Annotated in this window: 104 protein-coding genes, 1 tRNA gene and 1 pseudogene (1 of these 106 running past the window's edge); 28 read left to right on the top strand and 78 right to left on the bottom strand. The window is 72.7% G+C overall.

Going from position 1 to position 115,052, the window contains the following annotated elements:
* The 11 genes from der to pyrG all read right to left on the bottom strand — a co-directional run.
* Positions 1-1,120: the 5' portion of a ribosome biogenesis GTPase Der gene (der, locus tag Sru01_RS09695; RefSeq protein WP_203983596.1), read on the bottom strand. Its footprint begins 305 nt before the window's first position; the window shows 1,120 of its 1,425 coding nt (coding positions 1-1,120); it begins with the start codon at positions 1,118-1,120; the stop codon falls past the left edge of the window.
* Between the two features lie 81 nt (positions 1,121-1,201).
* Positions 1,202-1,858 (bottom strand): (d)CMP kinase, encoded by a 657-nt coding sequence (gene cmk / locus Sru01_RS09690; RefSeq protein ID WP_239137197.1) that lies wholly within the window; start codon positions 1,856-1,858, stop codon positions 1,202-1,204.
* A gap of 150 nt (positions 1,859-2,008) precedes the next feature.
* Positions 2,009-3,100: a prephenate dehydrogenase gene (locus Sru01_RS09685; RefSeq protein ID WP_239137195.1), complete on the bottom strand. Its 1,092-nt coding sequence runs from the start codon at positions 3,098-3,100 to the stop codon at positions 2,009-2,011.
* A complete protein-coding gene (aroH, locus tag Sru01_RS09680; protein WP_203983594.1) occupies positions 3,097-3,456 on the bottom strand; it encodes a chorismate mutase in 360 nt (119 codons plus the stop codon). The genes Sru01_RS09685 and aroH overlap by 4 nt, the downstream gene beginning before the upstream one ends.
* A gap of 51 nt (positions 3,457-3,507) precedes the next feature.
* Complete coding sequence (locus Sru01_RS35450) at positions 3,508-5,463, bottom strand: pseudouridine synthase (protein WP_239137193.1); 1,956 nt, start codon at positions 5,461-5,463, stop codon at positions 3,508-3,510.
* Positions 5,460-6,077, bottom strand: a complete 618-nt coding sequence (gene scpB / locus Sru01_RS09670; RefSeq protein ID WP_203983592.1) for an SMC-Scp complex subunit ScpB — start codon at positions 6,075-6,077, stop codon at positions 5,460-5,462. The genes Sru01_RS35450 and scpB overlap by 4 nt, the downstream gene beginning before the upstream one ends.
* Positions 6,058-6,936, bottom strand: a complete 879-nt coding sequence (locus tag Sru01_RS09665) for a segregation and condensation protein A (protein WP_203983590.1) — start codon at positions 6,934-6,936, stop codon at positions 6,058-6,060. Before Sru01_RS09665 ends, scpB begins: the two co-directional genes overlap by 20 nt.
* Before the next feature lie 79 nt (positions 6,937-7,015).
* On the bottom strand, positions 7,016-7,936 hold the full coding sequence (locus Sru01_RS09660; protein ID WP_373869509.1) for a ParA family protein: 921 nt from the start codon (positions 7,934-7,936) through the stop codon (positions 7,016-7,018).
* 90 nt (positions 7,937-8,026) lie between these two features.
* Positions 8,027-8,932, bottom strand: a complete 906-nt coding sequence (locus tag Sru01_RS09655; RefSeq protein WP_307811996.1) for a site-specific tyrosine recombinase XerD — start codon at positions 8,930-8,932, stop codon at positions 8,027-8,029.
* 42 nt (positions 8,933-8,974) lie between these two features.
* The gene (locus tag Sru01_RS09650; protein ID WP_203983588.1) at positions 8,975-9,631 is read right to left on the bottom strand and encodes an NUDIX domain-containing protein; all 657 of its coding nucleotides are present in this window, start codon (positions 9,629-9,631) and stop codon (positions 8,975-8,977) included.
* Positions 9,628-11,298 carry a CTP synthase gene (gene pyrG, locus Sru01_RS09645; protein ID WP_203983586.1) on the bottom strand — a complete coding sequence of 557 codons (1,671 nt, stop codon included), beginning with the start codon at positions 11,296-11,298 and terminating at the stop codon, positions 9,628-9,630. The genes Sru01_RS09650 and pyrG overlap by 4 nt, the downstream gene beginning before the upstream one ends.
* Before the next feature lie 155 nt (positions 11,299-11,453).
* Here pyrG and Sru01_RS09640 point away from each other — a divergent pair, with 155 nt between their 5' ends.
* The 4 genes from Sru01_RS09640 to Sru01_RS09625 all read left to right on the top strand — a co-directional run bounded on the left by Sru01_RS09640 (position 11,454) and on the right by Sru01_RS09625 (position 14,750).
* On the top strand, positions 11,454-12,197 hold the full coding sequence (locus Sru01_RS09640) for an acyltransferase (protein ID WP_203983584.1): 744 nt from the start codon (positions 11,454-11,456) through the stop codon (positions 12,195-12,197).
* Positions 12,198-12,245: 48 nt separating this feature from the next.
* Complete coding sequence (locus Sru01_RS09635) at positions 12,246-13,367, top strand: NAD(P)H-dependent flavin oxidoreductase (RefSeq protein ID WP_203983582.1); 1,122 nt, start codon at positions 12,246-12,248, stop codon at positions 13,365-13,367.
* A 70-nt stretch (positions 13,368-13,437) separates the two neighbouring features.
* Positions 13,438-14,052 carry a DUF4126 domain-containing protein gene (locus Sru01_RS09630; RefSeq protein WP_203983580.1) on the top strand — a complete coding sequence of 205 codons (615 nt, stop codon included), beginning with the start codon at positions 13,438-13,440 and terminating at the stop codon, positions 14,050-14,052.
* Positions 14,053-14,162: 110 nt separating this feature from the next.
* A complete protein-coding gene (locus Sru01_RS09625; protein WP_239137192.1) occupies positions 14,163-14,750 on the top strand; it encodes a Uma2 family endonuclease in 588 nt (195 codons plus the stop codon).
* Positions 14,751-14,792: 42 nt separating this feature from the next.
* Here Sru01_RS09625 and uvrB read toward each other — a convergent pair whose 3' ends face one another.
* From uvrB to coaE, 3 genes are all read right to left on the bottom strand, one after another.
* Positions 14,793-16,901, bottom strand: coding sequence for an excinuclease ABC subunit UvrB (uvrB, locus tag Sru01_RS09620; RefSeq protein WP_203983576.1), 2,109 nt, complete (start codon positions 16,899-16,901; stop codon positions 14,793-14,795).
* A gap of 92 nt (positions 16,902-16,993) precedes the next feature.
* Positions 16,994-18,184, bottom strand: coding sequence for an ArsB/NhaD family transporter (locus Sru01_RS09615; protein ID WP_203983652.1), 1,191 nt, complete (start codon positions 18,182-18,184; stop codon positions 16,994-16,996).
* Between the two features lie 173 nt (positions 18,185-18,357).
* Positions 18,358-18,969, bottom strand: a complete 612-nt coding sequence (gene coaE / locus Sru01_RS09610) for a dephospho-CoA kinase (protein ID WP_203983574.1) — start codon at positions 18,967-18,969, stop codon at positions 18,358-18,360.
* A 235-nt stretch (positions 18,970-19,204) separates the two neighbouring features.
* On the opposite strand from coaE, the gene Sru01_RS09605 reads away from it, so the two are divergent.
* Together Sru01_RS09605 and Sru01_RS09600 are read left to right on the top strand one after the other, a co-directional pair.
* Positions 19,205-19,576 carry a YciI family protein gene (locus Sru01_RS09605; protein ID WP_203983572.1) on the top strand — a complete coding sequence of 124 codons (372 nt, stop codon included), beginning with the start codon at positions 19,205-19,207 and terminating at the stop codon, positions 19,574-19,576.
* The gene (locus Sru01_RS09600) at positions 19,573-20,808 is read left to right on the top strand and encodes an RNA polymerase sigma factor (protein WP_203983571.1); all 1,236 of its coding nucleotides are present in this window, start codon (positions 19,573-19,575) and stop codon (positions 20,806-20,808) included. Before Sru01_RS09605 ends, Sru01_RS09600 begins: the two co-directional genes overlap by 4 nt.
* 7 nt (positions 20,809-20,815) lie before the next feature.
* Here Sru01_RS09600 and Sru01_RS09595 read toward each other — a convergent pair whose 3' ends face one another.
* From Sru01_RS09595 to polA, 4 genes are all read right to left on the bottom strand, one after another.
* A complete protein-coding gene (locus Sru01_RS09595) occupies positions 20,816-21,271 on the bottom strand; it encodes a GNAT family N-acetyltransferase (RefSeq protein ID WP_203983651.1) in 456 nt (151 codons plus the stop codon).
* Between the two features lie 154 nt (positions 21,272-21,425).
* Positions 21,426-22,907, bottom strand: coding sequence for a 30S ribosomal protein S1 (gene rpsA, locus Sru01_RS09590; RefSeq protein WP_203983570.1), 1,482 nt, complete (start codon positions 22,905-22,907; stop codon positions 21,426-21,428).
* A 222-nt stretch (positions 22,908-23,129) separates the two neighbouring features.
* Positions 23,130-24,227 (bottom strand): polysaccharide deacetylase family protein, encoded by a 1,098-nt coding sequence (locus Sru01_RS09585; protein ID WP_239137190.1) that lies wholly within the window; start codon positions 24,225-24,227, stop codon positions 23,130-23,132.
* A gap of 122 nt (positions 24,228-24,349) precedes the next feature.
* A complete protein-coding gene (gene polA / locus Sru01_RS09580; protein ID WP_203983569.1) occupies positions 24,350-27,052 on the bottom strand; it encodes a DNA polymerase I in 2,703 nt (900 codons plus the stop codon).
* A gap of 68 nt (positions 27,053-27,120) precedes the next feature.
* Between polA and Sru01_RS09575 the strand changes: the two genes are divergently transcribed.
* On the top strand, positions 27,121-27,543 hold the full coding sequence (locus Sru01_RS09575) for a PaaI family thioesterase (protein WP_203983649.1): 423 nt from the start codon (positions 27,121-27,123) through the stop codon (positions 27,541-27,543).
* A gap of 180 nt (positions 27,544-27,723) precedes the next feature.
* Here Sru01_RS09575 and Sru01_RS09570 read toward each other — a convergent pair whose 3' ends face one another.
* From Sru01_RS09570 to Sru01_RS09560, 3 genes are read right to left on the bottom strand one after another with little or no spacing between them, the layout of a single operon-like run.
* The gene (locus Sru01_RS09570; RefSeq protein WP_203983568.1) at positions 27,724-28,521 is read right to left on the bottom strand and encodes an amino acid ABC transporter ATP-binding protein; all 798 of its coding nucleotides are present in this window, start codon (positions 28,519-28,521) and stop codon (positions 27,724-27,726) included.
* 5 nt (positions 28,522-28,526) lie between these two features.
* Positions 28,527-29,390 carry an amino acid ABC transporter permease gene (locus tag Sru01_RS09565; RefSeq protein WP_203983567.1) on the bottom strand — a complete coding sequence of 288 codons (864 nt, stop codon included), beginning with the start codon at positions 29,388-29,390 and terminating at the stop codon, positions 28,527-28,529.
* 4 nt (positions 29,391-29,394) lie between these two features.
* Positions 29,395-30,201, bottom strand: a complete 807-nt coding sequence (locus tag Sru01_RS09560; protein ID WP_203983565.1) for an ABC transporter substrate-binding protein — start codon at positions 30,199-30,201, stop codon at positions 29,395-29,397.
* A 229-nt stretch (positions 30,202-30,430) separates the two neighbouring features.
* On the opposite strand from Sru01_RS09560, the gene Sru01_RS09555 reads away from it, so the two are divergent.
* Entirely contained in the window at positions 30,431-30,967 is a 537-nt protein-coding gene (locus Sru01_RS09555; RefSeq protein WP_203983563.1) for a DUF4352 domain-containing protein, read from the top strand.
* A 73-nt stretch (positions 30,968-31,040) separates the two neighbouring features.
* On the opposite strand, the gene Sru01_RS09550 is transcribed toward Sru01_RS09555, so the two are convergent.
* The 6 genes from Sru01_RS09550 to Sru01_RS09525 all read right to left on the bottom strand — a co-directional run bounded on the left by Sru01_RS09550 (position 31,041) and on the right by Sru01_RS09525 (position 36,862).
* Positions 31,041-31,757 (bottom strand): ABC transporter ATP-binding protein, encoded by a 717-nt coding sequence (locus Sru01_RS09550; protein WP_203983561.1) that lies wholly within the window; start codon positions 31,755-31,757, stop codon positions 31,041-31,043.
* Positions 31,747-32,529, bottom strand: a complete 783-nt coding sequence (locus tag Sru01_RS09545) for an ABC transporter ATP-binding protein (protein ID WP_203983560.1) — start codon at positions 32,527-32,529, stop codon at positions 31,747-31,749. Before Sru01_RS09545 ends, Sru01_RS09550 begins: the two co-directional genes overlap by 11 nt.
* On the bottom strand, positions 32,526-33,674 hold the full coding sequence (locus Sru01_RS09540) for a branched-chain amino acid ABC transporter permease (protein WP_203983559.1): 1,149 nt from the start codon (positions 33,672-33,674) through the stop codon (positions 32,526-32,528). The genes Sru01_RS09545 and Sru01_RS09540 overlap by 4 nt, the downstream gene beginning before the upstream one ends.
* Entirely contained in the window at positions 33,671-34,639 is a 969-nt protein-coding gene (locus Sru01_RS09535; RefSeq protein ID WP_203983558.1) for a branched-chain amino acid ABC transporter permease, read from the bottom strand. The genes Sru01_RS09540 and Sru01_RS09535 overlap by 4 nt, the downstream gene beginning before the upstream one ends.
* Before the next feature lie 93 nt (positions 34,640-34,732).
* Entirely contained in the window at positions 34,733-35,881 is a 1,149-nt protein-coding gene (locus Sru01_RS09530; RefSeq protein ID WP_275412148.1) for a branched-chain amino acid ABC transporter substrate-binding protein, read from the bottom strand.
* Positions 35,882-36,232: 351 nt separating this feature from the next.
* Complete coding sequence (locus tag Sru01_RS09525; protein WP_275412146.1) at positions 36,233-36,862, bottom strand: ANTAR domain-containing response regulator; 630 nt, start codon at positions 36,860-36,862, stop codon at positions 36,233-36,235.
* Positions 36,863-36,911: 49 nt separating this feature from the next.
* Between Sru01_RS09525 and Sru01_RS09520 the strand changes: the two genes are divergently transcribed.
* Positions 36,912-36,984: transfer RNA gene (locus Sru01_RS09520), tRNA-Leu, on the top strand.
* 98 nt (positions 36,985-37,082) lie between these two features.
* Here Sru01_RS09520 and pyk read toward each other — a convergent pair.
* The 17 genes from pyk to hisI all read right to left on the bottom strand — a co-directional run bounded on the left by pyk (position 37,083) and on the right by hisI (position 57,166).
* Positions 37,083-38,513, bottom strand: coding sequence for a pyruvate kinase (pyk, locus tag Sru01_RS09515; protein ID WP_203983556.1), 1,431 nt, complete (start codon positions 38,511-38,513; stop codon positions 37,083-37,085).
* A gap of 195 nt (positions 38,514-38,708) precedes the next feature.
* Positions 38,709-40,397, bottom strand: a complete 1,689-nt coding sequence (locus tag Sru01_RS09510) for a S8 family peptidase (RefSeq protein WP_203983555.1) — start codon at positions 40,395-40,397, stop codon at positions 38,709-38,711.
* A 187-nt stretch (positions 40,398-40,584) separates the two neighbouring features.
* A complete protein-coding gene (locus Sru01_RS09505; RefSeq protein WP_203983554.1) occupies positions 40,585-42,069 on the bottom strand; it encodes a glutamate synthase subunit beta in 1,485 nt (494 codons plus the stop codon).
* Positions 42,070-42,082: 13 nt separating this feature from the next.
* On the bottom strand, positions 42,083-46,597 hold the full coding sequence (gene gltB / locus Sru01_RS09500; RefSeq protein ID WP_203983552.1) for a glutamate synthase large subunit: 4,515 nt from the start codon (positions 46,595-46,597) through the stop codon (positions 42,083-42,085).
* Positions 46,598-46,870: 273 nt separating this feature from the next.
* Complete coding sequence (locus Sru01_RS09495; protein WP_203983550.1) at positions 46,871-47,521, bottom strand: hypothetical protein; 651 nt, start codon at positions 47,519-47,521, stop codon at positions 46,871-46,873.
* 11 nt (positions 47,522-47,532) lie between these two features.
* Positions 47,533-48,690, bottom strand: coding sequence for a hypothetical protein (locus Sru01_RS09490; protein ID WP_203983548.1), 1,158 nt, complete (start codon positions 48,688-48,690; stop codon positions 47,533-47,535).
* Positions 48,687-48,905: a hypothetical protein gene (locus Sru01_RS09485; RefSeq protein ID WP_203983547.1), complete on the bottom strand. Its 219-nt coding sequence runs from the start codon at positions 48,903-48,905 to the stop codon at positions 48,687-48,689. Before Sru01_RS09485 ends, Sru01_RS09490 begins: the two co-directional genes overlap by 4 nt.
* 53 nt (positions 48,906-48,958) lie before the next feature.
* Positions 48,959-50,302, bottom strand: a complete 1,344-nt coding sequence (gene lgt / locus Sru01_RS36450) for a prolipoprotein diacylglyceryl transferase (RefSeq protein ID WP_373869508.1) — start codon at positions 50,300-50,302, stop codon at positions 48,959-48,961.
* Between the two features lie 95 nt (positions 50,303-50,397).
* Positions 50,398-51,165 carry a DsbA family protein gene (locus Sru01_RS09475; protein ID WP_203983545.1) on the bottom strand — a complete coding sequence of 256 codons (768 nt, stop codon included), beginning with the start codon at positions 51,163-51,165 and terminating at the stop codon, positions 50,398-50,400.
* Between the two features lie 42 nt (positions 51,166-51,207).
* The gene (locus Sru01_RS09470; RefSeq protein WP_203983544.1) at positions 51,208-51,741 is read right to left on the bottom strand and encodes a MauE/DoxX family redox-associated membrane protein; all 534 of its coding nucleotides are present in this window, start codon (positions 51,739-51,741) and stop codon (positions 51,208-51,210) included.
* A gap of 194 nt (positions 51,742-51,935) precedes the next feature.
* A complete protein-coding gene (gene trpA / locus Sru01_RS09465; RefSeq protein WP_203983543.1) occupies positions 51,936-52,730 on the bottom strand; it encodes a tryptophan synthase subunit alpha in 795 nt (264 codons plus the stop codon).
* Positions 52,731-52,775: 45 nt separating this feature from the next.
* On the bottom strand, positions 52,776-53,999 hold the full coding sequence (gene trpB / locus Sru01_RS09460; protein ID WP_203983646.1) for a tryptophan synthase subunit beta: 1,224 nt from the start codon (positions 53,997-53,999) through the stop codon (positions 52,776-52,778).
* A gap of 17 nt (positions 54,000-54,016) precedes the next feature.
* Positions 54,017-54,841 carry an indole-3-glycerol phosphate synthase TrpC gene (trpC, locus tag Sru01_RS09455; protein WP_203983542.1) on the bottom strand — a complete coding sequence of 275 codons (825 nt, stop codon included), beginning with the start codon at positions 54,839-54,841 and terminating at the stop codon, positions 54,017-54,019.
* 180 nt (positions 54,842-55,021) lie between these two features.
* Positions 55,022-55,462, bottom strand: coding sequence for a DUF2752 domain-containing protein (locus Sru01_RS09450; RefSeq protein WP_203983541.1), 441 nt, complete (start codon positions 55,460-55,462; stop codon positions 55,022-55,024).
* Positions 55,459-55,944, bottom strand: a complete 486-nt coding sequence (locus Sru01_RS09445) for a CD225/dispanin family protein (RefSeq protein ID WP_203983539.1) — start codon at positions 55,942-55,944, stop codon at positions 55,459-55,461. The genes Sru01_RS09450 and Sru01_RS09445 overlap by 4 nt, the downstream gene beginning before the upstream one ends.
* A gap of 251 nt (positions 55,945-56,195) precedes the next feature.
* A complete protein-coding gene (locus tag Sru01_RS09440; protein WP_203983537.1) occupies positions 56,196-56,825 on the bottom strand; it encodes a Trp biosynthesis-associated membrane protein in 630 nt (209 codons plus the stop codon).
* Entirely contained in the window at positions 56,822-57,166 is a 345-nt protein-coding gene (gene hisI / locus Sru01_RS09435) for a phosphoribosyl-AMP cyclohydrolase (RefSeq protein WP_203983535.1), read from the bottom strand. Before hisI ends, Sru01_RS09440 begins: the two co-directional genes overlap by 4 nt.
* Before the next feature lie 217 nt (positions 57,167-57,383).
* On the opposite strand from hisI, the gene Sru01_RS09430 reads away from it, so the two are divergent.
* From Sru01_RS09430 to Sru01_RS09420, 3 genes are all read left to right on the top strand, one after another.
* Positions 57,384-58,232 carry a helix-turn-helix domain-containing protein gene (locus Sru01_RS09430; RefSeq protein ID WP_203983533.1) on the top strand — a complete coding sequence of 283 codons (849 nt, stop codon included), beginning with the start codon at positions 57,384-57,386 and terminating at the stop codon, positions 58,230-58,232.
* A 173-nt stretch (positions 58,233-58,405) separates the two neighbouring features.
* Positions 58,406-58,750 (top strand): hypothetical protein, encoded by a 345-nt coding sequence (locus Sru01_RS09425; protein WP_203983531.1) that lies wholly within the window; start codon positions 58,406-58,408, stop codon positions 58,748-58,750.
* A complete protein-coding gene (locus tag Sru01_RS09420; protein WP_203983530.1) occupies positions 58,747-59,094 on the top strand; it encodes a hypothetical protein in 348 nt (115 codons plus the stop codon). The genes Sru01_RS09425 and Sru01_RS09420 overlap by 4 nt, the downstream gene beginning before the upstream one ends.
* 208 nt (positions 59,095-59,302) lie before the next feature.
* Here the strand turns inward: Sru01_RS09420 and Sru01_RS09415 are convergent, their stop codons facing one another.
* Both Sru01_RS09415 and Sru01_RS09410 read right to left on the bottom strand, forming a co-directional pair.
* Positions 59,303-61,078 carry an ABC transporter ATP-binding protein gene (locus Sru01_RS09415; RefSeq protein WP_203983529.1) on the bottom strand — a complete coding sequence of 592 codons (1,776 nt, stop codon included), beginning with the start codon at positions 61,076-61,078 and terminating at the stop codon, positions 59,303-59,305.
* Entirely contained in the window at positions 61,075-62,859 is a 1,785-nt protein-coding gene (locus Sru01_RS09410) for an ABC transporter ATP-binding protein (RefSeq protein ID WP_239137201.1), read from the bottom strand. Before Sru01_RS09410 ends, Sru01_RS09415 begins: the two co-directional genes overlap by 4 nt.
* Before the next feature lie 182 nt (positions 62,860-63,041).
* Between Sru01_RS09410 and Sru01_RS09405 the strand changes: the two genes are divergently transcribed.
* Positions 63,042-63,674, top strand: a complete 633-nt coding sequence (locus tag Sru01_RS09405; RefSeq protein ID WP_203983527.1) for a TIGR03085 family metal-binding protein — start codon at positions 63,042-63,044, stop codon at positions 63,672-63,674.
* A gap of 478 nt (positions 63,675-64,152) precedes the next feature.
* Entirely contained in the window at positions 64,153-64,314 is a 162-nt protein-coding gene (locus Sru01_RS09400; RefSeq protein WP_203983526.1) for a hypothetical protein, read from the top strand.
* A gap of 59 nt (positions 64,315-64,373) precedes the next feature.
* Here the strand turns inward: Sru01_RS09400 and Sru01_RS09395 are convergent, their stop codons facing one another.
* The 9 genes from Sru01_RS09395 to hisD all read right to left on the bottom strand — a co-directional run bounded on the left by Sru01_RS09395 (position 64,374) and on the right by hisD (position 71,306).
* Positions 64,374-65,459 (bottom strand): LppU/SCO3897 family protein, encoded by a 1,086-nt coding sequence (locus Sru01_RS09395; protein WP_203983525.1) that lies wholly within the window; start codon positions 65,457-65,459, stop codon positions 64,374-64,376.
* Positions 65,460-65,616: 157 nt separating this feature from the next.
* Positions 65,617-66,387: an imidazole glycerol phosphate synthase subunit HisF gene (gene hisF, locus Sru01_RS09390; protein ID WP_203983524.1), complete on the bottom strand. Its 771-nt coding sequence runs from the start codon at positions 66,385-66,387 to the stop codon at positions 65,617-65,619.
* Entirely contained in the window at positions 66,384-67,106 is a 723-nt protein-coding gene (gene priA, locus Sru01_RS09385; RefSeq protein WP_203983522.1) for a bifunctional 1-(5-phosphoribosyl)-5-((5-phosphoribosylamino)methylideneamino)imidazole-4-carboxamide isomerase/phosphoribosylanthranilate isomerase PriA, read from the bottom strand. The genes hisF and priA overlap by 4 nt, the downstream gene beginning before the upstream one ends.
* Positions 67,107-67,109: 3 nt before the next feature.
* Positions 67,110-67,448 (bottom strand): hypothetical protein, encoded by a 339-nt coding sequence (locus Sru01_RS09380; protein WP_203983520.1) that lies wholly within the window; start codon positions 67,446-67,448, stop codon positions 67,110-67,112.
* A 25-nt stretch (positions 67,449-67,473) separates the two neighbouring features.
* Positions 67,474-68,106 (bottom strand): imidazole glycerol phosphate synthase subunit HisH, encoded by a 633-nt coding sequence (gene hisH / locus Sru01_RS09375; RefSeq protein ID WP_203983518.1) that lies wholly within the window; start codon positions 68,104-68,106, stop codon positions 67,474-67,476.
* Positions 68,100-68,255 (bottom strand): CG2302 family histidine operon protein, encoded by a 156-nt coding sequence (locus Sru01_RS09370; RefSeq protein WP_203983516.1) that lies wholly within the window; start codon positions 68,253-68,255, stop codon positions 68,100-68,102. Before Sru01_RS09370 ends, hisH begins: the two co-directional genes overlap by 7 nt.
* Positions 68,252-68,860, bottom strand: a complete 609-nt coding sequence (gene hisB, locus Sru01_RS09365; RefSeq protein ID WP_203983514.1) for an imidazoleglycerol-phosphate dehydratase HisB — start codon at positions 68,858-68,860, stop codon at positions 68,252-68,254. Before hisB ends, Sru01_RS09370 begins: the two co-directional genes overlap by 4 nt.
* Positions 68,857-70,005, bottom strand: coding sequence for a histidinol-phosphate transaminase (locus Sru01_RS09360; protein ID WP_203983512.1), 1,149 nt, complete (start codon positions 70,003-70,005; stop codon positions 68,857-68,859). Before Sru01_RS09360 ends, hisB begins: the two co-directional genes overlap by 4 nt.
* Positions 70,002-71,306: a histidinol dehydrogenase gene (gene hisD / locus Sru01_RS09355; RefSeq protein ID WP_203983511.1), complete on the bottom strand. Its 1,305-nt coding sequence runs from the start codon at positions 71,304-71,306 to the stop codon at positions 70,002-70,004. Before hisD ends, Sru01_RS09360 begins: the two co-directional genes overlap by 4 nt.
* Before the next feature lie 100 nt (positions 71,307-71,406).
* Between hisD and ybaK the strand changes: the two genes are divergently transcribed.
* Positions 71,407-71,910 carry a Cys-tRNA(Pro) deacylase gene (gene ybaK / locus Sru01_RS09350; protein WP_203983510.1) on the top strand — a complete coding sequence of 168 codons (504 nt, stop codon included), beginning with the start codon at positions 71,407-71,409 and terminating at the stop codon, positions 71,908-71,910.
* A gap of 98 nt (positions 71,911-72,008) precedes the next feature.
* On the top strand, positions 72,009-73,436 hold the full coding sequence (locus Sru01_RS09345) for an amidase (RefSeq protein WP_203983509.1): 1,428 nt from the start codon (positions 72,009-72,011) through the stop codon (positions 73,434-73,436).
* Here Sru01_RS09345 and Sru01_RS09340 read toward each other — a convergent pair.
* The gene (locus Sru01_RS09340) at positions 73,409-74,404 is read right to left on the bottom strand and encodes a helix-turn-helix domain-containing protein (protein WP_203983508.1); all 996 of its coding nucleotides are present in this window, start codon (positions 74,402-74,404) and stop codon (positions 73,409-73,411) included. The genes Sru01_RS09345 and Sru01_RS09340 overlap by 28 nt on opposite strands.
* A gap of 243 nt (positions 74,405-74,647) precedes the next feature.
* Here Sru01_RS09340 and Sru01_RS09335 point away from each other — a divergent pair, with 243 nt between their 5' ends.
* Positions 74,648-75,706: an NlpC/P60 family protein gene (locus tag Sru01_RS09335; RefSeq protein WP_203983507.1), complete on the top strand. Its 1,059-nt coding sequence runs from the start codon at positions 74,648-74,650 to the stop codon at positions 75,704-75,706.
* An 84-nt stretch (positions 75,707-75,790) separates the two neighbouring features.
* Here Sru01_RS09335 and Sru01_RS09330 read toward each other — a convergent pair whose 3' ends face one another.
* Positions 75,791-76,321 (bottom strand): hypothetical protein, encoded by a 531-nt coding sequence (locus Sru01_RS09330; RefSeq protein ID WP_203983505.1) that lies wholly within the window; start codon positions 76,319-76,321, stop codon positions 75,791-75,793.
* Between the two features lie 138 nt (positions 76,322-76,459).
* On the opposite strand from Sru01_RS09330, the gene murA reads away from it, so the two are divergent.
* Together murA and Sru01_RS09320 are read left to right on the top strand one after the other, a co-directional pair.
* Positions 76,460-77,764, top strand: coding sequence for a UDP-N-acetylglucosamine 1-carboxyvinyltransferase (murA, locus tag Sru01_RS09325; protein ID WP_203983504.1), 1,305 nt, complete (start codon positions 76,460-76,462; stop codon positions 77,762-77,764).
* A gap of 52 nt (positions 77,765-77,816) precedes the next feature.
* Positions 77,817-80,186 (top strand): transglycosylase domain-containing protein, encoded by a 2,370-nt coding sequence (locus Sru01_RS09320; protein WP_239137187.1) that lies wholly within the window; start codon positions 77,817-77,819, stop codon positions 80,184-80,186.
* 132 nt (positions 80,187-80,318) lie between these two features.
* Here Sru01_RS09320 and dnaE read toward each other — a convergent pair whose 3' ends face one another.
* Both dnaE and Sru01_RS35440 read right to left on the bottom strand, forming a co-directional pair.
* Positions 80,319-83,840: a DNA polymerase III subunit alpha gene (dnaE, locus tag Sru01_RS09315; protein WP_203983503.1), complete on the bottom strand. Its 3,522-nt coding sequence runs from the start codon at positions 83,838-83,840 to the stop codon at positions 80,319-80,321.
* Positions 83,841-83,958: 118 nt separating this feature from the next.
* Positions 83,959-84,345 (bottom strand): chorismate mutase, encoded by a 387-nt coding sequence (locus tag Sru01_RS35440; RefSeq protein ID WP_373869510.1) that lies wholly within the window; start codon positions 84,343-84,345, stop codon positions 83,959-83,961.
* A gap of 895 nt (positions 84,346-85,240) precedes the next feature.
* Between Sru01_RS35440 and Sru01_RS09305 the strand changes: the two genes are divergently transcribed.
* The 3 genes from Sru01_RS09305 (at position 85,241) to Sru01_RS09295 (ending at position 90,822) form a co-directional block, all read left to right on the top strand.
* Complete coding sequence (locus Sru01_RS09305) at positions 85,241-87,583, top strand: serine/threonine-protein kinase (protein WP_203983501.1); 2,343 nt, start codon at positions 85,241-85,243, stop codon at positions 87,581-87,583.
* A gap of 85 nt (positions 87,584-87,668) precedes the next feature.
* On the top strand, positions 87,669-89,243 hold the full coding sequence (locus Sru01_RS09300) for a serine/threonine-protein kinase (RefSeq protein WP_203983500.1): 1,575 nt from the start codon (positions 87,669-87,671) through the stop codon (positions 89,241-89,243).
* A gap of 43 nt (positions 89,244-89,286) precedes the next feature.
* Positions 89,287-90,822: a serine/threonine-protein kinase gene (locus Sru01_RS09295; RefSeq protein WP_203983498.1), complete on the top strand. Its 1,536-nt coding sequence runs from the start codon at positions 89,287-89,289 to the stop codon at positions 90,820-90,822.
* A 58-nt stretch (positions 90,823-90,880) separates the two neighbouring features.
* Here the strand turns inward: Sru01_RS09295 and Sru01_RS09290 are convergent, their stop codons facing one another.
* The 5 genes from Sru01_RS09290 to Sru01_RS09270 all read right to left on the bottom strand — a co-directional run bounded on the left by Sru01_RS09290 (position 90,881) and on the right by Sru01_RS09270 (position 95,662).
* Positions 90,881-91,195, bottom strand: coding sequence for a hypothetical protein (locus Sru01_RS09290; RefSeq protein ID WP_203983496.1), 315 nt, complete (start codon positions 91,193-91,195; stop codon positions 90,881-90,883).
* A gap of 50 nt (positions 91,196-91,245) precedes the next feature.
* On the bottom strand, positions 91,246-93,375 hold the full coding sequence (locus tag Sru01_RS09285) for a M91 family zinc metallopeptidase (protein ID WP_203983495.1): 2,130 nt from the start codon (positions 93,373-93,375) through the stop codon (positions 91,246-91,248).
* A 154-nt stretch (positions 93,376-93,529) separates the two neighbouring features.
* Positions 93,530-94,459, bottom strand: a complete 930-nt coding sequence (locus Sru01_RS09280) for an RluA family pseudouridine synthase (protein ID WP_203983494.1) — start codon at positions 94,457-94,459, stop codon at positions 93,530-93,532.
* Positions 94,452-95,288: a signal peptidase II gene (lspA, locus tag Sru01_RS36445; protein ID WP_307811988.1), complete on the bottom strand. Its 837-nt coding sequence runs from the start codon at positions 95,286-95,288 to the stop codon at positions 94,452-94,454. Before lspA ends, Sru01_RS09280 begins: the two co-directional genes overlap by 8 nt.
* Positions 95,252-95,662 (bottom strand): TraR/DksA family transcriptional regulator, encoded by a 411-nt coding sequence (locus Sru01_RS09270; protein WP_203983641.1) that lies wholly within the window; start codon positions 95,660-95,662, stop codon positions 95,252-95,254. Before Sru01_RS09270 ends, lspA begins: the two co-directional genes overlap by 37 nt.
* Positions 95,663-96,245: 583 nt before the next feature.
* On the opposite strand from Sru01_RS09270, the gene ileS reads away from it, so the two are divergent.
* Complete coding sequence (ileS, locus tag Sru01_RS09265; RefSeq protein WP_203983493.1) at positions 96,246-99,398, top strand: isoleucine--tRNA ligase; 3,153 nt, start codon at positions 96,246-96,248, stop codon at positions 99,396-99,398.
* 139 nt (positions 99,399-99,537) lie between these two features.
* On the opposite strand, the gene Sru01_RS09260 is transcribed toward ileS, so the two are convergent.
* Positions 99,538-99,750 (bottom strand): DUF397 domain-containing protein, encoded by a 213-nt coding sequence (locus Sru01_RS09260; protein ID WP_203983492.1) that lies wholly within the window; start codon positions 99,748-99,750, stop codon positions 99,538-99,540.
* A 13-nt stretch (positions 99,751-99,763) separates the two neighbouring features.
* On the bottom strand, positions 99,764-100,621 hold the full coding sequence (locus Sru01_RS09255) for a helix-turn-helix domain-containing protein (RefSeq protein WP_203983491.1): 858 nt from the start codon (positions 100,619-100,621) through the stop codon (positions 99,764-99,766).
* A gap of 179 nt (positions 100,622-100,800) precedes the next feature.
* Here Sru01_RS09255 and Sru01_RS09250 point away from each other — a divergent pair, with 179 nt between their 5' ends.
* Complete coding sequence (locus Sru01_RS09250) at positions 100,801-101,259, top strand: ATP-binding protein (RefSeq protein ID WP_239137185.1); 459 nt, start codon at positions 100,801-100,803, stop codon at positions 101,257-101,259.
* Entirely contained in the window at positions 101,253-101,507 is a 255-nt protein-coding gene (locus Sru01_RS09245) for a hypothetical protein (protein ID WP_203983489.1), read from the top strand. Before Sru01_RS09250 ends, Sru01_RS09245 begins: the two co-directional genes overlap by 7 nt.
* A 152-nt stretch (positions 101,508-101,659) precedes the next feature.
* On the opposite strand, the gene Sru01_RS09240 is transcribed toward Sru01_RS09245, so the two are convergent.
* From Sru01_RS09240 to Sru01_RS09195, 9 genes and pseudogenes are all read right to left on the bottom strand, one after another.
* Complete coding sequence (locus Sru01_RS09240) at positions 101,660-102,073, bottom strand: hypothetical protein (protein ID WP_203983488.1); 414 nt, start codon at positions 102,071-102,073, stop codon at positions 101,660-101,662.
* A 237-nt stretch (positions 102,074-102,310) separates the two neighbouring features.
* Complete coding sequence (locus Sru01_RS09235; protein ID WP_203983487.1) at positions 102,311-102,661, bottom strand: DUF4279 domain-containing protein; 351 nt, start codon at positions 102,659-102,661, stop codon at positions 102,311-102,313.
* Between the two features lie 223 nt (positions 102,662-102,884).
* Positions 102,885-103,322 (bottom strand): hypothetical protein, encoded by a 438-nt coding sequence (locus Sru01_RS09230; RefSeq protein ID WP_203983486.1) that lies wholly within the window; start codon positions 103,320-103,322, stop codon positions 102,885-102,887.
* 367 nt (positions 103,323-103,689) lie between these two features.
* A complete protein-coding gene (locus Sru01_RS09225; RefSeq protein ID WP_203983485.1) occupies positions 103,690-104,046 on the bottom strand; it encodes an Imm8 family immunity protein in 357 nt (118 codons plus the stop codon).
* Complete coding sequence (locus Sru01_RS09220) at positions 104,043-104,852, bottom strand: DUF6082 family protein (protein ID WP_203983484.1); 810 nt, start codon at positions 104,850-104,852, stop codon at positions 104,043-104,045. The genes Sru01_RS09225 and Sru01_RS09220 overlap by 4 nt, the downstream gene beginning before the upstream one ends.
* A gap of 19 nt (positions 104,853-104,871) precedes the next feature.
* A pseudogene (locus tag Sru01_RS36560) lies at positions 104,872-105,468 on the bottom strand (DUF6879 family protein).
* Positions 105,461-105,727 carry a hypothetical protein gene (locus Sru01_RS09205; RefSeq protein ID WP_203983640.1) on the bottom strand — a complete coding sequence of 89 codons (267 nt, stop codon included), beginning with the start codon at positions 105,725-105,727 and terminating at the stop codon, positions 105,461-105,463. Before Sru01_RS09205 ends, Sru01_RS36560 begins: the two are co-directional and overlap by 8 nt.
* 308 nt (positions 105,728-106,035) lie before the next feature.
* The gene (locus Sru01_RS09200; RefSeq protein WP_203983481.1) at positions 106,036-106,488 is read right to left on the bottom strand and encodes a hypothetical protein; all 453 of its coding nucleotides are present in this window, start codon (positions 106,486-106,488) and stop codon (positions 106,036-106,038) included.
* Between the two features lie 115 nt (positions 106,489-106,603).
* Entirely contained in the window at positions 106,604-107,104 is a 501-nt protein-coding gene (locus Sru01_RS09195; RefSeq protein WP_203983480.1) for a hypothetical protein, read from the bottom strand.
* 553 nt (positions 107,105-107,657) lie between these two features.
* Between Sru01_RS09195 and Sru01_RS09190 the strand changes: the two genes are divergently transcribed.
* Positions 107,658-109,028 (top strand): RICIN domain-containing protein, encoded by a 1,371-nt coding sequence (locus tag Sru01_RS09190; RefSeq protein WP_239137183.1) that lies wholly within the window; start codon positions 107,658-107,660, stop codon positions 109,026-109,028.
* A 131-nt stretch (positions 109,029-109,159) separates the two neighbouring features.
* Here Sru01_RS09190 and Sru01_RS09185 read toward each other — a convergent pair whose 3' ends face one another.
* Together Sru01_RS09185 and Sru01_RS09180 are read right to left on the bottom strand one after the other, a co-directional pair.
* Positions 109,160-110,734, bottom strand: a complete 1,575-nt coding sequence (locus tag Sru01_RS09185) for an alpha/beta fold hydrolase (RefSeq protein ID WP_203983479.1) — start codon at positions 110,732-110,734, stop codon at positions 109,160-109,162.
* A 575-nt stretch (positions 110,735-111,309) separates the two neighbouring features.
* On the bottom strand, positions 111,310-112,152 hold the full coding sequence (locus Sru01_RS09180; protein ID WP_239137182.1) for a LysR family transcriptional regulator: 843 nt from the start codon (positions 112,150-112,152) through the stop codon (positions 111,310-111,312).
* A gap of 72 nt (positions 112,153-112,224) precedes the next feature.
* On the opposite strand from Sru01_RS09180, the gene Sru01_RS09175 reads away from it, so the two are divergent.
* Both Sru01_RS09175 and Sru01_RS09170 read left to right on the top strand, forming a co-directional pair.
* Positions 112,225-113,478, top strand: coding sequence for an MFS transporter (locus Sru01_RS09175; protein WP_203983478.1), 1,254 nt, complete (start codon positions 112,225-112,227; stop codon positions 113,476-113,478).
* Between the two features lie 241 nt (positions 113,479-113,719).
* Positions 113,720-114,523: an SAM-dependent methyltransferase gene (locus Sru01_RS09170; protein ID WP_203983477.1), complete on the top strand. Its 804-nt coding sequence runs from the start codon at positions 113,720-113,722 to the stop codon at positions 114,521-114,523.
* A 222-nt stretch (positions 114,524-114,745) separates the two neighbouring features.
* Here the strand turns inward: Sru01_RS09170 and Sru01_RS09165 are convergent.
* Positions 114,746-115,052, bottom strand: a 307-nt coding sequence (locus tag Sru01_RS09165; protein ID WP_203983476.1) for a hypothetical protein, incomplete at its 5' end; no start/stop codon positions are given.

Here is a 115,052-nt window from a genome sequence, read left to right as displayed (position 1 = left end):
CCGGGACCAGCCGCTCGACATGCCGGCCGGTCTTGGCGGAGATGTTCACCCGCAGCGCCCAGGGCACCCGGACCAGCTGGCGGTCGATCTCCTTTTCCAGGTAGTACCGCCGGTCCTCGTCGACCAGGTCCCACTTGTTGAAGGCGACGACCATGCAGCGGCCGGACTCGATGACCATGCTGATGATGCGCAGGTCCTGCTCGGTGAGCACCTCGGAGGCGTCGATGAGGACCACCGCGATCTCCGAGCGCTCCAGCGCCGCCTTGGTGCGCATGCCCGCGTAGAAGTCGGCGCCCTGCAGCTCGCGCTCGCGGCGGCGGATGCCGGCGGTGTCGACGAACCGCCATGTCTTGCCGCCCAGCTCGATCAGCTCGTCCACCGGGTCCCGGGTGGTGCCGGCCATCGGGTCGACCAGCACCCGCTCCTCGCCGGCCAGCTTGTTCAGCAGCGACGACTTGCCGACGTTCGGCTTGCCGACCAGGGCCACCCGGCGCGGGCCGCGCTCGGCGCCGAACCGCTGCGGCGGTGCCTGCGGCAGCACGTCCAGCACGATGTCCAGCAGGTCGCCGCTGGAGCGGCCGTGCAGCGCGGACACCGGGTGCGGCTCGCCGATGCCGAGCGACCACAGCGCGGTCGCCTCCAGCTCCATCCGCTGGTCGTCGACCTTGTTGGCCGCCAGCACCACCGGCTTGCCCGACCGGCGCAGCACCGCGGCCACCGCCTCGTCGGCGTCGGTCACCCCGACCGTGGCGTCCACCACGAACAGGATCACATCCGCCAGCTCGACGGCGATCTGCGCCTGCTCGGCGATGCGCAGCGCCATCCCGGTCGCCTCGGGATCCCAGCCGCCGGTGTCCACCAGGGTGAACCGGCGGCCCCGCCAGTCGCCCTCGTAGGTCACCCGGTCGCGGGTCACCCCGGGCACGTCCTCCACGACCGCCTCGCGGCGGCCGATGATCCGGTTGACCAGCGTCGACTTTCCGACGTTCGGGCGGCCGACCACGGCCACGACCGGCAGCGGCGCGGAGTCCTGCTCCGGCTCGCCGGCGTCGCCGCCCTCGCCGAGCTCCGCGAGCTCGGCCTCGATCCATCCGGCGTCCTCGCCGTACTCCCCCGTCACGTCACGTCCGTTCCCATACCTGGCACACCCCTCCGGCGGCGGTCATCGGGCACGGCATGGCCGCCGCCCGGTGCCCACCGGTCAGGTGCGCTCCTTCACAAGTCTCAGCACCTCGGCGACGACCTCGTCCAGGGTCATCTCCGTGGTGTCCACCTCGACCGCGTCGGCCGCCATGACCAGCGGGTCGGCCTTGCGGGTCGAGTCCAGCGCGTCGCGCCGGGCCATCGCGGCCCGCTGCGCCTCCACCGTCGTGCCGGCCAGTTCGGCGCTGCGCCGCCGGGCCCGGGCCTCGGGGCTCGCGGTCAGGTAGACCTTGACCGGCGCCTCGGGTGCGACGACCGTGCCGATGTCCCGGCCCTCGACCACGATGTCGCCCGCCCCGATGACGGCGCGCTGCTCGGCGACCAGCCGGGCCCGGACCTCGGGCACCGCGCTCACCGCCGACACCGCCGAGGTGACCTCGGTGGTGCGGATCGCCGCCGCGACGTCGACGCCGTCCACGGTGATGCCGGGCGCGGCGGGGTCGGTGCCGATCTGGAGCACCGGATCGGCCGCCCGGGCGGCCACCGCCGCCGGGTCGCCGGTGTCGACGCCGTGCTCGCGCATCCACCAGGTGATCGCCCGGTACATCGCCCCGGTGTCCAGGTAGCGCAGGCCGAGCGCGCGCGCCACGCCGCGCGAGGCGCTCGACTTGCCCGACCCCGAAGGGCCGTCCATCGCGACGACCAGAGCGGTCACGGCGTCTCCCTTTTCGTCGTGGGCGGGTCCTGCGTCCCGGGCGGTGCGCTCCGGCGTCCGCCGGGGCCCGGGCGGGTCACCGGCCCGCGGCGGCCCGGGCCCGCAAAGAGCGTACCGGGAAAACGCCACCGGACCGGCATCGGAGCCGGGCTAGGGGACGTGCCACCCGTGGGCGCGCAGCGCCCTGGCGAGCCCGCCGGCCGCCTCCGGCTGGACGTGCAGTTCGGCGGCGCCGAGCGGCAGCCCGGGGGCGTGCTCCAGCCGGACGTCCTCGATGTTGACGCCGGCCTCCTTGGCCACCTGGAAGAGCCGGGCCAGCTCGCCGGGCCGGTCGCCGACCAGCACCTGCACCACCGCGTACGACCGCGGCGGGCCGCCGTGCTTGCCGGGGATGCGGCTCTGGCCGGCGTTGCCGCGCCGCAGCAACTCGGTCACCGGATCGATCGCGGCACCCTCGACCGCGGCCGCGCGCAGCGCCGCCGCCGCCCGGCCGAGGTCGGCGGCGACCGCCTCCAGGATCTCGGCCACCGGCCGGGCGTTACCCGACAGGATGACCGTCCACAGCGCCGGATCACCGCCGGCCACCCGGGTGACGTCGCGGACCCCCGGCCCGGCCAGGCCGAGCGCGGTGTCGGAGGCCTCGGCCAGCCGGGCGGCGACCGCCGCGGCAGCCACGTGCGGGGCGTGCGAGACCAGGGCGACGGCCTCGTCGTGCGCGGCCGGCGCCACCTCCACGGCGTTGCCCCCGCACAGGTCGATCAGGGACAGCACCGCGCGCACCGCCTCCGGCGCGGTCTCCGGACCCGGGCAGTACGCCCACGGGCGGCCGAGGAACACGTCGGCGCGCGCCGCGGCCGGGCCGGAGCGCTCGCGGCCGGCCAGCGGGTGGCCCGCCACGTAGCTCGACAGGTCACAGCCGAGCCCGGCGGCCTGCTCGATGGGCAGCGCCTTGACGCTGGCCACGTCGGTGTAGAAGCGGGCCGCCTCGGTCTTCTGCAGGTCCAGCAGCCACTGGGCGACGAACTGCGGCGGCACGGCGATGACCGCGAGGTCGACGCGCGGGCCGCCGGCCGTCCACTCCTCGCCCGCGCCGAGCTCGCATGCCACCCGCACGGCCGCCGGGTCCTGGTCGGCGAGCTTCACGGTGACGCCGTGCTCGCGCAGCGCGAGGCCCACGGACGTGCCGATCAGCCCGGTGCCGACCACCAGGACGCTGTCGATGCCGCGCGGGTCGTCGCTCACTGCGCGATGTCCACTCGGAGGGCGACCGCCCCGCGGAGGTACACGTGGTGGATCTCCTGGCGCGGCCGGTCGGTGGCGACGTGCGCCATCAGGCGCACCACCCGCGGCAGCGCGCCCGGCACGTCGATCTCGCTCGCGCAGATCAGCGGCACGTCGTGGAAGCCGAGCTTGCGGGCGGCGAGCGCGGGGAACTCCGCGGTGAGGTCGGGCGTGGCCGTGAAGATCACGCTGATGACCTCGTCGGTGGTCAGCCGGTTGCGCTCCATGACCTCGGTGACCAGCTCGGTCACCGCGGCCAGGATGGCCTCTCGGTCGTTGGAATCGACCTGGGTCGCACCTCGGATGGCCCGCACCATGTCATCCCCCTCTCGCTCGCCGCCGTCATGCCGTTCGTCTGCGGGGAAAGATTACATTCCCACCGTGGCGTAGAGATCGCCCACTTCCTTGAGGCTGAGCGCGCGCAGCGTCCCGGGCTTGAGCCGGCCCAGCTTGACCGGCCCGAACTCGATGCGCGCCAGGTCGATCACCGGGTGCCCTTCCACCTCCAGCATGCGGCGCACCACGTGCTTGCGGCCCTCGTGCACCACGACCTCGACCAGCGCCTGCTGCCCGTGCTCCTGGACGATCTTGAACTCGTCGGCCTTGACCATGCCGTCCTCCAGCTCCACGCCCTTCTTCAGCCGGCGGCCGAGGTCGCGCGGGATGGGGCCGGGGACCTTGGCCCAGTACTTCTTCTGCACCCCGAAGCTCGGGTGGGTCAACCGGTGCGCCAGCTCACCGTCGTTGGTGAGGATGATCAGGCCTTCGGTCTCGGTGTCCAGCCGCCCCACGTGGAAGAGCCGCTCGGTGCGGTCGGCGGTGTAGTCGGCCAGCGAGGGCCGGCCCTCGGGGTCGGACATCGTGCTGACCACGCCGATCGGCTTGTTGATGGCGAAGTAGACCAGGTCGGGCGCGGTGGGGATGCGCTTGCCGTCGACGTGGATGACCTGCTTGGCGGGGTCGACGCGGGCGCCGAACCGGCGGACGACCTGGCCGTCCACGGTGACCCGGCCCTCGCCGATCAGTTCCTCGCAGGTGCGCCGGGCCGCCACGCCGGCCGCGGCCAGCACCTTCTGCAGCCGGACGCCGCCGGGGACCTCGGTGGTGTCGCGCTCGTCGGCGTAGCCCTCGGGGAAGAAGTCGGGGTCGCGCACCGGCTGGCGGGCGGTCTTGAAGGCACCGCCGCGCCCGGCGCCGCCGCGGTCGCGCGGGCCGCCGGTGTCGCGACCCCGCGTGCCGGCCCGCCCCGAGTACCCCTCGCCGCGCCCGCCGTCGTCCCGCCGGCCGTACCGGCCGCGGGTGCCGCCGCCGATCGTCTGCACCTCGTCGCGCCGGCCCGGGCCGCGCCCGGAGCCGTACCGCCCGCCCTCGCGCGCACGTTCGCCGTCGCGGGGCGCGCGCCGGGAGTCGCCCCGGACGTCACCGCGGTCGCCGCCCCGGAAGTCACGGCGATCATCGCCTCGGGAGTCGCGGCGGTCGTCACCGCGCGGGTCGCGGGCTCCGCCGTACCCCCCGCGGTCCGCGGGCCCGCCCCGATAGGCGCCGCGGTCGTCCTCGCGCCGCGGGCCGCCGGCCGGGCGGTCCCGCCCGGCGTCGTCCCGGCCGTACCGGCCGCGGCTGCCGCCCGGCCCGGCCCGGAACGCCGACCGGCCGTCGTCGCGGAAGGACCCGCGGCGCTCGCCGGAGTACCCTCCCCTGTCCCGGGACGGTCCGCGGCGGGCGTCCTGGCGGCCACCGGACGGCCCCCGGCGCTCGCCGGAGAAGCCGTCCCGGTCCCGGAAGGAGCCGCGGCGATCACCGGAGAAGCCGCCGGAGTCGGAGCCCCGCCGGTCACCGAAGGACCCCCGGCGATCACCGGAGCGCTCGTCGCGGCCACGGAAGGAGCCCTGGCCCTCGCCGGAGCGCTCGTCGCGACCGCGGAAGGAGCCCCGGCGATCACCGGAGAAGCCGTCCCGGTCGCGGGACGGGCCGCGGCGGTCGCCGGAGTCACGGCCGGCGAAGGAGCCCCGGCGATCGCCGGGGCGCTCGTCGCGGCCACGGGCGGAGTCGCGGCGGCCGTCCCGCTCGCGCGGGCCGGCGAACGGGCGCGGGTCGCGGTCGCCACCGCGCCCGGCGCGGTCACCGGTGCCCTCGGCGCGGAAGGAGTCCCGGCGGTCCCGGTCACCGCGCCCGGCCGCGCCACCGCGCGCCGGGCGGCCGCCACCGCGGACCCCGCCGGACCCGGCCCGGAACCCGGCACCTCCTCGCGAGCCCGAGGCGCCACCGGCGCCGCCGCGTCCTCGACCGCGTCCATCACCGGACGGGGTGCTACGCCTGTTGATCACTTGAGTCGCTCCTCTAGGTTTTCCACGTCGTCGGGGAGGAACGGGGCGAGCGGCGGAAGTTCGTCCAGGCTCCGCAGCCCCAGCCTCTCCAGAAAGTACGAGCTCGTGCGGTACAGCACCGCCTGGCCCTCGGGATCGGTGCCGGCCTCCTCCACCAGCCCGCGGGCGGCGAGGGTGCGCATGACGCCGTCGCTGTTGACGCCTCTGATCGCGGCGACCCTGGCCCGGCTCACCGGCTGCCGGTAGGCCACCACCGCGAGCGTCTCCAGGGCGGCCTGCGTCAGCCGGGTCTGCTGCCCGTCCCGGACGAACCGCTCCACCACGGCGGCGCACTCGGCCCGGGTGTAGAACCGCCAGCCGCCGGCCACCTCCCGCAGGTCGAAACCACGGCCGGCCGCGGTGTATTCCGCCGCCAGCCCGCGCAGGGCCCCGGTGATCTCACGCACCGGCACCTCCAGCACCTGGGCCAGGGTCACCTCGGCGACCGGTTCGTCGACCACCAGCAAGATGGCCTCCAGCGCCGCCCGCAGGCCCGGCTCCGGCCCGGCGTCCACCGCGATGCCGGCGGCGGGCGCCGCCGGATCGCCGGCCGGGTCAGGACTCGTCGGCTGCATTCTCGCTCTCCCGGCTCTCGGGGCCGTCGATGCCGTCGGGGCGCCGCGCGGGGCCCTCGTCGTAGTCGTCGACGACCGTGACGTCGCCGTCGTCGGCACCGGCCCAGGTCACGTGCAGGTCGCCGAGCGGCTCCAGCTGCTCGAAGGTGACCGCGCCCTCCCGGAACAGCTCCAGCACCGCGAGGAACCGCGCGATGACCTCGAAGGTGCCCGCGCAGTCGGCGGTCAGGGCCCGAAACGTCGCGGTGCGCACGCGCCGGAGCCGTTCGACCAGGATAGCGGCTTGCTCGCGGACGTTGGCGACCGGCTGGTAGATGTGCTCGGTCGACACCGACGGCGGCAACCGGGGGGTGAAGGCCCGCGCGGCGATCTTCGCCAGCCGCTCGGGGCCGACGCCGAGCACCAGCTCGGGCAGCAGGTCGGCGAACCGCGGCTCCATCGGCACCACCCGCGGGAAGCGCAGCGCCTCGGCGGCCATCCGGCCGGACAGGACCTTGGCGACCTCCTTGTAGGCGCGGTACTGCAGCAGCCGGGCGAACAGCAGGTCACGGGCCTCCAGCAGGGCGAGGTCCTCCTCGTCCTCCACCTCGCCGGCGGGCAGCAGCCGGGCCGCCTTGAGGTCCAGCAGGGTGGCGGCGACCAGCAGGAAGTGGCTGGCCTGGTCCAGGTCCCACTCCGGGCCGCGCGCGCGGATGTGCGCGATGAACTCGTCGGTCACCTGGTGCAGCGACACCTCGGTGATGTCCAGCTTGTGCTTGGAGATCAGCCCGAGCAGCAGGTCGAACGGCCCCTGGAACACTTCCAGGTGCACCTGGAAGGTGTCGGGCCGCGCCTGGGCGGCGGCGGGCTGCTCGGTCACCGGCCCATTGTCCCGCACGCGCGGCTCCCCGGCCGTCACGCCCGCCCCGCGAGGTCGGCGTGCCGGGCGCGGGCCGGGCTCAGCCGCCCTCGGACCAGCGGGCGAGCACCTCGCGGGCCAGCTCACGGTAGGCGGTCGCCCCCATGGAGGCCGAGTCGAACTGGGTGATCGGCTCACCGGCCAGGGTGGCGTCCGGGAACCGGACGGTGCGGTTGATCACCGTGTGGAAGACCTTGTCGCCGAACCCCTGCATGATCGTCTGAAGGACCTCGCGGGCGTGCAGGGTGCGCGGGTCGTACATCGTGGCCAGGATGCCGTCGATCTCGAGGTTCTTGTTCAGGCGCTCCTGCACCTTGGTGATCGACTCCATGAGCAGCGCGACGCCGCGCAGCGCGAAGAACTCGCACTCCAGCGGCACCATCACGCTGTGCGCGCAGGTCAGCGCGTTGACCGCGAGCAGGCCCAGCGACGGCTGGCAGTCGATGAGGCAGATGTCGTAGTGGGGCAGCAGCGGCTCCAGCGCCCGGCCGAGCGCGTACTCGCGCGCCACCTCGTTGACCAGGCGGATCTCCGCGCCGGACAGGAAGATGTTGCTGGGCAGCAGGTCCATGCCCTCGACGCTGGTGGCGAGCAGCACGTCCTCGGCGGTGACGTCCTGCTCCTCCATGATCAGGTCGTAGATCGTGGACTCCAGCGGGCGCGGGTCGATGCCGAGGCCGACCGACAGCGCGCCCTGGGGGTCGAAGTCGACCAGCAGCACCCGCTGGCCGCACTCGGCGAGGGAGGCGCCAAGGTTGATGGTCGTCGTGGTCTTGCCCACGCCGCCCTTCTGGTTGACCATCGCCACGACCCGCGCCGGGCCGTGCGTGGTCGGCGGCACGGGCTCCGGGAAGACGGGGCGCGGCCGCCCGGTGGGACCCAGAATGCCCTCGCTCCGGGCGTCGCCCCAGTCGGGTGCGCCCGAAGCGCCGCGGATGGTCGCGTCTGTGGTCGCTGTCACCAGTTGAACCTCCCTGACGACCCCGAACCGGACCGTCCGGACGGACACTATGGGGTCGGCACGTAAGCGGCAAGGCGCCGCGCCCTGAAGCTATGAAGTTGGCGGCCCGGCCCGCGGGCCGAACCCGGCGCGCGCCGCACGGAGCCGGTCGGCACCGGCCGGCGTGTAGACCTGGGTGGTCGACACCGAGGCGTGGCCGAGCAGTTCCTGGACAACCCTAACGTCCGCTCCGCCGTCCAGGAGGTGAGTTGCGAACGAATGGCGCAACATGTGCGGGGACACCCCGGCCAGCCCCGCCCGCTCGGCGGCGGACTGGAACACCTCCCAGGCGCCCTGCCGGGTGAGCCGGCCGCCGCGGGCGTTGAGGAACAGCGCGGCGGTGCCCCCGCCGGAGGCGCAGATCATCGGCCGTGCCCTGGCGAGGTAGGCGCCGAGCGCGTCGAGCGCGAGCGCCCCGAGCGGCACCACCCGCACTCGGCCGCCCTTGCCGCGCAACCGCACCAGCCCGGCCTCGACGTCCGCCACGGCCAGCCCCACCGCCTCGGAGATGCGCGCCCCGGTGCCGTAGAGCAGCTCCAGCAGCGCCCGGTTGCGGTCGGTGAGCGGCGCGCCGGCCGGACCGGCCGCGGCCATCAGCCGCTCGATCTCGGCGACGCCCATGGCCTTGGGCGGCCGGCGCCGCCGGCTCGGCGGGTGCACCTCGCGGGCCGGGTCGTGCCCGGCCAGCCCTTCGCGCAGCGCGAAGCGGTGCAGCCCGCGAACCGCCGAGACGGCCCGGGCGGCCGAGCCCGCCGACAGCGCCCGGTGCGCCGGGTCGCCCTCCCGCAACGCCGCGAGGAAGGCGACCACGTCGCCCTCGGCGACCTCGGCCAGCGAGGAACGCCCGCGGCGGCCCAGATGGTCGAGATAGCGCCGCAGGTCACGCCGGTAGGAGGCGAGCGTGTTGGCCGCCAGGCCCCGCTCCACCGCGAGATGGGCGAGGTAGCCGGCCAGCACTGCCTGGGGGTCGGCGTGCGGGCTCAGGACCGGAACCTCCTGTCAGGCCTCCTCCGCCTCGGCGGGACGCAGGGTGGCGAAGCCGTCCGGCGCAGCGGCGTACGCGGCGAGGATACCGGCGACGGCCGGCGAATTGTGGATCATTCCGGCCAACGCCCGGCGCACCCCGTCGGCGAGCGGCACCCAGACGACCGGCATGTCGACCTCCTCGTGCCGCCGCACGAAGCCGTTCTCCTCCGGCGGTATCGGCACCAGGTCGCGGGCCAGGAAGATCCGGATGCGTTCGTCCGACATCCCGGGCGAGGTGGCGATGTCGAGCAAGGTGTGCCAGGTCCGCGCCCGGTACCCCGCCTCCTCGGCCAGCTCGCGGGCCGCGCACTCGACCAGCGGTTCGCCGGGCACGTCCCGGATGCCGGCCGGCAGCTCCCACAGCAGCCGGCGCATCGGGTGGCGGTACTGGCGCAGCAGGAGCACCCGGTGCTCCTCGTCCAGCGCCACCACCGCCACCGAGCCGGGATGGACCACGTAGTCGCGGTCGGCCACCTCGTCGCCGGGCATGCGCACGCTGTCGGTGCGCACCGAGATCACCCGGGCGCTGAACCGCTCGGCCGACGCGACCACCTCCCAGGAGGCCGGCAGGTCGCGCACCTCGCCGGCGTCCGGCCCCGCGGGAGCGCCGGCGCCGGGCGCGGCGGTCACGCGGTCCGTCCGGCGCGGGTCACGCTCTCGCGGTTGCCCGCGTAGTCGAGAGCCGCGTCGATCAGCCCGGTGAACAGCGGGTGCGGCCGGGTCGGCCGGGAGCGGAACTCCGGATGGGCCTGGGTGCCGACGAAGAACGGGTGCAGGTCGGCGTCCAGCTCGGCGTACTCGACCAGGCGCCCGTCCGGGGACAGGCCGGAGAAGACCATGCCGGCCTTCTCCAGCCGCTCGCGGTAGGCGTTGGCCACCTCGTAGCGGTGCCGGTGCCGCTCGTCGGCGCTCGCCGCGCCGTACAACCGGCGGACGATCGAACCCTCGGCGAGCCGGGCCGGGTAGAGACCGAGCCGCATGGTGCCGCCCATGTCGCGCTCCCCGGCCACCACGTCCTCCTGGTCGGCCATCGTGGAGATCACCGGTTCGGCGGCACCGGGGTCGAACTCGGTGCTGTTGGCCCCCTCGACGCCGGCCAGGTGCCGGGCCGCGTCGATCACCATGCACTGCATGCCCAGGCAGATGCCGAGCAGCGGGATGCGCCGCTCGCGGGCGTGCCGGATGGCGCCTACCTTGCCCTCGATGCCGCGCACCCCGAAGCCGCCGGGGATCAGCACGCCGTCCACGCCGTCCAGCTCGCGGGCGGCGCCCTCGGGGGTCTCGCAGTCGTCGCTCTTGACCCAGCGGATGTTGACCCGGGCGTCGCAGGCGAAGCCGCCGGCGCGCAGCGCCTCGGTGATCGACAGGTAGGCGTCCGGCAGGTCGATGTACTTGCCGACCAGCGCGACCGTCACCTCCCGGGCCGGCCGGTGCACCCGGCGCAGCAGCCGGTCCCACTCCTGCCAGTCGACGTCACGGAACGGCAGGCCCAGGCGCCGGATGACGTAGGCGTCCAGCCCCTCGGAGTGCAGCACCTTGGGGATGTCGTAGATGCTGGGCGCGTCCACCGCCGAGACGACCGCGTCCTCGTCCACGTCGCACATCAGGCTGATCTTGCGCTTCAGCGAGGTGGTGATGGGCCGGTCGGAGCGGCAGACGATCGCGTCCGGCTGGATGCCGATGCTGCGCAGCGCGGCCACCGAGTGCTGGGTGGGCTTGGTCTTCAGCTCCCCGCTCGGCCCGATGTAGGGCAGCAGCGAGACGTGCAGGAAGAAGACGTTGTCCCGGCCGACCTCGTGCCGGACCTGCCGGACGGCCTCCAGGAACGGCAGCGACTCGATGTCGCCGACCGTGCCGCCGACCTCGGTGATCACCACGTCCACGTCCGGGCCGGCCATGCCGCGGATGCGGTCCTTGATCTCGTTGGTGATGTGCGGGATCACCTGGACGGTGTCGCCCAGGTACTCACCGCGCCGCTCCTTGGCGATCACGTTGGAGTAGACCTGGCCGGTGGTGACGTTGGCCGAGCCGTGCAGCTCGGTGTCCAGGAAGCGCTCGTAGTGGCCGACGTCCAGGTCGGTCTCGGCGCCGTCGTCTGTGACGAACACCTCACCGTGCTGGAACGGGTTCATCGTCCCGGGGTCGACGTTGAGGTAGGGATCGAGCTTCTGCATGGTGACCCGCAGGCCGCGAAGCTTGAGCAGGCGCCCGAGGCTCGACGCCGTGAGCCCCTTGCCGAGGCTGGAGGCCACGCCTCCGGTGACGAACAGATGCTTGGTTTTTGCGGCACTGCGCAACGAGGGTCTCCCGTGGTCCGTTGTGATCGTGGCCGTCCCGGCGGGCGACCGCGTGTCCACGGGCTCTCAGAATATCAAAGGACCCTTGCGAAGTGCCCGAACATCTCCCGGGCGCCCGTTCCCTGCATGCTAACCAAGCGGTAACTTCTCCGGATATGTCGCCCCGTCATCTCGTGCGCCGGATCACCGGCCGCCTCCTGCACCGCGCCTGGGCCGCGGCCCGCGCGGCCGGCGCCGTGACCCCGGCCACCCCGGCCGGCCTCCGCTTCCGCCATCTCGGTACCGGCGCCTCCCTGGCGTTCCCGCAGGGTGCGATCTTCGGCGAGGAGTGGATCGAGATCGGCGAGCGTACCCTGGTCGGCGAGCGGGTGTCCATCTCGGCGGGAATGGGCCCGGGGGTGGACCTCGGCCCGGACCCGGTGGTGCGCATCGGCGCGGCCTGCTCGATCGGCCGGGGAAGCCACATCGTCGGCCACCAGTCCATCGACATCGGCGACGACGTCTTCACCGGACCGTACGTCTACATCACCGACCAGAACCACGTGTACGACGACCCCGACACCCCCATCGGGCGCCAGTGGCCCCGCAACAACCCGGTGTCCATCGGTCCGGGCTCGTGGCTCGGCGCCGGCGCCATCATCCTGCCCGGCACCCGTATCGGCAGGCAGTCCGTCGTCGCCGGCGGCGCGGTGGTGCGGGGCGAGTTCCCCGACCACTGCGTCATCGCAGGCGTGCCCGCCAGGATCGTCCGCCGCTACTCCCCCGGCGAGGGCTGGCGCCCGGCCACCGCGGCCGAGACCGCCACCGAGACACCCGCCGAGACGCCCGCCGAGACCGCCGCCGAGGTCGGCGCGCTGCGCGCGCTGCTCGCCGGGCCGGAGTCGGTGCCTCGCGCCTGAGCGGGGCCCTGCTGGACCGGCCGGCCGCGCGCGGGCTAGCGTCTCGGCATGCGAACGGAGATCTGCGAGCGGTTCGGGATCGAGTTCCCGCTGCTGGCGTTCAGCCACTGCCGGGACGTGGTCGCGGCGGTGACCGGCGCGGGCGGGCTCGGCGTGCTCGGCGCCGTGGCGTACTCCCCCGAGGAACTGGACCGCGAACTGGACTGGATCGACCGGCAGGTGCGCGGCCGGCCGTACGGGGTCGACGTGCTGGTCCCCGGGCGGATCGACCCGTCGGCGGCCGCCCCGGGCGACGCCATTCCCGCGGCGCACCGCGACTTCGTGGCCCACCTGTTCGACAAGTACGGTATTCCGCCGGAGACCGAACCGTCCGGGGTGGCGCGCGGCGGCGAGGGGTTCGGCGGGCGCGTCACCCAGCAGGGCGCCACCGGGTTGATCGACGTCGCGCTGCGGCACCCGGTCGCGCTGATCGCCAGCGCGCTCGGCACGCCGCCCCCGATCATGGTGGACCGGGCGCGCGCGGCCGGCGTCCCGGTGGCCGCGCTGGTCGGCACCGTGGAGCACGCCCGCCGCCAGGTCGTCGCGGGCGCCGACATCATCGTCGCGCAGGGCTCCGAGGCCGGCGGCCACACCGGGGAGATCTCCACGATGGTGCTGGTCCCCCAGGTGGTGGACGCGGTGGCCCCGATCCCGGTGCTGGCCGCCGGTGGTATCGCGAACGGGCGCCAGATGGCCGCCGCGCTGGCCCTCGGCGCCGAAGGTGTGTGGTGCGGATCGGTCTGGCTGACCACCGAGGAGGCCGAGACGCCGCCCGCGGTGAAGGAGAAGCTGCTCGCCGCCACCTCGCGGGACACCGTGCGCTCCCGCTCGCGCACCGGCAAGCCGGCCCGGCAGCTGGTGTCGGCCTGGACCCGGGAGTGGGACGAGGCGCCCGGCAGCCCCGGCCCGCTGCCCATGCCGCTGCAGCTGGTGCTCGCCGAGGAGGCGCTCGCCCGGGTGGTCGCCGCGGCCGAGCGGGGCGGGCCGGGTGCCCGCGAGCTGGCGAACTACTTCGTCGGCCAGGTGGTGGGCCAGCTCGACCAGGTACGGCCGGCCCGGCAGGTGGTCTACGAGATGATCGAGGAGTTCGCCGGCGCGGTCGAACGGATGAGCGACATCACCGGCGGCTGAGCCGTCCCGGGAACGCCGGGGCACCCGTTTCTCGTTCTTCCCTTCAGATGTACGTGACGATGGAGGTGCGATGCTCGCGGCGCTGACCGGTCTCGGGCTGTCCACGGCGGCGGGGCTCAACGCCTACATCCCGCTGCTGGTGGTCGGCCTGCTGGCCAACTTCACCGATGTGGTGAAGCTGCCGGACGACTACGCCTGGCTGTCCAGCGGCTGGGTCGTGGCGATCATCGGTGTACTGCTGGTGGCCGAGATCGTGCTGGACAAGGTGCCGGTGGTCGATCACGTCAACGACATGATCCAGACGGCGGTGCGGCCGGCCGCGGGCGGCGTGGTGTTCACCGCCACCCAGGCCGCCGACCGGTTCGACCACTCGGCCTGGATGGCCCACAACCCGTGGGCGAGTTGGCTGCTCGGCATCGGCGTCGCGCTGGCCGTGCACGTGATGAAGTCCACCGCCCGCCCGGTGGTGAACGTCTCCACCGCGGGCGTCGGCGCCCCGGTGGTCAGCACCGTGGAGGACGCCGGCTCGCTCGGCATGAGCCTGCTCGCGGTCTTCTTCCCGGTGCTGGTGGTGATCGCGCTGGTGGTGCTGGCGGTGCCGGCCTTCCTGGTCTTCCGCCGGCTGCGCCGCCGCAAGCGCGCCCGCCGCGCCGCCACCGCACCCCCCGCCCCGTCCCCCACCTGACGGGTTGTCACGGACTATCGTCGTAGCCGAAGAGTGAGATGGCGACTACGGATTGTGGCAGGATGGTCATGGCGAGTGAGGACCCCACCCCCCGCAGTGAGGACGACGCCGTGAGCACAGCGCTCCCCGAGTGGTTCTACCCGGGCCCGCCGGGCGGGTGGACCGCCGACATGCTGGACCATCTGCCCGCCGACGCCCCCCGGCGCGTCGAACTGATCGACGGGTCACTCATCATGATGTCTCCGCAAACCCAGTTCCACATGGTGATGGTCAATCTGCTCATCGACCGCGAGCTGGGCATCCGCCCCCCACGTGAATTCAAGATCGCGCGGGAGATGTCGATCCGCCTCGGACTGAGGCAACGGCCCGAACCGGACGTGCTCGTGGTGAGGCGATCGGTATTGGCGAACCTGGATCGCACCTACTACCTCCCCGAAGAGGTGCATCTCGTGGTCGAGGTGGTGTCGGCGGAGTCCCAGGACCGAGATCGCGGAATCAAACCGATCAAGTACTCGAATGCCGGCATCAAATTCCTCTGGCGCGTGGAGCGGGAGAGCGGCGAGCCGGTCGTCTACACCTACGAGCTTGATCCTGCGGTGGGGGCCTACGTGCCGACCGGTATCCACCGAGGCCGTTTGAAGACCAATATCGACTTTGCGGTGGACATCGACTTGAATTTGCGGCGGCTGACCGACTGACCACCCACCCGTCGCCCCGGGCGCGGGGCGACGGGTGGGTGGTCAGTGGACGCCGGCCTCGCGCATGTCGCGGAGCTCGCGCTTGAGCTCCTTGATCTCGTCGCGCAGCCGGGCGGCCACCTCGAACTGCAGGTCGGCGGCCGCGGTGTGCATCTGCTCGGTGAGCGACTGGACCAGCGACTCCAGCTGGGCGCGGGGCATCTCGCCGGCGATGGCCTTGGCGTGCTGGCCTGCCTGCCGGGTGGACATGCCGGGCACCGGGGCCTTGCCGCGGCTCTGCTGGCGGCCGCCGCCGAGCAGCCGGTCGGTGTCGGCGTCCTCCCGGGCCAGCGAGTCGAGGATGTCGGCGATCTTCTTGCGCAGCGGCTGCGGGTCGATGCCGTTGGCGGTGTTGTAGGCGACCTGCTTGGCCCGGCGCCGGTTGGTCTCGTCGATCGCCCGCTCCATCGACGGCGTCACCCGGTCGGCGTACATGTGCACCTGGCCGGACACGTTCCGGGCTGCCCGGCCGATGGTCTGGATCAGCGATGTCTCGCTGCGCAGGAAGCCCTCCTTGTCGGCGTCCAGGATGGCCACCAGCGACACCTCGGGCAGGTCGAGGCCCTCGCGCAGCAGGTTGATGCCGACCAGCACGTCGAACTCGCCCATGCGCAGCTCGCGCAGCAACTCGATGCGGCGCAGCGTGTCGACCTCGCTGTGCAGGTAGCGGACCTGGATGCCGAGCTCCAGCAGGTAGTCGGTGAGATCCTCGGCCATCTTCTTGGTGAGCGTGGTGACCAGCACCCGCTCGTCGCGCTCGGCCCGCTCTCTGATCTCGTGCACCAGGTCGTCGATCTGGCCCTTGGTCGGCTTGACCACCACCTCGGGGTCGATCAGTCCGGTGGGCCGGATGACCTGCTCGACCACCTCTCCCCCGCTGCGGCCGAGCTCGTACGGCCCCGGCGTCGCCGACAGGTAGACGGTCTGCCCGATGCGCTCCAGGAACTCCTCCCACTTCAGCGGGCGGTTGTCCATCGCCGACGGCAGCCGGAAGCCGTGGTCGACCAGGGTGCGCTTGCGGGAGGCGTCCCCCTCGTACATCGCGCCGATCTGCGGCACGGTCTGGTGCGACTCGTCCAGCACCAGCAGGAAGTCCTCGGGGAAGTAGTCGAGCAGGGTGTGCGGCGCGGTGCCCGCGGCCCGCCCGTCGATGTGCCGCGAGTAGTTCTCGATGCCGGAGCAGGTGCCGACCTGGCGCATCATCTCGATGTCGTAGGTGGTGCGCATGCGCAGCCGCTGCGCCTCCAGCAGCTTGCCCTGCCGCTCCATGGTGGCCAGCGTCTCGGCCAGCTCGGCCTCGATGGCGCCGATCGCCCGCTCCATCCGCTCGGGGCCGGCGACGTAGTGCGAGGCCGGGAAGATGTACAGCTCCTGGTCCTCGGTGATGACCTCGCCGGTGAGCGGGTGCAGCGTGGCGAGCTTCTCCACCTCGTCGCCGAACATCTCGATGCGGACGGCCAGCTCCTCGTACTGCGGGATCACCTCGATGGTGTCGCCGCGCACCCGGAAGGTGCCCCGGGTGAACGCCAGGTCGTTGCGGGAGTACTGCATGTCGACCAGGCGGCGCAGCAGCCGGTCGCGCTCGATCTCCTCGCCGACCTTGAGCCGGAGCATGCGGTCGACGTACTCCTGCGGGGTGCCAAGGCCGTAGATGCAGGAGACCGAGGCGACCACGACGGTGTCGCGCCGGGTGAGCAGCGAGTTGGTCGCCGAGTGCCGCAGCCGGTCGACCTCGTCGTTGATCGAGGAGTCCTTCTCGATGTAGGTGTCGGTCTGCGGGACGTACGCCTCGGGCTGGTAGTAGTCGTAGTAGGACACGAAGTATTCGACGGCGTTGCCCGGAAGCATCTCGCGCAGCTCGTTGGCGAACTGGGCGGCGAGCGTCTTGTTGGGCTGCATCACCAGGGCCGGGCGCTGCAGCCGCTCGATGAGCCAGGCCACGGTCGCGGTCTTGCCGGTGCCGGTGGCACCCAGCAGGACCGTGTCCTTCTGCCCGGCCGTGACGCGCCGCTCGAGCTCGGCGATGGCCGCCGGCTGGTCACCGGACGGGGTCATGTCGGTGACGACCTCGAAGGGCGCCACCCTGCGCTGCAAATCGGTTACCGGCCTCACACCTCCATAACCTACGCCGGGCCACCGACATTTCCGCCGCCGCCCGGTGCCGCCGTCCCTCCCCCGACCGGCCGGACGGCCGGACGGCCGGTTCAGGCGGTGAGCAGCAGCGCCGCGACCGCCGCGGCCAGCCCGGTGACCGCCAGGCAGGCCCCGCTCAGCAGGAACCTGCCGATCGGCACCCGCACCTCGCGGCGGCGGCACCACTCGAACCACAGCAGGGTCGCCAGCGACGCCCAGGGCGTGATCACCGCACCGACGTTGGTACCGATCAGCAGGGACAGCAGGCGCTCGTGGCCGGGCCCGGCGATGACCCGCTCACCGGCGTAGTAGGCGGGCAGGTTGCCGACCAGGTTGGACAGCCCGGCCCCGGCGGCGGCCGCGCGGTACTCCGCGCCCGCCGCGGCCGCGTCGCCGATGAGCGCGCGCATCACCGTGTCCAGGCCGTACCGGCTCAGCGTGGGAATGATCAGGAACAGGCCGACGACGAAGGCCAGCAGCTGCCAGGGGATCAGGCTCCAGGCGAGCTTGCCCCGGTCACGCCAGGCGAACGCGGCGACGACCGGGACGGCGGCCACCGCGGCGGCCACGCCGATCTCCACCCCGGCCAGGATGGCCCCGATGAACACGGCGCAGGCGGCGGCGGCGACGCCGAACAGCACCCGGTCGGCCACCGGGACGGCGGGCGGGGGCACGTAGCGATCCTCGCCCCGGGCGCCGCGCCGCCAGTAGAACACCCACAACAGCGCCATGGTCACCGCGAGCGCCGCCGCCTGGGGCGCCCACATGCGGGCCGCGAAGTCCACGGTGGACAGGCCGACCCGGTCCATCGCCAGCAGGTTGGTGAGGTTGGACACCGGCAGCAGCAGGCTCGCGGTGTTGGCGGGCCAGACCGTGGTCATGGCCAGCGGCAGCGGCGCGATGCGCGCCCGGGAGGCCAGCGCCAGCATGACCGGGGTCAGCAGCACGGCCGTGGTGTCCAGGTTGAGGAACGCGGTGGTGAACGACGCGAAGGCCACGCAGAGCAGGAAGAGCGCGGCGTAGCGGCCCCGGCCGACGATGGCCAGCCGTCCGGCGAGCACGTCGAAGACCTGCGCCTCCTTGGTCAGCTCGGCCAGGACGATGATCGCGGTCAGGAACAGCAGCAGCGGGCCGATCCGGGCGACGTCCGCGACCGCCTCGCCGGCCGGCAGCAGGCCGGTCGCCACGCAGGCGAGCCCGGCCACCAGGACCCCGAGCCGGACCCGGTCCAGGATGGGCAGGCGTCGCAGCACGCAGGCCATGCTCGCAGACCCGGCGCCGATCACCGGCGCCGCCCCGGCGCCGTCCGGCGCCCGCCCGTGGCCGGCGATGCCGGCATGAACCGGCCGCCGGCGTCTTCGGCGGCCCGCCAAGGCCTGGAAGGACGCTCAGCCCAGCTCAGACGCGCCTGGGGTCCCGCCAGGTCCGGGACCGGTCAGCGTGGCCCCTGGGCGTCCGCCCGAGCCCGCAGGGTCGCCCACAGCTCGCCGACCCGGGCGTCCAGCTCGGCCGGCGAACCATCGTTCGGGATGACCACGTCGGCGACCGCCAGCCGCTCCTCCCGGGTGGCCTGGGCGCGGATGCGGGCCAGCGCGTCCTGCTCGGACATGCCGCGCCGCTCGACCAGCCGGGCCAGCCGGACGTCCTCCGCGGCGTCCACCACCACCACGATGTCGTACATCGGTGCCAGGCCGTTCTCCGCCAGCAGCGGGACGTCATAGACGACGACCGCTCCGGGGGGCGCCGCCGCCTGCAGCTCCGCCACCCGCGCCCCGACCTTCGGGTGGACGATGGCGTTCAGCCGCGCCAGCTCGCCGGGATCGGCGAACACGACGCGGCCCAGCCGCTCCCGGTCCAGGGTGCCGTCGGCGCGCAGCATCTCCTGGCCGAACGTCGCCACGACCTCGGCCAGGCCCGGGGTGCCCGGCTCCACCACCTCCCGGGCGATCAGGTCGGCGTCGATCACCACCGCGCCGTGCCCGGCCAGCCGCCGGGCGACCTCGCTCTTGCCCGACCCGATGCCACCGGTCAGCCCGATCTTCACCATGCCCCGAGGGTAGTGCCCGCGGGACCGGCCGGGGGCGGCGCCGGCCGGCGCGGCGATCCGTCGCCCACCGGTCGGGTAGCGTACGGCCACCGGCCGGACCGGCCTCCGGCCCCCGGCCAGGGTTCCCGGATCCGCCGAAGGAATCTCCGGCCGGGGTGTCAAGAACGCGTGCCCGGCGCCGACCACCCCGTGCAGGGCCCGGGGCGGGCCCGGAGGTCACGACGAAGGAGCGGACATGAAGTTCCTGCTGATCATGCATGTGAACCCGGCGGTGTGGGACTCGCTCACCGAAGAGGAGCGCACCGCGGTCATGGAGGGGCACGGGCCCTTCCTTGAGGAGATCACCGCCTCCGGCGAGCTGATCATGACCCAGGCGCTCGCCGACCCTTCGCAGAGCGCGGTCGTCCGGGTCCGCGACGACCGGCCGGTCGTCACCGACGGCCCCTACCTGGAGGCCAAGGAGTACCTCGGCGGCTACTACCTGGTCGACTGCGAGAGCAAGGAGCGCGCCCTGCAGCTGGCGGCGCTCATCCCGGACGCCAGGATCGACGGACTGGGCGTCGAGGTGCGGCAGGTCATGTTCTCCCACGGCCAGCTGGACACGTGAACGTCGACCTCCGCGTCGAGGACCTGCTGCGCGAGCTCGCGCCGCAGGTCCTCGGGGTGCTCGTCCGCCGCCACGGCCGGTTCGAGGAGTGCGAGGACGCGGTGCAGGAGGCGGTGATCGACGCCGTCACCCAGTGGCCGGTCCGGGGCCTGCCGGACAATCCGCGCGGCTGGCTGGTCACCGCGGCCGGCCGCCGGCTCATCGACCAGGTGCGCAGCGACCACGCGCGCCGGGCGCGCGAGGTGACGGTGGCGCGCCGGGAACCGGAGCCCGTCACCGAACCGGACGAGGACGTGCCGGACACCGACGACACGCTGACGCTGCTGTTCCTGTGCTGCCATCCGGCGCTGACGCCGGCGTCGCAGACCGCCCTCACGCTGCGCGCGGCCGGCGGGCTGACCACCGCCGAGATCGCCCGGGCGTTCCTGGTTCCGGAGGCCACCATGGCCGCGCGGATCAGCCGGGCCAAGCAGCGCGTCCGGGCGGCGGGCGGCCGGTTCGCCCCGCCCGGGCCGCACGAGTGGGCCGGGCGGCTGCGCGTCGTGCTGCAAGTGCTTTATCTGATCTTCAACGAGGGGTACACCGCGTCGTCCGGCGACGACCTGCACCGGGCCGAGCTGTCGCGGGAGGCGATCCGGCTGGCCCGGATGGTGCGGCGGCGGCTGCCCGGCGACGGCGAGGTGGCCGGCCTGCTCGGGTTGATGCTGATCACCGACGCGCGGCGCGGCGCCCGGACCGGCCCGTCCGGCGAGCTTGTCCCGCTGGCCGAGCAGGACCGCACCCGGTGGGACGCCGGCCTGATCGCCGAAGGCACCGCGCTGGCCGTCGAGGCGATGGCCGGGTCCCCGCTCGGCCCCTACCAGCTGGAGGCGGCCATCGCGGCGACGCACGCGGCGGCGCCGAGCACGACCGAGACCGACTGGTACCAGATCCACACGCTGTATCGCATTCTCGAGCGGATCGCGCCCAATCCCATGATCACCCTGAACCGGGCGGTGGCGCTGGCCCAGCTCGAGGGGCCGGGTGCCGGGCTCGACCTGCTGGCGGAGCTGGCGCGGGACGAGCGGATGGCCGGGCACCATCGGCTGCACGCGGTGCGCGCCCATCTGCTGGAGGCGTCCGGCCGGACCGCGGCGGCGCGGGAGGCCTACCGGCTGGCCGCCCGGGGCACCGCCAGCCTGGCCGAACGGCGGCATCTACTGGAACGGGCCCGCCGGCTCCCGGCCGAGTGAGACGCGCTCAGGCGGGCTTGCGCAGGTGCACCAGGGTCAGGTGGTCGTGGACCCGCTCGCGGCGGGTCTCCCGGTAGCCGGCCCGCCGGTACAGCCGCAGGTTGCCCTCGGAAAGGTGCCCGGTGAACAGGTCGAACGCCTCCGCCGCCGGGCCCAGCTCCCGCTCGATCGCCGCGAGCAGCGCGGTGCCCACGCCGTTGCCCTGCCGGTCCGGGGCCACCACCAGGCGGCCGACGGTGGCCGACCGGCCGGCGATCCGGCCGCGCACCGCGCCGACTATCCGGGTGTCCTCGACGGCCTTCAGCACCGTCGCCTCCTCGATGGCCGCGCGCATCCCCTGCGGTGACTCCACCAGGGGAGCGATGAACGGGTCACCGTAGAGCTGCGCCTCGGTCACGTAGGCCGCCCGCTGCAGGGTGAGGATCTCCCCGGCGTCCGCGGGCCCGGCCCGCTCGATCGTCATCACGCGCCCACTGTAAGGCCGGCCGCCCGCCATGGCGGCCGGGCGGGGGCCCGGCGAGTGGGAACCGGTGGCGGTCCGGAACGGCGAAGGACCCCGCCCTGGGGCGGGGTCCTCCTTTAACTACCGCAGGTGTCGCTCGATCAGCGGCCGGGCGTCAGTTCTGCCCGCCGGCCAGCTTCTCGCGCAGCGCCGCCAGGGCCTCGTCGGAGGCCAGGGCGCCGCCCGCCGGAGCCGAACCGGACGAGGACGACGACGGGGCCGACTCGCCCGAGTAACCCGACGCCCCGGAGGAGGCCTCCGCCTCCTCGGCGCGAGCCTTCTCGATCTGCGACTTGTGGGCCTCGAAGCGGGTCTGGGCCTCGGCGTACTGCCGCTCCCACTCCTCGCGCTGCTTCTCGAAGCCCTCGAGCCACTCGCCGGTCTCGGAGTCGAAGCCCTCGGGGTAGATGTAGTTGCCCTGGTCGTCGTAGGTCGCCGCCATGCCGTACAGCGTGGGGTCGAACTCGACGTCGGCACCCGAGGCACCCTCGTTGGCCTGCTTGAGCGACAGCGAGATGCGCCGCCGGTCGAGGTCGATGTCGATGATCTTCACGAAGATCTCGTCGCCGACCTGCACGACCTGCTCGGGGATCTCAACGTGGCGCTCGGCCAGCTCGGAGATGTGCACCAGGCCCTCGATGCCCTCCTCGACCCGGACGAACGCGCCGAACGGCACCAGCTTGGTGACCCGTCCCGGCACGACCTGCCCGATCTGGTGGGTGCGGGCGAACTGCTGCCAGGGGTCCTCCTGCGTCGCCTTGAGCGACAGGGAGACCCGCTCGCGCTCCATGTCCACGTCGAGCACCTCGACGGTGACCTCCTGGCCGACCTCGACGACCTCGGAGGGGTGGTCGATGTGCTTCCAGGACAGCTCGGAGACGTGCACCAGGCCGTCGACGCCGCCCAGGTCGACGAAGGCGCCGAAGTTGACGATCGAGGAGACGACGCCCTTGCGGACCTGACCCTTCTGCAGGGTGTTGAGGAAGGTCTGGCGGACCTCCGACTGGGTCTGCTCCAGCCAGGCGCGGCGGGACAGGACCACGTTGTTGCGGTTCTTGTCCAGCTCGATGATCTTGGCCTCGAGCTCGCGGCCGACGTACGGCTGCAGGTCGCGGACCCGGCGCATCTCGACCAGGGACGCCGGCAGGAAGCCGCGGAGGCCGATGTCGAGGATGAGACCACCCTTGACGACCTCGATGACCGTGCCGGTGACGATGCCGTCCTCGTCCTTGATCTTCTCGATCGTGCCCCAGGCGCGCTCGTACTGGGCGCGCTTCTTGGACAGGATCAGCCGGCCCTCCTTGTCCTCCTTCTGGAGAACAAGGGCCTCGACGTGCTCGCCGACCTCGACGACCTCGGCCGGGTCGACATCGTGCTTGATCGAGAGCTCGCGCGAGGGGATGACCCCCTCGGTCTTGTAGCCGATGTCGAGCAAGACCTCGTCTCGATCGACCTTGACGACGGTGCCTTCGACGATGTCGCCGTCGTTGAAGTACTTGATGGTCTCGTCGATCGCGGCGAGGAAGGCCTCCTCGGAACCGATGTCGTTGACCGCTACCTGCGGGGTGCTCGAGGTGGCCTCGGTGCTGCTCGTCATGTGTGGAATTGCTCCGAACGCGGACAGATGTCGATGTGGCGTACGCGCGGCAGGCCTTCTTTATCGTTCAAGCCGAGATAGGGTCTGATGACCGTTGGTCGACATGACCGAGCGCGAGCCCGCTCCGTCCGAGGCGCACGCGAGCCCACAGCGCAGCGATCAGCATATGAGAGTACGCGGGCGCGGTCAATCCGGCGCCCACCTGCACAACCCGGCCCGCCACTAGTAAGCGATCGCCATCTCGCGCGACTTTGTCGCGATCTTACCGCGAATCTCCCGCGGCATGGAGACGCGCGCGGGATCTCCGTCCGAGGTGTATCGCCGGTCCGGATGCCGGTCCAGCCACTCCAGCCAGTACTGGGAGCACCACTTGCGGCACTCGCCTTTCTTTCCGTTGGACTGCACCCGGGGGATCGCGAACCGGTCGAAGCCCTTCGCGTAGGGCGAAATCGCCGGCTCGGCCCCGGCCAGGAAGACCGCGTCGAAGCGGTAGGAGGTGCCGTCCCACTTCCCCGACCGCGCGGTGGCCCGCTTCCTCGGCATGCTGCCGTAAGGCAGCGCGAAGGTGGCCGACCGCGGTGCGCCGGCCGCGTGCAGCAGCCGCGACTGCCGGACGATCTGCTCGGCGACCTTCTTCTTGCGCAGGCGGCGCAGGTCGGGGTGGTCGTAGGTGTGGTTGGCCACCTCGAACCCGTGGTCGACCAGCCAGCGCACCGCCGCCGCCTGGCGGTCGTGCCCGGTGATGCCGAACGGCTCCTTGTTCACCCAGAACGTGGCCACGGGGCGGAACCCGGGGTGGTCGCGCGCCACGTCCAGGATGATCCGCACCGCGGTGTCCGGCGCCGGCCACCCGTCGGCGCCGAGCGCGAAGTGGGTGGGGCTGCCGTCGTCGAAGGTGAGCACGACCGGATGCGACCCGGCGGGCACGTCCATCCGCCCGGCGGCGAACTCGGCCGCGGTCACCGGCACGTACCCGCTCTCGGCCAGGGTGACCAGCTCGGCGCGCAGTTGGGCGGGCGTGCGGTCGATCGAGGCCCGCCGCTTCTTCTGGATCCGGTGGTACATCAGCACCGGAACCAGCCCCAGCTCGTTGGCCCCGACCCGGCGGGCCAGCTCGGCCGTCGCGGTGACCGGCGCGGCCGTGCTCGGCGTCGGGAGGGCCTGGGAGGGAGAGGCCGGCGGGCCGGGGGTGGCGGCGGCGCGGCGCGGGTCCGGCCCATGGTCGTCGAGGGGCATCACCAGCAGCACGACCGCCGCGACGATCATGACACCGACGTTCACGAGACCGATGAGCGGGGTCAGGCCGGGCGTGCTGCGCACAGCGGAACTCCTGGGCGGGGGGACGGATCAGCCCATCCACCCTAGATCCACCGATCACCCGGCGGGGCCGTCCCGGGCCGTTCCCCCCGCCCCCGGCACCGGGCCGCCGCGCCGCGGCCGGGTCAGTGGCCGGCGTCCTGCCAGGTGCGGCCGACGCCCACCGAGACGTCCAGCGGGACGCGCAGCCGGTAGGCGGCGCCCATCTCCCGGACCACCAGCTCGCGGACCTGCTCCACCTCACCCGGGGCCACCTCGAAGACCAGCTCGTCGTGCACCTGCAGCAGCATGCGCGAGCGCAGCCCCTGATCGCGCAGCGCCCGGTGGACGTTCAGCATGGCGACCTTGATGATGTCGGCGGCCGACCCCTGGATGGGCGCGTTCAGCGCCATCCGCTCGGCCATCTCCCGCCGCTGCCGGTTGTCGCTGGTGAGGTCGGGCAGGTAGCGGCGCCGGCCGAGGATGGTCTCGGTGTAGCCGTCGTGCCGGGCCTGGGTCACGATCGCGCCGAGGTAGTCGCGGACCCCGCCGAACTCCTGGAAGTACTCGTCCTTGAGCGCGCGGGCCTCGGCGACCGGGATGCCGAGCTGGCCGGACAGCCCGAAGTCCGACAGCCCGTAGGCCAGGCCGTAGTTCATCGCCTTGATCCGCGCGCGCAGCCCGCCGTCGACCTGCTCGGGCGGCAGGTCGAAGACCCGGGCCGCGGTGGCCTGGTGGAAGTCGTGGCCGGACTCGAACGCGGCGATCAGCGAGGCGTCGCCGGACAGGTGCGCCATGATGCGCAGCTCGATCTGGCTGTAGTCGGCGGTGAGCAGGCAGTCGAAGCCCTCGCCCACCACGAAGCCCTCCCGGATCCGCCGGCCCTCGCCGGTGCGGATCGGGATGTTCTGCAGGTTGGGCTTCTCCGACGACAGCCGGCCGGTGGCCGCGATGATCTGGTTGTAGGTGGTGTGGATGCGGCCGTCGTCGGCGATCTCCTTGATCAGGCCCTCGACGGTGGTGCGCAGCTTGGTCTGGTCGCGGTGGCGCAGCAGGATGGTCGGCAGCTCGTTGTCGGTCTGGGTGGCCAGGGTGGCCAGCGCGTCGGCGTCGGTGGTGTAGCCGGTCTTGATCTTCTTGGTCTTGGGCAGGCCGAGCCGGACGAAGAGGATCTCCTGCAGCTGCTTGGGCGAACCCAGGTTGAACTGCTCGCCGACCACCCGGTGCGCCTCCTCCACCGCCTGCTTCACCGCCGCGCCGAACTCGGCCTCCAGGCCGGTCAGGTGGTCGCGGTCGGCCGCGATGCCGGCCCGTTCCAGCTCCGCCAGCACGCGCACCAGCGGCAGCTCCACCTCGCGCAGCAGCCGGATGCCGCCGCGCGGCTCCAGGTACGCCTCCAGGGCGTCGGCGAGCTCGCGCACCGCCTCGGCGCGCACCGCGAGCTCCTCGCCGGCGTTGTCGGCCGGGTCGTCGAACAGCGCCGCCTGGCCGCCCGCGTCGGTCTCAGCGCGCAGCTCGCGCTGCAGGTAGCGCAGCACGAGGTCGTCCAGCGGGAAGGAACGCTGCCCGGGCATCGCCAGGTAGGCGGCCAGCGCGGTGTCACAGGTCACCCCGCGCAGGTCCAGGCCGTGCGCCCACAGCGACAGCAGCGGCCCCTTGACGTCGTGCACCGCCTTGGGCACCGACTCGTCGGCCAGCCAGCGGCGCAGCGCCGCGTCGTCGGCCTCGCCGAGCGCGGCCGGATCGAGGTGCGCGGCCCGGCGCCGGCCCTCGGCATCCGGCGGCAGGGCGACGGCCAGGCTCTCGACGCTGCCGGTGCCGCTGCCATGGGCGCACCGGACCGCGAGGCCGACCCGGCCGGCCGGCGCGCCGGCCAGCCAGTCGCCGAGGCCGCCCTCGGCCGGCTCGACCAGCTCGACCTCGAACCCCGCCTCCGCCTCCGGCTCGGCGGTGCCGATGCTCTGGTAGAGGCGGTCGCGCAGCACCCGGAACTGCAGGCTGTCGAAGAGCTTGTGGATCTCGTCGCGGTCCCACCGGCCCATGGTGAGCGCGGTGACCTCGGCCTCCAGCGGCACGTCGCGGCGCAGTTCGGTGAGCTGCCGGTTGTGGATCACCTGGGCCAGATGCTCGCGCAACCGGTCGCCGACCTTGCCCTTGACCTCGTCGACCCGGTCGACCAGCGCGGTGAGCGAGCCGAACTCGCGCACCCACTTGGCCGCGGTCTTCTCCCCGACGCCCGGGATGCTCGGCAGGTTGTCGCTCGGGTCGCCGCGCAGCGCGGCGAAGTCGGGGTACTGCACCGGGGTCAGGCCGTACTTCTCCACCACGGCGGGCGGGTCGAAGCGCGTCATGTCGCTGATGCCGCGGCGGGTCATCAGCAGGGTGACCCGGTCGTCCACCAGCTGCAGGGCGTCGCGATCACCGGTGACGATCAGGACGTCCATCCCCTCGGCGGACGCCCGGTGGGCCAGCGTGGCGATCAGGTCGTCGGCCTCGTAGCCGGGCAGCGACAGGTAGGGCAGCCGCAGCGCGTCCAGCACCTCGAAGATCAGGCTCACCTGGCCGCGGAAGTCCTCCGGGGTCTCCTGCCGGTTCGCCTTGTACTGCTGGTAGGACTCGTGCCGGAAGGTGGGCTCGGAGCGGTCGAAGCAGACCGCGACGTGGGTCGGCTTCTCGTCGCGGAGCACGTTGATCAGCATCGAGGTGAAGCCGTACACCGCCTCGGTGTGCTGGCCGTCGGTGGTGGTCAGCCCGGCGTCCTTCAAAGCGTAGAAGGCACGGTACGCCAGCGAGTGCCCGTCCAGCAGGAGCAGGCGGGGACGGGAGGGGGTCGTTTCCTTCTTCGGCACATCCGCAGCCTAGTCTCCGAGTACGACAGAACACTCCCCCGCGCGCAACTGGAGGCCTTGCCTTGACCATGACCAACCCCGAGGACCACACCCGGCTCGAAGAGATTTTCGGCGTGACGCACCGCGAGACCCTGGCCTCCGCCATGGGCATCGAGTTCGTCGAGGCCACCGCGGAGCGGGTCGTCGCCCGGATGCCGGTCGAGGGCAACACCCAGCCGTACGGGCTGCTGCACGGCGGGGCGTCCTGCGTGCTGGCCGAGACCCTCGGCTCGACCGGGGCCGCGCTGCACGCGGGGCCCGGCCGGGTGGCCATGGGCATCGAGATCAACGCCACCCACCATCGCTCGGCGAGCTCTGGTCAGGTGACCGGGGTGGCGACCCGGCTGCACGGCGGGCGGACGCTGGCGACCTACGACATCGAGATCACCGACGAGGCCGGCCGGCGGGTGTGCACCGCCCGGCTCACCTGCATGCTGCGTGACGCGCAGTGACGCGCGGCGCCGCCCGGCCGGCCCGCCGGGCACGCTGGGTGACGCTCTTTGCACATGGGCCCCATGGGTCGCTAGCGTGGTGACGCCAGAGCCCGCGGGTGATCGAGTAGACAACGTGTGCGGCCGGGGAAGCCGCACACGGCCCCAAAGATCACCTGCGGGCTCGACCGCGTTCCGGGGTCAGGAGCCTGGCCCGGCGTCCGCCGGCGCGGATCCCGCCCCCGGCTCGTCGCCGGCGTGCGTCGGGTCGAGCACCCGGCTGAGGAACGTGCGGGTGCGGGCGTGCCGCGGGTCGCCGATCACCTGGTCGGCCGGGCCCTCCTCGACGATCACGCCGCCGTCCATGAACACCACCCGGTCGGCGACCTCGCGGGCGAAGCCCATCTCGTGCGTGACGACCAGCATGGTCATCCCGTCCCTGGCCAGGTCGCGCATGACCGACAGCACGTCGCCGACCAGTTCGGGGTCCAGCGCCGAGGTCGGCTCGTCGAACAGCATCAGGTCGGGGTCCATGGCCAGCGCCCGGGCGATCGCCACCCGCTGCTGCTGCCCGCCGGACAGCTGCGCCGGGTAGACGTCGCACTTGTCGGCGACGCCGACCTTCTCCAGGTTGGCCCGGGCGACCCGCTCGGCCTCGCCGCTCCCCCGCTTCAGCACCCGCCGCTGAGCGATCATGACGTTCTGCAGCGCCGTCATGTGCGGGAAGAGGTTGAACGACTGGAACACCATGCCCAGGCGGCGCCGGGCGGCGTCGATGTCGACGTCCGGATCGGTCAGTTCCACCCCGCCCACCCGGACGGTGCCCTTGGTGGGCTGTTCGAGCAGGTTCACGCAGCGCAGCAGGGTCGACTTGCCCGAGCCGGACGGGCCGATGACGCAGACCACCTGTCCCTGGTCCACGGTGAAGTCGATGCCCTTGAGCACCTCCAGCTCGCCGAACGACTTGTGCAGATCCTTGATCTCGACGGCGTGGGCCATCGCGGTCACCGTCCCTTCGCCTGGCGCGCTTCGAGGCGGCCCGCCAGGTAGCCCAGCGGGATCGTGACGAGCAGGTAGGTCAGGCCCACCACCAGGATCGGGGTCGCGTTGCTCGTCGTGGACGCCACGTCGTTGCCGAACTTGGTCAGCTCGACGTACTCGCCGCTGACGCCGAGGAAGAAGACCAGCGAGGAGTCCTTCAGCAGCGCGACGAACTGGTTGGTCGTCGGCGGGATCACGATCCGGATCGCCTGCGGGATCACGATCGTGGCCATCGCCCGCGCGTGGGACATGCCGAGCGAGCGGGCCGCCTCCATCTGGCCCCGGGGCACGGCCTGCAGGCCGGCCCGCAGCGTCTCGGCCATGTAGGCCGCGTTGATGACGGCCAGACCAAGGATGCCGGACCCGTAGGTGCCGCCGGGCAGCTGGAAGCCGAGCACCAGCGGCAGGAACAGGATCAGCAGGAAGATCAGCAGCGCGGGCAGGCCGCGGAAGATCTCGATGTAGATCGTCGCGATCCAGCGGTAGGGCCGCACCGAGGACATCCGCATCAGCGCGAACAGCAGGCCGCCGAGCGCGCCGAGGACGAAGCCGCCCACCGTGTAGATGATCGTGTTCTTCAGCGCGACGGTGAACAGCTCGGGCAGGGTCTGCCGGGCGACGTCCAGCTTGGTGAAGTTCTCGGCCAGCCCCTGCCAGTTGGCGACCAGGACGACCGTCAATAGCACGGCGGCCAGGACGACGTACTGGATCGCGCGGCTGATCCGCTGCCGCTTGCGCGGGCTGAGCCGCGCTCTGCCGGGTGGCGGTCCGGCCGGCCCGGCGGGCCCGGCCGGGTCGGCCGGGCCGCTCGTCAGGTGGTCGGTCATGGACTCAGGAGACCCCGAGCTCGCCCGGCTTCTTGCCGAACCACTTCATGTAGATCTGCTCGTAGGTGCCGTCGGACTTGGCGGCGGTGAAGGCCTCGTTGACCGCCTTGGCCAGCGCGTCGTTGCCCTTCTTCATGCCGATGCCGTACTGCTCGCCGGTGTCCAGGCTGGCCACCAGCTCGAACTTGCTCGCGATCTCCGGCTTCTTCAGCCAGGTGAGCACCACGGGCAGGTCCTGCACGATGACGTCGGCCTGGCCGGACTGCAGGCCGAGCAGCTCCTTGGGCGAGTCGGCGTACTCGGTGGGGTTGAGCCCCTTTTCCTTGACGTAGTCGAGGCCGGTGGTGGAAGCCTGCGCTCCCAGCTTCAGGCCCTTGGCCTTGACCTCCTCCAGCGACTTGACGCCGGTGCCCTTCTTGGCGAGCAGGGCCTGGGTGGCGTCGAAGTAGGGGTCGGAGAACAGCAGGTTCTTCTTGCGCTCATCGGTGATCGTCATGCCGGCCGCGGCCACATCGCACTTGCCGGCATTCAGCGCGGCTCCGCTCTTGATCACCGCGAAGTCGATGTCCACGATCTCCTGGGTGACGCCCAGCTTCTTGGCCACCAGGTCCACCATGTCGACGTCGAAACCGACGACCTTGTTGCCCTGGTTGAACTGGAACGGCTCATAGGGGACGTTCGTGCACGTCGTGATCTTGCCGTCCTTGATCAGTTTGATGCCGCCCGCGGCCGAGGCCGCGGGTGCGCCACTCGCGGACGCCCCGGTGTCGGACTCGCCGCCACAGGCGGTGAGAACGCAGGCGGCACCCATGGCGAGCGCCGCAATAGAGGTGATACGACGACGCTTGGAGCTAAAGACCACAACGTCCTCCTTTTAGCTCTTTGTCGGAGTCAAGTTAAGCTACCGTAACCCTGGCCATGCTGTCGTACCTGGTCACCAGGGCTGTCACCGGAAAGAAACGATCGCACAACGGGTCCGGCGGGCCCCGTTCATCCGGCCGCCCGGAGATTAGTGTGCGATTGTGCGGACCTTTTCGATCATGCTGAGTTGCGCGGCGATCGTCACTCTCCTCTCCGGTTGCTCGGACCGGGCGGCCGGCTCCGGCGTCGCCACCCCCTCCCCCGTGGCGACGTACGTCATCCCGGCGCAGACCGCGCGCGCCGACGAGACGGTGATCCGCGCGGCGCCGGTCACCGACGGGCAGATGCGCTTCCGCGTCCTCGGTTTCGAGGACGGCATGCCGAGCCTGTTCGGCAGCCACGCCGAGTGGAACGCCAAGGGGCAGTTCGCCCGGGTCCGCATATTGATCGAGAGCACCGACCGCACCAACCAGAAGTTCGACGCCGGCCAGCAATTGCTGGTGACCGCCGACGGGCGCACGTTCCACGTCGACGACTTCGTGCAGGCCATCAAGCGCCAGCCGGACGAGATCCCGGTCGGCAGCTTCGTGCGGATGGAGTTCGATCTGTGGTTCGACGTGCCGAAGGACGCCCGGATCACCGCGATCCGGTTCTTCGCCGACCCGCCGCTCGGGGCCATCGGCCCGTCCAAGGGCGTGCAGGTGGCCCTGCGCTGAGCCCGCGGCGCCGGGTCCACGCCCCGGCGGCCGGCCGCGAGCACTCCCGGCCGGCCGCCGGACCGCGCGCCGCTCAGTGCGCCCCGAGTTCCCCGCCCAGGTACGCCTCGCGCACCTGCGGGTCGTGCAGCAGGTCGGCCGCGGGAGCCGACTTGACCACCCGGCCGGTCTCCAGCACGTAGGCCCGGTGGGCCAACTGCAGCGCCTGCTGGGCGTTCTGCTCCACCAGCAGCACCGTGGTACCCCGGTCGTTGATCTCCTTGATGATCGAGAAGATCTGCGCCACCAGCTTCGGGGCCAAGCCCATCGACGGTTCGTCCAGCAGCAGTACCTTCGGCCGGCTCATCAACGCCCGGCCGATGGCCACCATCTGCTGCTCGCCGCCCGACATCGTGCCGCCCGCCTGGTCACGGCGCTCGGCCAGCCGCGGGAACAGCTCGAAGACCTCGTCGAGGTCCTTGCCGAAGTCGCCCTTGCGGGCGTACGCGCCCATCAGCAGGTTCTCGGTCACGGTCATGCCGGGGAAGACGCCGCGGCCCTCGGGGGCCTGCCCGATGCCGGCCAGCACCCGCTTGTGCCCGGGCAACCGGCTGATGTCGGTCCCGTCGAAGGTGATGCTGCCCGAGGTCAGCGTGCGCAGGCCCGAGATGGTCTTCAGCGTGGTGGTCTTGCCGGCGCCGTTGGCGCCGATGAGGGTGACGATCTCCCCCTCCGCCACCTCCAGCGAGATGCCCTTGATGGCCTCGATCTTGCCGTAGTGGACGTGGATGTCGTTGATCTCAAGAAGCATCGGCCGGAGCCCCCAGGTACGCCTCGATGACCCGCTGGTCGTTCTGCACTTCGGCCGGCAGGCCGTCCGCGATCTTCTGCCCGAAGTCCAGCACCGCCACCCGGTCGCTGATGCCCATGATCAGCCCCATGTCGTGCTCGATGATCAGCACGGTGCGGCCGCCGTCCCGGATCTTGCGGATCAGCTCCTGGAGCGACTCCTTCTCCGCCGGGTTCATGCCCGCGGCCGGCTCGTCCAGCAGCAGCAGCTTGGGCCGGGTCGCCAGCGCGCGGGCGATCTCCAGCCGCCGCTGGTCGCCGTAGGGCAGGTTCTTGGCGGTCTCCTCGGCGCGGTGGCCGATGCCGACGAAATCGAGCAGCTCCATGGCCTGCGCCCGGCCGTCGCGCTCCTCGTGGCGGTGCCAGGGCAGCCCGAGCGCGGCGCTCACCATGCCCGCCCGGTGGTGGGCGTCCGCCCCGACCATCACGTTCTCCAGCGCCGACATGTTGTGGAACAGCCGGATGTTCTGGAAGGTACGCGCGACACCGCGTTTGGTGACCTTGTAGCGCTTCATCCCGGAGATGCGGTCACCGTCGAACACGACCTGGCCGGATGTCGGCCGGTAGACGCCGGTGATCACGTTGAACACCGTCGTCTTGCCGGCGCCGTTCGGCCCGATCAGCGCGAAGATCTCACCCTCGTTGACGGTGAGGTCCACCTCGCGCAGCGCGACGACGCCGCCGAACTGCATCTTGACGCTCTGCAGCTGCAGCAGCGGGCGGGATTCGCTCATTTGGCCGCTCCTTCGGCAGCGGGCTGGGACTCCGGAGTCGCGACCTCGGCACCCAGGGTGCCCATGCCGCCGGTGCCCTCGGCCAGCTCGGCCCGGCGCCGTCGCGACGGCAGCAGGCCCTCCGGCCGGAAGACCATCAGCGCGACCAGCGCGGCACCGAAGACCAGGATCCGGTAGTCCGACAGCCCGCGGAACCGCTCGGGCAGCCAGGCGACCAGGAAGGCCCCCAGGACGACACCCGGGATGTTGCCCGAGCCGCCGAGCACGACGGCCGCCAGGATGGTGGCCGACAGCATGAACAGGAAGTCGTTCGGGTTGATCGAGATGGTCTTGCCGGCCCAGACGACGCCCATCGCACCGCCGATCGCGGCGCCGATCGCGAAGGCCAGCAGCTTGAACTTGAAGGTCGGCACGCCCATCACCTCGGCGGCGTCCTCATCCTCCCGGATGGCCGCCCAGGCCCGGCCGACCCGGCTCTTCTCCCACCGCTTCACGAAGACGATGATCAGCGTGGCGAGCACCACCAGCAGGTAGTAGTACGGCCGCGGGTCCAGCACGCCGTACTTGAAGATCTCCACCCCGAACAGCTCGACGCCCTCGATGCTCGGCGGGTGCGGGATGCCGGCGATGCCGCGCGGGCCGCCGATGGCATCGGTGTTCTCCGCCGTCTGCCGGACGATCTCCCCGAAACCGAGCGTCACGATGGCCAGGTAGTCACCGCGCAGCCGCAGCGTCGGCCCGCCGAGCACGATGCCCGACAGCGCCGACAGCAGCACGCCGACGATGAGGATCTCCCAGAAGTTCAGCCCCATCTTGGTGCCGAGCAGCGCCATCACGTAGCCGCCGATGGCGAAGAACGCCACGTAGCCGAGGTCGAGCAGGCCGGCCTGGCCGACCACGACGTTCAGGCCGATGGCCAGCACCACGTAGGTGCCGATCGGGAAGAACAGCACGCTCGCCCAGTCGCTGTAGGGCGACATGAACTGGCCGATGGAGTCCGACGGCAGCAGCAGCGCGCCGATGAAGAGCAGGACGTAGACCGTCCAGCGCTGAGGACCGGACGCGCCGGCCCACCGGTCACGGATGCGGTCGGGGAGCCCCTTGAGGGGCTTGCGGCCGTTCTTGATCGTCTCGTTCGTGCTCATGCGCGCGCCTGCTGGAGAGATTCACCGAGGATGCCGGTGGGGCGGAACATCAGGACCAGGATCAGAACCGTGAAGGCGATGACGTCCTTCCAGCCCGATCCGAAGACGGCGGCGCCGTAGTTCTCGATCAGGCCGAGGAACAGGCCGCCGAGGAGGGCACCGCGCAGGTTGCCGATGCCGCCGAGCACCGCGGCGGTGAACGCCTTGATGCCCAGCAGGAAGCCGATCGAGAACTTGGTGACCTCGAACTGCAGCACGAACAGCGCGCCGGCCAGGCCGGCCATCAGCCCGCCCACCAGGAACGTGACCCGGACGATCTTGTCGATGTCCACGCCCATCAGCACCGCGGTCTCCGGGTCCTGGGAGGTGGCGCGGATGCCGCGGCCGATCTTGGTCTTGTTCACCAGCAGATCCAGCAGGATCATCATGGCGATCGCGGCGACGAAGATGATCAGCTGGTCGACCCGGACCTGCGCCCCGCCGATGGTGAACAGCGGGTCCTTGTCCATGATGCGGGCCACACCCATCTGGTTGCGCCCCTGCTGCGGCCGGTCGAACAGCCACGGGATGACGACCAGGGCGAAGAGCTCCTGGAGGAACAGGGACGCGCCGATGGCCGAGATCAGCGCCGCCAGCCGGGAGGCTCCGCGCTTGCGCAGCGGGCGGTAGGCGATGCGCTCCAGCAGCATGGCCGAGCCCGCGGAGGCCGCACCGCCGACCAGCAGCATCAGCAGCAGGCCGCCGACCAGCGCCAGGCCGGTGAGCGGCTGGGTGATCCCCATGGTCATCACCACGAACGCGGCCGCCATGGTGCCGATCATGAAGACTTCGGAGTGCGCGAAGTTGATCAGTCGCAGCACGCCGTACACCATCGTGTAGCCGAGGGCCACCAGACCGTAGATCGCCCCCACGATCAGGCCGTCGATGGTGAACGACCAGAAGGAGCCGAGAAGGTTATCGAGCAAGGCTTTTCGCTTTCAGTGGACTTCCCACGACAACGGACGGGGGCGGGACCGCCGCGGCGTTCCCGCCCCCTTCATTGCTGGCCGGTGCTGTCGTCAGCCCAGCTTGGCCGTGGCCGAGTCGCCGAGCAGGCCGATCTTGCCATCCTTGACCTGGTAGATGTAGATCGACTTGGCGGAGGGCTCACCGGTCGGGTCGAACTTGACCTGCTTGGAGATGCCCTGGAAGTCGGACTTGCCGATCGCCTCGTTGATCGCGTCGGTGGTGGTGGCACCGCCGGCGATGGCCTTGGTGAACGCGGTCATCGCGTCGTAGCCCTCGGTCGCGTAGATCAGCGGGTCGGCGCCGAACTTCGCCTTGTAGTCGGTGGCGAACTTCTTGACCGTCTCGTCGGTCTCCCCCTCGGTCGGGATGCGGCACGGGCAGGCGATGAGCGCGCCCTCGGCCTGCGCGGCGCCCGCGCCCTCGACCAGGCCCTTGTCCAGCGACCCGTCCGCGGAGAAGAACTTCGCGGTCACGCCCTTGTCCCGGAGCTGCTTGAGCAGCTTGCCGGCCGCGGCGTAGTAACCACCGAAGAACAGCGCGTCCGGCTTGGCCGCGGCCACCTTGGTGACCGTCGAGGAGTAGTCGGCCGCCGCCGGGTCGAGCGCGTCGTCGATCATCGTGACGCCCTTGGACTTCAGCTGCGCGCGGACCGCGTCGCCCAGGCCCTTGCCGTACTCGGACTTGTCGTCCACCACGGCGACCTTCTTGGCGCCCGCGGTGCCGGCGATGAAGTCGGCGACCGCCGGGCCCTGCACGCCGTCGTTCGGCACCACGCGGTGCCAGAACTTCCAGCCGTTCTTGGAAAGGTCGGCGTTGGTGGCGGAGGCGGAGATGTTGGGGATCTTCCCCTCCTCCAGCACCGGCACGGCCTGCTTGGACTCGCCGGAGAAGGCCGGGCCCACCATCGCGACGACCTTGTCGTCCTTGATCGCCTTCTGGGCCAGCGAGACGGCCGTCGTCGCGTCGGCGCGGCTGTCGTACTTGATCATCTCGATCTTGACTTTGGGGTTGGTGGCGTTGTACTCGTCCACCGCGAGCTGGGCGCCGTTACTCGGCGGGATGACGATGCCGGAGTTCTCACCCGACAGGTCGCCCATGAAGCCGATCTTGAGCGTGCTCGGCGCCGCGGAGCCGTCGCCGCCCGACGCCGTCCCCGAGTCTCCGCTGCCACACGCGGCGAGACCAACGGTAAGTGCCACACCGACGGCGAGCACGCCCCCGAGGCGAGCAATCTTGGGCCGCAAGGTTGCCTTCCTTTCGCCTGATCCCGCCTGCGGGATCTGGTCCACAGAACCACCCCTGGCGCTCCGCCAAGGGACGTTGACGGCATTACACTCAGCGCAAGTCACAGGTCGGTACAGAGATGCATCACGTTACCGCTTCGTTATCGCACCGGTCCTGTTCGGCGATCGGGAGGAAAAGTAAAGGTCACATAGCTGATCGCGACACATCGAAGATCGGCTTTGCCGCCCCGGGAGGACCACCGGGACCGTTCCAACGGCTCCCGCGCCACCCGCTCCGCTCCGGGAACGGACGGCACGGGACGGCTTTCAGGACTCCTCGGCGGCCGGGGACGTCTGCGAGGGCTGCACGGGCTCGGCGGACTGCGCCGCCTCGTCCACGACCGCCTGCGCGACCTGGCGCATGCTCAGCCGGCGGTCCATCGAGGCCTTCTGGATCCAGCGGAACGCCTGCGGCTCGCTCCAGCCGTGCCGGGTCATCAGCAGCCCTTTGGCGCGCTCGACGAGCTTGCGGGTCTCCAGCCGCTCACCCAGCGTGCTGACCTCCCGCTCCAGCGCGGCGATCTCCTCGTGCCGGCTGACCGCCATCTCGATCGCCGGCACCAGGTCGGACTTGGTGAACGGCTTCACCAGGTAGGCCATCGCCCCGGCGTCACGCGCCCGCTCGACCAGATCGCGCTGGGAGAACGCCGTCAGGATCAGGCATGGCGCCACCCGTTCCGACACGATGCGCTCGGCCGCCGAGATGCCGTCCAGGATCGGCATCTTGACGTCGAGGATCACCAGATCGGGGCGCCGCTCCAACGCGAGCTTGATCGCCGCCTCGCCGTCACCGGCCTCGCCGACGACGACATAGCCCTCCTCTTCCAGCATCTCCTTGAGGTCGAGGCGGATCAGCGCCTCGTCTTCCGCGATGACCACTCGCCGCTGCGTACTCACGACCAAGAGAGTACCGACATCCGCTAGATTAGGGGCGCGAGCAGGTCCTGCCCCGATAGACCAACGGCAGAGTCAATGGCCTCAAAATCCATCAAGTGTGGGTTCGAATCCCACTCGGGGCACCGCACCGGCGCACGCCGGCCCGGCATGAAGAGGACCGCGCGGCCGGTGGCCGCGCGGTCCTCTTCGCTTTAGGGCTTTAGGGGCGCTCCGGCCGGGGTCAGCCGCCGCTGGAGACGGCCGAGCCGATGGTGTGCACCCGCAGCGCGTTGGTGGAGCCGTGGTTGCCGGGCGGCGACCCGGCGACGATGACCACCTTGTCGCCCTTCTCGCAGCGCCCGATCGACAGCAGCGCCGACTCCACCTGGCGGACCATGTCGTCGGTGTGGTGCACGAACGGCACCTCGAAGGTCTCCACCCCCCAGGTGAGGGCGAGCTGCCCGCGCACCTCGGGCGCGGAGGTGAAGGCCAGCAGCGGGATCGGCGAGCGGTAGCGCGCCAGCCGGCGGGCGGTCTCGCCCGACATCGTGAACGCGCACAGCGCCTTGGCGCCGACGATCGCGCCGACCTCGGCGGCGGCCCGGGCGATGGCACCGCCGGTGGTCTCCGGCAGCCGGTCGAAGGTATGCGTGGACCGCAGATAGCTCTCCTCGGCCGCGCTGGCGATGCGGTCCATCGTGGCCACCGACTCGATCGGATACGAACCGACCGAGGTCTCACCGGACAGCATGACCGCGTCGGCGCCGTCCATCACCGCGAAGGCGACATCGGACGCCTCGGCCCGGGTCGGCCGCGGGGCGCCCATCATCGAGTCGAGCATCTGGGTGGCCACGATGACCGGGTGGGCCTTCTCCCGGGCCAGCTCGATGGCCCGGCGCTGCACGATCGGCACCTGCTCCAGCGGCAGCTCCACGCCGAGGTCACCGCGGGCGACCATGATGCCGTCGAACGCGTCGACGATCTCCTCCAGGCGGTCGACCGCCTGCGGCTTCTCGATCTTGGCGAGCAGCGGCAGGTGGACGCCCTCCTGGTCCATGATGTCGCGCACCAGGCGCGCGTCGTCCGGGCTGCGCACGAACGACAGCGCGATCATGTCGAAGCCGGTGCGCAGCGCCCAGCGCAGGTCCTCCTCGTCCTTGTCGGTCAGCGCGGGAGCGGAGACCGCGACGCCGGGGAGGTTGAGGCCCTTGTTGTCGGAGATCATGCCGCCGACGACGACCCGGGTGACGACCCGCGGACCGTCCACCTCGGTGGCCTCCAGCACCAGCCGGCCGTCGTCCACCAGGATCTTGTCGCCCGGCCCCACGTCGCCGGGCAGGCCGTCGTAGGTGGTCGAGACGATGTCACGGTCACCGGGGACGTCCTCGGTGGTGATGGTGAAGACGTCGCCGAAGCCCAGCCGCACCGGCCCTCCGGCGAACCGCCCCACCCGGATCTTGGGACCCTGCAGGTCCGCCAGCACGCCGACCGCCCTGCCCAGCTCGGCGGCGGCCTCCCGCACCCGGCCGTGGATCTCCTTGTGCAGCTCGTGGCTTCCGTGGCTGAGGTTGAACCGGGCGACGTTCATCCCGGCGGAGATCAGCTCGCGCAGCCGCTCCGGGGACGATGTGGCGGGGCCCAGTGTGCAGACTATCTTCGCTCGACGACTCACAAGTCCTACCCTAATTGGTCCAGACCACTGAAAGGTGGCGAAGTGCCCAGCGACGCGTTTGTTCTGCGCGTTTTGCGCCCGCGTTCAGGCGCCTTTCAGGTGGTGCTCGCCTTACACGCTCCGCGCGGATCTGGGCGCACTTCGGGCACCACCCGGCCCGGGCCTGCGAAGGGGCCGGGCACGACCCCGGATAGTTTAGCCGGTGGTGGTGGCGGCACGGAGGGCGTCGACGACGCCGTGGCCGTAGAAGCCGTTCTTGTCGCGCTGCCCGGCGCACACGTGCTTCTGCTCGCTGACCGAGTAGGTGGTACCGCCGGCGGACGGGCAGGCCCGGGGGGTGGCCGTGGCGTACAGCAGCCGCTCGACAGTGCCCGGCGCGAGCGCCAGCCCGCCGCTGCCGGGACGGCCGAAGCGGCTGATCAGGATGGCCGCGACGCCGGCGGCGTGCGGGGAGGCCATCGAGGTGCCCGAGAGGTACTGGTAATAGGCGCACCGGCCCCGGTGGCAGTCGCGCACCACCGAGGAGCCGGTGGGCTTTCCGGCGGCGTCGATGAGCTTCTCGCGGCGCAGCACGTGCTTGGGCGCGGGCGCGAGGATCTCGCGCGCGGCGCCCTTGATCGAGGTGCCGCCGTCGGTGGGGTCGCCGCCGGGGGCCGCCAGGTCGGTCTGCTCGACGCCGTAGTCGGAGTACCAGGCCTTGCGGCCGCTCGGGCCGAGCGCGGAGATCGAGATCACCCCGCGCGACTCGGCCGGCACGTTCAGACACGAGTTGTCGATCGTGCGCTCGCGCTCGGTGCCGAGGGGATAACCGGGACTGTCGCTGTCGCGGGTGGGCGCCCCGAGGTCGGTCGAACCGTTGCCGAGCGCGCTGATCAGCGTCACCCCGTGGCCGCGGGCGTAGTCGACCGCGCGCTGGACCCCGGTGATGATGCCGGCCTGCTGCAACTGCTCGGCACGCGAGTCGGCCGGGTTGGCGGTGCAGTTGAACGTCCACGGGTCCACGAAGAAGCTCATGTTGACCACGTCGATGCCGGCGTCCCCCGCGTAGGTGAGGGCGTCCATCACCGGCTTGAGGAAGAAGTAGCCCGAGTCGGTGCCGGCCCGCAGGTTGACCAGCGAGACGTCCGGTGCGACCCCCGCGGTGCCGATGCCGTTGAGCGCGGCGCCGATGGTGCCGGCCACGTGGGTGCCGTGCCCGTCGTCGTCCACGTCCGCCGGGTCCTTGCAGGACTTGACCTCGCACGGCCCGTCCAAGGTCTTGCCGTTCGGGTCCTTCGGCCGGTCGACGACGAAGTTGCGGCTGAGCCCGCGGTTGAAGTTCGGCGCGATATCGGGGTGCTTGCCGTCGATGCCGGTGTCGATCACGCCGACCAGCACCTTGTGACTGCCCCGCGCCTTGGCGTAGGAGCCGACCGGGGTGGCGCCGATCATCTTCATGTCCCACTGCCGGCCGGACAGCGGGTCGCCCTTGCCGCGGGCCGAGGTCACGGCCCGGGCGGGGGTGGCCGCCGGCGGGCCGGCGGCGGCCTCCCCGCGGGCGGTCAGCGCGGCGGCGCTGCCGATACGGCGGTCGGCCGTCACGCCGACGACGACCGGGCTGCGTCCGAGCCGCTCGGCGAAGGCCGGGCCGGCGCCACGGGTGAGCAGGTAGCCGAGGCGGGGGTCCTCCGCGGTGACCGCGCCGCCGGCCTCCCGCACGGCGGCCAGCGCGCCGGCGCGCGCGCCCGGGGAGTAGAACACCAGGTAACCGGCGTCGGCCGCCGCCTGGTCGCCCGCCGGCGCGGCCGCGGCCGACCCGCTCACGGCCGGCGTGCCGGTGGCCAGCGTGGCCGCCAGTGCGACCGCCATGGCGGCGCTCGTCCGGCGCCCGTACCCCCGCACCATCGAAATCTCCTCTTACCTCGTACGACGAGGCAGCATCTTTCAGGGGTTCGGCCGCCAAAGCAAGTCGCCGCGCGAAAACCTTGGCGATCGACCCCTTATCGGTATATACGACCCTTAGCGCCCATAAACCCGTCTTTACCCCATAAAAAGGGCGGCGTCCTACAGGAGCAGGACGCCGCCCGATCGCTCAGACGAGCGGTCGCGCCGTCGGCGGGATCGCCACCGGCAGCGCGGTGACCCCGCTCAGGTGGCGGTCGACGGCGGCGGCGGCCGAGCGGCCCTCCGCGATCGCCCAGACGATGAGCGACTGGCCCCGGCCCATGTCCCCGGCGACGAACACCCCGTCCACTCCCGACATGTAGGACTTGTCGCGTGCGACGTTGCCCCGCGCGTCGAAGAAGGTTTCCGGATCGGCCGACCGGGCCGCCAGGTCGGTGAGCAGGCCGCCCTTCTCCGGGCCGACGAACCCCATCGCCAGCGTGACCAGCTGCGCGGGGATCTCTCGCTCACTGCCGGGGATCGGCCGGAACCCGTTGGCCGGCCCCTCCACGTCCACCAGGCGCAGTGCCGTCACCCGGCCCTGCTCGTCGGCGACGAACTCGGTCGTGGACACGGCGTAGACCCGGGAGCCGCCCTCGGTCTCCAGCTCCTCGTGGGCGCTCTCCACCTTGAACAGCATCGGATAGGTCGGCCACGGCTGGGTCTCCGGCCGGTCCGCCGGCGGACGCGGCATGATCTCCAGCTGGGTCACCGAGGCGGCCCCCTGGCGGATCGCCGTGCCGATGCAGTCGGCGCCGGTGTCGCCGCCGCCGATCACCACCACGTGCTTGCCCTCGGCCGAGATGGGCGACTCGGCGAGGTCACCGTGCTGCACCCTGTTGGCCGGCGGCAGGTACTCCATCGCCTGATGGATACCGGCCGCGTCCCGCCCGGGCACCGGCAGGTCCCGCCAGGCGGTGGCACCGCCGGCCAGCACGACCGCGTCGAACTCCTCGCGCAGCGCCTCGGCGGTGACGTCCACGCCGACGTTCACGCCGGTGCGGAACTCGGTGCCCTCGGCCCGCATCTGCTCGATACGCCGGTCGACGTGGCGCTTCTCCATCTTGAACTCGGGGATGCCGTAGCGCAGCAGGCCGCCGATCCGGTCGGCGCGCTCGAACACCACCACATCGTGACCCGCCCGGGTCAGCTGCTGGGCGGCGGCCAGCCCGGCCGGCCCGGAGCCGACGATCGCGACCCGGCGGCCGGTCCGCGCCGCGGGCGGCTGGGGGGTGACCCAGCCTTCGGCGAAGGCCCGGTCGATGATCTCCACCTCGACCCGCTTGATCGCCACCGGGTCGGAGTTGATGCCGAGTACGCACGCCGTCTCGCACGGCGCCGGGCACAGCCGCCCGGTGAACTCCGGGAAGTTGTTGGTCGCGTGCAGCCGCTCGATCGCCTCGCGCCAGTCGTCCCGGTACACGAGGTCGTTCCACTCGGGAATGAGGTTCCCGAGCGGGCAGCCGTTGTGGCAGAACGGGATGCCGCAGTCCATGCACCGGGCCGCCTGCCGGGTGAGGGCCGGCCGCGGGAAGTCCTCGTAGACCTCCCGCCAGTCGCGGATGCGGACGTCGACCGGGCGGCGCGCCGGCAGCTCACGCGCGTGCGCCAGGAACCCCTTGGGGTCGGCCATCGGTGAACCTCCCTTAACCGTGAACGGCGGCCATGACCGCCTCGTCGATGTCCCGGCCCTCGGCGCGCGCGGTGGCGGCGGCCTGCAGGACCCTCTTGTAGTCGACCGGCATGATCTTGCCGAACCGGCCCAGCGTGGCCTCCCAGTCGTCGAGCAGCGCCTTGGCGACCGTCGAGCCGGTCTCGGCCAGGTGACGCTCGATGACGTCCCGGAGGAACTCGGCGTCCTCCCCGGTCAGCTCCTCGATCGCCACCATCTCGCGGTTGACCCGCACCGGGGCCAGGTCCAGGACGTAGGCGATGCCGCCGGACATGCCGGCCGCGAAGTTGCGGCCGGTCGGGCCGAGCACCACGGCCCGGCCGCCGGTCATGTACTCGCAGCCGTGATCGCCGACGCCCTCCACCACGGCGGTGGCGCCGGAGTTGCGGACGCAGAACCGCTCACCGGCCACGCCCCGGATGAAGACCTCGCCGGAGGTGGCGCCGTACAGCGCGACGTTGCCCGCGATGACCTGGGTCTCGGCGCTGAACGGCGCGTCGGGGTGCGGCCGCAGCGTGATCCGCCCGCCGGACAGGCCCTTGGCCAGGTAGTCGTTGGTGTCGCCGGTGAGCCGCAGTGTGACGCCCTTGGGGACGAACGCCCCGAAGGAGTTGCCCGCCGACCCGGTGAAGCTGACGTCGATGGTGTTCTCCGGCAGCCCGTCGCCGCCGTACCGCTTGGTCACCTGGTGGCCGAGCATGGTGCCGACCGTGCGGTTGACGTTGCGGATCGGCAGGTCCAGCGTCACCCGGTCGCCGTACTTCAGCGCGCCCTCGGCCAGCTGGATGATCGTGTTGTCCAGCGCGCGGTCCAGCCCGTGGTCCTGGGCCACCACCCGGTGCCGCGGGGTGCCCTCGGGCAGCGCGGGCACGTGCAGGATCGGCGACAGGTCCAGCCCCGACGCCTTCCAGTGCTCCTCGGCCGCCTCGGTGTCGAGCATCTCGGCGTGGCCGACGGCCTCCTCGATGGAACGGAAGCCGAGGGCCGCCAGGTACTCGCGCACCTCCTCGGCGACGAACTGGAAGTAGTTGACCACGAACTCCGGCTTGCCGGAGAACCGGCGGCGCAGCTCGGGGTTCTGGGTGGCGACACCGACCGGACAGGTGTCCAGGTGGCACACCCGCATCATGACGCAGCCGGAGACCACCAGCGGCGCGGTCGCGAAACCGAACTCCTCGGCGCCGAGCAGCGCGGCCACCACCACGTCGCGGCCGGTCTTCAGCTGGCCGTCGGCCTGCACCACGATCCGGTCGCGCAGCCCGTTGAGCAGCAGCGTCTGCTGGGTCTCGGCCAGGCCGAGCTCCCACGGCGCGCCGGCGTGCTTGATCGAGGTCAGCGGCGAGGCGCCGGTGCCGCCGTCGTGCCCGGAGATCAGCACCACGTCGGCGTGGGCCTTGCTGACGCCCGCGGCGACCGTGCCCACCCCGACCTCGGCGACGAGCTTGACGTGCACCCGCGCCTCGGGGTTGGCGTTCTTCAGGTCGTGGATGAGCTGGGCCAGGTCCTCGATCGAATAGATGTCGTGGTGCGGCGGCGGCGAGATCAGCCCCACCCCGGGCGTGGAGTGCCGGGTCTTGGCGATCCACGGGTACACCTTGTGGCCGGGCAGCTGGCCGCCCTCGCCGGGCTTGGCGCCCTGGGCCATCTTGATCTGTACGTCCGCGGCGTTGACCAGGTACTCGCTGGTCACCCCGAACCGCCCGGAGGCGACCTGCTTGATCGCGCTGCGCCGCGCGGGGTCGCGCAGCCGCTCGGGGTCCTCGCCGCCCTCGCCGGTGTTGGACTTGCCGCCGAGGATGTTCATCGCGACGGCCAGCGTCTCGTGCGCCTCGCGGGAGATCGAGCCGTAGGACATCGCACCGGTGGAGAACCGCCTGACGATGCTCTCGACCGGCTCGACCTCCTCGATCGGCACCGGCGGCCGGACGCCCTCGCGCAGCCGGAACAGGCCGCGCAGCGTCATCAGCTTCTCCGACTGCCCGTCGACCAGCCGGGTGTACTCCTTGTAGATCTCGTACCGGCGGGTGCGGGTGGCGTGCTGCAGCCGGAACACCGTCTCGGGGTTGAACAGGTGCGGCTCGCCCTCGCGGCGCCACTGGTACTCGCCGCCGACCTCCAGCCGGCGGTGGGCGTTCTCGGCCCGCGGGTAGGCGCGCCGGTGCCGCAGTGCCGCCTCCTCGGCGAGCACCTCGAAGCCCACGCCGCCGAGCCGGGAGGTGGTGCCGGCGAAGCAGACGTCGATGACGTCCTGGCCGAGCCCGAGCGCCTCGAAGATCTGTGCCCCGGTGTAGGAGGCGACCGTGGACACCCCCATCTTGGACATGACCTTGAGGACGCCCTTGCCGTACGCCTTGATGAGGTTGCGCACGGCGGTGCGCGGCTCCAGCGCCAGCGAACCGGCGGCGATCATGTCCTCGACGGTCTCGATCGCCAGGTAAGGGTTGACCGCCGAGGCGCCGTAGCCGATCAGCAGCGCCATGTGGTGGCACTCGCGGGCCTCGCCGGTCTCGACCACCAGCCCCACCCGGGTACGGGTCTTCTCGTGGATCAGGTGGTGGTGCACCGCGCCGGTGAGCATGAGCGACGGGATCGGCGCCCGGCCGGCGTCCGAACCGCGGTCGGACAGCACGATGATGCGGGCGCCGTCGCGGATGGCCGCCGACACCTCCGCGCGGATCTCCTCAAGGCGGCGCAACAGCGCCTCCCCGCCGCCGGCCACCTCGAACAGGCCGGACACGACGTGCGGCTGGAAGCCGGGCAGCGCGCCCTCGTCGTTGATGTGGATGATCTTGGCGAGCTCGTCGTTGTCGATCACCGGGTACGGCAGGACCAGCCGGCGGCAGGACGCCGGGCCGGGGGCGAGCAGGTTGCCCTCCGGGCCGATCGTGGTCTGCAGCGAGGTGACCAGCTCCTCGCGGATCGCGTCCAGCGGCGGGTTGGTCACCTGGGCGAACAGCTGGCTGAAATAGTCGAACAGCAGCCGGGGCTTCTCGCTCAGCACCGCGACCGGCGAGTCGGTGCCCATCGAGCCGATCGGCTCGGCACCGTTCCTCGCCATCGGGGAGAGGATGACCCGCAGCTCCTCCTCGGTGTAGCCGAAGGTCTGCTGCCGCCGGACCAGCGCCTCGTGCGTGACGATGGGACGCTGCCGCTCGGGCAGCTCCTCGAAGCGGACCAGGCCGGCGTGCAGCCACTCCCCGTAGGGGTGCTCGGCGGCAAGCTCGGCCTTGATCTCGTCATCCTCGATGATCTTGCCGCGCGCGGTGTCCACGAGGAACATCCGGCCCGGCTGCAGGCGGCCCTTGCGCACCACCCGGGCGGGCTCGATGTCCAGCACGCCGGCCTCCGAGGCCAGCACGACCAGGCCGTCGTCGGTCACCCAGAACCGCCCCGGGCGCAGGCCGTTGCGGTCCAGCACCGCCCCGACCAGCGTGCCGTCGCTGAAGGTGATCGACGCCGGGCCGTCCCAGGCCTCCATCGAGGTCGAGTGGTACTCGTAGAACGCGCGCCGGGCGGCGTCCATCTCGGTGTGGTTCTCCCACGCCTCGGGGATCATCATGAGCACCGCGTGCGGCAGGCTGCGGCCGCCCAGGTGCAGCAGCTCCAGGCACTCGTCGAACGAGGCGGTGTCGGAGGCGTCGGGGTCGCAGATGGGGAACAGCCGGGCCAGGTCCCCGGGGATGAGGTCGGTGGCCAGCATCGCCTCGCGGGCCCGCATCCAGTTGCGGTTGCCCTTGACGGTGTTGATCTCGCCGTTGTGCGCGACGTACCGGTAGGGGTGCGCCAGCGGCCACGACGGGAAGGTGTTGGTGGAGAAACGCGAGTGCACCAGCGCGATCGCGCTCTCGAACCGCGGGTCGGACAGATCGGGGAAGAAGGGCTCCAGCTGCGGGGTGGTCAGCATGCCCTTGTAGACGATCGTCCGGGACGACAGCGAGGGGAAGTAGACGTCCGCCTCGTGCTCGGCCCGCTTGCGCAGGCAGAACGCCGTCCGGTCCAGCTCGACGCCGGTCCGGCCGTCCGGCGCCGCGACGAACAACTGCCGGAAGAACGGCATGACCGCCCGGGCGCTCGGCCCGGCGTGCGCGGTGTCGATCGGCACGTCGCGCCAGCCGAGGACGGTCAGCCCCTCCTCGGCGGCGATCTCCTCGATCAGCGAGACCGCGATCTGCCGCGCCTGCTCGTCCAGCGGCAGGAACGCGATGCCGGCGGCGTACGCCCCGGCGGGGGGCAGCGGGAACCCGGCGGACCCGCGGAGGAAGGCGTCCGGCATCTGCGTGAGAATGCCGGCACCGTCGCCGGTGTCCGGCTCGCTCCCCTTGGCACCACGGTGATCGAGGTTGCACAGAGCCGTCAGGGCCTTGACGACGATGTCGTGGCTGCGGCGACCGGCCACGTCGGCGACCATCGCGACGCCACACGCGTCATGCTCCTGCGCAGGGTGGTACAGGCCCTGGGGCTCGGGGAGACCGAGGCGGGCAGCAGGCATTGAATCCCTCCCGTCGTCTTCGTCTGCTTCGTCGTGAATCGCGAGTGCAGGCAAGAGGGACGACGTTGGCCCTGCTGCTGTTAGGTGTGTAGAGACTACCGCACCCTGCCGGAATAGTGCCCGCCAGGTCTGCATCGCGAACATCGCCGCTCACCATGTGGACCGCGAAGACCCCGGGCCGCTCGCCTGGGCCGCCGTGGGGAGAACGGCGCCATCCGCCGCGTTATTCCGGCATCGCCCCAGCTCAACGCGGCCACAACCGGGCCGGCCGGCTCAGTCCCCGGCCGCCAGGACGCGGTTTTGCGCGAACGCGCCGAGGCGCTCCAGGGCGAGCTGGGGGTAGGTCAGGTCGGCCCGTCCCTCGTCCCCCACCGGCCCCACCCAGTTCACCACCACGAAGTGGCCGAGTGCCCGGGCCGCCGCCCGGCTGTGCGCCGCGTCGAACGACGGTGGCTGACCGGGCGCCGGGCGCAGGAAGCCGTCACCCCCCTTGGGGTCCAGCGCGTCGACCAGCCGGTCCGCCGCCGCGCCGTCCGGCATGTCGAAGACGGCGTACTGCCCGGAGATGCCGCCGCCCACCGCGGTGAACGCGGCCCGCACCACCTGCGCGCAGCCCGCCGCCGCGGCGGCGGTGCGCTCGCCCCACAGCGCCCCCGCACAGTCGGCCGACGCCGAGACCTGGCCGCGCCGCATGGTCACCCCGGCGGCGGCCACCGTGTCCGCCTGCCCGAACACCTCCGCGCCGGTCGGCGGGCGCGGGTCGGCGCTCCGGTCGTCGATCGGGGCGTACAGCGCGGAGGTGCGCTCGCCGCGGAACACCGCGGGCCGCGGCCCCTGCTCCGGCCGGGTGACGGCGAACGTGACCACGCCCGCCACGGCGAGCGCGGCCACCGCCGCGACGGCGGTCCAGGTACGGCTGGGCATGGCCACCGACCCTACTTGCCCGGCGGGGTGCCCGGGCCGGTCACGGCCACCACCCGCCGGTAGATCGCCTTCTCCCCGCCCCGGGCGGCCAGCGCCAGGGACACGAAGTCGTCCTTGCCCGCCGGCTCCTTGCCGTCGGCCCTGGCCACCCACACGAACCCGGCGTAGTGCCCCATCGCCTGGCCGCTGGCCTCGCTGTACCCGTCCGGAGAGAAGGCGGCACCGCCGGACTCCAGCGGCCGGATCCATCCGCCGCCCCGGTACAGGATGGCCATCTCCTTGACGAACGCCTCAGCGGCCGCCGCGCCGGACATGTTGAACAGCGTGTACTGGGCGACGTACCTGCGGTCGGCGCTGAGGTAGATGCCACGCACCGCCTGGGTGCAGCCGGTGCGGGCCAGCGCGGCGAGCGCGCCGCCGCCCCACATCACCGGGGCGCAGGCACCGTCCAGCCGGCGGTCCAGCAGGCGCAGCCGCAGTTTTCCGCCGGTCAGCGTGCGGGCCGCGAAGACCTCCTCGGCGCGCAACGGCGAGGCGTCGGCCCGCCGGTCGGCGATCGGGCCGAACGGCTTGGGCGAGTTCCAGCCCTGGTAGTCGGCGGGGCGGGCCAGGCCGATGGCGTCCGCCGCCGACCCCTGCTCGGGCGGCGGTGTGCGCACGCCGAGGGTGCTCACCACCAGGGTCAGCCCGAACCCGCCGGCCAGCACCACCACGACGGTGACCACCGCGATCAGGATCTTCTGCTGGCGACGCCCCAGGCCCCGCTCGGACAGGGCCTCGACCTCGAAGGAGGACCGGCGCCGCCGGGCACGCCCGCCCTCGGGTGTGTCGGGCGGGCTCTGCGCGGCGGGCCGCCCGGAACCGAAGGCCCCGTCCGCCGGGATGGGGGTCACCGCCTCCCGGGTACGGCCCTCCCTGCCCGGGTCGCCGCCGCCGGCCGGGGCGCGGCGGCTCTCCTCGCCGCCGCGCCGGCCCGCCGGCCGGCCGCGCCGGCGCTCGGAACGGGAGCCCTCGGCTCCTGGCCCGCCGCGGCCGCGCTCGGGGTGGGTACGGGCGGCCGGCGGGGTGCCGCCGGGCCCGCGCTCGGGGTCGCCGTGGCCGTCCACCGGCGCGCGGCGCCCGTTCTCGGGGGCGCCGCGACCACGCGCGGGCCTGCCGCTGCCGCTCATGCGCCGCCCGCGCCGATCAGCGAGCCGCGGCCGGCGGCGCGGGCGGCGGCCACCGCCCCGACCGGCCGGCGCGGCCCGCAGGACCACCGGCCGCGGGCGGTCACCCGGGACACCGGCGCCCCGGCCCCGAACAGGGCGATCATCGAGCCGGTGCCCGGGATCGCCGGCGTGCGGGCGCCGAGCGGGTACGGCGGCAGCGGCCGTCCACCGGTCACATCGCGATGCCGGCGGTGGATCTCGGCGCGCCCCCCCGAGGAGCCGCCTCCGGTCATCGCGAATTCGCCTCGGAATCACGCCCGGCCGGCACGGCCGCCGTCTCCGCCGTCTCCGCCTGGTCACCGGGGTGCGCCGGGTCGGCCGCCCCCTCCCCCGCGGCGGCGGCCGCCGTGACGGCCGGCGAGCCGGGCGCGTCCGCGGCCGCGGTCTGCGCCGCGGTGCTCCGCGGTGCCGCCTGCTCCACGGGATCGGCCTGATCGGCCGGATGCGCCGGGTCGGACGCCGCGTCGCCGGCCGCCGGTTCCACCGCCACCGGCTCGGCGGGCGCGGGCCCGGCGAGCGCCGGCTCGGTCCGCACCGGCTCCGCGGCCGCCGCGGCGAGCACCGCCGCCGGCCGGCCGGCCGCCGTCTCGTGCTCATCGGCCAGATCGGCCGGGTGCGCCGGATCGGCGCCGGGCTCGCCGGCGGTCGCGGCGAGCGCCGTGGCACGATCGCCGGCCTCGGGCCCGTCCGCCGCGTCCGCGGGACGCGCCGGGTCAATGCCGTCCGTGGGGTCCGCACCGCCCGCGGGGCCCGTGCCGTCCGCGGGGTCCGTGCCGTCCGCGGGGTGCGCCGGGTCCGCGTCCGCGGCGACGGGCTCGCCGCCCGTGCCACCGGCCGGCGGTGGCGCGACGACCTCTTCTGTGGTCTTGTCCCTGGTCAGCCAGAAGTAGGCGAGCGCACCGACGAAGATCACGATGGAGGTCCACTGGTTGAGCCGCAGGCCCAGGATGTGGTGCGCCGGGTCGACCCGCAGGCCCTCGATCCAGAACCGGCCCAGGGTGTACCCGGCGACGTACAGCGCGAACAGCCGGGCGTGCCGCAGGGCGTACCGCCGGCCGGCCCAGACCAGCACGCCGGCCAGCGCCAGGTTCCACAGCAACTCGTACAGGAAGGCGGGGTGGTAGGTCAGCTCGCCCGGCACCGTGCCCGGGCGGCCGGGCTGGATCTCCAGGCCCCACGGCAGGTCCGTCGGCCCGCCGAACAGCTCCTGGTTGAAGTAGTTGCCCAGTCGGCCGATCGCCTGGGCCACCGCGATGCCGGGGGCGACGGTGTCGGCCACCGCCGACAGCGAGATGCCGCGCCGCCGGCAGCCGATCCACACGCCGACGGCGCCCAGCGCGACCGCGCCCCAGATGCCGAGGCCGCCGTGCCAGATGTAGAGCGCGTCGATCGGCCGGTTCGGGGCGTCGGCGGCGAAGTAGAGCTGCCAGTCGGTGATGACGTGGTACAACCGGCCGCCGACCAGGCCGAACGGGACGGCCCAGACGGCGAGGTCGGTGATCGTGCCGGGCACGCCGCCACGGGCGCGCCAGCGGCGTTCGCCGATCCAGACGGCGGCGATGACACCGAGCACGATGCAGAGAGCGTAGGCGCGCAGAGGGATCGGTCCGAGGTACCAGACCCCTTCTGGCGGACTGGGAATCGAGGCCAGGGGCATGTCAGGTGACGTTACCGCGTCCCGGGCCGTTTCGCGGCCTCGGTGACGGCCTTACGCAGGGCGTCGGGGCTGAACGCCACCGAGTTCTCCAGTTCCTTGCCGTTCAGCATCACGGTGGGCGTGCCCTTGGTGATCACCCCGGAGTCGAGGACCTTCTTGCTGAACGCGGCGTGCGCCTGCGCCTGCTTCTGGGTGCGTACACACGACTCGAAGCCCGGGTCGGTGACCCCGGAGTCCTTACCCCAGGTGACCAGGTCGTCCAGGGCGAAGCCCGGCTTGGTCTCCGACGGCTGCTCCTTGAACAGCCGGTCGTGGAAGGCCAGCCACTGCCGGCCGTCCGGCACGCAGCGGGCCGCCGACGCGGCACGGGTGGAGTTGCCCTTGGTGGGCTCGTTACCGAAGATGGTGATGGGGTGGTAGACCACCTTCACCTGCCCCTCGGCCGCCAGGTTCTTCAGCGTCGGCCCGCTGGTCTGCTCGAACGCCTGGCAGGCCGGGCACTGGAAGTCCTCGTAGACGTCCACCACCGGCTTGGCCACGCCCTGCTTGGCCATCACCACCGTGCCGTCCGGCTGCGCGGCGACCGGGGCGAGCGCCTCGGTCGCCGTCTCCGACCGGCCGGACTGGACGTAGAACCAGCCGCCGGCGATCACGGCGAGCACGACCGCCGCCACCGCCGCGGCGGTGATCACCCGCCGGCGCTGGTCCTGCCGCCGCTGCCGCTCCCGCTGCGACTTGATCCGCTCGCGGGCGGAGAGGTCACGCGCGGCCTTTCCCATCAGAGACTCTCCTTCATGTGCACCGTGTCCGGCGTCAGGTCGTCAGGTCGTCGCCGTCGCCAGGTCGTCGCCCTCGTCGTCGTCCACCTCGCGCCCCGGCGCCAGGCCGAGGGCGGAGTCGAGTGCCAGCCGGCCCGGGCCGAACCGGGTGATCCAGGCGCCGAGGAGGAACAGGCCTCCGTCCCGCAGGATCTCCCACAGGTAGCCGGGCTCCTGCCCGTCGGCGAGCTTGCCGCCGCCGCCGAAGCAGCCGCAGTCGATGCGCAGCCCGCGCGCCCACGCCGAGGCGATGCCGGCCACGAAGGCCAGCATGAGCAGCGCGGAGACGGCACCCGCGGCGCGGGTGAGCAACCCGACAACCAGCAACACCCCAACGACGATCTCCAGGATCGGCAGGCCGTAGCCCACCGCGGTCGCGACCGATACCGGTAGCAGCTCGTAGGCCTTCACGGCCTGGACCGAGAGCGCCGGCGTGCCGATCTTCAGCCAGCCGGCGACGATGAGCACGCCGGCGACCACCAACCGAGCGACGGTCGTCACCCAGGGTACCGCCGGGTGCACGTAAAGCGACCTCATCCGTGCGACCTTCCCCGAAGTGTCATTCCAGCGTCTCCCTCGCCCGGGACGGACGGCCGCCGATGCTCCCGCGGGCGGCCTGGACCATGCTCCCGCCGGACACGGCTCCAACAGCTCATCATGGCCGCGATAAACGCCGGATAAACGGTTGTGACCAACATGCGCCGACGTCCGGGCCGGCGCCCGGCCGGCGGTCAGCCTCGCACGCCGGCCGACAGCTCGGCGGCCAGCTCGCGCACCCCGGCCACCCCGGCCGCCTCGTCCGGCGCGTCGAGCAGCCGCCGGATGAACGCCGAGCCGACGATGACCCCGTCAGCGTACCCGGCCACCTCGGCGGCCTGGGCGCCGGTGCCCACGCCGAGACCGACGCAGACCGGCAGGGAGGTGTGCTCGCGGCACCGCTTCACCAGGCCCTCGGCCGCCACGCTCACGCTCTCCCGGGCGCCGGTGACCCCCATCAGGGAGGCGGCGTAGACGAATCCGGAGCAGCGGTCGGTGACCGCCTTGATGCGCTCGCCGGTGGAGCTCGGCGCCACCAGGAACACGGTGTCCAGACCGGCGGCGGCGCTGCACTCGCGCCACGGCCCGGCCTCCTCGGGGGTCAGGTCCGGGGTGATGGTGCCGGCACCGCCGGCGTCGGCCAGCCCGCGGGCGAAACGCTCGGCGCCGTAACGGTCGACCGGGTTCCAGTAGGTCATGACCAGGACGGCGGCGCCGGTGCGGGCGACGCCCTCGACGGTGCGCAGCACGTCGGCGATGCGGGTGCCGTTGGTCAGGGCGCGGTGCACCGCGTCCTGGATGGTGGGCCCGTCCATCAGCGGATCGGAGTAAGGCAGGCCGATCTCGATGACGTCGCAGCCGGCCTCGACCATGGCCGTCGCGGCGGCCACCGCGCCGTCCTTGGTCGGGAAACCGGCCGGGAGGTATCCGACCAGGGCGGCGCGCTGGTCGGCCCGCGCCTTCTCGAACACCGTCTGCAGATTGGTCATGTCAGGAAGTCCCGCTCGAAAGTGGAGGCCTGGAGAGTCCTGGGCCTAAAGATTGAAATATTTCATGGCGGTGCCCATGTCCTTGTCCCCGCGGCCGGAGAGGTTGACCAGGATGGTCGCCTCCGGACCGAGCTCCCGGCCGAGCTTGAGGGTGCCGGCCAGGGCGTGCGCCGACTCGATCGCGGGAATGATGCCCTCGGTGCGGGCCAGCACCGAGAACGCCTCCATCGCCTCGTCGTCGGTGATGCCGTGGTAGGTGGCCCGGCCGGAGTCCTTCAGCCAGGCGTGCTCGGGACCGACCCCCGGATAGTCGAGGCCCGCGGAGATGGAGTGCGACTCGATGGTCTGGCCCTCCTCGTCCTGCAGGACGTAGGTGCGCGACCCGTGCAGGACGCCGACCGAGCCCTCGGTGAGCGTGCAGGCGTGCTCGCCGCTCGCCACCCCGTGTCCGGCCGCCTCGTAGCCGTGCAGCGCGACATCCTGGTCACCGATGAACGCGTGGAAGATGCCGATGGCGTTGGAGCCGCCGCCGACCGCCGCGGCGACCGCGTCGGGCAGCCGGCCGGTGAGCTCGAGCACCTGGCGGCGGGCCTCCACCCCGATGATGCGTGCGAAGTCGCGGACGATCTCGGGGAACGGGTGCGGCCCGGCGACGGTGCCGAACAGGTAGTGCGTGCTGTCGACGTTGGTGACCCAGTCGCGGAACGCCTCGTTGATGGCGTCCTTCAGGGTGCGGCTGCCGTTGCCCACCGGGACGACGCGGGCGCCGAGCAGCTTCATCCGGGCGACGTTGAGCGCCTGCCGCTCGCAGTCGACCTCGCCCATGTAGATCACGCACTCCAGGCCGAGCAGCGCGCAGGCGGTGGCGGTGGCCACGCCGTGCTGGCCGGCGCCGGTCTCGGCGATAACGCGGGTCTTGCCCAGCCGCCGGGTCAGCAGCGCCTGGCCCAGCACGTTGTTGATCTTGTGAGCGCCGGTGTGCGTGAGGTCCTCGCGCTTGAGCAGCACCCGGGCGCCGCCCGCGGCCTCGCCGAACCGCCGCACCTCGGTGATCGTGGTCGGCCGGCCCGCGTAGGTGCGCAGCAGATGGTCGAACTCGCTCAGGAACGCGGGGTCGGTCTTGGCCTCGGCGTAGACCTTGGCGACCTCGTCGAGTGCCGGGATGAGCGCCTCGGGGACGAACCGGCCGCCGAACACGCCGAACCGGCCGGCCGTGCCGGGATCGTCGCCGTGGACGTCACCGCCCGAAAGATCCGCCGCGGTGATCATGGTGCCTTCTGCGGTCGTCACTGCTGCCTCTCGGGTCCGTTGTCCAGTCGCGATGCGGGGTGGGCGCCCGCGGTGACGAGATCGACCACCGCGGCCCTGGGGTCCTTGCCGGTGACCAGGCTCTCGCCGACGAGCACGGCGTCGGCCCCCGCCCGGGCGTAGGCCAGCAGGTCGTGCGGGCCGCGCACCCCGGACTCGGCGATCTTGATCACCCCGTCGGGGATCTTCGGCGCGAGGCGGGAGAAGACGTCGCGGTCGACCTCCAGGGTCTTGAGGTTCCGCGCGTTCACTCCGATGATCTTGGCACCGGCGTCCAGCGCCCGGCCGAGCTCCTCTTCAGTATGCACCTCGACGAGCGGCGCCAGGCCGATCGACTCGGCCCGCTCGATCAGCGAGACCAGCGCGTTCTGCTCCAGGGCCGCCACGATGAGCAGCGCCAGGTCGGCGCCGTACGCCCGCGCCTCCCACAGCTGGTAGGAGGTGACCACGAAGTCCTTGCGCAGGATCGGGATGTCCACCGCGGCGCGGACCGCCGCCAGGTCCTCCAGGCTGCCGCCGAAGCGCCGGCGCTCGGTCAGCACGCTGATGACGTGCGCGCCGCCCGCCTCGTAGTCGGCGGCCAGCGCCGCGGGGTCGGCGATGGCGGCCAGCGCGCCCTTGGACGGGCTGGAGCGCTTGACCTCGGCGATGACCGACACCTTGTCGCCGCCGAGGGCCGCGAAGGCGTCCCGCCCGGCGGGCGCGCGCTGGGCGCGGTCCTTGAGCTCGGCCAGCGGCACCGCGCGCTGCCGGTCGGCGAGGTCGGCGCGAACGCCCTCCAGGATCTCGTCGAGCACGCTCACTTGGTCTCCTCGCTTGGCTCGCTCACCCGATCAGTGCCTCCGGTCGACGGTGCCCGGCGGGCCGGAACGCCTCGCCACCGGGCGGGCGGCCGGCGCCGGAGCGCGCCGCCTGGCCATGCCCTGCCGATGGTATCGGTCTTGACGCCGTCGCCTCGCCACCGGGTGGCGGCTCGCCGGGCGTCAGGGTGCGAGAAAACGACCGAACGGGAGATTACGCACGACCCAGTAGACGATCACCAGGACGAGGAACCCCCAGACGTACGCCGGATGCGCCAGCGTGGTGCGCACCGGCCGCCCCTGCCAGGAGCGCACGGCCCAGCGGCCCCACCAGAACAGCAGGAACGGAATGGTGGCCACCGCGAGAGGGTTCAGCCCGAGGGCGCCGGCGAGGTCGCCGTGCGCCAGGGCGTGCATCGTGCGCAGCGTGCCGCATCCCGGGCAATACCACCCGGTGATGAACAGGAAGGGGCACGGCGGGTAGTGCCCGGGCGCGTTCGGGTCCACCGTGCCGACGTAGGCGAACACCCCCGCGGCCAGCGCCGCCACGCCCGCCGGGACGAGCAGGGCACGCGGGCGGCGGGACGTGCCGGGCGGGCCGGGACGCCCCGCGCCGGCGGTCATGACCCGTAGGAGGACACGTTCGAGGTGCTGAAGAGCGCCGCCAGCAGCAGGACGTACAGCAGCACGCCCGCCACGTAGGAGACGATGCCCCAGATGATGGCGCGCTTCCACCAGGTCTTGGCCTCCTCGGCGGCGTAGGCGGCGCCCTGGTAGTCGCCGACCGCCCAGCGGGAGTTGACCTGCGAGGACTTGACGATGGAGACGATGCCGAACGGCAGGCAGCAGAACAGGGTGGTGAGGATCGCCGGCACCAGCTGGTTGTCGGGGGCGGCCGGCGGCGGCCCGCCGTAGGGCTGCCCGCCGTAGCCGTATCCGCCGTCCTGGTAGCCGCCCTGCTGCCCGTAGGGCTGCTGGCCGTACGGCTGCTGCTGGCCGTAGGGCTGCTGGCCCTGACCCCCCTGGCCGTACCCGCCGCCCTGGCCCTGGCCGCCCTGGCCGTACCCGTGGTCCTGCGGGTCGCCCGGCTGGTTCCCGTAACTCATCCGATGGCTCCTTCGACGTCCTGCCCGCCCGCCGGCGCCGGCCGGCGGGTCCCGGCCACCCGGCCGGTGATGCGCACCTGAAGACGCGGGCAGGGTGATGCCTGGCCCCCGTGCGGGTGCGGCCCCCGCCGCCCCCGGTCACGCGCGCGACGGACCGGCGCCTCCGCCTGCCTCACGCGCGTTCCGCGCCGCGCCAGCATAGCGACGCGCGGTGGCCCGCATGCCTGATGTCATGGTTTGTCGGCAAGTTGTCACCTGTTCCGGTCGCCCGGGCCGGCCGTCGGGTCGTCGCCGCGGTCGAGGGCGTCCCACAGGGACCTGGCGCCGGCCGGCCGCGCGCTCCGCGGCGCGGCGGCCGCCGCGCGTTCGTACCTGCCGGACATGCCGGGCCAGCGCCCGCCGCGGACGGCCGCCAGCAGGCCGGCGGCCAGCAGAGCGGCGGCACCGGCCAGGGTCGCCGCCGGCCAGGCCCAGACGACCGAGACCGAGGCGGCCCGCGCGGCGGCCGACAGCGTGCTGTGCTCGGCCGCCGCCTCGGCCGCCCGGCCGGCGGTGGCGCCGCGCAGCGCCGCCACCGCGATCGCCGGACCCAGCAGGCAGATCACCGCACCGATGCCCCGCCGCAGCGCGCCGCGGGCGGCGAACACCGCCACCATGGCGGCCAGCGCGGCCAGCGCCAGCGGCACCAGGGCGGGCGCCAGCTCTCCCCCGCCGACCGCGACCGGGCGGGCCGGCCCGCCGAGCCCGCCGGACAGGCGCACGGTGGCCCAGGTGCGCCCGGCGGCGACCAGCACCAGGCCCGCACCCGCCGCCGCGGCGACCGCGCAGGCCGGCCGCTCGCGCCCGCCGGGCGCCCGGCGGCGGTCTCCGGCCACGGTCACGTGGCGACCTCCAGCGGCGCGGCGTCGAAGCAGGTGCGGTCACCGGTGTGGCAGGCGCCGCCCACCTGGTCGACCTTGAGCAGGATGGTGTCACCGTCACAGTCGAGGGCGGCGTGCCGGACCCGCTGGGTGTTCCCCGAGGTCTCCCCCTTCACCCAGTACGACCGCCGGCTGCGCGACCAGTACGTGGCCCGGCCGGTGGTCAGCGTGCGGTGCAGCGCCTCGTCGTCCATCCACGCCAGCATCAGCACCTCACCGGTGTCGTACTGCTGCACGATCGCGGGCACCAGCCCGTCCGGCGTGCGCTTGAGCCGGTCGGCGATCTTCGGGTCGAGAGGCATGCCGCAATTCTGCCGCAGCAGGGCGCCGGGACGGCCGCCGCCCCGGCGCGGCCGGCCGGGGCGGCGGCCGTCCCGGGCGGCGCCGCCTCCCGGGCATGTCGCGGGCGATCTCCCGATCGCGTCCCGAGCAACATCGAGCAACTATGCGGAATCCTGAGAAACCTTCGCGCTAACGTCGGCGGGTCGGCGACGTTCCGCAACCGAGAAGGTGCCCCCCATGCCCTCGTCGCGCATCACCGAAGCCAAAGGCATCCTCGCGGCCCGCCTGCGCGAGATCCGCAGCGAGGCGAGCCTGACGGGCCGGACCCTGGCGGCCCAGGCGGGATGGCACTACTCCAAGGTCTCCAAGATCGAACATGCCGCGCAGATGCCGAACGAGAACGACATCCGGGTATGGTGCCGCATCTGCGAGGCCGAGGAGTACGTGGTGGACCTCATCGCCGCGGTGCGCAACATCGACTCCATGTACACCGAGTGGCGGCGGCTGGAGAGCACCGGCCTGCGGCACGTGCAGGAGTCGTTCCAGCAGCTCTACCGGGACACCCGGCAGTTCCGGGTGTTCCAGCACTCGGCGGTGCCCGGCCTGCTGCAGACCGAGGCCTACGCCCGCGCGCACCTGCGGGCGGTCATCGACTTCCGCGGCATCCCCGACGACCTCGACGCGGCGGTGGCCGCCCGGCTGGCCCAGCAGGAGGTGCTGCGCGGCGGCGGGCGGCGGTTCATGTTCGTGCTGGGCGAGCAGGCGCTGCGCACGCCGGTCTGCGACGCCGGCGACATGGCGGTCCAGCTCGTCCGGCTGGCCGAGCTCACCACCGGCAGCCCGGCGGTCAGCCTCGGGGTGATCCCCTCGGCGACGCGTCCGCCGATCATGCCTCCGGAGAACTTCTGGATCTACGACGGCGACCAGGTGCGCGTCGACACCGTCCCCGGCCAGTTCCGCATCAAGGCGCCCTCGGACGTCGCGCTGTACGAGAAGGCGTTCACCCGGCTCGCCGAGGCGGCCGTGTACGGGCCGGCCGCGCGCGAGCTCATCGAGGCCGTGCCGAGCCAGGAGCGAGGAACATGAAGCAACTTCATTGATCCGCCACGTCAGCTCGGCCTAGTGTCGCGGGCGACGCACGCCTGGCGGCACGGTCAGCGAGGCCCGTCCCGCCGGGCGGCCACCGGTCGTCCAGACAATGACGAGCAGCCGACGACGAGCCACGCGAACATGGCAGCCGCACCGTGAGGAGCCTTCCCGTGCCCGCCCTCCATGTCGAAGCCGCCCACTTCACCGGACATCGGCCGGCGGCGACCGTCCGGCAGGTCGCCGCCGACCTGCAGGCCCACCTCGCCCGCCGCAACATCCCGTCCTACGTCTACTTCCTGGACGACGGCCACGCCGCGGTGGCGCTGTGGCAAGGGCTGCTCGCCCGGGTCGACGGCCGGGTCATCTGGTGGACCAGCCCGCGCCGCAGCGTCCGGGGCAGGGCACTGCGCACCTTCGCCGTGGCGCCCGCCACCGCCGCCTGCCGGCTGGCCGAGCACTATTCGGCACTGCGCGCCCATCCCCTGCCCGGGCCCGGCGCCGGGACGCCCGGGTGAGCGCGCCCCGCCGCCCCGCCGCCGAGCGCCGGGAGCCGGTCACGGACACCACCGGCCAGGTGACCGTGCCGGCCGTCGCCGCGGCGCATCTGCAGGATCTCGGCGAGCAGCTGCGCGCCCGCGGGCTGCACGTCCGCCTCGGGGACACCGCCGGCGGGCTGCCGCAGCTGATCGTCATCAGCACGGCGGTACCGACGCTTTCGGAGGTCGTCTTCGCCGCCCGCGGCGGCGGCCGCTGGTGGTTCTGGTGGTCCTGGGCCGAGCGCATCGCCCCGGTGGAGGACATGCCGGCGGCGGTCGCGCTGATCTGCCGGGCGCTCACCCCGCGGCGCGCCGGCGGCTGACCGGCGCCGCCGAGCGGTCCGGCCAGGCGCGGTGCCGGTCGGCCGGCGGCGCCGGATCAGACCGCGCCGCGTCAGACCCCGCCGCGTCAGACCGCGCCGCGTCAGGCCGCGCCGCGTCAGGCCGTGACGGATCAGGCCGTGACGGATCGGCCGGCAGCGGATCGGACGGAAGCCGGCCTAGGAGAAGGCCGGCTCAGGACGGCACCGGTCAGGACGTGCGGGCCGCGGACGTCCATGACGCGTACAGGTCGGCGTAGACGCCGTCCCGCGCCACCAGCTCGGCGTGCGGGCCGCGCTGGACGATGCGGCCGTGCTCGAACACCAGCACCTCGTCGGCGGCCTCGGCGGTGGACAGCCGGTGCGCGATGGACACGGCGGTGCGGCCGCGGGTCACCCCGTCCAGGGCGCGGGCCAGCCGCACCTCGGTGGCCGGGTCGACCGCGGAGGTCGCCTCGTCGAGCAGCAGCAGGTCGGGGTCGGCCAGATAGGCGCGGGCCAGCGCGACGAGCTGGCGCTCCCCGGCCGACAGCGACTCCCCGCGCTGGCCGACCGGGGTGTTCAACCCGGCGGGCAGCCCGTCCAGCCAGTCGGTCAGCCCGAGCTCGGTCATCGCCAGCGCGATGTCCTCGTCGCTCGCCGCCGGGCGGCCGTAGCGGATGTTGTCGGCGAGCGACCCGTCGAACAGGAAGCCGTCCTGCGGCACCATGACGACACGCTCGCGCAGCGAGGAGAACCGCACCTGGCGCAGGTCCACCCCGTCGATCAGCACCTGGCCCGCGGTGGGGTCCATCAGCCGGGTGAGCAGCTTGGCGAAGGTCGTCTTACCCGACCCGGTCTCGCCGACCACCGCGATCCGGGTACGCGGCGCGATGTCCACCGACACCCCGTGCAGCACCGGCGGCCCGCCGGGGTAGGCGAAGCCGACATCGCGGAAGGAGACCGTGATCGGCCCGCGCGGCAGCACCTGACCGGCCGGTCCCGGATCGGCCACGTCGGCGGGCGTGTCGAGCACGCCCAGCACCCGCCGCCAGCCGGCGACGGCGTTCTGCGCGTCGTTGAGCACCTCGGTGGCCGTCTGCAGCGGGCTGATGAACAGGGTGATCAGGAACAGGAACGCGATCAACCGGCCGGCGGAGATCTCGCCGGCCACGCCGAGCCGCACCCCGAGCAGCACCACGCCGGCGATCGCCACCGCGCCGACCAGCTCGGTGGTGGGGAAGGTGAACGCGATGATCTTCTGGGCCCGGGTCTGCGACCGCTGGTGGGCGTGCACGGCCGCGTCGATGCGCCGCGCGGTGCGCTCCTCCGAGCCGTAGGCGCGGATGACGGCGCTGCCGACCACCGACTCGCTGATCGCGGCGAGCATGTCGCCGGCGCGCTCGCGGACGTCGGTGTAGGCGCGGGCGACCCAGCGCTGGAAACGCGGCAGCACGATGACCAGCGGCAGGAAGCAGCCCCACACCACCAGCGCGAGCTGCCAGGAGTAGACGGCCATCAGCACGCCCGCGATCAGCAGCTGCCCCACCGAGACGATCACCATCAGCCCGCCCCACTGCATGAACGTGCTGATCTGGTCGACGTCACCGGTGACCCGGGAGACCAGCGCGCCGCGCCGTTCGGTGTTCTGGGTGAGCACCGACAGGTCGTGGACGTGGCGGAACCCCTTGCCGCGTAGCGTCGCCAGCCCGGACTCGGTGGAACGGTAGAGGCGGACGTTCATCAGGTAACCGCACACCGCGGTCAGCACCACGGCGGCGGCGCACCACAGCACCGCGGTCCTGATGAACGGCAGGTCGGGCGCGGAACCCTTCAGGCCGCGGTCGACGACCTGCTGCACCGCGATCGGGACGATCACCTTGCCCACGGTGGCGAGCGCCGCCAGCAGCAGCGTCACCGGCAGGCCGGCGCGGAACTCCGGCGACAGCGCCAGCCCGGTGCGCAGCGTCGCGATGGCCGAGCGTTCCTCGACGCGCAGCGATGTCATGCCACCACTTCCTCACCGGCGTCGAGCGACGCCCGCTCGGCCTCCTCGCGCTCGTAGGCGGTGACCAGGTCGCGGTAGCCCCGGCACCGAGTGAGCAGCTCGTCATGGGTGCCGCGGTCGACCACCCGCCCGTGCTCCAGGTAGACCACCTCGTCGGCCAGCGCGATCGTGGCCATCCGGTAGGCGACCACGACGACCGTCGACTCCGGCGACCCCTCGCGCAGCCCGCGCAGGATCCTGCTCTCGACCTGGGCGTCCACGCTGGAGGTGGCGTCGTCCAGGATGAGCATCCGGGGGGTGCGCACCAGCGCCCTGGCCAGCGCCAGCCGTTGCCGCTGGCCGCCCGACAGCGTCGCGCCGCGCTCGCCGATCCGGGTGTCCAGCCCGCGGGGCAGGGCGCTGACGAACCCCTCCGCCTGCGCCAGGCGCAGCGCCGCCCAGATCCGCTCGTCCGGCACCGGGTCGCGGGTGCCCAGCGCGAGGTTGCCGCGCACGGTGTCGTCGAACAGGAAGGTCTGCTGCGGCACCAGCGACGCGGCGGCGCTGACCTCGCCCTGTGCCGCCTCGCGCAGGTCGGTGCCGTCCAGCAGCACCTGCCCGCGGTCGGGGTCGATCAGCCGGACCATCAGCTGGGTGAGGGTCGACTTGCCGGCGCCGGTCGGGCCGACCAGCGCGAGGGTGCGTCCGGGACGCACGGTGAAGGTCACCCCGGCCAGCACGGGGGTGTCCGGGACGTGGGCGTAGGTCAGGTCGCGGACCTCCAGCGTGGCGGGCCCGGTCCCGGCGAGCCGGGCGGTGCCGTACTCCATGGACCCCGAGGCGGTGAGCACGGCCCGCACCCGCGACCAGCCGGCGGCGCTGCGCGGCAGCTCGGCGAGGACCCAGCCGAGGGCGCGGATCGGCCAGGCCAGCAGCGTGAACAGGTAGGCGACCTGGATCAGCTCGCCGGGGGTGACGTCACCGCCCGCCAGGCGCAGCGAGCCGACCAGCAGCACCGCCAGGACGCCGAGCGTGGGCAGCGCCTCCAGCAGCGGGTCGAACAGCCCGCGGATGCGGCCCACGGTGATGTTGGCGTCGCGCAGCGCGTCGGCCCGGGTCTGGAAGCGCGCCGCCTCGGCGTCCTCCCGGCCGAGGGTCTTGACGACCAGCGCGCCGTCGAAGCTCTCGTGGGCGATCTCGCTCACCTCGGCGCGCAACTGCTGGGCCCGCATCATCCGGGGCGACAGCCGGCGCTGGTAGACGAAGTTGAGCGCGGCGATGGCCGGGAAGACCAGGAAACCGACCAGGGCCAGCACCGGGTCGACCAGCAGGATGGCCCCCGCCGCGACCACCAGCATGACCACCACGCCGATGGCCATCGGCAGCGGGGCGAGCGGGGCCCAGGCGGCCTCGGCGTCGGAGCTGGCGTTGGACAGCAGCTGGCCGGTCGGATGCCGGTGGTGCCAGGCCAGCGGAAGCCGCAGGTACTGGCGGGAGACCTCCCGGCGGGAGCGGGCCTGCATGCGGTACTGCATGATGCCGGCCAGCACCCGCCGGCCGATCACCCCGAGCGCCTTCACCAGGGCGACGCCCACGATCAGCAGCGCCGCGACCGCCAGGGTGCCCTGCGTGGCGCGCCCGGTGCGGAACGCCGGCAGCACGGCGTGCTCGGTGGCCCAGCCCAGCGCCCACGACGAACCGACGGTCATCACGCCGTAGACCGCGCTGGCCAGCACGGCTCCGGTGAAGACCCCCGGCTCGGTCCTGATCGCGTAGGCCAGGACGCCGAGGCCCTGCCGCATGACGGACGGACGTTGATCGGGCTCGCTCGGCACGCGGGGGATCCTCTCCGGCAGGGGACGTGGGACGCGGCTTTCCGCCTTCATCCCTATCATCGGCCGCAACGGGTTTATTCCCGCCCATGCCCGGGTCATCGGTGCGGCCCCGCCTGGCCGGCCCGGGGGCGCCTTGTAGGCTGATCAGGGTGAATCACGCCCGCGCCGAGCGCGCCGCCCTGTGTGACCTGCTGGACCGCCTCGGTCCGGACGCTCCGACGCTGTGCGAGGGGTGGGACACCGCCGACCTGGCCGCCCATCTGGTGCTGCGCGAGCACCGCCCGGACGCCGCTGGCGGGATCGCGATCAAGCCGCTGGCCGGGTACACCGCCGCGGTGCAGCGCCGGCTCAAGGAGCGCGGCTTCGCCGAGTTGGTCGCCCAGGTGCGGCAGGGGCCGCCGCGGTTCTCCCCCTACGGCCTGCTGCCGGGGCTGGACGCCGCCGCCAACACCCTGGAGTTCTTCGTGCACCACGAGGACGTGCGGCGCGCCGAACCGGGATGGCGGCCGCGGGAGCTGCCGGCCGACCTGCAGGAGCTGTTCTGGCGGCGGCTGTCGGCCGGTGCCCGGCTGCTGCTGCGCCGATCCCCGGTCGGCGTGGTGCTGCGGCACCCGGACGGGCGCAAGATCGGCGGACGGCGGGCCGAGCCGCACGTGATCGTCACCGGCGAGCCGGCCGAGTTGCTGCTGTTCGTCTTCGGCCGCCAGGACCACGCGGAGGTCTCCTTCGAGGGCGACCCGGCCGCCGTCGAGCGGCTGCGCGGCGCCTCCCTCGGCCTGTAGTCCGGGCCGCCGGGCACGACCGGCGCGGCACTCCGGCCGCCGGCGACGCCGGGCGCCCACCGCCTCCCCGGCCGCCTGACGAGCCGCCCGGGGTGCACGCCGGCCGCGCTCACCGGCCCGCGCCGTCCGCCGGCCCCCCGGGGATCACCGCTGTCTGGCCGCGAAGAACCTGCACTTCGCGTACGTCCACCACCCGGGTGGCCGGTACTCGGCGTTCCAGTGGACGGAACTGTCGATGTTCGTGGCTCTCGCACTGCTGCCGGCCGGGTTCGGAGGCTGCCGGCTCCGGCGCCGCGTCTAGCCCCATGGCCATGCCCCGGTGGCCGGCCGCACGCCCTCAGCCGCCAGATCCCCGATATTTCCGGACATAGCGGGTGAGCGCGGGTAGCATCATGCCGGTCGAGGGATGGGCTCATTCCGGTGATCCGGCCGGCCCGTTACCCGGTGACCGGCAGCGGGACCGCGAGGGAGGCGTCCGATGAAGACACAGAAAATACTGCTCTACCTGGCCGTCGCCTTCGCCGCCTTCTACCTGTTCTCCCGGCCCGCCGAGGCCGCGTCCGCGGTCCGCGGCATGATGGACGGCATCAGCACCGGCGCCGGGCGGCTCGCCCAGTTCTTCTCGCACCTGTTCGCCTGAGCCGCCGGGCCGGCGGAAGGCGGCGTCGTCCGGCCGCGGACCGGCGCCGCCCGCCGGGGTCAGCCCTTCTTGGTGGGCACCAGGCACAGGACGTAGCCGGTACCGCCGTTACGCCTGCCCTCCCAGTAGGCCGAGGTGACCTTGGAGCTGCGGCACATGCTGAGCTCCTTGTCCGCGTCGAACTGGGCCTCGGTCTTGCCGTCGACCTTCTGGGCCACCTTCCACTCCGCGGTGGCGTCGGCGCACTCGACCACCTTCAGGGTGTCCTTGGTCTGGCCGGCCAGGCAGTCGCCCACGGCGGCGATGCGCGGCGCGCCGGTGACCTGGTCGCCGACCGCGTGCACCCCCTCGCGGACCGCGAAGACGCCACCGAACTTGATCGCCGCGATCGCCACGAAGACGCCGACCGCGCCGAGCGCTCCGAGGATCTTGCTCTTGCCCTTGGACTTCGGCGCCGCGGCGGTCTGGTCGCCGGCCGGCCACGGGCCCGCCGCGTCCTGCTGCCGGGCGAACGGGTCCTGCGCCGGACCCGCCGCACCCTGCTGCTGGTAGGGGTCGCTCGACGCGCCCGGCGGGTACTGGCCCTGCTGCGGCCCGCCGTACTGCTGCCCGGCGTATCCCTGCTGGCCGGCGTATCCCTGCTGACCAGCGTGCACCGGCTCCTGGCCGTACCCGCCCGGGCCGGCGTAGGCGTCCTGCGGCCGGCCGGCGGCCGGGTACCCGTCCTGGCCGTAAGCCTGGTCGCCCTGGCCATGGCCCTGGCCGGCGCCGGGGCCGTACGGTGCGCCGTACTGCTGCCCGCCGTATCCCTGCCCGCCGTATCCCTGGCCGCCGTGACCCTGGCCATGGCCCTGGGCTTGGTGGCCCTGGTCGTACCCCTGGGCCCCGTGCCCCTGACCGTAGCCCGGGGCCTCGTAGCCCTGGCCGGATCCCTGGGACCCGTACCCCTGGGCGGCGTGCTGCCGCGCGCCACCCTGGCCGTACCCGTCCTGGCCGGCCGGGTACCGGTAGGTGTCCTGGCCGGACCCGCCGGAAGCGCGGCCGTAGGGGTCGTGCCCCTGCCCGGGGCTCGGGTAGCCGGCCGGCGGGTGCCCCTCACCGGAGTAGGGGGAACCCGGGTGCGGGCCACTGGGTGGAGTAGTCACGCGCAGATCCTCGATCTCAACGACACGATGCGGAACCCGCATGACCGTAGCGGATCATCGGACGCGCTGGGATCACATTTCACATTCTGAACGCGTTTACCACGTTACAACGCGGGTAAAGCCTAAAGTCGCGCTTATCCAGGCGGAGCCGTCCGGCTCAGCGCACCGGATGCCCCGCCAGCCGCAGCGTCTCCTTCACCTCGCCGATCTTCAGCTGCCCGAAGTGGAAGACGCTCGCCGCGAGCACCGCGTCCGCGCCCGCCGCCACCGCCGGCGGGAAGTCCTCCAGCCGCCCCGCCCCGCCGCTGGCGATCACCGGCACGGTGACCGCCGCCCGGACCGCGCGGAGCATCGCGAGGTCGTAGCCGTCGCGGGTGCCGTCGGCGTCCATGGAGTTGAGCAGGATCTCCCCCACGCCCAGGTCCTGGCCACGTCGCGCCCACTCCACCGCGTCGATGCCGGTGCCGCGCCGCCCGCCGTGCGTGGTCACCTCGAACCCCGACGGGGTGGGCGGCCCGTCCACCACCCGCCGCGCGTCCACCGACAGCACCACGCACTGGGCACCGAACCGGCGGGACGCCTCGGTCAGCAGCTCGGGCCGGTCGATCGCCGCGGTGTTCAGCGAGACCTTGTCCGCGCCCGCCCGCAGCAGCCGGTCCACGTCGGCGACCGAACGCACCCCGCCGCCCACGGTCAGCGGGATGAACACCTCCTCCGCGGTGCGGCGCACCACGTCCAGCATGGTGGCCCGGTCGCCCGAGGAGGCGGTGATGTCCAGGAACGTCAGCTCGTCGGCGCCCTCGGCGTCGTAGCGGCGGGCCAGCTCGACCGGGTCGCCCGCGTCCCGCAGGTTCTCGAAGTTCACCCCCTTGACCACCCGCCCGGCGTCCACGTCCAGGCAGGGGATCACCCGCACCGCGACGGTCATGCCCGCACCGCCGCCAGCGCCTCCGGAAGGGTGAACGCCTGGGCGTACAGCGCCTTGCCGACGATGGCGCCCTCCACCCCGTCGGGAACCAGCGTGGCGAGCGCGCGCAGGTCGTCCAGCGAGGACACCCCGCCGCTGGCGATCACCGGGCGGTCGGTGCGCGCGCACACCTGGCGCAGCAGGTCGAGGTTCGGCCCGCGCAGCGTGCCGTCCTTGGTGACGTCGGTGACCACGTACCTCGGGCAGCCGTCCGCCTCCAGCCGGTCCAGCACCTCCCACAGGTCGCCGCCCTCCTTGGTCCACCCGCGGGCGGCCAGGGTGGTGCCGCGCACGTCCAGGCCCACCGCGATCCGGTCGCCGTGCTCGGCGATGATCTTGGAACACCAGGCCGGGTCCTCCAGGGCGGCGGTGCCGATGTTGACCCGCCGGCAGCCGGTGGCCAGGGCCGCCGCCAGCGAGGCGTCGTCGCGGATGCCGCCGGACAGCTCGACCTGCACGTCGAGCGCGCCGACCACCGACGCCAGCAGTTCGCGGTTGGAGCCGCGGCCGAACGCGGCGTCCAGGTCGACCAGGTGGATCCACTCGGCGCCCGCCGACTGCCAGGCCAGCGCGGCGGCCAGCGGGTCGCCGTAGGAGGTCTCCGTACCGGCCTCCCCCTGGACCAGGCGCACCGCCTGGCCGTCCGCCACGTCCACGGCGGGCAACAGCACCAGCGACATCGTTCACGACCTCCGGTCGAATACCACGGTGACCAGCACCGGGAGCAGCAACAGGGACAACACCAGGACGCCGGCGCGGGCCGCCCATCCCGGCAGCAGCAGCCAGGCCAGCGCCTGGAGCAGTACGAAGAGCACGGCCATCACGGCGTTCTGCGCGCGCCGGCGCCGGGCGAGCACCCCGCCCTGGCGGGCCACCCGGACCGGGCGGGGAACCAGGGCGGCCAGCCGGGCGCGCCGGCCCCGCCACCGGGCGCGCCGCGCCTCGCGCTCGGCCCGCAGCGCGGCCTGGCGGGCCTGCTCGGCCTCGCGCGCGGCGCGGCGGCGGGCCCGTTCCTTGCTCATTCCGATGCCCGGGAACCGCGCGGGCTCACAGCGTGCCGGCCCAGTTGGACAGCAGCGCCGCGCCGGCGTCGCCGGACTTCTCCGGGTGGAACTGGGTCGCCATCAGCGGGCCGTTCTCCACCGCCGCGACGAACGGCACGCCGTGCTCGCCCCAGGTGACCAGCGGGGCGGTCAGGCCGCCGTCGGTGCGCAGGGTGAAGTCGCGCACGCCGTAGGAGTGCACGAAGTAGAACCGGGTGCCGGGGTCCATCCCGGCGAACAGCACCGACTCCCGGGGGGCCCGCAGGGTGTTCCACCCCATGTGCGGCAGCACCGGCGCCTCCAGGCGCTCGACCACCCCCGGCCACTCGCCGCACCCCTCGGTGCGCTCACCGTGCTCGACCCCCTCGGCGAAGAGGATCTGCATGCCGACGCAGATGCCGAGCACCGGGCGGCCGCCCGCCAGCCGGCGTCCGATGATCTGCTCGCCGCGCACCGCGCGCAGCCCGGCCATGCAGGCCGAGAACGCGCCGACACCCGGTACCACCAGCCCGTCGGCCTCCAGCGCCGCGTCGAAGTCGGCGGTCACCGTCACCTCGGCGCCGGTGCGGGCCAGGGCCCGCTCGGCCGAGCGCAGGTTGCCCGATCCGTAGTCCAGGACCACGACCTTCTTCACCACCACATCACCCCCGCGGTGACGGCGAGCGCGGCGCCCACGCCCAGCACGACGGCGCCGATCTTGATGCCCTGGCGGAGGAAGGACACGACCCCGCCGGCCATGAACAGGCCGAGGAAGACCATCGCGACCGCGGTCCAGTTGGAGCTCACAGCACCCCCTTGGTGCTGGGCACCCCGACCGCGCGCGGGTCGCGCTCGGTGGCGGCGCGCAGCGCCCGGGCCAGCGCCTTGAACTGCGCCTCCACGATGTGGTGGGCGTTGCGCCCGTAGGGCACCCGCACATGCAGGCAGACCGCCGCCTGGGCGACGAACGACTCCAGGATGTGCCGGGTGAGCGTGGTGTCGTAGTCGGGCCCGATCATCGGCGCCATGCCCTCGGGCTCGGTGTGCACCAGGTAGGGGCGGCCGGACAGGTCGACGGTGACCTCGGCCAGCGACTCGTCCAGCGGGCACGCCGCGCTGCCGAACCGCCGGATGCCGGACTTGTCGCCCAGCGCCTCCCGGAAGGCGGCGCCGAGCGCCAGCGCGGTGTCCTCGATGGTGTGGTGGGAGTCGATGTGCAGGTCACCGTCGGTCTTCACCCGCAGGTCGAACAGGCCGTGCTTGCCGAGCTGGGCCAGCATGTGGTCGAAGAACCCGACCCCGGTGGCGATGTCGATCTGCCCGGTGCCGTCCAGGTCGACCTCGACCAGCACCGAGGTCTCCTTGGTGGCCCGCTCGACGCGGCCGGTGCGCGGGCGCGCGGGAGTGGTCACGGGGTCTCCTCCTCCTGGTCGCGCCCGGCGGTCGCCAGGGACGCGGGGGTCACATCGGGGCCGGCGAGCACGCCGGACAGCGCGTCGCGGAACGCCGCCATCTCCTCGGGCGTGCCGACCGAGACGCGCAGCCACTCCGGCGGGCCGACCTCGCGGACCAGCACGCCGCGATCCAGCATCCCCTGCCAGACCGCGTGCCGGTCGGGGAACCGGCCGAACAGCACGAAGTTGGCGTCGGAGTCGGCGACCGCCAGACCACGCCCGCGCAGCCAGGCCACGCAGGCGTCGCGTTCGGCACGCAGCCGGTCGACGTACCCCAGCAGCTCGGCGCGGTGCGCCAGCGCCACCCGCGCCGCCGCCTGGGTGAGCGTCGACAGGTGGTACGGCAGCCGGACCAGCAGCAGCGCCTCGATCACCGCCGGGTCGGCGGCCAGGTAGCCCAGCCGGGTGCCGGCCATCGCGAACGCCTTGGACATGGTACGGGTGACGATCAGCCGCGGGTTGCCCGGCAGCAGTTCCAGGGCGCTGGGCGTGCCGGCCCGGGCGAACTCGAAGTACGCCTCGTCCACCACCACCATGCCGGGCGCCGCGGCGACCAGCCGCCGGACCACCTCCGGCGGCAGCGCGGTACCGGTCGGGTTGTTCGGGCTGGTCAGGAACACGATGTCCGGCCGGTGCTCCTCGATCGCCGCCACGGCCTTCTCCGGATCGATGCCGAAGTCGTCCTCCCGGGCGCCGGCGACCCAGCGGGTGGCCGCGCCGGTGGTGATGATCGGGTGCATGGAGTACGACGGCTCGAAGCCCATCGCCGAGCGGCCCGGACCGCCGAATGCCTGCAGGATCTGCTGGAGCACCTCGTTGGACCCGTTGGCCGCCCAGACACGCTCGGCGGTCAGGCCGTGCCTGAGGTGGGCGGCCAGCTCCGCCCGCAGCGCCGTGGCGTCGCGGTCGGGGTAGCGGTTGAGGGTGCCGCCGGCACCGCGCACCGCCTCGGCCAGGTCGGCGGCCAGCGCCGCCGACGGCGGGTAGGGGTTCTCGTTGGTGTTCAGCCGGACCGGCACGTCGATCTGCGGCGCCCCGTACGGGGTGCGGCCGCGCAGGTCGTCGCGGATCGGCAGGTCGGCCAGGGTGATCCGGGCGGTCATCGCGACCGCTCCTCGAACCGGGCGCGCACCGCGGCGCCGTGCGCGGGGAGGTCCTCGGCCTCCGACAGCGCGTAGACGTGCGGGGCGGCCTCGGCCAGCGCGTCGCGAGTGTAGTCGACGACGTGGATGCCGCGCAGGAAGGCCTGCACCGAAAGCCCCGAGGAGTGGCAGGCGCAGCCGCCGGTGGGCAGCACGTGGTTGGAACCGGCCAGGTAGTCGCCCAGCGAGACGGGCGCGTACGGGCCGATGAAGATCGCGCCCGCGTTGCGGACCCGCGCGGCGACCTCGTGGGCCCCGGCGGTCTGGATCTCCAGGTGCTCGGCGGCGTAGGCGTCGACCACCGCCAGACCCGCGTCCAGGTCGGACACCAGCACGATGCCCGACTGGCGGCCGGCCAGGGCCTCGGCGATGCGCCCCGCGTGCCGGGTCGCGGCCACCTGCCCGGGCAGTTCCTTCTCCACGGCCTCGGCGAGCGCCTCGCTCGGCGTGACCAGCACCGCGGCGGCGATGACGTCGTGCTCGGCCTGGCTGATCAGGTCGGCGGCCACGTGCGCCGGGTCGGCGGTGTCGTCGGCGAGCACGGCGATCTCGGTGGGGCCGGCCTCGGAGTCGATGCCGATGCGCCCCTTGAGCAGCCGCTTGGCCGCGGCCACGTAGACGTTGCCCGGCCCGGTCACCATGGTGGCGGGCGGGCACTCCTCGGTGCCGTAGGCGAACATGGCGACCGCCTGGGCACCGCCCACGGCGTACACCTCCTCCACCCCGAGCATCGCGCACGCGGCCAGGATCGTGGGGTGCGGCAGCCCGCCGTGGTCGGCCTGCGGCGGGGAGGTCACCGCCAGGGACGGCACGCCGGCCTCCTGCGCGGGCACCACGTTCATCACCACGCTGGAGGGGTAGACGGCCCGCCCGCCCGGGACGTACAGGCCCACCCGGTCGACCGGCACCCACCGCTCGGTGACCGTGCCGCCGGGCACGACCTGGGTGACGGTGTCGGTGCGCCGCTGGTCGCGGTGGACCAGCCGGGCGCGGCGGATCGACTCCGCCAGCGCGGCGCGCACCGCCGGGTCGAGCCCGGCCAGCGCCGCCTCCAGCGCCGCGGCCGGGACCCGGGTGGTGGCCAGCTCGACGCCGTCCAGCCGCGCGGTCAGCTCCCGCACGGCCGCCACTCCCCTATGGCGCACGTCGTCGCACAGCGGCCGCACCCTGGACAGGGCGGCCTCGACGTCGAGCTCGGCGCGGGGCAGCACGTCGCGCAGGTCCTCCGGGAGTGACCCGCGCAGGTCGATACGGGATATCACCGGTCCAGTCTACGGAGGGTGGCGGCCCGGACCGGTCTTCGTCCGGCATCCGGACACCACCTTTACGTTGTAGATTTTTGTTCGGCGCTAAGCTGGCGCGGTGAGCAAGGCGAAGAGCAAGGGCGCGCAGGGCACGCCCGCCACCGTCGCACTGGCCAAGGCGGACGTCCCCTACACCCTGCACCCCTACGACCACGACCCCACCGCCCAGGCCTACGGCGAGGAGGCCGCCGACGCGCTCGGCGTGCCGCGCGAGCGGATCTTCAAGACCCTGGTCGCCGAGGTCGACGGCGGCCTGGCGGTCGCGGTGGTGCCGGTCGCCGGCAAGCTGGACCTCAAGGCGCTGGCGGCGGCGCTCGGCGCCGGCCGGCGCGCGGTGCTGGCCGACGCCGCCAAGGTGGAGCGGGTCACCGGCTACGTGGTCGGCGGCATCAGCCCGCTCGGCCAGCGGCGCGCGCTGCCCACCGTGGTCGACTCCACGGCCCTGGAGTTCGAGACGATCTTCTTCTCCGCCGGCCGGCGCGGGCTGCAGATCGAGACCGCCCCGGCCGGGCTGGTCCGGCTCACCAGGGCCGTCACCGCGTCCATCGGCACGGGCGCCTGACCGCGCTTGGCAACCCTTGCCGTCGCGGCGCGGCGGCCGGATGGCCAGACTGGCGGGACGCCGGCCGGGGCCGCCGGCCGGGGAGCGAAGGAGCGCGCGTGACCGAGTCGTACCACCTGCCCGCCACCGAGCTGCGGCGGCTGCTCGGCACCGGGCAGATCTCCGCGGTCGAGCTGACCGAGGCCTGCCTGCGGCGGATCGACGAGGTCAACGGCCAGGTCAACGCGATCGTGACCCTGACCGCCGACCAGGCGCTGGCCCGGGCGCGCGAGTTGGACGGCGACTTCGCGCGCGGCCGCCCGGCCGGCCCCCTGCACGGCCTGCCCATCGCCTACAAGGACCTCACCGACACCGCCGGCATCCGCACGACCTACGGCTCCCCGCTGTTCGCCGACCACGTGCCCGGCACCGACGCGCCGGTCGTGCGGCGCGCCCGCGCGGCCGGCGCGATCACCATCGGCAAGACCAACACCCCCGAGTTCGGCACCGGCTCGCACACCGTGAACGAGGTCTTCGGGGCCACCCGCAACCCCTACGACACCGCGATGAGCGCCGGCGGCAGCAGCGGCGGGGCCGGGGCGGCGCTGGCCGCGGGCATGGTGCCGCTCGCCGACGGCTCCGACATGGGCGGCTCGCTGCGCAACCCGGCGTCCTTCTGCAACGTGGTGGGGTTGCGGCCCACGCCCGGGCGGATCCCGGACCCCGACCCCGCCGCCGCGTGGTTCACCCTCGCGGTGCCCGGGCCGATGGCCCGGACGGTCGGCGACGTCGCGCTGCTGATGAGCGTCCTGGCCGGGTTCGAGCCGACCTCCCCGTTCGCGATCCGCGAGGACGGCTCGGCGTTCGCCGCGCCGCTGCCGGCCGACCTCACCGGGCTGCGGGTGGCGTGGAGCCCCGATCTCGGCGGCCTGCCGGTGGACCCGCGCACCGCCGCGGTGACCGCGCGCGCCCCCGCCGTGTTCGCCGGGCTCGGCGCCGAGGTGACGCAGGTCGACCTCGACCTGTCGGACGCCGACGACGCCTTCCGGGTGCTGCGCGCCTGGCGGTACGCCGCCGTCTTCGGCGATCTGCCGCGCGACCGGCTCGGCCCGAACGTCGCCTGGAACGTCGACCGGGGACGCGAGGTCACCGCCGCTGACCTGGCCCGCGCCGAGCGGCTGCGCAGCGGGCTGTTCCACCGGATGAACGACTTCTTCGACGACCACGACATCCTGATCTCCCCGGTCAGCCAGGTGCCGCCGTTCCCGGTCGGGCAGCCGTACGTCACCGAGGTGGCCGGCCGGCCGATGCCGGACTACCTGGCGTGGATGCGCTCGGCGTACTGGATCTCGGTGCTGCACGCGCCGGCCGCCTCGGTGCCGTGCGGGTTCACCCCCGAAGGGCTCCCGGTCGGGGTGCAGATCGTCGGGCGGCCGTGGGACGACCTCGGCGTGCTGCGCGCCGCGCACGCCTTCGAGCGGGCCACCGGGCACGGCGCCGTCCGTCCCGCACTCGGCCCTCAGGGCGGCAGCACCACCGGCCGGTAGGCGCGGAACTCGCTGCCCGGCTCCAGCCCGTGCCGGACGACGCGGTGGTCGGTGCCGTAGCCGGCCCGCTGCTGGTAGGCCCAGTAGGAGGTGTGCGCCGCGTCCGCCCACCTCTCGAAGATCACCGCGGCGCGGGCGGTGCCGCCGCTGACCGCGTCGATCACCAGGTCGCCCGGCAGCAGCGCGGACATCGCGACCGGCCGCGTGTAGCCGCGCACGGTGAGCTCGATCGTGTTCGGGCCGGGCCGGGGCAGCCCGAGGGCCATCGAGACGTAACCGGAACCGTCGGCGCGGTAGCCGTCGTGCGTCCTGGTCTGGCTGTAGGGCACCCGGCGGTCGGTGCCCGGGCTCCAGGCGCGGGCCCGGGCGATCACCTGGCTCCGGGCGCCGGGCGCCTCCGCCAGGCCGGACGTGGCCTTTCCGATGGCCACGCCGGCGGCCGCCCCGGCGGGCAGCCCGGCGACCAGCCCGATGGCCAGGCCGACCGCGAAGCGTCCGCGCGGCCGCCGGGCCCACCGCCTGCCCGGCGTCCCTCCCGGCGTCCCCGGGGCGGCCGGCGCCGGGGCAGGCCGCGGCCCGGCGGACGGCGCGGCGATCGTGTCGGTGTCGGTGTCGGTGTCCGTGTCCGTATCCGTGTCCTGGTCGCCGTCCGAGGCATCTCCCGGAACGCCGCGCGAGGCGCCGCCCGGCCCGCTCGTGCCGGCCGGGCCGGAGGGGGCCGCGTCGGTCCATGTCGCGGCCGCGGCGTGCCGGGCCGTCTCGGCCCGGTCCCACAGCGCGCGCAGCCGGCGCTCGTCCGCGCCGCACACCCGGGCCAGCCCTTCGGCGGCGTCCCACGGGATCCACGCCTCGCCGGCCAGCCACCGCCCCCACGACGAGCGACTGGCGTGCGTCGCCTGCTCCAGGGCCCGCAGGTCGAGACCGGCCCGCTCGCGCGTGGCGCGCAGCTCGTGCAGCAGGGCGCGCACGGGCTCCGGCAGATCCTCGGGTAACGGGCGTGACCGTCGGCTCCGGCTCATCCGGGCTCCATCCGGGAAGGCGGCTCTGTCCCGCGATTGTCCCGGCGGCTCCGGGACATCGCTGGTCACAATTGCACCATGAATGACCTTGTCCCTACTTGATGTTTGACGACGCCGGTCAGCCGCCTTCCCTGCCAGCATGTGCCCCGTTCAGTGATCCATCCACCGACCGGATCGAACAGGGAGGGCATCATGCCTTCAGCCCGTATCCGCCGCGCCGGCACCGCCACGGCGCTCTTAGCGACCGCCGGCCTGGTGTGGGCGCCGGCCGCGCTCGCCGCGCCGACCCCGGCGCCCACGCCCACGCCGGCCGCCACCAGCACCCCCGCCCCGGAGGACACCACCCCGAACCCGGAGCCGTCGCAGGACCCCACGCTCGACACCGTCACCACGCTGGCCCAGGCGACGGTCACCCGATCGGAGATGATCGACCGGGCGAAGACCTGGCACCCGCACACGAGTAGCCGGATCCCCTACAGCCAGAGCAAGACGCACGGCGGATACCGCACCGACTGCTCGGGTTTCGTGTCGATGACGCTCAAGCTGCCCAAGCCCGGCCCGATCACCGTGGGGCTGGCCTCGGCGACCTACAGCAAGCGCATCACGCTCGCCCAGCTGAAGAAGGGCGATCTGATCATCGACGCCATCGGCACCAACACCACCCGGCACGTGGTGATCTTCGAGAAGTGGACCGACGCCAAGCGCACCGCCTACTGGGCCTACGAGCAGCGCGGCGGGTACGGCACCGACCACCGGGTGCGGAGCTACGGCCTGTCCTCCGGCAGCGAGTACAAGCCCTACCGGCCGCTCAACCTGCGCGACGACCCGCCCGCGACCGTCACCCGGGCCACGGTGATCAGCCGGGCCCTGTCCTGGAAGCCCGCCACCGCGCAGCGGGTGCCTTACAGCCAGGCCAAGACCAAGAGCGGATACCGTACGGACGGCTCGGGTTACGTGTCGATGACGCTCGGGCTGGCCAAGCCCGGACCGGTGACCACCGACCTGGTCAAGGCGGCCTACTCGCGGCCGATCGCCATGTCGGCGCTGCTCCAGGGCGACCTGGTGATCGACGCGATCGGCGGGAAGACGGCACGGGCGGCGGTCATCTTCGACAAGTGGGCCGACGCCGGGCACACCTCGTACTGGGCCTACCAGCAGCGGGCCGGCTACGGCACCGACCACCGGATCGTCAGGCACGGGCTGACGGCCGGCACCCAGTTCAAGGCCTACCGCCCGGTCAAGATCCGCTAGCGGCGGGCCGCCCGGCCCCGGCGCGCGGCCGGGCGGCCCCCGGCCACTGGCCGGCGGGCCCGCGTTCAGGCGGCGGACCGGCGCTCAGGCCGGCGGGCCGGGCTCCCCGGCGTACGGCCGGCGCAGCGGGGACTCGCGGTACCCCTCGACCGACGCCAGCACGCCGAACATCACGACCGCGACCAGCGGCCAGCTCAGCAGCACGCCGCGGGCGGTGATCGACAGCACCTCGACGGTGGAGCCGACCCCGGCCGCGGCGGGCGCCGCCGCCTGCACCGCCGGGCCGCCGAACGAGGACCCCACGACCAGCGCCAGCCAGCCGCCCAGCAGGCCGCCGGCCGTCAGGCCCGGCAGCAGGGCGACCGGGCTGCCGCGGCCGGTGCGGGCCAGCACGTAGCAGACGACGCCGCAGGCCAGCCCGGCCGCCGCGGTGATCACGGCGAACCAGCCGTCCGCGGCGATGAGCGTCTGGGTGGTGGGATCGGCCAGCCGCGGACCGGACCGGGTGACCACGTAGGGCGTGCGCGGCGCCACCGCCGACCACACCAGGCCGGCGCCCAGCCCGGCCACGGCCAGCACCACGACCGTCAGCGCGAAGTCGCGCAGCCGCCGCACCCGATCACCTCGCCTCCGCCCGGTCCGCCGCCGGCGGCGGCGGACCGCAACATCGTAGTCTCGCCGGTGCCGGCCCGGGTATCGCCGCGCGCCACCAGGCCGCCGGCCGCCCGGGGTGCCCCGGTTAGGCTGTCACCCGTGAGCGATGAGGTATGGCTGATCGAACCCTCCGGCCCGCTGCGCGGTGACGTGGAGGTGCGCGGCTCGAAGAACGCGGTGTCCAAGCACATGGTCGCCGCCATGCTGGGCAGCGGTCCGAGCACCCTGCACAACGCACCCGAGGTCGGCGAGGTGGGCATCACCGCCGCGATGCTCGACGCCCTCGGCATCGAGGTCGCCGTCAACGGGCGGGAGATCACCCTGGAGCGCGGGCCGGAGATCCGGCCGCGGGTCCCGGCCGCCTTCACCGGGCTCAACCGCATCCCGATCCTGATGCTGGGCCCGCTGCTGCACCTGGCAGGTGAGGCGTTCGTGCCGCTGGTCGGCGGCGACCCGATCGGGCGCCGCCCGGTCAACTTCCACGTCGAGGCGCTGCGCGCGATGGGCGCCGAGGTCATCGTCGACGAGACGGGCATCACCGCCAAGGCCGGCCGGCTGCGCGGCACCCGCATCGAGCTGGCCTATCCGAGCGTCGGCGCCACCGAGACCATCCTGCTGTCGGCGGTGCTCGCCGAGGGCAAGACGGTCATCAAGGGCGCGGCCACCGAGCCCGAGGTGGTGGAGCTGGCGCTGTTCCTGCAGCGGATGGGCGCCCGCATCGAGCTGAGCCCGGACAGGCGCATCGTCATCGAGGGGGTGGAGAGCCTGCGCGGCGCCTCCACCTGGCTGGCCGGTGACCGCATCGAGGCGTTCTCCTACCTGGTGGCCGGGCTGATCACCGGCGGCGAGGTGCGGGTGCACGGCTGCCCGCAGGACCGGCTGGTCACCGCGATCACCACGCTGGCCCGGATGGGCGCCCAGTTCGACATCACCGACGAGTGGCTGACCGCCTCCGCCCCCGACGGCCTGCGCGCCGCGGCGGTGCAGACCGACACCCACCCCGGCTTCATGACCGACTGGCAGACGCCGCTGATGGTGCTGTTCACCCAGGCCGACGGCATGTCGGTGCTGCACGAGACGGTGTTCGAGAACCGGCTGGTCTACGTGCCCGCGCTGCAGAAGATGGGGTGCGAGATCGAGACGTTCGACGTGTGCCTGGGCGGGCCCGCGTGCCGCTACCACGACACCAACTCGCGGCACTCGGCGGTGGTGCGCGGAGTGTCCAAGCTGCGCGGCGCCGACGTGACGCTGCCCGACATCCGGGCCGGCTTCTCGGCCGTACTGGCCGCCGCGGTGGCCGACGGCACCTCCACGCTCCGCGGCGTCAACCACATCGAACGCGGCTATCACCGGGTTTTCGACCAGTTCACCTCACTTGGCCTGAAGATCAACCGGGAAGGGTAAAGCTTCCCGCGGCGGGCGTTTGCCGAGGTTCCCTCGGTCGCACGTCTACTGCGTGACCTTCGGATCCGCCGCCCGCCGGGAGCCCGGCGGCGAGTCCGCCCGCCGCCGGGAACGCCCGGTGGCGGCGGCCGTCCTGCTGCTGGCCGGCGCCGGTGTGGCCGGCGGGCTGCTGGTCGCCGGGCTGGCGCTGCCCGCGGTCGGCGGGGCCGGGGTGCTGGCCAGGGACACCGCGCACGACTTCTTTCAGGTGCCGGCGGTGCTGCGCGAGGCGCCGCTGCCGGAGCGCACCCGGCTGCTGGACCGCCACGGGCGGGTGTTCGCCCAGTTCTACGTGCAGAACCGCCAGTCGGTGGCGATCCACCGGATCGCGCCGGTCATGCTCAAGGCCATCGTGGCCATCGAGGACGCCCGCTTCTACGAGCACGCCGGCCTCGACCTGAAGGGCACGCTGCGCGCGATCATCGCCAACACGCGGGCCGGGAGCATCCGGCAGGGCGGATCCTCCCTCACCCAGCAGCTCGTCAAGAACATCCTGCTGCAGAACGCCCGCTCGGAGTCCGAGCGCGTCCTGGCCCGCGCGCCGAGCATCCGCCGCAAGCTGCAGGAACTGCGGTACGCGGTGACCCTGGAACGCAAGTACACCAAGGACCAGATCCTGACCAGGTACCTGAACATCACCTATTTCGGCGGTGGCGCCTTCGGCGTGCAGGCCGCCGCCAGGCGGTTCTTCGGCACCTCGGCGGCGGCGCTGACGCTGCCGCAGGCCGCCACCCTGGCCGGCGCGGTGCGCACGCCCTACCTCACCGACCCGACCCTCGGCCGGCGGCACCAGCGGCGGCTGCGCGAGCGCCGCGACCTGGTGCTGGACCGGATGGCCCGGCTGAAGATGGTCCCGCGGGCGGCGGCGGACGCGGCCCGGGCGGCGCCGCTGGCGCTGAACCCACGCCCGGAGCCGGGCGGGTGCGCCGAGAGCGACTTCCCGTTCTTCTGCCTGTACGTGCAGCGGGAGATCGGCGCCAACCCGGCCTTCGGGCAGACGCGGGCCGAGCGGGAGCACCGGCTCTACCGGGACGGCCTGGTGATCAGGACCAGCCTGGACCGCACGGCCCAGCGGGCCGCCGATCACGCCATCGCCGCGCACGTCCACGCCAAGGATTCCCAGGTGGCGGCGGAGGCCATGGTGGAACCCGGTACCGGGCGGATCCGCGCGCTGGCCGCCAGCAAGAAGTACGGCGCGAACCGGGGCGACCGCGCCGACGGGCCGCGCACCACCTACAACCTGGCCGCGGACATGGCGCACGGCGGCGGACAGGGCTTCCAGGCCGGCTCCACGTTCAAGGTGTTCACGCTGGCCACCGCGCTGGCCAAGGGGTGGCGCTTCGACCAGGGCTTCGACACGCCCGGAAGCTTCGTGCCGTCCTCGGGGTACCGCGACTGCTCGGGACACCGGGTGGACGCCCCGGACACGGTGATCCACAACGCCGGCGGCGAGGGCCGCGGCGGACCGTACAGCATCGCGACCGGCACCTGGCAGTCGGTGAACATCTTCTACATGATGCTGGAGCGCGACGTGGGCCTGTGCGACGTGGTGCGCACCGCCCGGTCGGCCGGCATCGCCCGGGCCGACGGCCGCCCGCTGCGGGAGGTGCCGACGTTCACCCTCGGCGCCAACGAGATGGACCCGGTGACGGTGGCGGCGGCGTTCGCCACCTTCGGCGCGCGCGGGCGCTACTGCCGCCCGCAGGCCATCATGGAGATCGCCGAGCGGGACGGGCGGCGGACCCCGATCCGGCCGAGCTGCACCGGCGCGATCGAACCGGCGGTCGCCGACGCGGTGAGCCACATCCTGACCGGGGTGTTCACCCGGGGCACCATGCGCGGGCAGGGCATCGGCCGGGACGCGGCCGGCAAGACCGGCACCAACAACGGGTACACCTCGGCCTGGTTCGCCGGCTACACCCCCGACCTTTCGGCCGCGGTGAGCCTGGGCGACATCCGCGGCGCCTACAAGTACCCGCTGACCGGCGTGGAGATCGGCGGGCGGTCCTACGGGGGCGTGCAGGGCGCCACGCTGCCCGGGCCGATCTGGGTCGCCTCGATGGAACGGGCGCTGCGGGACGTGCCGCCGACCCCGTTCACCCCGCCGGACCTGGCGCGGTTCGGCGGCGGCAGCACGCCGGGCCTGCGGCCGGAGGACCAGGCCCTGGGCCCCGGAGAGCCGTGGGACGGCGGCGAGCCGCCGGGCGGGCGCCGGCGCGGGCACCGCCGGCCGGCCGGCGGTCCCGGCGCCGACCCGTTCTGGCCGGAGGTCGAGGTGTACGTACTGCCCCGCCGGCCGCGGTGGTCCCGCCCGCCGGCGGACGCGGTGCCCGCCCCCGCCGACCCGGCCGCCCCCGGCCCGGGGGGCTATCCGGGCTGGTGAAACCACCTCCGGCCGGCGTCCCGGCCGCGGCTGGAACGTGCCCGGGGTCCGGCACCCTCCCCGCTCCTGACCTGGGCCGGCCGCCGGACGCGCACCCGCCGGCGGCGCCGGACCGGACCGGCCGGAGCCGGGTCAGGCGCTGAGGCAGGCGGGGCCGAGGAGCTGCTTGAGGTCGCCCATCAGGGCCGGCGAGGGGGCCACCCGCAGCCGGTCGTCCAGGCGCATGACGGTGGTCTTGGCGCCGTTGTGCAGCTGCAGGTGCACCTCGGTGGTGCCGCGGTGGGTGGTCAGCACCTCCTTCAGCCGGCCGATCACCGGTGGCGTGCACCGGGTGAGCGGCAGGCTGACCACCAGCGGCCCGCCCGCCTCCTGTGACAGGTCGGGCGCGGTCACCTCCATCGCCACGATCTTGGCGACGTCCTCCCGGCGGTCCAGCCGGCCCTTGACGAAGACGATGGCGTCCTCGGCGAGCACCGTCGCGCACAGCTGGTAGGCAGATGGGAAGATCATCACCTCGATGGCGCCCTCCAGGTCCTCCAGGGTGGTGAGCACCCAGGTGTCGCCCTTCTTGGTGACCTTGCGCTGTAGGCCGGTGAGGATGCCGCCCACGGTGACCACCTGGCCGTCCGGCCGCTCCTCGCCCTGCAACGCCGCCACCGAGCAGTCGGCGCCGGCCGACAGGATGTGCTCCACGCCGAACAGCGGATGGTCGGAGACGTACAGGCCGAGCATCTCGCGCTCGAACACCAGCAGGGTGGTCTTGTCCCACTCCCCCGCCGGGATCTGCACGTCGAAGGTCTGGTCCTCGGCGCCGTCCACCGCGCCGAACAGCGAGTCCTGGCCGATCGCCTCGTTCTTCTTGATGTCGATGATCGCGTCCACCGCCTGCTCGTGCACCATGATCAGGCCCTTGCGGACGTGCCCGAGCGCGTCGAACGCGCCGGCCTTGATCAGGGACTCGACCACCCGCTTGTTGCAGACGATGGCCGGCACCTTGCGCAGGAAGTCCTTGAAGTCGGCGAAACGGCCCTTCTCCCGGCGAGCGGTGATGATGCCGTCCACCACGTTGCCGCCGACGTTGCGGACCGCCGACAGCCCGAAGCGGATGTCGCTGCCGCGCGGGGTGAAGTCGAAGTCGGAGTCGTTGACGTCCGGCGGGAGCACCTTGATGCCCATCCGGCGGCATTCGTTGAGGTAGAGCGCCGACTTGTCCTTGTCGTCCTTCACCGAGGTCAGCAGCGCGGCCATGTACTCGGCCGGGTGGTTGGCCTTCAGGTAGGCCGTCCAGTAGGAGACCAGGCCGTAGGCGGCGCTGTGCGCCTTGTTGAAGGCGTAGTCGGAGAACGGGACCAGGATGTCCCACAGGGTCTTGATGGCCGCGGCCGAGTAGCCGTTGTCCTTCATGCCCTTCTCGAAGGACGCGAACTGCTTGTCCAGCTCGGCCTTCTTCTTCTTGCCCATCGCCCGGCGCAGCAGGTCGGCCTTGCCGAGCGAGAACCCGGCGACCTTCTGCGCGATGGCCATGACCTGCTCCTGGTACACGATCAGGCCGTAGGTGGTGCCGAGGATCTCGGCCAGCGACTCCTCGAACTCCGGATGGATCGGGGTGATCTGCTGCTGGCCGTTCTTGCGCAGCGCGTAGTTGGTGTGGGAGTTGGCGCCCATCGGGCCCGGCCGGTAGAGCGCGCCGACCGCGGAGATGTCCTCGAAGTTGTCCGGCTTCATCAGCCGCAGCAGCGAGCGCATGCCGCCGCCGTCCAGCTGGAACACCCCGAGGGTGTCGCCGCGGCCGAGCAGCTCGTAGGTCTTGGCGTCGTCCAGCGGCAGCTTGAGCAGGTCGATCATCGTGCCGGTGTTGCCCTCGATCATCTTCAGGCAGTCGTCGATGATCGTGAGGTTGCGCAGGCCGAGGAAGTCCATCTTCAGCAGGCCGAGCGTCTCGCAGGTCGGGTAGTCGAACTGCGTGATGATCGCGCCGTCCGCGTCCCGGCGCATGATCGGGATGTAGTCGGTCAGCACCTCCGACGACATGATCACGCCGGCCGCGTGCACGCCGGTCTGCCGGATCAGGCCCTCCAGGCCGCGGCCGAGGTCCATCGCCGCCTTGACGTCGACGTCCTCCTCGTAGAGCCTGCGCAGCTCGCCGGCCTCGTTGTACCGGGGGTGCTCGGGGTCGAAGATGCCCGACAGCGGGATGTCCTTGCCCATGACGGCGGGCGGAAACGCCTTGGAGACCTTGTCGCCGAGCGCGTAGGGATAGCCGAGGACGCGGGCGGCGTCCTTGATGGCCGCCTTCGCCTTGATGGTGCCGAAGGTGGCGATCATCGCGACCTTGTCGGCGCCGTACTTCTCGGTGACGTACCGGATCACGTCGGCCCGGCGGCGTTCGTCGAAGTCGATGTCGACGTCGGGCATGGACACCCGGTCGGGGTTGAGGAACCGCTCGAAGATCAGGCCGTGCGGCAGCGGGTCGAGGTCGGTGATGCCGAGGGCGTAGGCGGCCAGCGAGCCCGCCGCCGACCCGCGGCCCGGGCCGACCCGGATGCCGTTGTTCTTCGCCCACATGATGAAGTCGGCGACCACCAGGAAGTACGAGGGGAACCCCATCTGCAGGATGACGCCCATCTCGAAGTCGATCTGGCGGCGGTGCTCCTCGTCCACCCCCTCGGGGAACCGGCGGCGCATGCCGGCCTCGATCTCCTTGCGGAACCAGCTCTCCTCGGTCTCGCCGTCGGGCACCGGGAAGGTGGGCATCAGGTTCTTGAAGGTGAACATGCCCTCCGGCTCGACCTTCTCGGCCACCAGCAGCGTGTTGCGGCAGCCTTCGGCCCACAGGTCGGAGGAGTCCACCGCGCGCATCTCGTCGGCGGACTTGATGTAGTAGCCCGAGCCGTCGAAGCGGAAGCGGTCGGGGTCGGACAGCTGCTTGCCGGTCTGGATGCACAGCAGCGCGTCGTGCGAGGTGGAGTCGGACTCGTAGGTGTAGTGCGAGTCGTTGGTGACCAGCGGCGGGATGCCGAGCTCGGCGGAGATTCGGGTGAGCCCGTCGCGGACCCGGCGCTCGATGTCCAGCCCGTGGTCCATGATCTCCAGGAAGTAGTTGTCCTTCCCGAAGATCTCCTGGTAGCGGGCCGCGGCGGCCACCGCCCGGTCGTACTGCCCGAGGCGCAGCCGCGTCTGCACCTCGCCGGACGGGCAGCCGGTGGTGGCCATCAGCCCGTCGGCGTGCTCGGTGAGCAGCTCGGCGTCCATCCGCGCCCACTTGCGGACGAACCCCTCGGTGTAGGCGCGCGAGGAGAGCTTCATCAGGTTGCCGAGCCCGGTGGCGTTGCGCGCCCAGATCGTCATGTGCGTGTAGTAGCCGCCGGCCGACACGTCGTCGCTCTTCTGGTGCGGCTCGCCCCACAGCACCGGCCGCTTGTTCAGCCGGGACTCGGGGGCGACGTAGGCCTCGATGCCGAGGATCGGCTTGACGCCGGCCGCGGTGGCCTGCCGGTGGAAGTCGTAGGCGCCGTGCATGTTGCCGTGGTCGGTGATCGCGATGGCGGGCATTCCGAGGTCGCCGACCTGTTTGAACATCTGCTTCAGCCGCGCCGCCCCGTCGAGCATGGAGTACTCGGTGTGGACGTGCAGATGCACGAACGAATCAGCCATGCGGGCCGTCCCTTTCCCCGTCGATCCGGTGCGGCGGATGAGAGCCTACGCCGTGCCGGCGCCTCTCGCCGCACACCAGGCCCTCGGGTCCCAATCGTGACCCGCCGGCCCCCGGGGGTCAGCCGCGGGGACGCGGGCCGGCGGCGGGGGCGTCCTCGCTGAGCCGCAGGCCGGCCTCGATGACCGCGTTCATGATGGGCGCCAGCCGGGCCTCGCCCAGCCGGGGCGCCCGGCGGGCCATCGCCGCGACCAGCCGCCGCTCGCGCTCGGCGTCCCGCCCGGCGAACCCGCCGACCGGCTTGAGCCGCTGCACGGTGCCCGCCAGCGCGGCGCGCCGCTCCAGCAGCACCGCCAGCGCGGCGTCCACCCGGTCGATGGCGCCCCGCGCGCTCGCCAGGGTGGCCGGGGACTGCGGCCGCAGCAGCGCGCCGACCAGGGTCGCCGCCTCCCGGGCCGCGGCGGCCTCCGCCTCGCCGGCCCCGGCCGGCAGCCACAGTCCGTCCATCCCGGCGGCGACCGTCGCGGCGGCCAACCGGGTGCCGGGCGCGGCGAGCACCGGCAGCCCGGACCGCTCCCGCGCCGCGGCGGCCAGGCCGAGGTCGGCGGCCGGCGGCTCGCCCGCCGTTCCCTCCCCCGGCTCGCACAGCGCCACCCCGGCGGCGCCGGCGCACCGCGCGGCCAGCTCCAGCCACTCGGCCAGGTCCGCGCCGGGCGGCCGCTGCAGGACGACCGGCAGCCCGAGCCGGGCGGCGGCGGCCAGCCGGGCCGGATCGCGCGCCCAGGCGGCGCCGACCACGACGCCGTCGGCGCCGGCGGCCACCGCGGGCAGGTCGGCGTCGGTGGCGGGCTCGGCCAGCACCGGGACGTCCCGCCCGGCGCGGGCGGCGGCGAGCTCGGCCGCGGCCCGGCCGGGCCGCGGGGCGAGCCAGCGGACGTCGGCGCCCGCGGGCCCGGGACCGCCATCGGCGCGATCACCGTCCGGGGATCCGCCGGCACCCGCCACGACCAGGACCGGGCCGTCTCCGAGGGTGACGCTCCGGACGCGGACGGTGTGCGCTACTGTCTGCACGGTCGATGACATGTCGGCTCCCTATCCTGGGTGGCCGGCCGCGTCGTCCACGGGCCGGCGGGGAGGGCGATGGCAGCGAAAGGGCAGCGACGCCCCTCGCCTCCGCCCTCGTCCGGCTCCGGGTGCTCGCTAGATCATCCGATACCGGCCCGAACTTCCCGGAACCCGCCGGGAGGCGACGAAACCGCAAGTCATGGCAGCGAGATTATCAGCGGGCGGCCGCCAGATGGACGTGCGATCTCAGATGGCGGACGGTACGCCGGCCGCCACGTTTGCACCGGCGCACCGCTATGGGACGATTCATTCGCCTGAAAGGGGGTAGCGCCGGGTGATGTCGGAAGCACGGCCGAACGGACGGCGGCAGGGACGCCGGGTGGCCGACCGCTACCAGCTGCTGGAGCCGATCGGCCGGGGTGGCATGGGCATCGTCTGGCGGGCCCACGACGAGCTGCTGGACCGCCCGGTCGCGGTCAAGGAGGTCCGCTACCCCGGCGATCCCCAGGACGACGAGGTGGCCGAGCTCAACCAGCGGACGCTGCGCGAGGCGCGCGCCGCCGGCCGGCTGACCCATCCCAACGTCGTGGTGGTGCACGACGTCATCGAGGAGGACGGCCGGCCCTGGATCGTCATGCAGCTGGTCGACTCGCGCTCCCTGGGCCAGGTGCTGCGCGACGACGGGCCGCTGCCGGTGCGCATGGTGGCCGACATCGGCCTGCAGGTGCTGGAGGCGCTGCGCAGCGCGCACGCCGCCGGCGTGCTGCACCGCGACGTCAAGCCGGAGAACGTCCTGCTGACCGAGGACGGCCGGGTGGTGCTCACCGACTTCGGCATCGCCCGCATGGAGACCGACACGACGATGACCCGCACCGGCCTGGTCGGCACGCCGGCGTTCATCGCCCCGGAGCGGCTGCGCGGCAGCGCGGCGCAGCGCGAGTCCGACCTGTGGTCGCTCGGCTCGACGCTGTACGCCGCCGTGGAGGGCCGCCCGCCGCACGACAAGGGCATGGCCATGGCGACCATGCACGCGGTGCTCACCGACGCCCCCGAGCCGCCCAAGCGCGCCGGCCGGCTCGCCCCGGTGCTGCTCGGCCTGCTGGAGAAGGACCCCGACCGCCGGCTGGGCGCCGACCAGGCCGAGCGCATGCTGCGCGCGGTGGCCCAGGAGCGCTCCACCGCCGCCCCGGCGGCCTCCGCCTCCGCCGAGGCCCCGGCAGCGCCCCCGGTCGTGTCCCCGGCGGAGGCCGGGGCGGTGCCCCGGGCCCGCGAGGGCGGCGAGGCGCTGCGCGAAATGGGGTCGCTGCGCCAGGCCCCGGCCCCCCGGCGCTCGCCGGAGTCCGGGCGGCGTCCCGCGCCGCCCCGGCCCGGATCGGCCGCACCGGCCGCCGGCGCGGGCGCCGGCGCGGCGGGCGCGCGGCCCGGTCCCGGCCGGCCGGACTCTGAACCCGATTCCGGACCCGATTCCGGCACTGATCCGGGCGCCGGCTCCGGCACCGATCCGGGCACCGGGCCCGGCACCGCGTCCGGACCGCGATCCGGAGCGCGGTCCGGCGCCGGCCAGGACTCCGGCCCCCGGGCGGACGGTGCCGGGGCCGCCCCGGCATCCGCCGAACCTGACGGCCCGGACGGCACCGCCCGCCCGGACGGCGGGAACGGGCGCGCGGCCGGCACCGGCGAGCGGCCGGCCGCCACGCCCGCGCCGGCCCGCACCGGCACCAAGAAGCTCAAGGCACCCGTGCAGCCGGTCCGGCCGCCGGGCGCGCCGCCGAGGAAGACCGGCTCCGCCGCGGGCGCCGTGCCCGCCGGCCCGGCCGGCCGGCGCCCCTACACGGCGCCGGCCGCCGCGGCGGCCACGCCCGGCCCGGCGGAGACGGCGCGCTCGGCGGCCCCGGCCCAGACCGCGCGCACGGCGGCGCCGGCGGAGACCGCGGCGGCGGGCGCCCCGCCCGTAGCGCCGCCGGACCCGGCCGGCACCGGGCACCGCCCGCTGCCGCTGCTGCGCATCGCGCTGCTGACCATCCCCGCCCTGCTGATCGTTGGCGGCATCGCGCTGTGGCTCGGCCTGCGCGAGGCCGGCGGCGGCGCCGCCTCCGGCGATCCGGCGGCCTCCGGCGGTCCGGGCGGCGACCGGTCCACCTCGGCCCCGGCGACGTCGGAGCCGGCGTCGTCCGCGCCCGCCTCGCCGACGCCGGCGGCGAGCCCGAGCAAGTCACCAAAGCCGGAGAAGTCCTCCGCGGCCGACGTGCCGGCCGGCTGGCACCGCTACAAGCACCATTCCGGCTTCTCCATCGCGCTGCCCAAGAAGTGGCGGTTCGAGCGGGACATCGGCCCTCGGGCCCGATTCCGCGGCCCGGACCCGCACGCCTACCTGGAGATCGCGCAGACGAGCAGCCCGGAGAAGGACGCAAAGAAGACCTGGGAACGCGACGTGCCGGGCATGAGCGGCAACTTCCCCGGCTACAAGCTGATCGCCATCCGCGAGGTGAAGGGCTACTGGAAGACCGCGGCGGACTGGGAGTTCACCTTCGGCAACGGCCAGTCGCACGTCATCGACCGGGGCTTCGTCACCGACAAGCGGCACGGGTACGCGATCGTGTGGAAGACGGCGGCGAAGGACTGGAAGAAGTACCTGGATCACTTCCAGACCTTCACCGCGACCTTCAAGCCCGACAAGTAGGCCGCCGCCCGCACCGCGTCGTGGGACGATGCGGACACGCCACAGAAGGGACGGGCGGAGGGTGACCGCCGATACGCGACGTTGGGTGGCCGGTCGGTACCGGCTGCTGGATCGGCTCGGCCAGGGCGGCATGGGCATCGTCTGGCTGGCCCACGACGAGCTGCTCGACCGCCCCGTCGCGGTCAAGGAGGTGCTGTACCGGGCGCTGAGCGAGCAGGACCGGGCGGCGTTCAACCGGCGCACCATCCGCGAGGCGCGCACCGCCGGCCGGCTGGACCACCCGTCGGTCGTGGTGGTGCACGACGTCGTCGAGGAGGACGGCCGGCCGTGGATCGTGATGCAGCTGGTCCGGTCGCGGTCGCTGGGCGAGGTGATCCGCACCGACGGCCCGCTGTCGCCGGCCCGGGCCGCCGCGGTCGGCACCCGGGTGCTCTCGGCGTTGCGGGCCGCGCACGCCGCCGGCGTGCTGCACCGCGACGTCAAGCCGGAGAACGTCCTGCTGGCCGGGGAGGACCGGGTGGTGCTCACCGACTTCGGCATCGCGACGCTGCCGGAGGAGACGGCGCTCACCGCGACCGGCGAGCTGTCGGGCACGCCCGCCTTCCTGCCCCCCGAACGGCTGGCCGGCCGCCCGGCCACCCCGGCCTCCGACCTGTGGTCGCTCGGCGCCACCCTGTACGCCGCGGTGGAAGGGCGGCCCCCGTTCGACCGGGGCGCGCCGGTGCCCACGATGGCGGCGGTGCTGAACGATCCGCCCGACCCGGTGCGGCTGGCCGGCCCGCTGGCGCCGGTGATCGACGGGCTGCTGCGCAAGGAGCCCGAGCGCCGGATGACGGCCGCCGAGGCGGCCGCGGCGCTGGAGCGGATCGCCGGCGGCACCGTCCCGGCGCCGGCGCCGGCGGGCCCGATGCGACCCGGACCCGTGCGGCCCGAAACCGTGCGGCCCGGACCCGGCGGCCGGCCGCGTGGACGACGGGCCGCCGTGGCCGCGGCCGGCGCGCTGCTGCTGGCCGGGCTGGGCGCCGCCGGCTGGTACGCCCTCCGGCCCTCCACCTCCCCGGTGACCGGGTCGGGCAGGACGACGCCGGCCACCGCCCTGAACACCTCCGCCGCGCCCCGCACCGTGACCCCGGCAGGCACCGCCACCGGGTCGGCCGCCGCCGTAGATCCGGCGACCACCCCGAGCACCGGGGGCACCGCCTCGGCCCGGCCGTCCCCGGGCGAGTTCTCCAAGGCCCACCTGGACCGGCTCGGCTTCGTCGCCCGGCTGCCCGGCGACTGGGTGGAGTTCGGCCGTGAGGAGGCCCGGGTACGGTTCCGGCGGCCCGGTGACCCCGGCTACCTGCTGGTGGACACCACCCGGTGGGACGCCCGGGACGCCTGGACGGCGACGGGCATCGTGGAGCGGCGCTCGCTGGCGGAGAAGCGGCTGCCCGGCTATCGGCGGATCACCCGGCTGTACTTCAGGTTCCAGGGCCGGCCGGCGGTCCGCTGGGAGTTCACCTGGCGCCCGGAGTCGGGGCCGGTCCACGTGGTGGATCTGCTCTTCACCACCAGGAGCGGCCGGCACTTCGCCCTCTACTGGCAGGTGCCGGAGAGGGAGTGGAAACGGGACCCTGACCGATTTGACAGGTTTGCAGCTACTTTTCGGGCTTCCTGACTATAGAGGAATGCGGCGCTAGAAATCGGGTAGCTCGGGCGTCATGACGGATTCCTCCCAGGTCATCGACCGAGTAGTGGCAGGCCGATACCGTCTCATCGAGCCGATCGGCCGCGGCGGGATGGGCACCGTATGGCGTGCTCATGACGCCATTCTCGGACGCGAGATCGCCGTCAAGGAGCTCATCGCGCCGCCGGAACTGACCGGTACGGAACGCGAGATCTTCATGGAGCGCACCTTCCGGGAGGCGCGCGCCGCCGGCCGGGTGGGCCACCCGGGAGTGGCCACGGTCTACGACGTGTTCGAGGAGAACGGGCACCCGTGGATCGTGCTACAGCTGGTGCCGTCGGCCACGCTCGGCGCCGTGGTGCGCGACCGCGGCCCGCTGCCGGCCGAACGGGTGGCGCGGATCGGCCTGGAGGTGCTGGCCGCGCTGCGCGCCGCCCACCGGGCCGGGGTGCTGCACCGGGACGTCAAGCCGGACAACGTGCTGCTGGCCACCGACAGCGGGCGTGCGGTACTGACCGACTTCGGGATCGCGACGCTCGAGGACGACTCGCCGGTGACCCGCACCGGCACGCTGATCGGCACCCCGGCGTTCATCGCGCCCGAGCGGGCCGCCGGCGGCCAGGCCACCCGCGCGTCGGACCTGTGGTCGCTCGGCGTCACCCTGTACGTGGCGGTCGAGGGCCGCTCCCCGTTCCAGCGCGGCAACCCGCTGGCGACGCTCGGCGCGGTCATGCACGACCCGCCCGCGCCGCTGCGCCTGGCCGGGCCGCTCGGCCCGGTGCTGGCCGGCCTGCTGCGCAAGGACCCGGCCGACCGGCTCACCGCCGACGAGGCCGAGCACTACCTGCGCATGGTGGCGGCCGGCATCCAGCCCGAGGCCACCTCCCCCGCGCTGCCCATGCCCGCCACGGCCACCCGCCCGGGGGCCCAGGCCCCGCCGGTCGCCGCGCCCGGGAACGTTCCGCCGCAGCCGCGCCGGACCGGCGGCGGGCGCGGGATCGCCGTGGCGGGCGTCAGTGCCCTGGTCATGTCGGTCGGGCTGGTCACCGGCGGGATGGCCTGGGTGACCGCCCGGACGGCGGACGTGCGCACCACGCCGGTCACCTCCCCCACCGTGCGGGTCACCGTCTCGGTGACCCCCTCCGCGCAGCCCGCGGCCGAGACCGTCGCCCGCCGCGAGCCGCAGGGGACCTACCGCTCGACCCCGCAGCGCGCGTCGCGTTCCTCGGTGTCGGCCCCCTCGCGCAGCACGAAGCCCAAGGACGACCGCGCGGACAAGCAGGCGGAAGACAAGAAGGCCGAAGACAAGAAGGGCCCGTCCGCCAAGCCGACCGGGAAGGCTCCGGCCAAGCCGACCGGCAAGAACTCCCCCAAGCCCACCAAGAGCCGGCAGGATGCCGGCGCCGGCGTCCCGCCAGGGCCGGGCGCCTCACAGAACGGCCTCGGCACGGGTGCGGCCGGCGTGAACGGCAAGGCCAAGGGCAAGGCGAGCGGCAAGGGCAAGAAGGGGCCGGTGAAGGCCCTCGAAGGTGCGGCGGCCACCGGCGCCCTGGCCCGCCTCAGCGCCTGACCACCTGTCCCGGCCGGGAGCGTGACCGCCCACGCCGGCTCTGCCGTCCGCTCGGCCGTCAGCCCACTTCCTTCAGCCGGGCGGTGTTCGCCTCCTCGGCGGACTGGACGGCGAACGCCACCTGGTAGAGGGACTCGACGTCGGTCGTCAGCACGTCCTGGACGTCGGAGAGCCTGGCGATGGTCTCGTCGCGGAGCACCTCGGCCGCAGCGGCGACCGCCGGTGCGGCCGATGTGTCACCGAAGGCCGCGGCCGGGACGGACCACCCGTCCCGGGTGTCGTCGATCGCGTCGGTGAACGCCGTGGTGGCCACGAGGACCTCCCGGGCGAAACGCGCCAGTGTCACCGGATCCGCCGACAGTTCGTCCGTCATGGCGACGATTCTAGGCACCGCCCGGCCGTCGCGTTCATGGTCCTTGACGATCAATATTCCGTACGCCGCGGCCAGCGCATCTCCTCGCGCAGGGCGTTCTCGGTGAGCACGTACGGGTGCCCAGGATGGTCATGGGGGTCGTCGGGAACGCCGTCGCCGTCCCGGTCGATCGGCAGGCCCACCGCCTGGCGCTCACTGTTGGGAACCGCGTAATTGTCCAACCCCCGATACAACGACTCGTGGTCCACTCCCCCGATACCGTCGTCGTAGACGTGGGCCAACTCGTGGTGGAGCGTCACGCCGGGCACGAGCCGGTAGTCCTGGGTGATGGTCGAGGGGTTCACCGAAATGGTGAGACCGCCTTTCCCGAATCCGCTCACCTGGCCGTCGATGCCGGCGGTGGTCGACTCCTTCAGGTGGACCCCGTCGCGCCAGGTCTCCTCGTTGATCAGCCGGTCCACCTCGCCCAGCATTCGCGTACCGGCCGGCGACGACCGCAACATGTCCAGGTCGTCGCCGACCCGGGACCTGAACTCCGGCGAACCCTCGATCTCGATCTCCGCACCGGCCCGTGGATCGTAGGCGACCTCGGTGACCTGCTCGGCGGTCAGGCAATCGCCGTCCGGCCCGGACGTCTGCCCGTACACCTTGTCGTTCCCGGCATCGCCGATGAAGGAGTCGTGGCCCTGGCCGGTGTACGCGGTGTCGTCACCGGCCCCGCCGTGCAGTACGTCGTGGCCACGGCCGCCGGAGAGCAGGTCGTCACCGGCACCGCCGCTGAGCTGGTCATCGCCGCGGCCGCCCTCAAGATAGTCGCGGTCGTCCCCGCCGTCGAGCGCGTCGGCGCCTTCCCCCCCGTACAGAACGTCCTCACCGGCACCACCGGACAGGGTGTCGTCCCCGGCGCCCCCCTCCAGGTAGTCGACCCCCTGGGACCCGGCGAGCCGATCGTTCCCGCCGTCCCCGTGCAGCCGGTCGTCGCCCTCGCCGCCGTCGACGGCATCGTCGCCGGCGCCGGCGTGGACGGTGTCGTCTCCCCCCGAACCGTAGATCCGGTCGTTCCCGTCCTCCGGCTGGTGCCCAGGGTGCCGCCAGTCCTCGTCGTGCGTGCCGAGCACGTCGTCGCCCCGGTCCCCGTCCAGCAGGTCGTTCCCGGCACCCCCGCTGACGATGTCGTTCCCGCGACCGCCGTGGATCTTGTCGTCGCCGTCGCCGCCCTCCACCCGGTCGTAGCCCCAGCCCGCGTACACCCGGTCGGCGCCGCCTCCGGTGAGCACCGTGTCGTCACCCAGGCCCGCCAGGACGGTCTGGCCGCCCGCACCGGTCCTGATGTCGTCGTTCCCCGCGCCGCCCAGGATCACCATGCCGTCCGCCGGAACCGACGACGTCACCGTGTCCGCGCCGTCCCCCGCCAGGACGGTGAGCTCCACCCCGGACGGGATCACGTACTGCCTGCCGTTGACGTTGAGGACCCGCATGCCGGTCAGGGGGTCGACATAGTAGGCAACCTTGTCGTCACCGTCGCCGACGTCGACGACAAGCCGGTCGCCGTCGCGGATCACCTCCACGCCGTCCGGTCCGGGCGTGCCCGGCGGCAGGGCGAACGCCGGCTCGCCCGCGTTCCCCAGCGGAGCGATGCCCAGCATCCCGGCCCGCACCTTTTTCAGCGCGTCCGCGGCGACGCGAAGGCGGCCGTCCAGATCGGCGCGGCCCCGGCGCGCGGCGGCGACGGCCGACTCGATCGACGTCAGGTCCGCGTCGTCATCGGGGTAGAAGGTCACGACGCCGCCGAGAGCGGTGTCGTCGGCCACGTACCGACAGCCCACGCCGGCCAGGGACGCGGTGAGCGCCTCCTGGATCGTCTCCAGCGCGACGGCGGTCCCGTCGAGCGCCGCGGCCGCTTCCTCGGCGAGCCGGGCGATCTCGCCGAGGTGTGCGTCCAGCCTGGCCCGGTGGGCGCGATACGCCTCCGCGCCGGCCCCGCGCCAGTCAGGCACCCGGCCGGCCGCGCCGTCGACGTCATCGGCCAGCGTGCCGGCGCTGCCGGCCAGCGACCGCCACGCCCGCGCGGCGGCGCGCACCGCGGGTGGATCGGCGTGCAGATTCCAGATGTCGGGCCGCGTCGCGGGCTGGTGTTGTCCGACGCCGCGAGGGCCACGGCTCTCATCCGCCACCAGCATGATCACGATCCTCACTCTCGTCGGACGCACGCCCGCCGGCCATGACGACGGAACGCGCGAGCCCCGCGCACCGCGGAGCACGAAGCCTAACGGCCGCCGGAGCCCAGCGCCGGGACAGGGGCCAGACGCCACGCGGGAGCGTAGGACGCCGCGGTCAGCTCTCCGCGCGGACGATCTCCAGTGCGCGGGCCAGGTCGGCGGGATGGTCGCTGGTGAAGGAGACCCATTCGCCGGTGGCCGGATGCTCGAACCCCAGCGAGAACGCGTGCAGCCACTGCCGGGTCAGCCCCAGCCGGGCCGCGAGCCTGGGGTCGGCGCCGTAGGCCAGGTCCCCGACGCACGGATGGCGGATGGCGGACATGTGCACCCGGATCTGGTGGGTGCGGCCGGTCTCCAGCCGGATGTCGAGCAGCGAAGCCGCGCGGAACGCCTCGATCGTGTCGTAGTGGGTGATCGACGGCTTTCCCCCGGCGACCACGGCGAACCTGCCGTCGCCGGCCGGGTGCCGGTCGATGGGCGCGTCCACCGTGCCGCGCAGCGGGTCGGGATGCCCCTGCACCAGCGCGTGGTAGCGCTTCTCCACCGTGCGCTCCTTGAACGCCCGCTTGAGCCGCGAGTAGGCCGTCTCGCTCTTGGCCACCACCATCGCCCCGGTGGTGTTGGCGTCCAGCCGGTGCACGATGCCCTGGCGCTCGGCCGCGCCGCTGGTCGCCACCCGGTGACCGGCGCCGAGCAGGCCGCCGAGGACGGTCGGCCCGGTCCAGCCGACGGTCGGATGGGCGGCCACGCCGATCGGCTTGTCGATCACCACGATGTCGTCGTCCTCATGCAGCACCCGCATCCCGGGCACCGGCTCGGCGACCGGCACCGGTGCGGCGGGCGGCGCCGGGATCACCACGTCGAGCCAGGCGCCGGCGTGCACGCGGTCGGACTTGGCCGGGGCCGATCCGTCCAGCAGCACGTCGCCGGCGGCGATCAGCTCGGCGGCCCGGGTGCGGGAGAAGCCGAACAGCCGGGCCAGCGCGGCGTCCAGCCGCTCGCCTTCCAGGCCGTCGGGCACCGGCAGGCTGCGCTGCTCACCCATGCCGCTCCCCCTCCCGCGATCCGGTCGCCTCGGCGGCCCCGGCGGACTCGCTCATCGCGGCGGGCTCGGCGACCCCGCCGGACGCGCCGGCCCCGGCGGGCTTGGCGACCCCGGCGGGAGCGGCCGGCCCGGCATCGTCCCCGGCGTCCCTGGCGTGCGTGGCCTCCGGGGCGTGCGTGGCCTCCGGGGTGTGCGCGGCGCCCGGTGCGGCCGCGGCCTCGGTGGCGCCGGCCGGGGCGGCGGACTCGTCCCCGGCCCGGGTGCCGTCGATCTGGTGCCCGCGCCAGGCCAGGAAGACGGCCAGGAAACCGCCGCAGACGATCGCCGAGTCGGCGACGTTGAAGATCGGGAACCGGGTGACCGGGAAGACCTCGATCCAGTCGACCACGTGGCCCTGCAGCGGCGACGGGCTGCGGAAGACCCGGTCGGTGAGGTTGCCGAGCGCGCCGCCGAGCAGCAGGCCGAGCGTCACCGCCCAGGGCAGGCTGCGCAGCCGGCGCGCGGTGCGCAGGATCGCCACCACGACGCCGATCGCGATCACGGTGAGGACGACGGTGAGCCCGGTGCCGATGCTGAACGCCGCACCGGAGTTGCGGATCACCCGCAGCCGGAGGACGTCGGCGATCACGGTGACCGGCTCGCGTCCCTCCAGCAGGTCGACCACCAGGATCTTGCTGACCAGGTCCAGGACGTACACCAGCACCGCCAGCCCGGCCAGCACCGCGATCCGCCGCCGCCGGGGCACCGCCGGCGGCGTGCCGGCCGCCGCCGCGTCGGACGGCGGCGAGGGGGTCAGCGGCGCTCCTCCCGCTGCTTGCACGACACGCACAGCGTCGCCCTGGGGAACGCCTGCAGGCGCTCCTTGCCGATCGGCTGGTGGCACGATTCGCACACTCCGTATGTTCCCGCGTCGATCCGGGCGACCGCCCGCTCGTTCTGCGCGACGAGGTCCCGCGCATTCAGGGTAAGGGCGATCTCGCGTTCCCGCTCATAGGTCTTGGCGCCGGCGTCCGCCTGGTCGTCGCCCGCGCTGTCGGTGATGTCCCCCGAGGCTATCTGGGACTCCGAGCGGGTTATCTCGGCGTTCAGTTCCTCGATCTCCCCGACCAGCCGGGCGCGGACCTCGGCCAGCTCCTCGCCGGTCCACGTGGTGCCACCGTCGGTCCCCGTAGCGGTCTTCGCCGCCCGCGCCACACCGGCCATGAAGGCCTCCTCGCCGATCGACCAGTTGAGCAGTGCGGGAAGCATAGGTCGGCCATATCAGAAGAACAAACGACGCGCCGACCGTTTACGCCATCCGTAACCCCGGGACCGTTCGCCCGGTTTCCCGGCGGTTACCGAAGATCTCCGGCCCGCTACCGAGGGCTTGCCGCGCCGGTTACCGCGTCACCAGGTCGAGACCGGGCCGCCTGCATCGCCCGGCCGGAATTCCCGCCGCCGCCGGGGACGCGGATGGCGGGGATGCCCGGCCCGGATATGGGATATCGTGGAAATCCGCAAGGCGTCGATGGGGACGAGTACCTCCAGGCCCACTCGCCGGAGCGACCCGGGGAGGGTGCGAGCCCGGGGCGAGAGCCGGAGGGAAGATCACCCCGGAGCCGCCGGAAGAACCGCCGCGCCGGCCGCAGAGCCGGCCGCGGCGCAGTAGAACCGGCCGCGAGAAACAAGAGTGGGCCAGGGTTCGGAAGATATTCCGGACCCGGGCCAAGGAGGGTGGTACCGCGGGGCCCGCACGGCCTCGTCCCTCCACGCCGTCGTGAAACACCCGCGTGGAGGTCCACCGCCGATGTCCGGCCCCTATTTCCGCCCGCTCCCCGCCCAGGTCGACCTGCCCGCCGTCGAGACCGAGGTCCTGGCCCGCTGGCGGGACGGCAAGGTCTTCCAGCGCTCGCTGGAGCAGAACGCCGGCGGCCCGTCCTGGGTCTTCTACGAAGGGCCGCCCACCGCCAACGGCATGCCCGGCGTGCACCACGTCGAGGCCCGCGTCTTCAAGGACGTCTTCCCCCGCTACAAGTCGATGCGCGGCTACCACGTGCCCCGCAAGGCCGGCTGGGACTGCCACGGGCTGCCGGTCGAGGTGGCGGTGGAGAAGGAGCTCGGGCTGTCCGGCAAGCCGGAGATCGAGGCGTACGGCATCGCCGAGTTCAACGCCCGCTGCCGCGAGTCGGTGCTGCGGCACGTGGACGCGTTCGAGGAGATGACCGAGCGGATGGGCTACTGGGTCGACATGTCCCAGGCCTATCGCACCATGGACCCCGCCTACGTCGAGGCGGTGTGGTGGTCGCTGAAGGTCATCTGGGACAAGGGCCTGCTGTTCCGCGACTTCCGGATCACCCCGTACTGCCCGCGCTGCGGCACCGGCCTGTCCGACCACGAGCTCGGCCAGCCCGGCGGGTACGAGACGGTGTCCAGCCCGTCGGTGTACGTGCGGCTGCCGGTGACCTCGGGCCGGTTCGCCGGCGCCGACCTGCTCATCTGGACGACCACCCCGTGGACGCTGGTGTCCAACACCGCGGTGGCCGTGCACCCGGAGGTGACCTACGTGGTCGCCGCCAAGGAGGGCGAGCGCCCGGTCATCGTGGCCGAGCCGCTGCTGGAGGCCGCCCTCGGCGAGGGCTGGACGGTCACCGGCCGGGTGCCCGGCGCCGAGCTGGAGCACACCCCCTACGCCCGGCCGTTCGAGCTGGTCGACATGCCGGACGCCCACTACGTGGTGCTGGCCGACTACGTCACCGTCGAGGACGGCACCGGCCTGGTGCACCAGGCCCCCGCGTTCGGCGCCGACGACATGGTCACCTGCAAGCGCTACGGCCTGCCGGTGGTCAACCCGGTCGGCCCGGACGGGCGGTTCACCGCCGACGTCCCGCTGGTGGGCGGCACGTTCTTCAAGGACGCCGACGAGCCGCTCACCGCCGACCTGCGCGAGCGCGGCCTGCTGTTCCGGGGCGGGCACTTCGAGCACAGCTACCCGCACTGCTGGCGCTGCCACACCGCGCTGCTGTACTACGCGCTGCCGTCCTGGTACATCCGCACCACCGAGATCAAGGACCGGCTGCTCGCCGAGAACGAGCGCACCAACTGGTTCCCGCCCACGATCAAGGAGGGCCGGTACGGCGAGTGGCTGCGCAACAACGTCGACTGGGCGCTGTCGCGGTCGCGCTACTGGGGTACCCCGCTGCCGCTGTGGGTGTGCTCGGCCGACGAGACCCACGTGACCTGCGTCGGCTCGCTCGCCGAGCTCGGCGGGCTGGCCGGCCGTGACCTGTCCGCGCTCGACCCGCACCGGCCCTACGTCGACGACGTGACCTTCCCCTGCCCGGACTGCGGCGAGCCGGCCCGCCGGGTCGCCGACGTGATCGACGTCTGGTACGACTCCGGCGCCATGCCGTTCGCCCAGTGGGGCGCCCCGCACCTCAACAAGGAGACCTTCGAGCAGGCCTTCCCCGGCCAGTTCATCTGCGAGGCGATCGACCAGACCCGCGGCTGGTTCTACTCGATGATGGCCGTCGGCACCCTGGTGTTCGACCGGTCCTCCTACGAGAACGTGCTGTGCCTCGGGCTGATCCTGGCCGAGGACGGCCGCAAGATGAGCAAGCACCTGGGCAACGTGCTGCAGCCGGTGCCGCTGATGGACCAGCATGGCGCCGACGCGCTGCGCTGGTACATGGCGACCTCCGGCTCGCCGTGGTCGCCGCGCCGGGTCGGCCACGCCGCCCTGGAGGAGATCGTCCGCAAGGTGTTGCTCACCTACTGGAACACCACCTCCTTCTTCACCCTGTACGCGAGCGCGGAGTCCTGGTCGCCGCAGACCCCGGCGCCGGCGCATGCCGACCGGCCGCTGATCGACCGGTGGGTGCTGGCCGAGCTGCACCGCACGATCGGCGAGGTGACCGGCGCGCTGGAGGCGTTCGACACCGCGCGGGCCGGGCGGCGGATCACCGACTTCCTGGACGACCTGTCCAACTGGTACGTCCGCCGGTCCCGCCGCCGGTTCTGGAGCGGCGACCCGGCCGCGTTCGCCACCCTGTACGAGGCGCTGGAGACGGTCACCCGGCTGATGGCGCCGATCGTGCCGTTCCTCACCGACCACGTGTGGGACGCGCTGCGCGCCCCGGACGCCCCCGCCTCGGTGCACCTGGCCCGCTGGCCGGAGGTGCGCGAGGAGCTGCTGGACCCGGCGTTGTCGGAGCGGATGGCGCTGGTGCGCCGGCTGGTCGAGCTCGGCCGGTCGGCCCGGGCCGGCAGCGGGGTGAAGACCCGCCAGCCGCTCGGCCGGGCCCTGGTCGGCGCGGCCCGCTGGCCGTCGCTGCCCGCCGAGCTGCGCGAGCTGATCGCCGACGAGCTGAACGTCCAGGCGCTGGAGGACCTATCGGCCTTCTCCGCCGACCTGGTGTCCTTCACCGTCAAGCCGAACTTCCGGACCCTCGGCAAGCGGTTCGGCAGCGGCACCAAGGCGGTCGCCGCGGCGGTCGCCGCCGCCGACCCGGCCGCGCTCGCCGCCCGGATCCGGGCCGGCGAGAGCGCGACCGTCGAGGTGGACGGCCAGGAGGTCACCCTCGGCCCGGACGAGGTGATCATCAACGAGCAGCCGCGGGCCGGCTGGGCGGTGGAGACCGGCGCGGTCGGCAGCGGCGCCGGCGAGACGGTGGCGCTGGACCTGGCGCTCACCCCCGAGCTGGTCCGGGCCGGGCTGGTCCGCGAGGTGATCCGCCTGGTGCAGGAGGCCCGCAAGACCAGCGGGCTGTCCATCACCGACCGGATCGACCTGTGGTGGACCGCCTCCGGCGACCTGGCCGACGCGCTGCGCGCCGGCGGCGGCCGGGTCGCCGAGGAGGTGCTCGCCAGCACCGTCACCGAGGGCTCCCCCGACGGCGACCTGCCGGCTCACCACGACGCCGACCTCGGCCTCACCTTCCACCTCACCCGCACCACCGGCTGACCCCGCGCCGGGTTCGGCCATCCCGCTGTTCGCGGAGCTGACCAGACCCGGCGCCTTTACAACGTAGATTTATAATGCCCGGCGGCCGCACGAGAAGGGCGGAGACCCCGACCAGCGAGTCTCCGCCCTTCCCCGCCGATCAGCCGGCGGCCTCGAACGCGCCGGCCCGCACCCCGCCGACGAAGGCCCGCCAGCCGGACAGCGCCAGCACCATCACCGGCCCCTCCGCATTCTTGCTGTCCCGGACGGCGATGACGTCACCGACCGCCGCCATCTCGACGCACGCGCCGTTTCCGCCACTCCGGCGGCTCTTCCGCCACACAGCACGGGACAGGTCGGGTGTCACAGCCATGCCACACTTCCTCTCAGTTCATCGTCTCGGCGAGCACGGCCCCCACCATGGTTCGGGTGGCCGCAGGACTTGAGGAGACCGCCCGAAGATGCTCGAAGACCACGTTATATCGATCAATATCCGTGTCACTCTCCAGAAAGAGGTCATTCGTCATGCTTTCTAGATAGATGACGTCACCACCCTGCTGGTCGAACTGCATGATGATGAAGTTTCCGTGCATGCCGGGATGCGCACCCGAGCCGAACGGTACGATCTGGAGGGTGACGTACGGCTCGTCCGCGACCTCAAGTAGCCGCTGCAACTGCGCTCGCATTACCTTGCCCCCACCGACGCGGCGATGCAGGACGGCCTCGTCGATGACCGCCCAGAGGTGTGGCGGCTCGGGCCGCGCGAACAGCGCTTGACGCCGCATTCGGGCTTCGAGGCGTCCATCCAACTCGTCCCGGCTCGCCATGGGGAGTGTTCCCTGAATGACCGCCCGGGCATAGTCCTCCGTCTGGAGCAGCCCTGGGATGAACAACGACTCGAAGTTGAGCAGGCGCCTCGCTTCCTGCTCGAAGCCGATGTAGGCGGCGTACTGATCCGGCAACTCCGGTTCGAAAGTATGCAGCCAGCCGCGCTCGGCCGACTCCTTGAGAATCGCCAGGAGTTCCGCGCGTAGCTGCCCGTCAACGCCGTACAGATCAAGCAGCGCCCGGAGTGTCCGTACCTGCGGACGGGCACGGGCCGCCTCAAGACGGTAAAGCGTCGCCCCGTTGATGCCGGTCTGTTCCGTCACCTCGTCCCTGGTCAGGCCGGCCGCCGTACGCAGCCTGCGCAGTTCCGCGGCCAGCCGTCGAAGCCGGACAGTGGGGGTGGCCCGAGGTGCCATGCCGAGATCCTTCCTATATGCCCTATACGCAAATGCCTACCTTGCGTTCTCCCTTGACGCAAGCGAAGAGTAGTCAATACATTACTCGGCGTTGCGATCCAGCGCAGGCCAAGCAGGGATCTCAAGCCACGGTTCGCCTGCGCGCTCTCTGTCCGAGATCTCATGATTGGGGCAGCACTGTGAACACGAGGAGTGTCCGGGCGGCGGAGCCGTCCCCGGGGAGCCGGCTGGCGCTGGCGGCCCTGCCCGGCTCGGTGCGCACCGCGCGGCGGCACGTCCGCGAGCTGCTGCGCAGGTGGGCCCTCCCCCACCTCGCGGACACCGCCGAGCTGGTGGTGTCCGAGCTGAGCACCAACGCCGTCCGCGCCACCGGCCTGGCCACCGACAGCCCGGACTACGGCGAGCTGTCCGGCGGCCTGCCCGCCATCTGTGTCGGCCTGCACCTGGCCGGTGGCTACGCCGTGATCGAGGTGTGGGACGCCAGCGACCGGCCGCCGCACCGGACGGACGCCGGCCTCGACGACGAGGGCGGGCGCGGCCTGCTGCTGGTCGAGACCTGCGCCGCCCAGTGGGGCTACCGCCCGCAGGTCACCGGTGGCAAGGTCGTCTGGGCCAAGCTCTCGGTCACGCCATGCTGATCAACGGCGTCGCCTCGTCCGGCCCGGCCGACCTCATCGTGGCACTCGCTCCCGACCCCTACCAGGTCGCCGACACGCTCCAGCAGGATCACCCCGGCTGGCTCATCCTCTGGGCCCCCTGGCGCCGCAAGTTCTGCGCCTTCTCCCGCGACCCCCACGCCACCAGCCTGGTCGTCGAGGCGGTGACCCCGGAACGCCTGATCGCCCTCGTGCGCCAGGCCGACACCGAACCCCGGCCATCCCGCTGATCCCCCGCTGTCGGCCCTGCCGCGCCGGCCGCAGGCGGCGGCCAAGGACACCGGAAGAGGGGGGACCCGGCAGGGGTACGACCACCCGCCGCCCGCCCTTTCGTCGGCCGGCGGGAGTCCAGGGCCGGTCGTCGCCTCGGTCGTCGAGCCGTTCAATGCAAGTCGAACTCCCCGGCACGGAACACGTCCTCACTCGGCGGCGAGATACCGGTGGCGGAGTGAATTTTCCCGAGCACTTCCCGAGCGCGTGTGCGGACGTTTTCCCATACAGGGTGCGCACGTAGAGCCGCGTCCTCCCACAGTTCAGCGTGCTCCGGGCCGCCGATCGAACCAAGGCGACGATCTATCCCCATCAACTCTTCCTCGATCCGCTGGTCGATCAGCCCGATTTCTCTGGCCTGCCAGAGCGTGCTGATCGACCATTCGAAGTCGAGCGCCAACTCGTCGGAGGGAAGATGCGCTTTCTCCAAGAGCTCTATCTGAACCTCCGCAGGCAGCGCCAGTCTTGCCAGCGCCCTCACGATGTTGCGTACGGTAGCGACCGCATCTTCTCGGCCATCATTCATCTAGGTTCCAAACCATGAACAAGGCGCCGGCATGCGTATTACTAGAATTGATGACCGATTCGGCGACCTGCTTCCATCGGAGACCATCCAGTAAGGAGAGAAGCCGTGGTGGCCGCCGCCGGAGTGCCACTGTGACCCGCACCAGACGACTCCTGATCCAGATCAGGTTCCGCGACGGCGACCGGTGGCAGAGCCACCCGCCGGCGCTACTGTAACTGGACAGGTCACAAAGGGACGTCAATGGTAGACGTACTGGTCGATTTCCACTCCGGCACCCGCGACGGCCAGCGTCTCGACGACTTCCGGGCTCAGAGGTATGCCCTTCTCCAGCACGTCATCATTGCGAAACTCCTGAACGATGATCAGCGATACCTCCCAGCCACGCTCCGAACACAGCTCGCGGAACTTGCGAGCGATCGGCAGACCCCAGGAGGCCAATGCATTTAACGCCTCTTCTGGCCGCTGAAGGCGGGATCCCGGCCCCACGGAGACACCCCAAGAACTGAACCTGACCGGCCTGCCCGTTCTGCAGGAGATTTCCCCTGCCCGGGCCTCGTGGTCCGGCGAGATCCCGGTAAGTGCTGTCACCTATGCAGGGTCCCCGTTGTCACTGACCAGACGCAGCGATATTTTGAACATTTTAAGATCAGTCCCGCTTAAGCTCATCCGTATCTCGGCAGCGCGTAGCGCGAGCGACAAGATGGTGGGTAATGCCGGGCCGTCCTGACCCAACTCGGCTTTACGTGCTGCAGTCCCGCGGTGACCACTGCCGGGACTGTACGGTTTAACTGAACGGGCTCGAGAATCATTTCTATTTCTCCGTAATATCCCACCATCGTTTCACAAACCACCAACCCAACGCGTGGACCACAGACCTTGCGCGCATCCACCATGGGAGCTGGGAATGCGGCACGAATATCCATATATCATCTGCAACCATACCGGCGTGTTCTTTAATCTCCGAATCAGGATTTCGCATAAGCGCACGAAGCGCGTTCAGCAACAACTGATCGACCCGGCCGGTCAGTCTGGCGATGTGTCCCAGGGCGGTCAGTCCTTGTAGACGAACCTCCCTGCGGTCGGATTGCAAGGCTCGCACCACCAGCGGCCCAACCCGATCCGCATCCGGCACCGACAAGGACAACCCAAGAAGCGCGACCCCCACCAACTGCTCCCCCCGCTCGAACGCGGCTTCGACTTCGTCCGGGTCGTCGCACCCCATGAGATCAGTAATATCATCCCAGTTCAACCAAACCTCCTCCCTCGGAATATGACGGCCGGTCGAATACCAGCCGAACGGTCATCGAGCCGAACATGAGGCTTTGTCACCGGAGCGGCTTACCCTCAAGGCCGACACCGAGCCCAGGCCATCCCGGTAATCCCCACCGCCGGCTCTACCGCGCCGGAGGCAGGCGGCGGCCCAGGACGCCGGCCGAGACGGCGATGCCCAGCAGCGCGACGACCAGCCACCGCCCGCGCTCTCGACGTCCGGCATGGGAACCCGGGACCGGACGGGAAGCGGCGCGGGCGTACGGGGCCAGGTTGCACTCCTTTTCGACCGCCGCGTAGGCGTATAAATCCTATTCTGTCTATACAGTAACGTCCCATCGGCGTGTTCAGTCGGAGTAATCCTCACCTTCCCAGAGCCCGAAGCGGCCGATCTTCAATGTCAACTCGGACCAGTCGTACGCTTCGAGGCTTTCGATGCGCCGCCGTAGATATCTCTCTATCAGCCGTCGGTCGAGGGAGGCCATCACGAGGTGATGTCGTCCGTCAACGACCCCATGCTCCCTGACCATCTCCGCGATGTACTCCGGCGTACAGGCCATCAGGGTGAAGGATTCAGCACCCTTGCCGCCCCGCGGGCCGGCGAACACCTGCACCAGAACACTACGCCGCGCTTTCCATTCGGCCGGGGTGGCGTCCTCCCAATCGATGTCGGGGCTATGAAAATCGCTTATTTCTACCTTCATTCCATTTCCGTGCGGTGAACATGCCCGTTTCCCTTGATCCACCCCCGTCGGCTCCGCCGCGCCGGACGCAGGCGGCGAAGGACACCGGCCGAGACGGCGATGCCCAGCAGCGCGATGACCAGCCAGCGCCCGCGCTTTCGACGTCCGGCATGGGAACCCAGGACCGGGGCGGGAGACGGCGCGGGGGATGTGCCGGCGCGGTGGTACTCCTCGTCGAGGATCTCATGGAAGCGGCGCTCTCGCCGGGTGGAGGTGCTGTTGATCCGCAGATCCCGCACCTTGGCCCAGTAGCGGCGACCCGCCGGGCCGGAGAACAGCACATGGGCGATGGAACGGAGATGGTCTTCGGTGATGGTGCGCAGCTCGTACTCCATGGCCCACTGCGACACGATCAGATTGACGTACATGTGCTCGCGTGGCCCGTCGTGGTCGTCGGACTCGAAGAACGGGCCCCAGGCCCGCCGGTAGAGCGGATCCTCCATCGCCATCTTCATCAGGTCGGCGTGCAGCATGCGAAGCGCCTGCTCTCGGGTCGCCTTGGCCTCGCGGGCCTGGAGGAACAGCGAGACCGAGACGCCGATCAAGGCCAGCACGGACAGCAGCGCCGAGGCCGCGCCGTACGTCTGGCCGATGAAGCTGAGGCGTTCCCAGTCGTCGCCTCGGCCGTCGAGCCAGTTCAGCGCGAGCGGAGACAGCGCGACCAGAGTGGAGACCAAGACGATCACGATGAGAAGCAGCACGGTGATGAGCGCGCTCCGCGGCAGACCGCGCACCGGTAAGCGCGCGGACAGGCGGGTACGCGGCACCGGCGGCCGACCTTTCGGATCAGGTCGTGACAATTGGGGGCGGAAGAGTCGCGATCTCTCGGTCGAAATAGCTCAGCAGATCTTCGCCTTTGTCATACAGCTCGGCAAGCTGAGCGCGACAGCCGTCGAGGACCCGTCGATCGTCGATCCGCCTGGCTCCGTCGAGAATGCCCGTCGCGTCATACAGCACCTCGTACATGGTCAGGGAGCCGAGAATCACCACCTCCGGCAGCTCGATCTCGCCTTCCAGATGAGCGACGGAGTCCACCGGGAGCACTCGGATCTTCTCCCCCGCCTCCACCCGTACCCTGAGGATCTACATCTCCCATTGCAGATAAGGAGTGACCGGCCGATCGACGATACGGACCCGGCGCAGATCGGGACCGGGACCGGAATCGATGTCCCGGCGCATCGCTTCCACCAGGGCGAGCGAGCGTTCCCAGTCACCCTCGGCCATGGCCGCCCAGCTCGGCACATCGGGCTCCTGGAAGCTCTGCGCACGCTCCAGCTTCCACAGCGTCCCGGCGCCGAGCCGGTCGAAGTAGGGCCAGAACTCGTCGAGATAGGCGGCGGCCTCCAGATGATGACCGGGGATGCCCCGAACTCGATCAAGCATGCGGGATCTCCGGCGCGGCGACGAGCATGTTGCGCGGAATGATGACGATGCGCTCGTCCGCGGTGACGGACACGTCATCGGGCAGTCGCCCGGTGTAGGACACGGTCAGATCGCGGCCGATGACGGCGAAGTCGCCATTGTCCAGTTCCCAGATATCGGGACAGGAGGGACTGCTGTTGGTATTTCCCAGTTCCAGCGCTGACCTACCGAGACGGCGTTGGAACCCCGCCTGCGGATTCGCTTCCCAGGGTCTCCCCATCGCCATCCTCCAGGTGACCGCAATGATGGCAGCAGCCTCCCATGCCTGCCGTCTCACGAGCAACGAACCTCAGCGCGACATCTGGCTTGTCGTGCCACCCAGGACGTTAGGCCGACTTTCACTCTTTGGCGGCAATAATTCAGAACTATCACGACCATTTTCTCGTTCAACCTTCGTCGGGAGAGCCGGGGCGTATGTGATGGACATGGGCCGACCGGCGCCAGGATGAAGCCGCGACGCGCGGCGTACCTCCACAAGCCGGCGACCACACGCCTCGTCAGGTCTCGGATTTCTGGACGGCGAGCCCCTCACCGGTACTTCCTGGTGATCGTCCACCAACATAGGACCAGCCACCAGCGCACCCGCCTGATCGTCGCCCGGACCCATAACCAGGCCGGTAGCCGCCGGTGCGGGACGAAGATCCAGACATCCCCGGCGACCGTGTCAGCGTGTTCCTTGACCTCCGGATTGGAACTCTTCAACAACCCGCGAAGCAGGTCGAGGGTCGCCCGGTCGACCTCACCGTTGATCCGCACCATGTGGCTGAGCGCGGTCAATCCTTCCAGCCGGACCCGCACCCGATCGGACCGCAGAGCCCGCACGACGAACGGCTCGACCACCCCGGCATCCGGGACGCACAGGGCGAGCCCCATGACCGCGATCCCGACGAACCGCTCCCCCCGCTCGAACGCCGCCTCGACCTCCGCCGGATCGTCGCACCCGATGAGATCGCTGCCCTCTTCCCAATCCAACGCCCTCATTCACCTCCCGGTCCACACAGACATGACCGGCCCATCGGGCCGCCTGGCCGGCCCTACATCCATCACCCGCTCGACACGGTCAACCGGCAAGGCACACCACGGCGCCGGCGTCCGCTCACAGCCTCCCCGACGCCCACATCTGGAACGGCGACCGGATGGCGATCTGTGGCGCCACCGTACGGAGCGCGGTGACGAAGTCGCGCGCCAGGCTGACCAGCATCTCGTCCAACTCGTGGCGGCCCATGTACTCCACCTCGGGCTCCGGCGTCCAGGATGTCGCCGACCGGCAGCACAGCCGGACCGTCTCCCCGTTCGGAACGATCTCCACCAGCCTCGCGGTCCCCTGGGCGTAGAAGTCAAGCGCAGTGACCAGCCCGGCGCGCACCTCGGACAATACCTGCGGCACCTGCAGTAACACCGCAGCAAGGTCGTAGTCGACGGTCACCGGCCACCTCGCCTGCCCGAACCCCGCGACGAGGAATTCGCAGCCGCTCGCCGCCAGCAGCTCAGTGGCATCCATGATCAGTGCTTCGAACTCGCCGATGTCCTGCGGAAGATCGGCGGTGGAGGTCACGGCACTCCCGGCCGGCGGCGGCAGCCGCATCACAAACGCCATGATCAGCTCGCCATCTCCCTGCCCACGGGCCGGATAACGGTCTAGATCGTGCCGTGCCGATCCCGGACGATCAAGCGGAGGAAGAGCGGTCAGGCCGCCGCGCTGGGGCACACCGCGCAGCGCAGCGGAACGATTCGATTCAAGTGAGTGAAAGTTTCACTACCGCGTTCTCGGCGGTCCGGGTCGCTTCTCCTGGCCAGGCGGAGGTGCAGCGGCCGACCGCCGAGAAGGTCAGCTGACCGGTACAGAGCCCATCTTGACAGGGCCGGTCATGGTCGGATTGGCTCCACTGCACATCACCATCGGCGCCCGAGGATAGGAGGCCCTGATTACGGCGGCGTTGAGTGAGCGTTAACATGTCGCGTCTCGACCGACCGGCCAGGCATGCCGGGGCGGTTGGTTCGATCGGCGGAACGCGGTGCGCCGCGTGGACGTGGCATTCTCCTGGTCAGAGACCGACGGCACCGGCCGGCTGACGCCCTTCACCTTCGGACGGGTGAAGCAAGAGTTCCTTTCTGTGTGATCACTATGAGAACGACAAAGGAATCGCGTGATGCCGAGGCATAGGTCCCTCTTCACCGCCATCGCGTCCATGGCCCTGCTCGTCCTGGCCGGCGCGCAGGTGGCCCTGAGCAACGGCGCGGCCGCCGCCGCGCCCGCCAAGGCGAGCGCCCTCGCGGGCACCGCCGGGTGCGGCAAGTCCCCGACGCTGCGCAGCGGCAACCAGACGATCAGCAGCAGCGGGAAGAACCGCAGCTTCATCCTGCGGATCCCCGACAACTACAACAGCAACACCCAGTACCGGCTGATCTTCGGGTTCCACTGGAACGGCGGCACCGCCAACGACGTGGACTCCGGCGGCACCAGCGGCTACCCGTGGTCGTACTACGGGCTCCGGGCGCTGTCGAACAACACCTCGATCTTCGTCGCCCCGCAGGGCACCAACAACGGGTGGGCCAACCCCAACGGCGAGGACACCACCTTCGTCGACGACATGATCAAGCGGATCGAGGCGGACCTCTGCGTCGACACCACCCAGCGCTTCGCGATGGGCTTCAGCTACGGCGGCGGCATGAGCTACTCGCTCGCCTGCAACCGGGCGTCGACCTTCCGCGCGGTGGCGGTCTACTCCGGCGGGCAGCTCAGCGGGTGCAGCGGCGGCACCGAGCCGGTCGCCTACATCGGGCTGCACGGCCTGCGCGACCCGGTGCTGCCCATCTCCACCGGCCGGTCGCTGCGTGACCGGTTCGTCCGGAACAACGGCTGCACCCCGCAGAACCCGCCGGAGCCCGCGCAGGGCAGCCTGACGCACATCGTCACCTACTACTCCGGCTGCCGGGCCGGCTACCCGGTGGCCTGGGCGGCGTTCGACGCCGGGCACACCCCGAACCCGTCGGACGGCAAGCCCGGCGACTACGAGCCGGGCGAGAACTCCTGGACCCGGCCGGTGGTGTGGAGCTTCTTCACCCAGTTCTCCGGGGGCGGCAACCCCTCCCCGTCGCCGTCGCCGACCGTCTCGCCGAGCCCGTCGCCCAGCACGCCGGGCGGCGCGGGCGCGATCAAGGGCGTCGGTTCGGGCCGGTGCCTGGACATCGCCAACAGCAACGGGTCGCAGGCGCAGATCTGGGACTGCAACGGCCAGACCAGCCAGCAGTGGACCGCGACGGCTTCGAGCGAGCTGCGCGTCCACGGCAACAAGTGCCTGGACGTCAACGGTGCCGGCACCGCGGACGGCACCGCGGTGATCCTGTGGGACTGCAACGGGCAGAACAACCAGAAGTGGCGCTTCAACGCAGACGGCAGCATCACCGCGGTCGGCGCGAACAAGTGCCTGGACGTGTCCAACAACGGCACCGCCAACGGCAGCAGGATCCACATCTGGTCCTGCCACGGCGGCAGCAACCAGAAGTGGACCCGCACCTGATCACAGCTGCCGGAGGGTGACCTCCGGGAGGCAGGCCATCGCCGGGGCGGTCCGCCGCTCCGGCGATGGCTCATTGCCGGTCAGGGCCGGAACCGAATTCCGCCGGGAGGCGCTCGCATCCGTCCGCATCGTCAGCGCTGGTCGGCCGGGCTCGGGACGGGGACCGGCGGGATGCGGCGCAGGCAGGCGGTGCCGGTGAGGCGGTGGTCGCGCACGAACCGGTTCTCGATGCCGAGCACGCACGCCGCCGCGCGCGGGTCCTTCTCCGGGACGTGCCCGGCGCTCGGCACCTCCACCACCCGGGCGCTCCGGAACCGCGCGGCGACCTCCAGCGCCTCCTCGGTGGGCGTGCTGAGGTCCAGTTCGCCGGACAGCACCAGTACCGGGACGTCCGGCAGCCGTCCGTCGCCGTACCGGGCGGGCGCCCGGCGGTCCGGCCAGCTCACGCAGAAGTCGCCGAGGTCCAGGATGCCGCCGAGCCACGCCGCCGGGCGGAACGGCCGGAAGTCGTGCGGGTCCAGCCGGGCCACCCGGGCGCGGTAGCGGCGGACGCGCTCGGCGAGCGGCGCGGCCCGGTCCCACAGCACCGGGTAGTCGTTGCAGGTGACCGTCGTATAGATCGGCATACTGAAGCCCGGCCCGCCGCGCGCGCCGCGCAGGTCTGGGCCGCTCAGCGGGCGCACCCGGGCGGCCAGGCCGGCCAGCGGCACCAGGTCGCCGGCCGCCGCCGCGCCGAGCGCCTGGGGCAGCCGGCCGAACAGCGCGACGTGGCTGGAGGCGAGCTTGTAGACCGTGCCGGCCAGTGCCGTCTCGTCCAGCAGGTGGCCGCCGGAGTAGCGCACCGGATGCCGGGCCAGCCGGTCGGCCGTCGCCGACAGGTCGGCCATCACCTGGCCGCCGTCACAGGCTCCGCCGGAGCGCGCGCACAGCAGGCGCAGCGCGCGGCGCATCGCGAAGGCCGCCGGCCGGCCGAGCATGTCGAACTCCACCGGGTAGGCCGAGGAGAGGATCAGCGAGCGGACGTGCCGGGGGTGCCGCTCGGCGTACACCGTCATCAGGTACGCGCCGTAGGAGCGGCCGATCAGGTCGAGCCGGTCGATGCCCAGGCGTGCCCGCACCGCGTCCAGGTCGTCGGCGGTCGCCGCGGTCGTGTAGTACCGGCGCAGCGAGCCCAGTTCCCGGCCGCACGCGCCGGCCGCGGCCACCGCCTCGGTCCGGGTGCGCGACAGGTCCGACCAGCCGGCCGACCGGCAGGTCAGCGCGCTGGACCGGCCGACGCCGCGCGGGTCGACGAGCAGCAGGTCGTGGGTGCGGGTCAACTCCGGGTAGTCGGCGGCGTAGTCGCGCCGGCCGATCGCCGGGATGCCCGGGCCGCCGGGGTTGAGCGCCAGCGTGCCCGCCGCCGGGTGGGCGGTGTCGCGCCGCAGCACCAGCATGTAGGCGACGGTCGTCGTGCCGGCCGCCGGGCGGGCGTGGTCCAGCGGCACCTGGACCGTCCCGCAGACCGCTCCCGCCCCGCAGCCCGGCGCGGTGCGGGCTGGCGCCATGACGGCGGTCGCGGCGGCACGGGCGGCCACGGATGGGGCGGTCACGGGTGCAGCGGCCATGGGTACGGCGCTCACGGGCGCGGCGGTCACGGGCGTGGCCGCCGGAGCGAGGACGCCGGCGGCCAGCACGGCGGCGGTGACCAGGTGTGCATGGTCCATGATTCGATCTTGCGCCGGACCGCCGCCGCGCTCCGTACGCACCTCGCTGCCGATGGCCGATCGGGGTACCGGCTTGACCGCGCCGTGCCGATTCGGGGCCCGCCGTAGTGGATCTTCTGGCCGCGCCGGCCGCGCGGGGTGACGGGCCGCGCCACCGGGGGGTGTCCTCCGATGGCGCGGCCGGCCGGACGGCCGGATTGCGCTCCCACAGCCGGCCGTACGGCCATCGTCGCCCGGCCGGGTCGCGGTTCCCGGCGGGCGCATGAGGGCCCCCCTTCGAAGCCCTTTACGCAACCGGTGGGCCGGGCCGGCCGCGGCGCCGGGGCCCGGAGTCGCCCCGGAGGCACTCGGGATTCCTCGACCCTCGCCGGCCCGCCGCCGCGACCGGAGCCCTGGCGACGTTCACATATATGAACATCAACCATGACTGTGAACATGCTAACCATAGGAACCGCTCGCCTGGCCTGTCAACGGCAGGGCGGCGAGCCCGCGAGCGGCCGGGTGGATCGACGCGCCGGGTCGCCGCACCGGTGCGTTCGGCGGCGCGGGGACGTGCGCGCCCACGTCCGCGATCGTCAGATCATGCGTCGAAGCGCGCTCTCCACGGCGTCGACCAGCGGATCGCCCTGGGTCGGCGGGTGCCGGACCAGGCCGAGTTCGACCTCCGGCAGGGCGGGCAGCGCCGCGGTGTCGTGCCGGGCCATGGCCGGTTCGAGGTTCTCGGGCATGAGCGCCGCGACGCCGAGCCCGGCCCGCACCGCGGCGAGCACCCCGATCAGGCTGTTGCTCTCGAACGCCACCCGCCAGGACCGGCCCGCACGTTCCATCGCCTCCAACACCGCCGTGCGCCAGGAGCACGTACTGGAGAACAGCACCACCGGCAGCGGATCGGTGGCCACGTCCATCTCCTGGCCGATCGCCCAGGTCAGCGGGCGGCGTACCGTCCAGCGCGGCGGCCCGGGAATGTCGGGCACCGCGTCGAGCACGAGCTGGACGCGGCCGGTGTCATAGGCCTCGCGCATCGCGGCGCCGGACAGGCTGAGCACCTCCAGCGTCGCGCCGGGATGCAGCCGGGCCAGATCGGCGAGGGCCTGCGAAAGCCGGGAGGCGGCGAGGTCTTCGAGCAGCCCGACCCCGCAGTGCCCGGTGAGCGCGCGCCCGGTCTCGGTGAGGGCCTGGGCCGAGAGCGACAGGATGCGTTCGGCGTACGGCAGGAGTTCCTCGCCGGCCCGGGTCGGCGTGACACCGGACGGTGACCGGTGCAGCAGCGGCCGACCGACCACGCCTTCCAGCCTGCGCAGCTGCTGGCTCAGCGCGGGCTGGGTCTGCCCGAGCCCGGACGCGGCGCGGCTGATGCTGCCCGCGCGCACGGCGGTGACGAAAGCCCGCAGCAACGCTATCTCCAGATCCTTCGCCATAAGGATTCATTATGGCACCCCCAGCAGAACAGTCACTTCCTATGGCGCGGCGCGAGGTCTAGCGTCACCCAGATGACCGGCTACCGACGGGTTCTCGCCATACCGGGAATGGCGCCGCTGCTCGGCATCTCGCTGCTGGCCCGGACCGCGATCACCGCCGCCGTGATGGCGCTGACCATGTACGTCGTGCTCGGCCTGCGGATGAGCTACGCGGCGGCGGGCGGCGTCGCGGCGGCCATGACGCTGGGGGTGGCGCTGGGCGGGCCGCTGCTCGGCCGCGTGATGGACGCGCGGGGCCCGCGTTTCGTGCTGCTGGTCACCGTGCCGGCGCAGATGGCGTTCTGGCTCGGCGTGCCGATGCTCCCGTACGGGACCCTGCTGGGCGCCGCCCTGGTGTCGGGGCTGCTGATGGTGCCGGTCCAGCTGGTGACCAGGCAGGCGATCGCCGCGATGACGGCGCCCGGGCAGCGCCGGGCCGCGTTCGCGCTGGAAGCGGTGCAGGGCGAGCTGTCGTACATGGTGGGCCCGCCGATCGTGATCCTCATCGCGGCGCGGGCCTCCCCCGACGTGGTGGCATGGGGCGTCGGCGCCGCCATCGTGGCGGGTGGCGTGGGGATCGCCCTGCTCGACCCGCCGCTGCGCGCCGGGGACGAGGTGGACGCCGGGCCGGTCACCCGCCCGCGCCGCCGGCAGTGGCTGGGCCGCGGCATGCTCGCCGCACTGGTGATGGCGTTCGGCACCACGATGCTGCTCGCCGGTACCGACCTGGCCATCGTCGCCACGCTGGAGAAGGCCGGCCAGGTGTCCTGGGCCGCCTTGGTCGTGGCGGTGTACGGGGTGGCCTCCATCGCCGGCGGGCTGGCGTACGGCGCGCTCCCGCGGTCGCCGCCCACCTGGGTGCTGCTCGGGTTGCTGGGACTGGCCACCGTTCCCGCCGCCCTGGCCAGCGACTGGCCATGGCTGTGCGTGGCCGTCACCGGTGCGGGACTGCTCGCCGCGCCCACCCTGTCCGCGGTGGCCCACACGGTGAGCGGCCTCGCGCCGGCCGGGGCGCGCGGCGAGGCGACCGGCCTGCAGTCCTCGGCGAGCAGCGCGGGCTTCGCGCTCGGCGCTCCGGTCGTCGGGGTGGCGATCGACGCCTCGGTGCCGGGGGGCGGCTTCACGGCGGCCGGGCTGGCCGGTCTCGCCGCCGCGCTGACCGGGTGGCTGCTGGCCGGCGGCACTTCCGGCCGGTCGACGCGGGACGATCCCGGCCGGGCCGGGGTGGCGGCTCGCGACCCGTGCCGGACCGCGACCGGGCCGGACGCCCGAGGTACGGACACCTGAGCTACGGCTGCCCGCCACCGACCGGCCGGCCGGATGGCTCGCCGGCACGTGCGTCCCGCTCCACCGCCCCGCGCCGGCGAGCCGGTGAAGACCGGCTGATGTCCGCTCTTCCAGACCCGGACAGTAAAGATCGGAAAACCCCTAAGGTATGAACCGACCATTCTTCGCGGGGCCGCAGGCCCGGTGGCCCCGGCCGCCGCGTCGCCTCCCCGGCCGCCGCCCGATCTGCGTTGGAGGCCCCATGGCCGAGTTAAGGCCCTCCGTCCCGGCCGGCATCGACACCAGCAAGCCGAGCGTGGCCCGCATGTACGACTACTACCTCGGTGGCAAGGACAACTACGAGGTGGACCGGGCCGCCGTCGACCGCGTCGAGGAGGCCATGCCGGAGATCCGGTTGCTGGCCCAGGAGAACCGGGCGTTCTTACGCCGCGCGGTGCGCTACATGGCCCGTCAGGGCATCCGCCAGTTCATCGACATCGGGTCCGGGCTGCCCACCGCCGGCAACACCCACGAGATCGCCCAGTCGATCCATCCCGACGCCCGGGTGGTCTACGTCGACCACGACCCGATCGTGCTGGCGCACGGCCGCGCGCTGCTCGCCACCGACGGGAACACCACCGTCGTGGAGGCTGACATGCGCCGCCCGGCCGACGTGCTCGCCAATCCCGAGACCACCCGCCTCATCGACTTCGACGCCCCGGTGGGCATCCTGCTCATCGCGATGATCCACTTCCTCACGCCCGCCGAGCGGACCGGCGTCATGGGCGCCCTGCACCAGGCCCTGGCCCCCGGCAGTCACGTCACCGCCACCCACGTGACCGGAGAGGGGCACCCCCGCGCGGCGGTCGAGAAGATCGAGTCCGTCTACGCCGCCACCCCCACGCCCATCTACTTCCGGGAGCGGGCCGAGGTCGCCCCGTTCTTCGACGGCTTCACGCTGGTGGAGCCGGGCCTGGTGACGGTCGACGCCTGGCGTCCGGACCCGGCCGACCCCGCCCCCGCCGCCACCCGCTGGCTCTACGGTGCCGTCGGCCGCAAGGACTGAGCCGTCCCCCGGGCACCGCGCCCGCCTTTCGGCACCGCCGGCGGCGCGCCCGGCTCCGGTCCCCGGACGGCGGGGACCGGGGGCGGCGCCGTCCGGCCGGACGATCACCCGGCCGCACGCCTGACCTCCGGGAACCACCGGCCGGCGACCACCGGGACAAGGTCCGGCGGCCACCGGGCGCATGGTGGTGTGAACCCGCGGCCGACCCCTTCGGGCACGCCGTCAGTCGTCGGTGTCGCAGACCGAGCAGTGGGTGAGGCCGGCGGCCTCGGCGTCCGGGCGGGCCATCGTCTCCAGGGTCGCCGGATCGGATCCCTTGATCAGCGGGCAGGCGGTGCTGTGGTAGCGGCGGGTGCCGGGGATGACCTTGACGATGCCCGGGCGCATCACCTCGACGGTGGACCGCGCCTTCGCCGGCCGCTCCCCCGCCGCGCCGCCCGCGGGCCCGCCGCCGGCCTTCGCCGCCGCGGGCTTCCCGTCAGGCTGACCGGAGGACGCGGGTGTACCGGAGGGCTGCTCCGCGGGCTTG

The organism is Sphaerisporangium rufum (assembly GCF_016863395.1).
Taxonomy (GTDB): domain Bacteria; phylum Actinomycetota; class Actinomycetes; order Streptosporangiales; family Streptosporangiaceae; genus Sphaerisporangium; species Sphaerisporangium rufum.
This window is presented reverse-complemented; position numbering and strand designations above follow the sequence as displayed.

Bases quoted from the DNA above. Each gene is read 5' to 3' on its own strand.
- Sru01_RS09565 (WP_203983567.1), bottom strand. From the start codon at position 29,390: ATGACCGACCACCTGACGAGCGGCCCGGCCGACCCGGCCGGGCCCGCC.
- Sru01_RS09635 (WP_203983582.1), top strand. From the start codon at position 12,246: ATGCGAACGGAGATCTGCGAGCGGTTCGGGATCGAGTTCCCGCTGCTG.
- Sru01_RS35440 (WP_373869510.1), bottom strand. From the start codon at position 84,345: ATGGACGGACTGTGGCTGCCGGCCGGGGCCGGCGAGGCGGAGGCCGCC.
- Sru01_RS09185 (WP_203983479.1), bottom strand. From the start codon at position 110,734: ATGGACCATGCACACCTGGTCACCGCCGCCGTGCTGGCCGCCGGCGTC.
- Sru01_RS09360 (WP_203983512.1), bottom strand. From the start codon at position 70,005: ATGACCGCCCGGATCACCCTGGCCGACCTGCCGATCCGCGACGACCTG.
- dnaE (WP_203983503.1), bottom strand. From the start codon at position 83,840: ATGGCTGATTCGTTCGTGCATCTGCACGTCCACACCGAGTACTCCATG.
- Sru01_RS09605 (WP_203983572.1), top strand. From the start codon at position 19,205: ATGAAGTTCCTGCTGATCATGCATGTGAACCCGGCGGTGTGGGACTCG.
- gltB (WP_203983552.1), bottom strand. From the start codon at position 46,597: ATGCCTGCTGCCCGCCTCGGTCTCCCCGAGCCCCAGGGCCTGTACCAC.
- Sru01_RS09415 (WP_203983529.1), bottom strand. From the start codon at position 61,078: ATGACATCGCTGCGCGTCGAGGAACGCTCGGCCATCGCGACGCTGCGC.
- Sru01_RS09575 (WP_203983649.1), top strand. From the start codon at position 27,121: ATGACCAACCCCGAGGACCACACCCGGCTCGAAGAGATTTTCGGCGTG.
- Sru01_RS09305 (WP_203983501.1), top strand. From the start codon at position 85,241: ATGTCGGAAGCACGGCCGAACGGACGGCGGCAGGGACGCCGGGTGGCC.
- Sru01_RS09595 (WP_203983651.1), bottom strand. From the start codon at position 21,271: ATGACGATCGAGCGGGCCGGGCCCGCGGACGCCGGGGAGATCCTCACC.
- Sru01_RS09270 (WP_203983641.1), bottom strand. From the start codon at position 95,662: ATGGCCGGTGTGGCGCGGGCGGCGAAGACCGCTACGGGGACCGACGGT.
- Sru01_RS09400 (WP_203983526.1), top strand. From the start codon at position 64,153: ATGAAGACACAGAAAATACTGCTCTACCTGGCCGTCGCCTTCGCCGCC.
- Sru01_RS09380 (WP_203983520.1), bottom strand. From the start codon at position 67,448: ATGAGCAAGGAACGGGCCCGCCGCCGCGCCGCGCGCGAGGCCGAGCAG.
- Sru01_RS09640 (WP_203983584.1), top strand. From the start codon at position 11,454: ATGTCGCCCCGTCATCTCGTGCGCCGGATCACCGGCCGCCTCCTGCAC.
- Sru01_RS09190 (WP_239137183.1), top strand. From the start codon at position 107,658: ATGCCGAGGCATAGGTCCCTCTTCACCGCCATCGCGTCCATGGCCCTG.
- Sru01_RS09505 (WP_203983554.1), bottom strand. From the start codon at position 42,069: ATGGCCGACCCCAAGGGGTTCCTGGCGCACGCGCGTGAGCTGCCGGCG.
- aroH (WP_203983594.1), bottom strand. From the start codon at position 3,456: ATGGTGCGGGCCATCCGAGGTGCGACCCAGGTCGATTCCAACGACCGA.
- Sru01_RS09175 (WP_203983478.1), top strand. From the start codon at position 112,225: ATGACCGGCTACCGACGGGTTCTCGCCATACCGGGAATGGCGCCGCTG.
- Sru01_RS09545 (WP_203983560.1), bottom strand. From the start codon at position 32,529: ATGAGCGAATCCCGCCCGCTGCTGCAGCTGCAGAGCGTCAAGATGCAG.
- Sru01_RS09335 (WP_203983507.1), top strand. From the start codon at position 74,648: ATGCCTTCAGCCCGTATCCGCCGCGCCGGCACCGCCACGGCGCTCTTA.
- Sru01_RS09430 (WP_203983533.1), top strand. From the start codon at position 57,384: ATGCCCTCGTCGCGCATCACCGAAGCCAAAGGCATCCTCGCGGCCCGC.
- Sru01_RS09410 (WP_239137201.1), bottom strand. From the start codon at position 62,859: ATGCGGCAGGGCCTCGGCGTCCTGGCCTACGCGATCAGGACCGAGCCG.
- Sru01_RS09615 (WP_203983652.1), bottom strand. From the start codon at position 18,184: ATGGCCTGCGTGCTGCGACGCCTGCCCATCCTGGACCGGGTCCGGCTC.
- Sru01_RS09245 (WP_203983489.1), top strand. From the start codon at position 101,253: ATGCTGATCAACGGCGTCGCCTCGTCCGGCCCGGCCGACCTCATCGTG.
- ileS (WP_203983493.1), top strand. From the start codon at position 96,246: ATGTCCGGCCCCTATTTCCGCCCGCTCCCCGCCCAGGTCGACCTGCCC.
- Sru01_RS09280 (WP_203983494.1), bottom strand. From the start codon at position 94,459: ATGGGTGAGCAGCGCAGCCTGCCGGTGCCCGACGGCCTGGAAGGCGAG.
- scpB (WP_203983592.1), bottom strand. From the start codon at position 6,077: ATGCAGCCGACGAGTCCTGACCCGGCCGGCGATCCGGCGGCGCCCGCC.
- Sru01_RS09205 (WP_203983640.1), bottom strand. From the start codon at position 105,727: ATGGGGAGACCCTGGGAAGCGAATCCGCAGGCGGGGTTCCAACGCCGT.
- Sru01_RS09550 (WP_203983561.1), bottom strand. From the start codon at position 31,757: ATGCTTCTTGAGATCAACGACATCCACGTCCACTACGGCAAGATCGAG.
- trpA (WP_203983543.1), bottom strand. From the start codon at position 52,730: ATGACCAATCTGCAGACGGTGTTCGAGAAGGCGCGGGCCGACCAGCGC.
- Sru01_RS09285 (WP_203983495.1), bottom strand. From the start codon at position 93,375: ATGCTGGTGGCGGATGAGAGCCGTGGCCCTCGCGGCGTCGGACAACAC.
- Sru01_RS09240 (WP_203983488.1), bottom strand. From the start codon at position 102,073: ATGAATGATGGCCGAGAAGATGCGGTCGCTACCGTACGCAACATCGTG.
- Sru01_RS09555 (WP_203983563.1), top strand. From the start codon at position 30,431: ATGCTGAGTTGCGCGGCGATCGTCACTCTCCTCTCCGGTTGCTCGGAC.
- Sru01_RS09170 (WP_203983477.1), top strand. From the start codon at position 113,720: ATGGCCGAGTTAAGGCCCTCCGTCCCGGCCGGCATCGACACCAGCAAG.
- Sru01_RS09470 (WP_203983544.1), bottom strand. From the start codon at position 51,741: ATGAGGTCGCTTTACGTGCACCCGGCGGTACCCTGGGTGACGACCGTC.
- priA (WP_203983522.1), bottom strand. From the start codon at position 67,106: ATGTCGCTGGTGCTGTTGCCCGCCGTGGACGTGGCGGACGGCCAGGCG.
- Sru01_RS09475 (WP_203983545.1), bottom strand. From the start codon at position 51,165: ATGGGAAAGGCCGCGCGTGACCTCTCCGCCCGCGAGCGGATCAAGTCG.
- Sru01_RS09540 (WP_203983559.1), bottom strand. From the start codon at position 33,674: ATGAGCACGAACGAGACGATCAAGAACGGCCGCAAGCCCCTCAAGGGG.
- Sru01_RS09495 (WP_203983550.1), bottom strand. From the start codon at position 47,521: ATGCCCAGCCGTACCTGGACCGCCGTCGCGGCGGTGGCCGCGCTCGCC.
- Sru01_RS09255 (WP_203983491.1), bottom strand. From the start codon at position 100,621: ATGGCACCTCGGGCCACCCCCACTGTCCGGCTTCGACGGCTGGCCGCG.
- Sru01_RS09200 (WP_203983481.1), bottom strand. From the start codon at position 106,488: ATGAGGGCGTTGGATTGGGAAGAGGGCAGCGATCTCATCGGGTGCGAC.
- Sru01_RS09225 (WP_203983485.1), bottom strand. From the start codon at position 104,046: ATGAAGGTAGAAATAAGCGATTTTCATAGCCCCGACATCGATTGGGAG.
- Sru01_RS09630 (WP_203983580.1), top strand. From the start codon at position 13,438: ATGCTCGCGGCGCTGACCGGTCTCGGGCTGTCCACGGCGGCGGGGCTC.
- coaE (WP_203983574.1), bottom strand. From the start codon at position 18,969: ATGGTGAAGATCGGGCTGACCGGTGGCATCGGGTCGGGCAAGAGCGAG.
- Sru01_RS09445 (WP_203983539.1), bottom strand. From the start codon at position 55,944: ATGAGTTACGGGAACCAGCCGGGCGACCCGCAGGACCACGGGTACGGC.
- Sru01_RS09295 (WP_203983498.1), top strand. From the start codon at position 89,287: ATGACGGATTCCTCCCAGGTCATCGACCGAGTAGTGGCAGGCCGATAC.
- Sru01_RS09260 (WP_203983492.1), bottom strand. From the start codon at position 99,750: ATGGCTGTGACACCCGACCTGTCCCGTGCTGTGTGGCGGAAGAGCCGC.
- Sru01_RS09560 (WP_203983565.1), bottom strand. From the start codon at position 30,201: ATGGGTGCCGCCTGCGTTCTCACCGCCTGTGGCGGCGAGTCCGACACC.
- Sru01_RS09290 (WP_203983496.1), bottom strand. From the start codon at position 91,195: ATGACGGACGAACTGTCGGCGGATCCGGTGACACTGGCGCGTTTCGCC.
- Sru01_RS09570 (WP_203983568.1), bottom strand. From the start codon at position 28,521: ATGGCCCACGCCGTCGAGATCAAGGATCTGCACAAGTCGTTCGGCGAG.
- Sru01_RS09510 (WP_203983555.1), bottom strand. From the start codon at position 40,397: ATGGTGCGGGGGTACGGGCGCCGGACGAGCGCCGCCATGGCGGTCGCA.
- rpsA (WP_203983570.1), bottom strand. From the start codon at position 22,907: ATGACGAGCAGCACCGAGGCCACCTCGAGCACCCCGCAGGTAGCGGTC.
- trpB (WP_203983646.1), bottom strand. From the start codon at position 53,999: ATGATCACCGCGGCGGATCTTTCGGGCGGTGACGTCCACGGCGACGAT.
- hisF (WP_203983524.1), bottom strand. From the start codon at position 66,387: ATGACCGTCGCGGTGCGGGTGATCCCCTGCCTGGACGTGGACGCCGGG.
- hisI (WP_203983535.1), bottom strand. From the start codon at position 57,166: ATGCCTCTCGACCCGAAGATCGCCGACCGGCTCAAGCGCACGCCGGAC.
- Sru01_RS09195 (WP_203983480.1), bottom strand. From the start codon at position 107,104: ATGGCGTTTGTGATGCGGCTGCCGCCGCCGGCCGGGAGTGCCGTGACC.
- Sru01_RS09490 (WP_203983548.1), bottom strand. From the start codon at position 48,690: ATGAGCGGCAGCGGCAGGCCCGCGCGTGGTCGCGGCGCCCCCGAGAAC.
- Sru01_RS09450 (WP_203983541.1), bottom strand. From the start codon at position 55,462: ATGACCGCCGGCGCGGGGCGTCCCGGCCCGCCCGGCACGTCCCGCCGC.
- Sru01_RS09180 (WP_239137182.1), bottom strand. From the start codon at position 112,152: ATGGCGAAGGATCTGGAGATAGCGTTGCTGCGGGCTTTCGTCACCGCC.